Genomic DNA, 115,343 nt, shown 5'->3' with positions numbered 1-115,343 from the left:
ACGCAGGTATTTCCCAGGAAATCGCTGAATGGCGGATCGTTTTCCGTAAAGGCAGTGCCGCCTTTATTCTCACCGTAGTAACCAACACCAGAAGCACTGATCACCTTTTTAACCTTATTGGGGTACTTGCTGAGGGCATCAAATAATAAGCCTGCACTCTGCACGCGGCTGCTGACAATCTCCCTTTTACGGGCAGCAGTCCAGCGTTTGTCTCCAACATTGGCGCCTGCTAGATGGACGATGTAATCTGCCTGCTGTATAGCTGCTTCATCAATTGTCTGACGGGCAACATCCCAGTGGGCATAGCTGACAAGCTCATTATCCGTATAGCCATTGCGCATGTGCCGGCTCAGGATAATGACTTTATAACCAATTTCTGTAAGCAACTTTGTAAGCGCCCGGCCCACGAGACCCGTGCCGCCAGTAATTAACACCGTATCCATAATCGTAAAAATACATAATTCAGCATTAGAAATTACGAATTGAAAGTGATGAATAACAGCAGTACCCCCGTTTCGGGTGAATAACAGGGCCAAATCGGCCCGATAAAGGAAGATAACCGTAATTCGTTCATCATAATTCGTAATTACGTATTTTAGTGTTCGCTGACAGGAGATGCTCCACGTTTTCCTGCCCATGTTTACAATGAATGATGTTGATTTACCGTTAAATCTATAGGCCTAAACTTGCAACCTTTTAAATTATAAGCAATGCGCATTCTATATCTCTATGCTTTACTGGTCTTATGGAGTGGGGCTGTAATGGCTCAAAAGATCTCCTATACAGAACCAGAAAGGGACGATTACAAAAGCACGGAATTTGAAATTATCGGTAGGGTATCAGGAAATATACTGGTATACAAGAGCGATAGAGGTGATTATGTCGTTTCTATCTATGATAACACCATGGGACTGAAAAGCCGCGTAAAGCTGGATTTTCTGCCTAAAAAGCTGATCAGTGTCGATTTTGTGTCCTATGCTGATAAAGTATTCATGTTGTACCAGTTTCAGCGTAAAGATGCTGTTTATAGCTTCTGTGCTACTATGGACGGTAATGCCCGCTTTGCCGATGCACCGATATTGGTGGACTCTACCAGGATAGGATTTTACTCCAAAGAGAATAAAGTGTACTCTGTAGAATATTCGGAGGACAAGAATAAGATCATGGTGTATAAGATCAACCAGGATAAGGAGAACGACAACGTATTCTACACATTCCTGTATGACAGCGCCTTTAAACTGATCAACAACAGCCGGGTATCCTTGCCCATGGAAAGTAAAAAGTCTTTCCTCAGCAACTTTAATCTCACCAACGAGGGCGACCTGCTCTTTAATAAACTGGAGCGCACCAGCAACAGGGATTATATCGTCAGCGGCAGCCTTATCATCAAACGGGCCGTGGTAGACTCCTTTGAGAGTGTACCTATGCAGCTCAAGACCCAGTTGTTGGATGAAGTGAAAATGAAGGTGGACAACAACAATAAAAAAGTGCTGGTCACGGCCTTTTACTATAAGCAGAAGAGAGGTAACGTAGAGGGCCTGTACGTCAGTAAATATGACTATGTACAGAAACAGCCGTTGTATGAGAAAGAAGTGGCGTTCTCTCCGGAGCTGAAAAATAATGCGAAAGGGGAATCTTCCACCAATGCAGCTTTCAACGACTATTTCATCCGTAAGATCATCAATACCAGCAATGGTGGTTTTATCGTTACTGCGGAATCTTACTATACCACTTCCCGTTCACAGCCCTGGAACCGCTGGAACTATATGTACGGCCCTTATGGTATGTATACACCGTATTACTATTCACCGTATTCACCGTTTTACTACAATCCCTGGTACAATAACTACAATTCCCAGGATCGCTATCACTACGACAATGTAGCAGTGCTTTCCATGGATAATGATGGTAATCTGCTCTGGAGCAATTTTGTACACAAGAGCCAGTATGACGATGGCTCCGACCTGTACCTGTCTTACATGATGGTCAACATTGGTAGTGAACTGCGTTTCCTGTACAATGAGCTGGACAGGCGTAGTTATATCCTGACAGACAACAGCGTACAACCTGATGGTCAGGCCAGTCGTAAACCGACCTTACGTAACCTTGACAAAGGTTTCACCTGGATGCCCCGTTACGGTAAGCAGATCAGCGGTCGGTCTGTACTCGTGCCATGCATCTACAGGAATTATATCTGCTTCGCGAAAATTGATTTTTAAGAGGGCGGGGATCACATAATTGACCTGTTGCCTGTATAATAGCATATTCCAGAAAAGAAACCGTCTCATTCCAATGAGGCGGTTTTTTATTGTCCTATTTCCCCAAAATTCTGCAAACTGATTAAAAGAAGTAGTTTTTTAAGAAAAGTGCTGAATTTTTGATGATAGGTTATGATTTCTTTACTTTTTTTTGTTAGTTTATACTATCAACCAAAGTCGGCACGCTTAAAAAGGCTATATTATCAGTAATTTACATACATATGATGACGGGGATCTTATCGCTCTATTGCAAACAGGTGATATGGCTGCCTACGAATGTATTTATAACAAGTACTGGCCCCTTTTATATGCCTATGTCTATAACCGTTTAAAATCGAAAGAAGTGACGGAAGAACTGGTCCAGGAGGTTTTTTTCTCCCTCTGGAACAGACGGGCCGAACTCGAGTTACAGCAAACCCTCTCTGCCTACCTGTACACAGCGGTAAAATACCAGATCTTCAACTATATCAAAGCTGATAAGGTACGGAAAACCTATATCAGTTCTTTTGCCCGTTATAACGAGCCTTCGCAGGATAATTCAAACGAGGAACAACTTGCTTTTGCCGATCTGGCTAATGCCCTTGAAAAAGAAGTATCCCGCCTGCCCGAAAAATGTCAGCAGGTGTTCAGAATGAGCAGGAATGAACACCGTTCTATCCATGATATTGCCAATGCCCTGAATATCTCCCACAAAACCGTGGAAAACCATCTTACCAAAGCACTGAAGCATTTACGCCTGGCTTTCAGGGAATATTTCTGGTTCCTGTAAATTTTTTTTCCCTCCGGATAGGTGTATCCCCTTCTTCAGTTTACATAGTATATAGAAGCGCCGCAGCCATATACTAAAACAAGTTTCAGCTACTGATGGACAATAAGGAATTTAAACATTTACTGGACAGATATACAAAAGGTCTCCTCAATAAACAGGAAATGGAACACCTGGAGAAGTGGCTTGACACGATGGAGGATAAAGCTGCATTTGACAGGCTTTCAACGGAAGAGCTGTCATCTTCAAAGGAAGAGATGTTCAGTAGTCTGCAACAACGCATCAGACGGCAGGCGAAAACAGTCCGGATGTTTCGCCCGGCACAAAAGATAGCGGTGGCTGCAACCATTGCTGTGATCATCGTAACCGGTTATATCTGGCGGAAGAGCGTACTTGACATCGTAGCCCCGCATAGAACCACTTATGCCTACAGCGACAAAGGGCATGTCCATAAACAAATCCTGTCAGACGGTAGCATTGTGTGGCTGAAAGGGAAGAGCAAACTGACTTTCCCTGCCGCGTTCAATGAAAAGGAACGCCCTGTGACACTGGAAGGCGAAGCCCTGTTTGAAGTGGCAAAAGATGCAAAACGTCCTTTCGTTGTATACTGTGGCTCATTGACAACAGGTGTATTGGGCACCAGCTTTAATATCCGTAAAAATGAAAAAGGGGAAGTGGCCATATCTGTATTGACAGGATCTGTTGTAGTAGGATCGAAATCAACAAAAGAACAGGTTGTCAGAACAAATGAAAGCATTGTTTATTCGGAAGTACAGGCATCAGTAGTAAACGTACATCCCTCACGTACAGACATACATGAATTTATCAGGGGGACAGAATATGACATGGCGTTCAATGACGCCCGCATGAACGACGTAATACAGAAAATAGAAAAGAAATTCGAAGTAAAGATCAACCTGGAAGATACCGCCATTCAAAAGCTCGTCATTACAGCGGACATGACAGACCAATCTTTAGAACATACAATGGAGATGATCAGCCAGGCTCTCAACCTGGACATAGCGATCACTGACAAGATGGTATTTATACGACCAAAAAAATAAACTATGAACTGTAATTCAACCAAAATCAGGATGTATCACTATCACATTAAAAAAGTCGCCTATGAGGAAAGTAAACAGTAAAAATAAAAGCAGGAGGTGACAGCCCCCTGCTGAAATTGATTTAGCCCCTGAAATACTGCGTGACAGCGCAGTAAGGGAATTCCTTTGTCTTATTCAACCAGAAACTAACAAAGAAACAGGCCTATGTCCATAAATGTAAAGACAAATGCTTTTATAACCAAATCCGTCATTATCACATCATTAGGTATGATGATGTTATTCTCCGCCAGTCCCGGAGCCCTGTATGCACAGAATATCCTGAACAGAAAGATATCCTTGCAGGCAGATGATATGAGCCTCAAAATGGTGCTCAATCAAATAAAGTCAAAGGCAGACGTAAAATTTGTATATAGTTCCGATCGCATTGCCATGGATAAAAAAGTTACTGCCAGTGCAAATGAAGAGGAACTCGGTAAGGTGCTCGATAAAGTATTGGGGAGACTGGACATTAACTTCGTAGTAAATGATGGTTTCATTATCCTGAAGGAGAAAAGTGAACAACATAATATTCAGCCGCAGCTATCTGCTCCCTCAGCAGATACGGTGATCAAAGGGAAGGTACTCGCAGAAAGCGGTGATCCCTTTCCCGGCGCAACAATCGTAGAAAAGGGCACCAGTAACGGTGTTACTTCAGGAGGTGACGGATCTTTCACACTAAAAGTCAAACAGGGCGCTACACTGGCAATCACCGCTATCGGTTATCATGTAACAGAAGTCGGCGCTGCGCAGGCAGGTACAATTAAATTACAGGCAGCCGTAAAACAACTGCACGATATTGTTGTGACAGCAGCAGGTATCGCACGTCAGAAAAACAGCCTGGGCTATTCCGTTAGCACCGTAGGGTCAGAGAAACTCGCGCAGAAGTCAGAACCCGATCCTGTACGTGCACTGACGGGTAAAGTAGCTGGGGTAAATATACAGTCTGCCGGTGGTGTGGCCGGTGGCGGTACCAATATCACCATTCGTGGTAACTCTTCCCTGAACGGTAATAACCAGCCGCTGTTTGTGGTGGATGGAGTGCCTTTCGACAACTCCAGCTTTGCAAATGTCGGCTCCTCTTCGGTAGGTGGTGTCGGTGTGACCAATCGCGCATTCGACCTTGATCCAAACAACATACAGAGTATGACAGTACTCAAAGGTGCGGCAGCCGCTGCATTGTATGGTTCGAGGGCTGCCAACGGCGCTATTATCATCACCACAAAAGCAGGTAAAAAGAAAAGCCGCAAAGGCACGGAGATCACTTACAATACTTCTTATGCTATTGAAGAAGTGGCCGGACTGCCTGAGTACCAGACTAGCTACGGACAAGGTACCAACAATGACTACAGGCAAGGTGTATACGCCTCCTGGGGCCAACCTTTTCAGGGCGTTTCCAGTATGCTGCCTACCCGCGCTACTATTCCCCATCAGTTAACACGCCAGTTCAGTTCCGCAGTATTTCCTGAATTTTATGAAGCAGATGGTGTGACGCCAATACAGGTTCCCTACAAATCCTATGCAAAAGAGAATGCTAAAAACTTTTTCAGAACAGGGAGTGTATACGAAAATGCGATTACCATTTCTTCAGGCAGTGAGAAAGGGAATTTTAATGCAGGCTTTTCCAATACAGACAATAAAGGTGTCGTGCCTGGCAATGAGATCAAGCGCACCTCTGTGAATATAGGCGGCAATATCCGGCTGGAGAATAAGTTTTATGCCAGCGGCTCTATCAACTACGTGACCACCCGCCAGAAAACACCTCCCGTAGGTGGATTGACCGGCTCAATCATGTCAACGCTGATGTACGTGCCCACCAGCTATGACCTCACGCATTACCCTTTTGAGAATCCGATAGATGGTAGTAACGTATATGACTACACCGGCGTGGACAACCCATATTGGTCAGTAAAACATAGCCCGAATAAAAGTGATGTAGACCGTTACTATGGCAACCTCATTGTAGGTTTTGATCCTTTCTCATGGCTGAATGTTCAAAATACGATTGGTTTTAATGCATATACAGACAGGCGATTGAGTGTAAGAGGGAAAGGATCATCTTCCTACGCAAATGGTAGTATCACAAGCGATAATATCTACCGCCAGGAACTGGACAATACCCTGTTATTAACAGCAACACATGCTGTCACACCAAACATCTCCGTCCGTGCTATTTTGGGTAACAACGTGAACCAGCGGTTTACAGACAGGAAGGCCTTTTACGGAGATAACATCATCGTGGCTGATCTGCATGATATGAACAATACCAGCTCTGTAACCGGCGTACAACTTACCAACAACAGGAACCTGCTGAAACAACGCTACTATGCGTTCTTCACAGATATCACCTTTGACTATAAGAACTTTGCTTCCTTAAACTTCGTAGGACGTAATGACGTATCATCTACCCTGCCTGCCAATAATCGCAGTTATTTCTATGGTGGTGTGAATGGATCACTGGTGTTTACAGAAGCGTTCCATCTGCCCAAAGAAGTGCTGAATTTCGGTAAGGTAAGAGCCGGTTATACAAGAGTAGGTAATGAAGCTTCTCCTTATCAGACAGCTAATTTTTACCAGATCAATGCTATTCTGGGTGGTAATGCAACGCCCTCAAATGTAGGACTGCCCTTTACTCCACAGAATGGAGCGGTGTATAATATCGTTACACAATCCAACCTGTTGACAAATGCCAACCTGAAACCTGAGTTTATTACAGAACTGGAATTAGGAACGGAATTGCAGTTCCTGGATAACCGTATCGGTATAGATCTGACTTACTATAATAAACGTAGTACCTCACAGATCTTCGAAGTAACAGCAGCACCTTCTTCCGGTTATACCACACAGATCCTGAACCTGGGCGAGGCTACGAACAAAGGGATAGAGATAGGCTTTACCGCTGCTCCCATCCGCACAGCCAATGGTTTCAACTGGGATATCAACACCAACTTTACCCGCAACAGGAACATGATCAAAAACCTCGGTGGTTATGAAAGCTTTAGCTATGGTGGTACCAATGGGACCAGCAGTGTGCATATCGTAGGACAACCATACGGATTGATCCAGGGAACAGCTTACGCACGTGATGAGGAAGGTAATATCCTGATAGATCCTGCTTCCGGTAAACCATTGGTATCGGGCTCACTGAAGGCGATCGGTAATCCCAATCCTGATTTTATACTGGGGATCACCAATACTTTCAGGTACAGAAGCGTGACACTGAACGTACTCTTTGACTGGAAACAAGGTGGGCAGATGTACTCCAATACCGTCGGTCAGATGATGTCGCGCGGTGTGACCAGGGATACAGAAAAACGTGAATTCCAGATCGTTTCTCCTGGTGTAATGGGCGATATCAATACGCTGAAAGCGCTGCGGGATGAACGTGGAAATAAGATACCCAACAATGTGGCGATGTCTTATGAAGATCATTTCTTCAATGGTGGCATGGGCCCCGGCGGTGTGAATGAAGGTTCCATCTTTGATGCCACTGTGTTCAGGCTGCGTGAGATCTCCCTGGCATATGACTTTCCAAAGAGCTTACTGGGCAATTCACCGTTTGGCTCCGCTACCATCTCACTGTCTGGAAGAAACCTCTGGTACAATGCGCCTAACTTCCCGAAGTATACCAACTTCGATCCGGAAGTGAGCTCACTGGGTGTGGGAAACTCACAGGGATATGATAACCTGTCAGTGCCTACTACTAAAAGATTTGGCGTCAACTTAAGGTGTTCCTTCTGATATGGGATATTGATCACTCAACCTGTCATGAATTATGAAATTGAAATATAGCAAATACATTCTCCTGGTAACCGGCATGGCTTTCATTGCCAGCGCCTGTAACAAGTTTGTCGATATCAATACCGATCCCAATAATCCGACCACTGCACAGTTGTCGCTATTACTACCTTCCACGGAAGTATCTATGGCAGCCAATATGTATAAACTGAACAGCGGTACCTCCACCTTTATGCAACACATGGTATCGTCTGCAGATCTCAGCAGGTATCAGCAGCAGGGTACCAGTTTTGACGAATCCTGGGATGGGTTTTACAGTCAGACATTGAATGACCTGGAATCTATCATCAGCAGCGGCACCGCACAGGAGGAATGGGGGTATGTAGCCGTTGCGAAAATTGAGAAAGCTTACCTGGTAAGCCTGATGGTAGATATGTGGGGAGATATTCCCTATTCTCAGGCAGAGAAAGGGCAGCAAACGGTTAGTCCTCCGTTGGACAAAGGAGCAGAAATCTATGATAGCGTACTGACGTTGATCGAGGATGCGCTGAAGGACGCAGGAAAAGTGACTGCTTCGGGATTGGTGCCCTCCAGTGCTGATATGATCTACAGTGGTGCAAAGAACTCCTGGATAGCACTGGCCAATTCGCTGAAGTTAAAACTCTATAACCAGATCCGGCTCGTAGATCCTGCCCGGTCCACCACAGCCATACAGGCATTGATCAGTAATCCTGCCACACTCATAGGCGGAACGACCAATACCAATTCAACGGATTATACATTCAGGTTCGGATCTGCGCAGAACCCGAATAACCGTCATCCCTGGCATCGTTCTGAATATCAGTCTGCCAAGAACTTTTACATGTGCCAGTCATTTGTAGATCTGCTGTTCAATAATGATGATCCCCGTTTACGGTATTTTATCTATCGTCAGAATGCGACAGCAGGGCTGAATAATTCTACCAACAGCAATGGTTATTATGGCCGTAATCCTGGTGACGGTACTGCTGCACCGGCTGACCTGAACAGGCGTTCCACCTTTGGCGTGTATCCTGCGGGAGGTTTGTATGATAATGCACCCATCAATAATATTCCTGACACATATAGCTATCTCACGAATGCAGGCGCTACTTCCGGTTTGAAAGTGGTAGCTACTTCTGATGGTACCGGTGCTGGGGTTATCCCTCTGCTGACAAACGCCATGGTAAAGCTGATCCGTGCAGAAGCTGCATTGGCGCTTAACACCGGTGATGATGCCAGACAGAACTTCGCCGATGGCGTTACTGCACATGTGACTAGCGTGAGCACCTATGGGGCTGCAAACGGCGGCGTGGCTTTATCGCCATCCACTATCAATGGTTTTGTAAATAAGCTGTTGACAGCCTATGATGCCGCAGATGCCGTAGGTAAGATGAATATGGTGATGACACAGAAATACATTGCCTGTTATGGTAATGGTATGGAAGCGTACAATGATTACAGGAGAACTGCACTGCCAGTATTACGTACGCCTTTGTCACCATTGAACGCATTTCCTTTAAGGCTTTATTATTCTCAGACAGAACTATCTGCAAATACCAGCCTGGGAGAGAATGCCGGCGCACTGCAGATAGCACAGCAGACCACACCGGTATTCTGGGATAAATAATCATCACACAAAAATTAACGCATGAGATATCTGATAATAGCGATACTGATCATCTACACCGGTTTCCTTTCCTGTAAGAAAGCCGACTATGAATGGGAACAATATGAATACACTGCTGTACCTATTGTAACCGTCGATACAACAAAAACAGCACTGCCTACCAGGCAGGCGGGTAAGGTGGCATTCTTTAATCTGAATGACCCCAACCTGGCTAATCAGGAATTTGCTTTCACCCTCGACTGGGAAGGCTTTGATAAAGTGACCGTAACTTCTATAGAGGTGTATGCGAGCTACAATAAAGCTGAATCGAGTGTGCCGGCCTATCCATTGGTGATCTCTTCTCCGGGAAACCAGTATACGAATATTGCACAGTTCCCGTTGCCCAGTATTATCGGTTCAAAAGATAAATTGTATGAGACGGTGACTACATTTCCAAAAACATATTCGTTCACTGCTACTCAATTAGCTGCCATGAATAATGTATCGCTTGGATCTGTAGCAGTAAATGACTATTTTCTCTTCAAGTTTATATTGAACCTTGGCGATGGCCGCAGAATTGTAACCTTCTTCAATAATATTTGTGATGAGTCACGCGGTGAACCCGGCGATTGCAGAGTAGGCGTGAGATTTAAGAAACAATAGTTACTGTCGTAAACAAGCTATAATGAGCACAATCAGAAACACAACACTATCATTCGCTCTGCTGACTGCGACCCTGGGCCTTCGGGCCCAGGACAGGTCAGCCGGACCTGCAGACAAAAAGTATCAAACGGAGATCAGATCACTTACTGACAAACCTGTTGTTAAAAAAGCTTTCCAGACTATTATAGAATTAGAACCACAAACGCTGAGCGATCATATCCTGCTCACAGAGATCCCTGCACCACCCTATAAGGAAATGGAAAGAGCCCGGAAATATGCGGAAATGTTGAAAGCTGCCGGCGTGGATACCGTGTGGATAGATAACATTGGCAACGTGATATCAAAACGTAAGGGCCGTGGCGGTGGTAAAAAGACAGTAGTGCTGGAAGGGCATATGGATACAGTATTCCCTGAGGGTACTGATGTGAAAGTGGTGCATAAAGGAGATACATTGTATGCACCTGGTATTGCTGATGATACAAGAGCATTATCAGTAGTGCTGACTGTTATAAAGACACTGGAAAAAACAGGTATAGAAACCGATGCAGATGTACTGTTTATTGGTACTGTAGGAGAAGAAGGACAAGGAGATCTGCGTGGTGTAAAGAATCTGTTTACAGAAAAAGGACCGGGAAAAATAGACAGTTATATCGCTATAGATGGCTGGAACCGGGAATCGATCACCCATCGTGCATTAGGTTCACATCGCTATAAGATCACGTTTAAAGGCCCCGGTGGTCATTCCTCCGGCGCTTTCGGACTAGCTAATCCGCACAACGCTTTAGGGCGTGCCATTCATTACTGGTCAGTAGCGGCAGACTCTTTCAGCCGGGCACCCGGTTTACGTGTCACTTATAACGTTGGTGTAATAGGAGGAGGTACCTCTGTGAACTCTATTCCCTTTGAGTCATGGATGGAAGTGGATATGCGTTCTGAGAGCCCTGAAAGGGTGAGCGGTATTGATCAGTTATTGCAACAGGCCGTACAACGTGCGCTGGCAGAGGAGAATAAAATGAAACAACGGGGTGCTGACCTGACAGTAGATGTAAAACTGATTGGCGACCGTCCTTCCGGATCGTTGGATACAACTTTGCCATTGATCCAGCGGGCCATCGCCACGATACAATCCTTCGGATCAACCGCCTCATTGCGTGTTGGTTCCACTAACTCGAATATTCCAATTTCCAAACAGATACCCGCTATTACCATTGGCTCAGGCGGAGAAGGTGGTAATGCGCATGCCCTGCAGGAATGGTGGCTCAACGATAAAGGATACCAGGGCATCCAGAACGCATTACTTATCTTATTGGCGGAAGCCGGCATAGCAAAATAAAACCCTACTTATGGCAGGAAAATTCTACGGTATGCTGTCGTTGCTTTTATGCACAACGATGGCATGGGGACAGACAATCCCCTCTCCAAAAGAACATTTTGGTTTTAATATCGGTGATGATTATCAACTTGCTACCTACACCCAGACGGAAGCCTATTTTAAAAAGCTGGCAACGTCCAATCGTGCAGAGCTGGTAGACATCGGTATGACAGAAGAAGGAAGACATCAGTATATGCTGATCGTGTCTTCTCCGGAAAACCTGAAGGCATTGAGCCGCTATAAAGAAATATCGCAACAGTTAGGGCATGCAACGGGACTGACAGATGAAAGTGCACGTAAACTGGCAGCAGAAGGTAAAGCGGTGGTGTGGATAGACGGAGGACTGCATGCTACTGAAACCGTGGGTGCGCATCAGCTCATAGAAACGATGTATCAGCTGGTAACACGTACAGACGCTGAAACAATGAACATCTTACAGAATGATATCATCCTGCTGGCACATGCAAACCCTGATGGACAGGAGCTGGTATCCGACTGGTATATGCGCATGGCTGATCCAAAGAAACGTGCATTGAATATTCCCCGTTTGTATGAGAAGTATGTGGGGCATGACAATAACAGGGATTTCTACATGATGAACATGAAAGAAAGCCAGAACATCAGTCGTCAGCTGTTTGTAGAATGGATCCCTCAGATCATGTACAATCACCATCAGCGCGGACCTGCCGGATCTGTGCTTGCCGGGCCTCCTTACCGTGATCCCTTCAATCATATTTATGATCCGTTAATCGTGACCAGCATCGATGCCGTGGGCGCCGCTATGAACAACAGGCTGAATGTTGAGAACAAGCCGGGTTATACACAGCGTAACGGTTCTACATTTTCTACCTGGTGGAATGGCGGATTACGTACTACGCCATACTTCCATAATATGGTAGGATTGCTTACAGAGATCATTGGTGGTCCGACACCTGAAACCGTGCCGCTGGTGCCTGACAGATTGGTACCTAATGGCGCAACACCCAATCCGGTAGCACCACAGGAATGGCATTTCCGCCAGTCTATAGATTATTCGGTTTCGCTGAACTATGCAGTATTGGATTATGCTGCCCGTTACAGAAGCGAGTTGCTGTTCAATATTTACAAGATGGGCAGGAATGCAATAGACCGTGGTAACAGCGATCACTGGACATTCTATCCAAGATATGTAGACTCAATTCGTATAGCGTATAAAGTGGAAAGGAAGAGAGACTCTACCACTGAAGGTGAAACAGGTGGCGAGTTTGCTTTTGGCAAAGAAGATACGATTGCATCAAAATATTATGCAAATGTGTTGAAGAATCCTGATTACAGAGATGCGCGTGGTTATATCATTTCTGCAGATCAGCCAGACTTTTCTACAGCGGTAAAATTCATCAATGCATTAAGCCGTTCAGGTGTTACCATTCATAAAGCAACTGCAGCTTTTAGGGTAGAAGGGAAACAATATCCGGCAGGTTCTTATATCGTGAAAACAGCGCAGGCCTTTCGCCCGCATGTAATTGATATGTTTGAACCACAGGATCACCCAAATGATTTTCAATATGCCGGAGGACCTCCTATCCGTCCTTATGACGCGGCAGGATGGACACTCGCTTATCAGATGGGTGTGCAATTTGATCGTATCATGGATGGATTTGACGGGCCTTTTACACAGCTACCCTATGGTCAGATTGAGTCTCCTTTAGCTACTACTTTGCCTGCTGCTAAAAAGGGCTACCTGATTGATGCTGCATCCAACAATGCCTTTATTGCTGCGAATGATCTGTTGAAGACAGGCGTGAAAGTATCCCGTACCGCTAATGGAACATTCTATGTACCTGTGGGAGAAAAAGCACAACGTATACTCGCAAAGGCGACCGTCGAACAGGGTGTTCATGTTACCGCTGCTGATAACACACCTGGACAGCTGAAGGCGATCACGCCATTACGTATCGGCATCTGGAATACATATGGTGGCTCTATTCCTGCCGGGTGGATAAGCTGGCTGATGGAACAATATCATTATGATTATAAGATGCTGTATTCGCAGGAAGTGGATGCAGGCGACCTGCGTAAGAAATATGATATGCTCATCTTTGTGTCAGGTGCTATCCCTGATACCGGCAAGCCTAAAAGAAGTGGTGACAACAGTTACAGCAAACCGCCTAAACCGGAAGAACTGTCCGATGAATTTAAACCCTGGCTGGGACGCATTACCAAAGATACTTCTGTTCCACAGCTGAAGAAGTTCCTGGAAACCGGTGGTAAAATTGTGACTATCGGCACAAGTACTAACCTGGCGTATCACCTGAATTTACCAGTGGAGAACGCCTTAGTAGAGAAGAATGCAAAGGGCGAATGGAAACCAATACCCGGTACAAAGTATTACATCCCCGGTAGTTTGCTGACGGCAGACCTGGATACTACTGCAGCAGAAAACTGGGGAATGCCTGCAAGGAATGATGTATATTTCGATAGAAGCCCGGTATTTAAATTCACAGCTGGTGCTGATGCTGCAGGCCTGAAGAAACTGATCTGGTTCTCTACGGCAAAGCCATTGCATAGCGGCTGGGCCTGGGGACAGCAATACCTGAAAGATGGTGTGGCAGCATTCGTAGCGCCGGTAGGAGCAGGCAGGTTATATGCCTTCGGACCGGAGATCACTTTCCGTGGTCAGTCGCATAGTACATTTAAATTACTATTTAATCAGTTGTACAAATGAGAAGACTAATCATATCAGTCCTTTGTTGCCTGCCGGTATTGGCTGTTGCGCAGAACAAAGATAAGAAGGCAATTACGGCTTACCTGGATCAGCAGGCGCCCACATACGCAGATATTGCAAAGAAGATATGGGGATATGCAGAAGTAGGCTACCAGGAGGAAAAAAGTTCCGCGCTGCTACAGTCTACATTACAGCAGGAAGGTTTTACAGTAAAAGCTGGTATTGCCGGCATTCCAACAGCTTTCGTTGCCAGTTATGGCAGCGGGCAACCCGTTATCGGCATCCTGGCTGAATATGATGCATTGCCAGGATTATCGCAGGTAGCAGAACCGCAGCAGAAGGCAATACAGGATGGGGGCGCTGGTCATGGCTGTGGTCATAATCTGTTTGGTACTGCCTCCATGGCTGCTGCTATAAGTGTGAAGAACTGGTTAAAAGAACATCCCGGCAAAGGTACCATCCGTGTATACGGATGTCCTGCGGAAGAAGGTGGTTCAGGTAAAGTATATATGGTAAGAGAAGGTTTGTTTGATGATGTGAATGCAGTGTTACATTGGCATCCAGGCAATGATAACTCAGCTACGATCTTCCCCTGGTTGTCCAACAAGAATGCGAAATTCCGCTTTTATGGTGTAGCGGCGCATGCCGCCGGCGCACCTGAAAAAGGGCGTTCCGCACTGGATGGAGTGGAAGCTATGGACTATATGGTGAACATGATGCGCGAGCATATTCCCCAGGAAACACGTATTCATTATGTGATCACCAAAGGAGGCGATGCACCCAATGTGGTGCCTGCCTTTGCAGAAGTGTACTATTACGTACGTCATCCGGATATGCAGGTGGTAAAAGATGTATGGGAAAGACTGGTAAAAGCGGCTGAAGGTGCGGCGCTGGGTACAGGTACCAGGATGAATTATGAAGTGATAGGAGGGGTGTACAATATGCTGCCTAATGAGACACTATCAAAGATAATGGATAGTAATCTGCGGCTGGTGGGAGGGTTTACCTATACATCTGCAGAAAGGGAATTTGCAAAAAAGATCCAGTCCACACTGATCGACACATCGAAACTGCTGAACCTCGATACAGCGACTGCCACGATACGCCCTTTCATATCGGATAAACATGATGCCATCGGTTCTTCAGATGTAGCGGATGTGAGCTGGGTAACACCAACTGCTGGTATCTCTACGGCTACCTTTGTACCTGGTTCTTCCGGCCATAGCTGGCAGAATGTAGCTGCTGCAGGTAGCAGCATTGGCGCTAAAGGAATGATGGTCGCAGCAAAGACAATCGCACTCACCGCCTATGACCTGTTCAACGATCCTGCTGCTTTGGAAACCGCAAAAACTGAACTCAAAAAACGTCAGGGACCCTCTTTCAAATACGAGGCCATGCTGGGTAACCGTGCCCCGGCACTGGACTACCGTAAAAAATAAACGCTTATGAAATACTCCTTAAAGGGCTGGCTGCTGATGGCAGGTATTTACTGCACATCACAGCTACAGGCCCAGACTGTGCCATCACCTAAAGAACATTTCGGATTTAATATCGGCGACGATTATAAGCTGGCCACTTATACACAAACTGCCGCCTATTTTGAAAAGCTGGCTACCACATCCAACAGGGTAAAACTGGTGGATATCGGTCTGACAGAAGAAGGTCGCCATCAGTATATGCTGATCGTCTCTTCACCTGCCAACCTTAAACAACTGGAATATTACAAACAGATCTCCCGGCAGCTGGCAAGGGCTGAAGGCATTACGCCGCAGCAGGCGCATGATATGGCCGATAAAGGAAAGGCTGTCGTGTGGATAGATGGTGGATTACATGCAACGGAAGTCGTAGGGGCACACCAGCTGATAGAAACAGCCTGGCAGCTCATCAGCCGCAATGATGCAGAGACCATGCGGATATTGGATAATGTGATCGTACTGATGACACACGCCAATCCCGACGGACAGGAACTCACCAGTAACTGGTATATGCGCAATGCGGACACGTTGAAACGTTCAACAGAACAGTTACCGGTGCTGTACCAGAAATATATAGGACACGACAACAATCGTGACTTCTATATCATGAACATGAAAGAAAGCGTCAATATGGGAAAGCAATTGTTCCTGGAATGGATGCCGCAGATCATGTACAATCATCACCAACGTGGTCCGGAAGGTTCCGTATTGGCAGGACCTCCGTACCGCGATCCTTTCAACTACTTCTTCGATCCGCTGATGATCACCGGTATCGATGCACTGGGAGCAGCTATGTACAACAGGCTGAATGCGGAAGATAAACCCGGTTATACACGCTTGAACGGTTCCAGTTTTTCTACCTGGTATAACGGCGGCCTGCGTACAACAACACAGTATCATAACATGATAGGATTGCTCACCGAGATCATTGGTAATCCTACTCCTGAGAAAATACCCGTGGTGCCCCAACGCCTGATCCCGAACGGCGCCACACCCAATCCTGTGAAACCCACGGGAGACTGGCGCTTCAGAACTTCTATTGATTACTCTGTGTCACTGAACTATGCAGTGCTTGACTATGCAGCCCGTCAGCGGGATGAAGTCCTGTACAACATTTACAAGATGGGTAAAAATGCGATAGATAAAGGTAATACAGACTCCTGGACTTTATCTCCCAAACGGGCAGAAGCAATTACAGCAGCCTATAAGAAAGATAAGAACGATACCACCAAAGATGACGGCAGTGATCCCTACGGATGGATGAAAAGAGGTAGTAACATCTCTATGCAGTATTACGATGCGATATATAAGAACCCTGCAGAAAGGGATCCCCGCGGCTATATCCTGCCGGCAGATCAGCCGGATTTCGCTACAGCGGTGAAATTCATCAATGCACTGATCAAGGCGGGTATTTCCGTACAAAAGGCGACCGCCCCATTTACAGTTGGAGGAAAGCAGTATCCTGCCAACTCTTATATCGTACGTACGAATCAGGCCTTTCGTCCGCATGTGCTGGACATGTTTGAACCACAGGATCATCCTAATGATTTCCAATATCCCGGTGGCCCTCCTGTCCGCCCCTATGATGCGGCAGGATGGACACTGGCTTTCCAGATGGGCGTAAAATTTGACCGGTTGCTGGACGATTTCAGCGGGCCGTTTCAGAAGGTACCTTATGGTGAACTGCAATCGCCGATGGCCGAACCATTTACACCTGCAGCAAGCGGTGGTTACCTGCTGAGCCCTTACGTAAATAATGCGTTCATTGCGGTGAATGATCTGTTGAAAGCAGGCGTAAAGGTATACCGGTTACCGGATGGTCGTGCCGGCGAGGCGCCAGGTACTTTCTTTATACCTGCAGGGGCGCAGGCCAGCAGTATATTAAAGACAGCAGCCACCCAACTGGGTGTGGTAACAAGATCTGTAAGCAAGCGTCCTAAAGGAGCGGTGGAGACCACTCCTTTACGTATAGGCCTCTGGGATACCTATGGTGGCTCCATGCCTTCAGGCTGGATCCGCTGGATGATGGAACAATATCATTTCCCCTTTAAACTGGTGTATCCTAAAGATATTGACGCCGGCGACCTGAAGAAGCAATATGATGTGATCGTATTTGTGACCAGGGCAATCCCTCCTGTTTCAGGAGAGGAAAATAACCGGTATGGCTTCAGGCAGGTGCCGCCTGCCCCGGAAGAGATCCCGGAACAATACCGTCACACATTGGGCAGGATCACAAAAGATACCTCGGTTCCTAAACTGAAGGAATTCCTGGAAGCAGGCGGTACCGTTGTTACCATTGGTACCAGTACCAACCTGGCCTATCACCTGGGGCTTCCTGTACATAATGCCCTGGTGGAAAAGGGAAAAGACGGTAAGGAGCAATCATTACCAGGTACCAGGTACTTCGTACCCGGAAGTATCCTTCAGGTGGCATTTGACAGCACCCGGACGGCTGCATGGGGAATGCCTTCTTTGGGCGACGTTAATTTCGACAACAGCCCTGTCTTTAAGCTGGACAGCGATGCCGAAGCGAAAGGGGTACGTCCTGTAGCCTGGTTTACCTCAGACAAGCCTTTACGCAGCGGCTGGGCATGGGGACAATCCTATCTTAAAGATGGAGTGGCAGCATTTGAGGCCACGGTCGGCAAGGGCAGATTATATGCCTTTGGTCCGGAAATAACCTTCAGAGCTCAGTCCCATGGTACTTTTAAGCTATTGTTCAATGGTTTATACGGAATTAAGTAGCGGATAAATGATACGATGAAGAAAGACCGCCCATGTTATATGCGGCGGTTTTTTTATTTTAGTACCTTAGAAGAATAACCAAAGTTAATATGGAAGAATTTTATGATGCAGCCTCCGAAAAATACAAAAAGTATTTATTGCAGGTAGTTTATAACGAGGAGACTTATTATACCGTTTCAGGCGTCGACATGTCAGATAATGGTAATGACGCTGATAGATTGCTGACAGATAAAGACGGTAAGATCTGTTTATATGCCGACTTACCTTCATTAAGGAAAGGTATTGAAGAAGGCGTTATTACCTTTGATACGCCCAATCTGCAGGCATGGGGAAAGGAAATCAATGAAACAGATACTGCTTATACAGGCTTTGATTTTTCATCCCTGAAAGCAGAATTACTGGAAGCAGATGATGATCCATTACTGTACGAGATCTATGGTGCACTGGGAATAGTGAAAGACTATGCACTGCAGGAAAATGTAGCAGAGCTGTTGTCCCTCCTGAACAGTGACATTGTAGAAGAATACATGGATATCTGTGCGGATCTTTTCCTTTGGTCGTCTGACACAGATTCTTTCAGAGAAGACTTTGATTTTGAAAGTCTTGTGCCTGTGCTGAGTAAGATCTATACATTGCTGGAGCCCCGTTTGAAGATTGTTTAACGGAAGCCGTTATACTAATATTTTGGAGACCACCGCTTATCAGAAATTACCATTCGGTTTTTATAACCGTCCTGACGTTTTAAGCATAGCCCGTGAATTACTGGGGAAGATCATCGTGACAAAGTTCAACGGTGAGCTAACAACTGCGCGCATTGTCGAAACGGAGGCCTATGCCGGCGTTATTGACAAAGCTTCCCATGCTTATGGCGGCAGGCGTACCGCCCGTACGGAGATCATGTATCATGAGGCCGGGGCGGCGTATGTTTACCTGTGTTACGGTATCCATCAGTTATTCAATATTGTGACCAATGAAGTGGATATTCCGCATGCCATCCTTATCAGGGGAGCGGAGCCGTTAACGGGCATACCCATTATGCTGCGACGTACAGGCAAGAAAGTGGCAGATTTTACATTAACCAGGGGACCGGGAAATGTATCAAAAGCACTGGGGATCACTACGGCGCATACAGGCGAATCCCTGTTAGAAGATGAATTTCACCTTGTTTCAGATGGTTTTGTGCCTGCAGCAGAAGATATTCTTGCAACACCCCGTATTGGGGTAGATTATGCAGGCGCAGATGCGTTGTTGCCTTACCGTTTCATTGTTCGCGGTAATAAATATGTAAGCGGGAAACCGTCAGAAAATAACCTTCGTTAAAGTATTCCTAATCCTTTTCCGGTACCAGGCTTCATCAAATAATAAATATTTATCTTTATTACATTTTAAGGGACAATCTCAATACCTATTTATGCGAATACCACTAGCCCTGTTGGTGATTGGTTGTTTTTCTGTATCTGTAGCGCATGCCCAGACAACTGATAAAGAAAAGGCCCTGGCCAAAAAGAATGAAGCCATTGAACTGATGGATGATGGTAAACTGGCTGAGTCCATTACAATACTCGAAGAAGCCCGTAAACTTGATCCGGCCGAACCTGAAATAGTGTATGAAATGGCGTTAGCCAAATATCAGCAACAGCATTATGAAGAGGCAATAAAGCTCCTGAAAGAACTGGTGAAGAAGAAACAGGCTACCGGCAGGGTTTATGCAATGATGGGTAATGCCTTCGATGATATGGGTAAGCCGGAGAAAGCAATTGATACATATGATGAAGGCATTAAGAAATTTCCGGAGGAAGGTAATTTGTATGTGGAACGGGGCGTAATGGAGTTGAAGAAAAATGATCATAATGCTGCTCTCGGATTCTTTGAAAAAGGGATAAAGGCAGCTCCCATGTATCCGTCTAACTACTACCGTGCAGCGAAGATTTTCCTGGACTCAGATCAGGAAGTGTGGGGAATGATCTATGGAGAGATCTTCATGAACATCGAACGTGGTTCTAAACGCACAGAGGAGATCAGCAAACTTTTGTATTATACCTACAAAGGAGAGATTAAATTTGAGTCCGATACCAATATATCTGTCAGTTTCGCAAAACAGAACAATACCATCTATCTGGATGCCAGTCAGAATAAAAAAAAGCAGGCGAGCTCTCTGGCTAGTGCCCTGGCCGAGCAGGTGATGGCATCTATGGGAAATTCTTTTGCAAATGGAGCGTATGAAATGACCTTGGTGAAATCATTAATAGGAGAGAAGATGATCAACCTGGAGTCTTTGAACCGTATAAGAACGAGGTTCCTGGATATCTATACACAGGAGGGGCGTGACACGAGTTATCCGGTGGTGCTCTTCGATTTCCAGCGAAAAGTGAAAGATGCCGGGTATCTGGATGCCTATAACTATTGGATACTGGGCCAGGGAGATGAAAAGGTATTCGGGGAATGGAGGAGCGAACATGCACAGCAATGGAACGGTTTTATGAAATGGTTCAAGGAAAACAGGATAAAGATCACAGAAGAAAATGCCTTCGTACGATCACAGATTATCCTGCAGGATGCGATAAAAAAGGCAACAAAATAGCAGGCCGGCGTTCACAGGGGAGTGTTAGGCTGCAATTGAAGGGACAGGGAAATAATAGTTATATATACCATATCTGATAATGAAAAGAAAACGAAACCTCTTCCTGCTTGGGATTACCATGACCATCAGCGCATGTGGTCTTTTCGGTTTTCACAAAGATCAGGAGACGCCTTCAGCCAGAGCATATTTTAAGGGTACGGTCAGTCCCGAGGTCAGCCAGCAGGTACTGGAAGAAAAGGTGCGTGCGTTCTTTGACTGGTACAGCACCCGGGTAGACTCACTGGTGGATATTCAGCTGGTGGATAACTCCGGGGTGGAAGATACTGGCCGGTACGCCGTCAATTTTGACAGTACGGCCGCCTATCTCCGTATTTTGTCCCATGCAGGTATATTCACAAGGGATTATATAGAAGATAAGAACGCTTATTTCCAGCTTTGTGCCAGCAAGATCAGTCAGGATAGCGTTCGGACGGCTACACCCTATGGATTTGATGCCGATCTTATCCTGTTGAGCCAGGAATATGAGGAGGATATCTCCAATTTCAGCCAGGCTACCTTTGGAAATTATACGGAAACCGAGAATGGGGCGTCTATAGACGTGACGATTGTCTATACCCTGCGGATCGATTTTGTGATCCAGGGGGACCGCCTCCTGATAGATAAGATAGATGTAGTGACGCCGGAAGGGCAGACGGAAGAGGGGACATAAGAACTGGCTTCAGACGGTTCAAGTCCAACTATGCGTCTGGTATACTTCTGGTATACGTCCGGTATGCGTCGGGGATGCGTCGTGTATGCGTCGTGTATAAAGCGTGTTTAACTCCAGGTCGTCATCCGCTGCATTAGACCCCGTTAGGGGTCTCTTTGTTTGTAGCGCGGGGTTTCAACCCCGGGGAAACGGAATGGGTTCGCAACCCCGAAAAAACGAATCGGTTTCACCCCCTGAATTGGACGGTATCATGGGGAAAACACATTAATTATTCATGGTTTTCATAATATTTTGATTTTCTCCCGCTTTAAAATACCTTTGGAACGCTTTCAAAAGTTGAAAAGAGAATTCATATTGTGGTAAAGTTTTTCCGCTCAGGCAACCCGTTAACGGTACTGTTGCTGTTGATATATACACTCCTGGTAAAGTTCTATTACCTGATCCATCCGTCTTCCTTCCTGGTTGACGGCAATGAAGGTTTGTTATACGGCCTGTTTGTGAAATGGATGGAAATGGCGTTTGGAAAGAGTCCTTTCCTGTTCACCTCGCTGGCAGTTCTGCTGTTATTATTGCAGGCCCTGCTGGTAACCAAGATCGTGAATCACCAACGCTTATTCGCCAAGGCTACTTACCTGCCCGCCATGAGCTATATGCTCTTTACCTCCCTGTATGAAGGCTGGAACATATTTTCCCCGGCTTTGTTGGTTAACCTGGTGATGCTTTGGGTATTTTCCAATATTACCCTGCTGTACACCCGTACTTCGGCCAGGGATGTGGTATTTAATATCGGTTTCGCCCTGGGGATATGTGGGTTGTTCTACTTCCCGGCTACTATATTCTGTCTTTTATTATGGTTAAGCCTGCTGATTATGCGTCCGTTCCGCCTGGCGGAATGGATCATCGCCTTGCTGGGCCTGATCTGTCCAATATATCTGCTGGGAACCTATCTTTTCCTGACGGACCAGTGGGCCTTGTTTGCAAAAATCCCCAGAATAGGACTTGAAATACCTTTTATTCAGCACTATAAGGTATGGGGAGCTATGGCGGTGAGCCTGTTCTTCTTCGTACTGGGCTGGTTACTACTGCAGCGTACCCTCAAGAAAATGCTGATCCAGGGCCGTAAGATCTGGAACGTATTGGTGGTGTATGTGTTTGTAGCCATGGTGGTTCCCTTTTTTAACGTACATTTTTCCCCAGCCTACTGGGTACTCGCTATTTTGCCGCTTTCTCTGTTTGTAGCCAATGCCTATTGGTCTATAGTTAACAACACGGTAGCTAATATCATTCACATCCTGACATTGGCTTATGTCATTATAATGCAGTATTTCAGCAAAAACTAGCCAGCTTCACGGGTAATTGTTAAAACCGGACGAACGGCTATGGAAATGTGCGGACGGCGTAGTAATTTTGTGCCTTTTCCGGTAATTTCGATTAATGGTCTATGGCTATTATTCCGCCGGATAAAAGCTTGAATAATATTTTAGACCGTAACATTCAATAAATTAAACATGAAATTTGGCGTTGTCACCTTTCCGGGCTCTAATTGTGATCATGACATGATCGATTCATTACGCAACGATCTTGGACAGGAGGTAATAGAGCTGTGGCATAAAGATTCTGACCTGAGCAAGTTCACTAAAGAAGACTGTATTGTACTGCCAGGCGGCTTTTCCTATGGAGATTACCTGCGTTGCGGCGCTATCGCGCGTTTTAGTCCCATGATGCAGAGTGTGATAGAGTTTGCCAATAAAGGTGGCCGTGTGATAGGAGTATGTAATGGTTTCCAGATCCTGTGTGAAGCAGGTCTGTTACCAGGTGCTTTGCTGCAGAATGGCCATCAGCAGTTTGTATGTAAGAATGTATACCTGAAAAGTGAGAATACATCCGCATCCCTGACCAAAGATGTAACCGGACGTGCCCTGAAGATTCCGGTGGCGCATGGCGAAGGTCGCTATTATGCAGATGATGCTACCCTCGAAGGCCTGTTTGCGAACAACCAGGTACTTTTCCGTTACTGCGATGAATTCGGTAATGTGGTAGATGCTGCTAATCCAAATGGCGCGCTGCGTAACATCGCCGGCATCTGTAACAAAGAGCGCAATGTGTTCGGCATGATGCCTCACCCTGAAAGAGCTACCCGCTCAGTGTTGGGAAATACTGACGGCCAGCTTATTTTCCAGAGCCTGATCAATAACAATTGATGTTGTGGTGGAATAACCACCAATATTTAAAATCAAGCCAACCAACCAGTTAAAAAATCCAGTATGAGAAAATTACTAACAGCAGTTTTTTTATTTGCGTTGCCAATACTGGCAAGTGCGCAGATAGAAAACCCGGTGAAATGGGATTTTACCGCTAAGAAGATTGATGCTACAACCTATGAACTGCACATGACAGCAACCATAGACAGCAAATGGCACCTGTATGCACAGGAAGCAGGGGAAGGTCCGGTACCAACCACCTTCAAACTGACGAAGAATCCGTTGGTGACACCTGTAGGTAAGATCCGTGAAGAGGGCAAACTGCACAAAGCATTCGATAAGAACTTTGATTCCGAGCTGAAATACTACGAAAACCAGGTGAATTTCGTACAGAAAGTAACCGTTAAAGGAAAGGCAGCTACTAAAGTAAAAGGTAGCGTGGAATTTATGGTGTGCGATGATCACCAGTGCCTGCCGCCGAAAGAATTGGAATTCGCGATCAGCGTAGGAGGAAAATAAGTTATTATGACGGATGAGAGATCTTCCGCCAGGTAAACAGAATTTAATAAACGAGTTCCCAGGGGACTCGTTTATTATTTGGAATGGTAATAAGTCTTTAAAGCCTATTATTTATATGAAGCAGTTGCTTACGTTCATTATCCTTATCACCGCTGTATTCGCTGTGAGGGCACAAGGGGATTCTACCCCTGCAGCCGTTGCCAAATGGGAGTACACGGCAGAGAAAAAGGGTGAACATGAATATATATTACATCTGAAAGGTACTGTAGAGAAAGGATGGAAATTGTTTTCCACTACCATGAAAGATGACGATCCTAATACCCGTGTAGTTGTTGACAGCGCAGCTACAATAACAGGTATCACGGAACAGGGAGAACTGAAAAAAGCGCCGGAGCCTTTGTTCGACAATCTTGAGATCAAATACTTCGAAAACCAGGTATCTCTCCTGGTAGCTGTAAAACTGAACGGTCCCCTAACTAAACTGGAAGGTGCTGTTAATTACATGGCGCTGAAAGGAGACGAAGTGGTAGGACCCGAAGAGGTGAAGTTCCGTTTTAATGTAGACGCAAGCGGTAACCTGGTAAATGTAGCTGCCGGCTTACATGAATCAGCTGCCGGCGGACAAACACTGAAACGTGCTACTATCGATAAAGACCATCCGGTGAATAACTGTGGTGGAGAAGAGGGGCCGGCCAAAAAAAGTCTCTGGGGATTGTTTATCCTGGGTATGATTGGTGGTTTTATCGCATTGCTGACACCTTGCGTGTTCCCGATGATACCGCTGACAGTATCTTTCTTCACTAAAAAGTCGCAGGATAAAAAGACAGGAATTCTGAACGCCAGCATTTACGGCTTCTTCATTTTCCTGATCTATGTGTTATTAAGTCTGCCCTTCCATTTCCTGGATTCACTGGATCCTGAGATCCTGAACAATATCTCCACTAACGTATGGTTAAACCTGATCTTCTTTGTGATCTTCATTGTGTTTGCCATTTCGTTCTTTGGTTATTTTGAAATAACCCTGCCGAGTGGTCTTGCCAGCAAAGTAGATGCAAAAACAAGTGTAGGCGGTATCATCGGTATCTTCTTCATGGCATTGACACTGGCACTGGTATCATTCTCCTGTACAGGTCCTATCCTGGGATCTTTGTTGGCAGGTTCCCTGTCGACCGACGGCGGCGCTATGCAGCTGACAGTGGGTATGGCTGGTTTCGGATTTGCACTGGCATTGCCTTTTGCTTTATTTGCCATGTTCCCGAACCTGCTGAAATCATTGCCTAAATCCGGCGGATGGCTCACATCAGTGAAAGTAGTGTTAGGTTTCATTGAAGTGGCGATGGCTATTAAGTTCCTCTCCAATGCCGACCTGGTAACACACTGGGGACTGGTAAAACGTGAGGTATTCTTTGCCGTGTGGATCATCTGTGGTTTCCTCATCGTACTGTACCTGTTGGGTAAGATCCGTTTCCCACACGACTCTCCACTGAAGAAGATCAGCCCTACCCGCTGGGTACTGGCCCTGATATTCCTGGCAATAACTATATATCTGTTGCCGGGTGTAACAAATACCAAATACGCGAATCGTAGACTGATCAGCGGTTTCCCTCCGCCATTAAGCTATAGCCTTTACAAGCAGGCTGCGAAAGGTGTTGAGGCAAATGTGGTAAACGACTACGAAGCAGCGTTGAAACTGGCGAAAGAGCAGCATAAACCGATCCTGATAGACTTCACAGGATGGGCTTGTGTAAACTGTCGTAAGATGGAAGAGAATGTATGGCCTGATAAAGCAGTGAGAACCTTGATAGAAGAAGACTATATCCTGGTATCATTGTATGTGGATGATAGAAAATTATTACCGGAAGATCAGCAGTTCCTCTTTACTACCAATACAGGTCGTAAGAAGGAGATCAAAACGATCGGTGATAAATATGCTACGATGCAGACAGAGAATTTTGTGAACAACTCACAGCCTTATTATGTGCTGATCAGCCCTGATGAGAAGCTGTTGACGAAACCTGTAGGATATACGCCCCGTGCAAGTGAATATGCGAATTGGTTGAAGTGTGGGTTGGAAGCGTTTAAGAAAGGAAAGTAATAAATATATACTACTGCAGGAAAAGGCTGTTCGCGTATCGCGGACAGCCTTTTTTGCATTCGATAGAATTATAGTTGTAGAGCTTTTTTATTATATAGTATTTACATTATTGTGTTAACCGTTTGCTTATCAGTTTGTTGTGGGAAAAATAATTTGGCTGGTTTGTGATGTGTATATAAATTCGTGATTCGTGCTTTTGTCAGAACCATTGTTTTACCCAATCAAAAACCAATGACTTATTGCATCTGTAATTGCAAAGAAGGGCGTAGCGGTGATCGCCGATTCTTTAGCCACATTTAGTAAGAATGTAGTGACCTACGATCAGTTCATGGATTATTTAGAGCGTAAACAGGGGAATGCGAACAGCAATGAGATCAGCATTGACCGGAATGAGGTAATCGGCTTGTTTGAGAAGCGGCCATCTCATACTACAGATTACGCAGAAAAGCTTTTCCAGTTTGATAAGTATACTGCAATAACATTGGCGGGAGCTTCACAGATGGGAGGCAAGACAATTGAACATTTGATACAGGAATTAGTTGCCATTAATGAGGAAGACGAAAATTATTATAGCAAAACGGTTGCAACCAGGGTAGGGGATTTTTGCAGGTTTATGGAAGAAAAGGTGAGGGCATGTATCGCAGCAAGAGGATATATAGGAAGAAGTATATTGCTGTTTACTCACTATGAGCCCATAACTGAAAAGACAATTATATACCGAATAGTTATAGATAAACCGATCACAGAAAACTTTAGGGCCGGTGACTGGAAATATGTAAGTTTTGAAAAAATATCTGATGAGCGATATGTGGTTAGTGAAGGTCAAGATTTTATAAGCAAACGGATTTTAATGGAAAAGAGAAACTTTTTTTCACAAACTATTCCGTATATCGTAGACAGAATAATTAAAGATTTCAATCTATCACCGGAATCTATCCCTGTAGGTTATCCCCAACAATTCCTTGATGAAATATATTTGAAACTGAAAGCAGATGACTGGGTCATAAAAGAACCTTTATCAAATTTAAGTCTGCAGCAAGCAGTCAATATCGCTTATTTGTTCTTAAAAATGGAAATAACTTTTCAAACATATGCAAAGCGAATGCCGGCTGTGGGTGGGGCGATAAAAATAGCAGTGATAGATAAAGATGGATTCAGATATATAATGGGACATAATATTCTACAACCATATTAGTTGACTTCAAAAATTTATGAATTATGATCTTTCTTGAACCAGATGACGTATACGAACAAAATGAGAAATTGATTGAGCAAGACAGGCAGGAATTTATAGCAGAGGGTATGAAAAACTTTTTACAAGCTGCTGAAGATAGAAAAAATGGACTGTATAAGAATTTTGGAGATTTTCTGGAAGATTATTTCTATAGCCAGATGGGAGTGGAAGACCAGTTCTTCTACAATGAAGAGCGAAGAGTTCGGAAATTCCTTGAAAGTATTAAAGAACAAAGGCCCGCTTAATGCGGGCCTTTGCCTGTATGTTCAAATTCCTCAGAAATTATAATTCGCCAAATCCGCCATCTTCACTTTCTCCTGCGTCCCGTTCACCATATTCTTAACACTCACCACCTGTTCCTGCACCTCACTTTCACCCATAATGATCACATAAGGGATGTTCCGTTTATTCGCATATTTCATCTGCTTATCCATTTTGGATGGCTCATGGAATAGTTCAGAAGCAATACCCTTGTTACGCAATTGCATCACCAGTTTGAAGGCTGTTCCTTCCGTCTGCCGGTCGAGGTTAAAGAAGAGCACTTGTGTACCCTGTTGCGCATCGGCAGGGAATAATTGCAATTCTTCAAGTACATCATAGATACGGTCCACACCAAAGGAGATGCCTACACCAGAAATGCCTGGTAGGCCAAACAGGCCGGTCAGATCATCATAACGGCCACCTCCACCTATGCTACCCATTTTAACAGAAGAAGGCGCCTTTACTTCCACGATCATACCTGTATAGTAGTTCAGGCCACGGGCGAGTGTTACATCCAGGATAGGAGTGGTTTTGAAAGCGTCTGGTTGGGTGTGCAGTACATAAGATAATTCTTCTACACCTTTCAGACCAGTAGGGGAATCCTTGAAGAGAGCACTTAACTGTTGCAGTTTTTCCTCATTGTTACCCTCAATGCTCAGGAAGTTTTCGATGATAGCAATTTCGCTTGCAGATAGACCTCGTTCCTGTAACTCTTCTCTAACCCCATCTATACCTACTTTATCCAGCTTATCGATGGAAATGGTAATGTCTGTCAGAAGTTCTGGTTGCCCTACAAGTTCCGCCAATGCGCCAAGGATCTTACGGTTATTGATCCTTACCTCATAGCCTTCCATACCGAGTTTGGTAAAAACAGTATCGTAGATTAAGAGTAATTCTATTTCATTTAATAATGAATTACTTCCCACTACGTCTGCATCACATTGATAGAATTCCCGGTAACGGCCTTTAGCGGGGCGGTCTCCACGCCATACAGGCTGCATCTGATACCGCTTGAAAGGCAGTGCCAGTTCATGCTGGTTCATCACCACATATCTTGCGAATGGAATAGTGAGGTCATAACGCAGGGCTTTTTCACATAATAAAATGCCCAGTTCCCGGCTATCCTTTGCCTGTTGGGCGCGTCCCAGGATATCACCATTGTCCAGGATCTTAAATATCAGCTTATCACCTTCTTCACCATATTTACCAGTAAGGGTGTCCAGATTCTCCATGGTAGGGGTTTCCAGTGGCTGGAACCCAAACAGTTCAAATGTTTCACGGATGGTCTGGAAAATATACTGCCGCTTTCTGAGCACTACCGGCCCGAAATCGCGGGTACCTTTTGGTATACTGGGTTTTATCATTATTATTCAATTATGCTTTACAAAGTAATTTATTTTTTGCCTGCCACGATCTTTTCACAGGCTTCGTAGATCATGTTATACACCGGTTCGAATAACGCGTCATCGTACCACGGATCGGGCACGGGCTGTTGATCATCCAGCAACAGCTGCAATTTAGCCTTATCTGCCTCAGTTCTTGCTTTAAGGAGTATGTCCCTGTAATTGTCCAGGTCCATGGCAAAAATGCGGTCAAACCGGTCAAAATCTGCCGCCTGGAACTGCCTGCCCCGCAGTCCGGAGATGTCTATTCCATGGCGTTGTGCCACCTTCACTGACCGGCGGTCAGGAGGATCGCCTACATGCCAGTTGCCTGTACCAGCAGAATCTATTTCCCAGTCCAGTCCCTGCTGAAGGGCAAGGTGCCTTAATATTCCTTCTGCCAGGGGCGAACGGCAAATATTCCCCAGGCATACCATCAGTATTGTCATAATTTCCGCAAACCTACAAGATTTTAACATTATTTTATGCTCCGGGGTAAAATCCTGAGCTGCTGTATATTAGGCTGTGAGGGCCGTAATGGGGGCAACCACACATTATGGAATTCTAATTTTTCCGCATCTATATGATAAGAATGATTAATACTATTACTTTCTTTTTAATGAGTATGTATATTGATGATTATGTACAACATAGGGACTGAAAGTACCAGTATTTAACATGGTTTTAACAAGTTCTTGTTTAATTAGATGTAGATTGAATATGAAAAAATGTGTGTATGCCGGACGATTATTGAAACCTGCTGTAGTGGCTGGTTTAAGGTAAAGGAGCTAGGGCTGGAACCGCTTTTTTTTAACAATCCTCTAAAAGAACAGGTATTTATTTGGAAATATTTTTTTGTATACTTGTAATTCGCTAACAATGCTAATGCAACAAGAAAGATCTGGAAACACGCGGACTAGGGTAAATTATCGTTCGCTCGGGGAATTAATCAGGGGTATATTTTTTCTGCTCTTGGGCCTATATGCAATCTTTGCGCAGAAATATAACCTGGGCCAGTTTCAGGTGTCACAGACTGTACTGAATATTTTTGGCGTCATACTAATTGCGTACGGTCTTTTCCGTGTATATAGAGGAACGAAGAACCTATTTCATCAAAAGGATTAAATAAGAGACGAACATATGATGACCAGAATAATCAGGCGGGGCCAGATCGTTATTATTTCGTTAGCTGTAGCAGCTTTACTGGCATCCTGCGGACGAGCCAACAAGTCCGGGGAAGCGCAAGATTCGCCAACTGCAGGGACCATCAGGATAAGTGTGGATGAAACTTATCGCCCACTGATGGAAGCCGAAATCAAGGTTTTTGAATCCTTATATAAGAACGCGCATATCATTGCTGAGTATAAGCCCGAAGCGGAATGCTTTAAAGATCTGTTAGCAGACAGTTCAAGGCTGATCTTTGTAACAAGAGATTTCAGCGAACAGGAAAAAGCATATTTCAAGGAGTTAAAGATAGGGCCACAAAGCCTGCTGTTAGCCTGGGACGGCGTAGCGCTGATTACTAACCGTAGTAATCCCGACAGTGTCCTCACAATGGACCAGGTGCGGAAAATTATGGACGGGTCTGATTCCACGCAGAAACACCAGATAGTTTTTGATAATCAGAATTCAAGTACGGTAAGATATGTCCGCGATTCGATCAACAAAGGGAAACCGTTGCCGCCGAACGTAATGGCTGCGAAGACCAATCCCGAAGTGGTTGATTATGTGGCTAAAATGAAGGACGCGATTGGTGTAATAGGAGTGAGCTGGATCTCAGATCCGAACGACTCAACTTCTATAGAATTTACAAATAAAGTGCAAGTGGTCAAGGTGAGGGCAGATTATGGTTCGGATTTTGTAAAACCATATCAGGCATACATCGCTCTTGGTTCCTACCAGCTTAAACGTGGTTTGTTCTATTGCCTGAAGGAACCATATTCAGGATTGGGATCAGGGTTCGCCACTTTCCTGGGGAGTTATGAAGGACAGATGATCATTGCGAAATTCAGACTGTTCCCTGCGAGATTGAATGTAGTATTCAGGGAAGCGAACATTAAGTAAAAAACTAACACAACTAAAATTAAAAACCGGATTGCTCATGAACAGACGGAAAAGTTTAATTGTTGCATTGCTGTGCGTCGCGAACGGCGCGATGGCCCAATCTGTAGAAGATGGATTGAAAGACCTGTATTATGGCAAATATGAAACAGCCAAGCAGAACCTGGAAAAAGTAGTTGCAGCTAAACCAACAGAAGACAAAGCATATTACTACCTGGGTATCGCTCAGCTAGGACTGCATGATGACGCCGGCGCTGCCGCAACCTTCCAGAAAGGACTGCAGGCGGTTCCTACTTCAGCATTGTTACAGACAGGAATGGGACGTCTTGATCTCATGAAAGGAGATGCTGCCGCAGCAAAACAAAAATTTGAAGCAGCCAGCACGGCTACAGAAGGTCGTGATGGTGACGTAGCCCGGGCAATTGCTGATGCAAACACTGAAATAAAAGGTGGTGACCGCGGTTATGCACTTTCAGTAATGGAAAAATTGCTGAACAATGAAGGCCGTAAGAAAAAACAGATCTATAATGCAACCGCAGCAGATTATATTGAATTAGGTGATGCCTATCGCTACCTGGGTGGCGAAAATGGCGGTAAAGCAATCACTTCTTACGATAAAGCGCTGGAACTGGATCAGAACAACGCTGAAGCGGTACTGAAACAAGGTCTGGTAAACTACAACGCTAAACTGTTGCAGGATGCCGTGAACGACTGGACAAAAGCTACCAACATGGATCCTAACTACGCACCCGCTTACTATGAACTGTATCAGTTCTATATCACTCCAACCAAAGCACAGCTGTCACTCGAAAATGCAGCTAAATACCTGGAGAAATATATGGAAGTAGTTGGTCAGGGCGCTGGTAAACTGGAAAACGAATACAACCTGGCAGCTATCGCATTCTACCGTAAAGACTATGATGCTGCGATCAATAAAACCAAAGCAGTATTACCACAGACAACTGAAGGTAATAAAGGTAAATTCGTACGCCTGCTGACAGATGCTTATCTGCAGAAAGGTGATACCACTACCGGTAAACAAGTGATCGAAGAGTACGCTAAATCCGTTGGTGATGCCAAGCTGCAGGCGAACGACTACAAACTGCTGAGCGCTATCTACCAGCAACACGTAACTGACTCTGCACAGGAAGTAGTGAATGACTCCCTGGCAGGTCTGTACCTGGAAAAATATGCACTGGCTGACACTGCTAAAGACGTAGAAAAATACAGGAACGTAGCTGAAACTTTCAAAAACATGAGAGATTTCAAACGTGCCGCTACATGGTATGGCAAGCTGGTAAGCGATTTCACCGATGAACAGAATACCGGTAAAGTACAGGATATGTTCTTCAAAGGTACCTGGGAAATCTATGCAAAAGAATACGATAAAGCTGATTCTACCTGGGGCGCTTTCGCTGCGAAATATCCTACTAACGAAGCTTTAGGTACTTACTGGAGAGGTCGCGCCAACATGGCGAAAGATCCGGAAGCTAAATCAGGCGCCGCAGTACCGTACTTCCAGAAATTCTTCGAGATCAAAGGTGAAGAGAAAGTGAACAAACCAGCTCAGCTGATGTTCCCTTATCAGTATATGATGATCTACTACTATAATAAGGATGATCAGGCAAATATGAAGATCTGGATGGATAAAGTACTGTCTATCGATCCTAACAACGCCACGGTAAAAGCGATCCAGGAAAACCTGGAAAACAAAACCAAAGCAGCAGCTGTTAAACCAGCTCAGGGTAACAAAAAATAAGGAACTAAAAGTTATATGAGAGCCTCCTGTCGCCCGACAGGAGGCTTTTTTATTGCCGGTTGGTGAAAAAAGATAATATTTTAATCCTTCATAAGATTTGATTTTTGCATTAGTTAGCCTATTTTTGCTCATTCGGAGAACGATTTATACAGGGAAGCTTATGTTTACAGACACAGAATTATTGTCAGCGACTACTCCTTTCAGCTATTTTCCCATTGTTTTGCAGCTTATAGCTGCACTGGGCTTTGTTGGAATTACAATGCTCGCCACGCATTTTTTGGGGCCAAAACGTAAAACCAGCGACAAACTTGCTACCTTTGAAAGTGGTATTGAACAAAAAGGTAATGCACGTCAGCCCGTAGCCATTAAGTACTTTCTAACCGCCATACTGTTCGTGCTTTTTGACGTAGAAGTGATCTTCTTTTATCCTTATGCGGTGAATTTCAAAGAACTGGGCTGGGACGGCTTTATGGCCATGTTACTGTTTGTGGCGTTCTTTATGGGCGGCTTCTTCTATATCCTGAAGAAGGGAGCGCTGAAATGGGAAGACTGATACTTATATAGAATATTTAGCAGAAGGGTTGCCGGTGGCTGGCAATCCCGTGTGCGTTTAGGTCAAATCTGATTGTGAAATTTTTAAATCTGACATGGTATGGCACGTCCGGTTCAGTATAATGAAAAAGTGAAGAGTGTAGAAGTACCCGAAGGGTATGCAGGGGAAGGGTTTTTTGCTACAACATTCGACCAGGTAATTGGTCTGGCGCGTAAGAACTCCATCTGGCCGCTGCCTTTTGCAACTTCTTGCTGTGGTATCGAGTTTATGGCAACCATGGCCTCTACCTATGATATGGCCCGTTTCGGTTCTGAAAGAATGGCCTTCACTCCCCGCCAGTGTGACCTGTTAATGGTAATGGGCACAATTTCCAAGAAAATGGGTCCCGTATTACGCCAGGTATACCTGCAAATGGCTGAACCCCGCTGGGTAGTAGCTGTAGGCGCCTGCGCATGCAGCGGCGGTGTATTTGATACTTACTCCGTATTACAGGGTATAGACCAGGTTATTCCGGTGGATGTATATGTTCCCGGTTGCCCTCCGCGCCCTGAAGCAATTATCGACGGTTTTATGCGCGTACAGGACCTGGTAGGACAGGAAAGTCTGCGCCGCCGTAATAGCGATAAATACAAGGAATTATTGAACTCTTACGGTATAGAGTAATCTACCACACGAAAGAAGATCATATCCGAAAAGTCAATCTGAAATAGAAAATTGAAATCGTAATGTCTTTGACAAACGACTATATAAAACAACGGTTAGCAGAAAAGTTTGGCGAATCAATCAGCCAGGTGGAAGAGTCCTTTGGGATGTTATCATTTGCAGCCCCCAAAGACCTGAACCTGAAAGTAATGCAGTTCCTGTACGATGATGAGGAACTGCAATTTCGTTTTTTAACGGACCTCACTGCCGTACATTATCCCAACAGAACAGGGGAGGAGCTTGCAGTAGTATATCACCTGTACAATTTCAGGGAAAAGGTGAGACTGCGTTTCAAAGTATACACCAGCATTGAGGATACCCGTGTATTCACAGCTACCCGGCTCTTTGAATCAGCCAACTGGATGGAAAGGGAAACATACGATTTCTTCGGCGTGAACTTCGTAGGGCACCCGAACCTGAAACGTATCCTGAACGTGGACGAAATGACCTATTTCCCCATGCGTAAGGAATTCCCGCTGGAAGATCAGACCCGTACCGATAAAGATGATGAAATGTTCGGCCGCGGCGGGCATATTGGCATTTAATAAATTATTCGTTTGAACATGTCAGAGCAGCAACATATCACACTGCCGGAAGGCTCCATAGAAAGGCAAACACAAACCCTTAACCTGGGCCCTACCCACCCCGCTACTCACGGGGTATTCCAGAATATCCTGGAAATTGACGGGGAGCGTATCGTGAGTTCAGAATCTACTGTAGGGTATATCCACCGCGCATTCGAGAAGATCGCAGAAAGACGCCCTTACTACCAGATCACTCCTTTAACTGACCGTCTGAACTACTGTTCTTCTCCTATCAATAATATGGGATGGCACATAACCGTAGAGAAACTGCTGGGTATCAAAACCCCCAAGCGTGTTGACTACCTCCGTGTGATCATTATGGAGTTGGCCCGCATCACCGATCACCTGATCTGTAATGGTGTGGTAGGTGTGGACAGCGGCGCCTTCTCCGGCTTCCTCTACCTCATGAAATACCGTGAGCTGGCATACGAAATATATGAGGAGATATGCGGTTCCCGTCTAACAACCAATATAGGCCGTGTGGGTGGTTTTGAAAGAAACTTTACCCCTGCAGCATTTGAAAAAATAGAACGTTTCCTGAAAGAATACCCGGCGGCGCTGAAGGAGTTCGAAACCCTGATGAACCGTAACCGTATCTTCATGGAAAGGACCCAGGGCGTAGGCCCTATCAGCGCGGAAAGAGCCATTAACTACGGCTTTACCGGTCCTAACCTGCGTGCTGCCGGTGTGGACTATGACGTGCGTGTAGCACATCCATATTCCTCTTACGAAGATTTCGACTTTAATATACCAGTAGGCACCACAGGCGACTGTTACGACCGTTTCCTGGTGCGTAATGGCGAAATGTGGGAAAGCCTGAGCATTATCCGTCAGGCGATGGATAAGCTGAAAGACCTGCCTTCAGATGTATACCATGCAGATGTACCTGCTTACTACCTGCCTGAAAAGAGCGCGGTATACACCAAAATGGAAGCGCTGATCTACCACTTCAAGATCATCATGGGTGAATCTGATATCCTGCCGGGCGAATTGTACAATGCTGTAGAAGGCGGTAACGGAGAACTGGGATTCTATCTCATCAGCGACGGTGGCCGTAGTCCTTACAGGCTGCACTTCCGCCGCCCATGTTTTATATATTACCAGGCTTATGCAGAACTGATCAAAGGCGCAATGCTGAGCGATGCCGTTATTTGTATGAGTAGCCTGAATCTGATAGCAGGTGAACTGGATGCTTAATTATTAATTTTTTCTTTCATAGTTATGTTTTCTGAAGAGAAACTGAATAAGGTAAAAGAGATCATCGCACGTTACCCGGCCGGGAAACAGAAGAGTGCCCTGATTCCGGTGCTGCATCTGGCACAGGAAGAGTTTGGCGGATGGCTGAGCGCGGAAACCATGGATTATGTGGCTTCCCTGTTGCAGATCAAACCGATCGAAGTGTACGAGGTGGCTACCTTTTACTCGATGTTTAACCTGAAGCCTGTAGGCAAATACGTATTTGAAGTATGCCAGACAGGCCCCTGCATGCTGCGTGGCTCAGACAACATCATTGACTATATCAAAAAGAAACTGGACATCGGCGTGGGTGAAACCACCAAAGATGGCCTGTTCACCCTCAAGACAGTAGAGTGCCTCGGCGCCTGCGGATACGCTCCGATGATGCAGCTGGGTAAACACTTCCGTGAGCACCTCACCCCTGAAAAGGTAGATGCTATTATTGAGGAATGCAGGGTTAAAGCAAACTAAAACTTTGAATGACCGGAATACGGTCTACAATTATAAAAAGTAAGATGGGACGCAAACTACTTTTTGACAAAGCGCACATAGAAGGCATCCGATACTATGATGTATACCGGGCCAACGGAGGTTATGGATCAGCAGAAAAAGCGCTCAAAAGCATGACACCTGACCAGGTGCTGGATGAAGTAAAGAAGAGCGGTCTGAGAGGTCGTGGTGGTGCCGGTTTCCCTACCGGTATGAAATGGAGCTTCATCGCAAAACCAGAGGGCGTACCCCGCTACCTCGTGTGTAATGCGGATGAATCAGAGCCCGGTACGTTCAAAGACCGTTACCTGATGGAATTTATCCCTCACCTGCTCATAGAAGGTCTGCTCATCTCCAGCTACACCCTGGGTTGTAACAGCTGCTATATCTATATCCGTGGTGAGTACGCCTGGATCCCCGACATCCTGGAACAGGCTATCGCAGAAGCAAAGAAAAATGGCTGGCTGGGTAAGAATATCCAGGGTACCGGCTTCGATCTTGAAATATATGTACAGCGTGGTGCCGGCGCTTATATCTGTGGTGAGGAAACTGCCCTGATAGAATCCCTGGAAGGTAAACGTGGTAACCCACGTATCAAACCGCCATTCCCGGCTGTAAAAGGGCTGTGGGATTGCCCGACAGTGGTGAACAATGTGGAAACACTGGCCGCTGTAGTGCCTATCCTGCGCATCGGTGGTGAAGAATATTCAAAATACGGTATTGGTAAATCTACCGGTACTAAACTGATCTCTGCCTGCGGTAACATCAACAAACCAGGAGTGTATGAGATCGAGATGAATATCTCTGTGGAGGAATTCATCTACTCCGACGAATACTGTGGTGGTATCGCTAACGGCAAACGCCTGAAAGCATGTATCCCCGGTGGTTCTTCCGTACCTATCCTGCCAGCTAACCTGCTGCTGAAAACAGCAAAAGGTGAGCAACGTATGATGACCTACGAAAGCCTCTCAGACGGTGGTTTCGCTACAGGCTCCATGCTGGGTTCCGGTGGTTTCATCGTACTCGACGAAGACCAGTGTGTGGTGAAGAACACCCTGACATTCGCCCGTTTCTATCACCATGAGAGCTGCGGACAGTGCAGCCCATGCCGTGAAGGTACCGGCTGGATGAAGCGTGTACTGCAGAATATCGAGAATGGCAAGGGCAAAATGAGTGATATAGATCTGCTGTGGGATATCCAGCGTAAAATAGAAGGTAACACCATCTGCCCATTGGGCGATGCTGCTGCCTGGCCGGTAGCGGCTGCAATACGCCACTTCCGTGACGAGTTTGAATGGCATGTGCTGCATCCTGAAGAAGCGACCAAACGTAACTACGGACTGGCACACTACGCAGATCCACTGGTAATAGCTGCTCCTGCTGCTGTATAAGAATCAATTTAAGCGATGCAAAATGGCTGAAGAAAAGAAACTCTTTAAAGTTAAGATCGATAATATCTCCGTGGAAGTGGAGCCGGGCACTACCATCCTGAATGCTGCCCGTAGAATTGGTGGAGATATCGTGCCGCCTGCAATGTGTTACTACTCCAAACTGCAGGGTAGCGGTGGTAAATGCCGTACCTGCCTGGTGAAAGTAACCAAAGGATCAGAAGCTGATCCCCGTCCTATGCCTAAACTGGTGGCCAGCTGCCGTACTACCGTAATGGATGGTATGGAAGTGGCTAACATCACCTCTCCTGAAGTGCAGGAAGCACGTAAGGGCGTGGTGGAATTCCTGTTGCTGAACCATCCGCTGGACTGTCCCGTATGCGACCAGGCCGGAGAATGTCACCTGCAGGACCTCAGCTATGAGCACGGTGCAGAAACTACCCGTTACGAATTCAAACGCCGTACGTTCGACAGGATCGACATCGGCGATAAGATACAGTTACACATGACCCGTTGCATCCTCTGCTACCGTTGCGTGTTCACCGCCGATCAGCTGACCGAAAAGCGTGAACATGGTGTACTGGGTCGTGGAGAGGTCGCAGAGATTGGTACGTATATTCATCAGTCCCTGGACAACAACTTTATCGGTAATGTGATAGATGTTTGTCCTGTAGGCGCACTCACAGATAAGACCTTCCGCTTCAAGAACCGTGTATGGTTCCTGAAAGCAGTAGATGCACACCGCCAGTGTGAAGATCCAAAATGCTGCGGTAAGACCGTTCTCTGGATGCGTGGCGACGAGGTGTTCCGCGTAACTGCACGTAAAGATAAATACGGCGAAGTGGAAGACTGGATTTGCGATACCTGTCGTTTCGATAAGAAAGATGTGAAAGATTGGGTAATAGAAGGTCCGCGGAACATAGACCGTCATAGTGTTATTTCTCAGGGGCACTATGTGGGTGTTCACAAACCGAAAGATACATTGGTAGAAGTACTGGATGGCCGTCAGCCAAAATTGCTGCTGGATATTCATACAGTCAGCGAAGTGAACAGACCGGATATCGATCTGTCTCAGATAGACGGACCGGCACATTCAGATGACTTTAACAAGAAGTAATTCACTCTTTATTCGTAATTGATATAATTCGTATTTGATGAACATAGACTGGTTCTTTATCCTCGAAAAGATCGTACTGATATCAGGCGTACTGGTGATATCACTGGTAGTCGCTATGTATTCCACATGGGGTGAAAGAAAAGTAGCAAGTATAATTCAGGACAGGATTGGTCCTAACAGGGCTGGTTTTATGGGATTACTGCAGCCGCTGGCTGATGGTGGTAAACTCTTCTTCAAAGAGGAAATTATCCCCGGCAGTTCCAACCGTTTCTTATTCATTCTCGGTCCTTCCCTCGCAATGATCGTAGCTTGTATGACAAGCGCGGTAATACCCTGGGGAGATACACTGACCATTGCAGGTCATTCCATATCGCTGCAGATCGCAGATATTAACATCGGTATCTTATACATTTTCGGAGTAGTGAGCTTAGGTGTGTATGGTATTATGCTGGGTGGATGGGCTTCCAACAATAAATACTCCCTGCTGGCATCCGTGCGTGCCGCTTCCCAGATCATCTCTTACGAACTGGCTATGGGCTTGTCGCTGATCGCACTGCTCATGATGACCGGTACTTTAAGTATCAAAGAAATTGTAGAACAGCAGCGTCATGGCGGCTGGAACGTATTATATCAGCCATTGGGCTTCGTGATATTCCTGGTATGTTCCTTTGCAGAGTGTAACCGTACACCGTTTGACCTGTCAGAAGCGGAGAGTGAGCTGAATGGTGGATACCACCTGGAGTACTCTTCCATGAAACTGGGCTTCTACCTGTTCGCAGAGTACATCAATATGTTCATTAGCTCTGCGCTGATGTCAAGCCTGTACTTCGGTGGTTATTCCTTCCCATTCATGGACAGCCTTGGACTGGCGCCTAACCTGGTGACCATCCTGGGAACAGCAGCGTTGTTCATCAAGATCATCTGCTTCCTGTTCTTCTTTATGTGGGTACGCTGGACGATCCCGAGGTTCCGCTACGATCAGCTGATGCGTCTTGGCTGGAACTACATGATCCCGCTGGCACTGGCGAATATGTTAGTAACTGGAGCGATCGTACTGTATCGCAGTACACATTAATTAACGACTTATTTTAATAGCATAATATGCAAGCTTTAACAAGTAGGGCAAGACAGGTAGACCGCAAGCCGATGACCTTCATCGAGAAGATCTATCTGTGGAATATTTTAAAGGGAATGGTGATCACCTTCAAGCATATCTGGAAAAGGAAGGAGACAGTGCGTTATCCGGAGCAGAAGCGTCCGTTCAGCCCTGTATTCCGTGGTCTGCATATATTGAACCGTGATGCTGAAGGCCGTGAGAACTGTACTGCCTGTGGTTTATGTGCAGTAGCCTGTCCGGCAGAAGCCATCACAATGGAAGCAGCAGAAAGAAAACCAGGTGAAGAGCACCTGTACCGTGAAGAGAAATATGCTGCCCGTTATGAGATCAATATGCTGCGTTGCATTTTCTGTGGTTTTTGTGAAGAGGCTTGTCCGAAAGATGCTATCTATCTGACAGAAACATTTGCACCTGCTAACTACAATCGCGAAGGTTTCATTTATGGAAAACAGGACCTGCTGATCCCAGCACCTGGAGAAAAGAAAAAAGCATAATAAAAGACAGTCTTAGCTAAAAAACATAATAGTCATTATAGCAATGGGAATGAGTTTACAACAAATCGTTTTCGGGGTACTTTCAATCATCGCAATCATATCCGCTCTTGGCGTGATATTGAGCAAGAACCCCGTTACCAGTGTCCTTTGCCTGATAGTAACCTTTTTCACCATAGCGGGGCACTATATTATGCTCAACGCACAGTTCCTGGCTGTGGTGCATATCATCGTATATGCAGGAGCGATCATGGTATTGTTCCTGTTTGTGATCATGTTAATGAACCTGAATGCAGAGATAGAACCGCAGAAGCGTAACTGGCTGAAATATGCCGGTGCTATCAGCGGTGGCGCCCTGTTGCTGGTATTACTGGGTGCACTCCGTGAAGCCGATGTAACACCTATTCAACCCGGGTCTGCAGATATAGGCCTGATCTCCAACCTTGGTAAAACTTTATTCAATCAATACGTAGTTCCTTTTGAAGTTAGTAGCATCCTGTTCCTGAGTGCAATGGTAGGTGCAGTTATCATCGGGAAAAGGGAATCATAACCACAACGTCTGTAAATCGTCATTGATCAATTTGTAATTCTTTAAAGATGCCTGTTCAATATTACATTTTCTTAAGCATAGCACTCTTTTGTATTGGGGTGACGGGTGTGCTGATGCGCAGAAATGCCATTATTATTTTCATGTGCGTAGAGCTGATGCTGAATGCAGTGAACCTGCTGCTGGTAGCCTTCTCTAAAATGTGGGCAGACGCCGGCCGTGTAGATGCCAGCGGAGCGCAGATCTTTGTATTCTTTATCATGGTGGTAGCTGCTGCGGAAGTTGCTGTAGGACTGGCCATCATCGTGATGGTGTACAGGAATTCACAGTCGGTGGATATTAATATCATGAACAGGCTGAAGAACTAACAGCTTGAATCGTAATTGTAAATCGTAATTAGTATTTGAATAGATGATACATCTAGTTTGGCTGGTACCATTTTTACCATTATTAGGATTCCTGGTGAATGGATTGGGAAGAAGATACCTCTCCAAATCACTGGCGGGTATAGTAGGAAGCGGAGCTGTATTAGCTGCCTTTGTAATTAGCTTGCTGATATTCCTGGAAGTGAAAACCCCCGGGTTTCAGGCACAGGTAGTTTCGTTGTTTGACTTTATTTCTGTAGGTAGCCTGCACATTCCATTCGCATTCCAGGTAGACCAGCTGAGCGCTTTATTTTTGCTGATCATTACCGGTGTTGGTTCACTGATCCATATTTACTCCACTTCTTACATGCATGATGAAACCAGCGAAGGGTTTGCGCGTTATTTCGCTTACCTGAACCTGTTCGTTTTCTCCATGCTGATACTTGTACTGGGCGCCAACTACGTGATGATGTTCATCGGATGGGAAGGCGTAGGGCTCTGCTCTTACCTGCTCATTGGGTTCTGGTTCAAGAATACCGCTTATAACAATGCTGCCAAGAAAGCCTTCATCATGAACCGTATCGGTGACCTCGGCTTCCTGTTGGGCATCTTCGGACTGATCGTGAAATTTGGTAGTGTTACTTTCCCTGAAGTATTTGAAAAAGCAGCAGCAGTTGGCCAGGGTGATAAGATGATCCCTGTTATTGCTATCCTGCTGTTTGTAGGTGCTGCCGGTAAATCTGCGCAGCTGCCTCTATATACCTGGCTGCCCGATGCGATGGCGGGCCCTACGCCGGTATCTGCCCTGATCCACGCTGCTACGATGGTGACGGCAGGTATCTATATGATCGCACGTAGCAACGTGTTATACACCCTGGCGCCATGCATTCAGACCGTTGTGGCCATCATAGGTCTGGCTACAGCAGTGCTGGCAGCTACCATCGCCCTGAAACAGGATGATATCAAGAAAGTACTGGCTTACTCCACAGTGAGCCAGCTGGGATATATGTTCCTCGCACTGGGTGTAGGTGCTTACACTACTGCAGTGTTCCACGTAATGACACACGCATTCTTTAAAGCCCTCCTGTTCCTTGGTTCCGGTTCTGTGATCCACGCAATGGGTGGTGAGCAGAATATCAATAAAATGGGCGGACTGAAAAAATACATGCCGGTTACGCACATTACCTTCCTGATCGGCTGTCTGGCTATCGCCGGTATTCCTGGTCTGTCAGGTTTCTTCTCCAAAGATGAGATCCTCGCTGAAACTTTCGCCTTCAATAAGATCATGTATGCAGTAGCCCTGATCACAGCGCTGATGACTGCCTTCTACATGTTCCGCTTATACTACATCACTTTCTGTGGTAAGTTCCGTGGTACACACGAACAGGAACATCACCTGCACGAAAGCCCGGTTGCTATCACTATTCCGTTGATCTTACTGGCTATTCTTTCTGTAATAGGTGGCTATGTTGGTCTGCCGGAAGTATTTGGCACCCACAGCATCCTGAAAGAATACCTGGCGCCTGTATTTGCAGGCTCTGTACCATTCGTACATGAACATGAGCACCTGGCGCATAATACTGAATGGCTGCTGATGGGATTAAGCTCTGCACTGGTGATTATCACGATCTTCTTCGCACGCAGCTGGTACCGTAATTATGAAGACAATGGAGAACCACGTACCGGTATTGCCAAAGTACTGGAAAACAAATGGTATGTGGATGAGTTATACGATGCTATCATAGTGAAACCCCTGATGATGCTGAGCCGTTTCTTTGAAGAAGCGATCGAAAAATCAGGTATTGACAGATTGGTAAATGGCGTAGGCCGTGGCGTACACTGGAGCAGCCAGCAGTTTAGACTGCTGCAGAACGGACAGGTAGGCTTCTACATCTTTGCCATGGTAATCGGAATGGTAGTATTATTTGTGATAGGCTTTCTGCTGAAATAGGAGAAACCAGCATCATCATTAAAAAGGACAAGTTTAGATAAAATTATGTTGACAGTATTACTCATATTGATTCCTTTAATTGCGGGCCTGATTACGTTTGGTCTGAAGGGGTCTGGACCGAAAGCGCTGGGTTTGATAGCATCCCTGGCTTCGCTGGCAGTAACGCTTGGTGCCTTGTTCCAGTTCCGGACAGCTCCGGCCAGTCTGCAGTTCAATGCAAGCTGGATACCTCAGCTGGGTGCGCAGTTTAGTGTGGGGCTGGATGGCATGGGCCTGATGCTTTGTTTACTGACATCCATCTCTTTCCTGCTGATCTTTATTGTTATTTTCAACAGAGAGTATGAGCGTGCTAACAGCTTCTACGGTCTGATGCTGCTTTCTCAGGCAGGACTGGTAGGTGTTTTCACGGCTTATGATGCTTTGTTGTTCTACGTTTTCTGGGAGCTGGCACTGATTCCGGTGTACTTCCTCTGCTCACTCTGGGGGGGCGAAAAACGTATTCCTGTTACATTCAAATTCTTCGTATACACCTTTGCAGGTTCATTGCTCATGCTGGTAGGCCTGATCTACATCTACCTGCAATCACCCGACCATTCCTTCAGCTACGCCAGCTTTACCAATGGCAGCGTGGCGCCGCAGGACCAGTCATGGTTGTTCTGGCTGTTCTTCGTAGCATTTGCTATCAAGATGCCGATCTTCCCTTTCCATACCTGGCAGCCGGATACCTACGAACAGTCTCCGACCCCTGTTACAATGGTGCTTTCCGGTATCATGGTGAAGATGGGTTTGTTTGGTGTGATCCGCTGGTTACTGCCTGTATTGCCGAAAGGTGCTTATATGTGGTCTGATGTGGCTATCGTACTGTCTATCATCGGTATTATCTATGCATCCTGCATCGCTATCGTACAGTCAGACATCAAACGCCTGATCGCTTACTCTTCCATCGCCCACATCGGCCTGATGAGTGCAGCTATCTTCACCAACAATGAACTGAGCTTACAGGGTATGATGGTGCAGCTGTTCAACCACGGTATCAATATCATCGGCCTCTGGATCATCGTAGAGATTATCCAGCAGCGTCTGAAGATCAGGAACCTGAACGAGATGGGTGGTATCGCACAGTATGCTCCGGGTATCGCTATCTTCCTCGTGACCATCAGCCTGGCTAATATAGGATTACCACTGACCAATGGATTTGTCGGGGAGTTCCTGATGTTCAGCGGTCTGTACCAATATAATGTATGGTTTATGGCAGTTGCCGGACTGGGTATCATCCTGGCAGCAGTTTATACACTGAATATGGTGCAGAAAGTGATCTTCGGTCAGAGCAATGCGCTGACAGAAACCACTACAGACCTGAAGGCAAATGAGCTGTTGGTACTGAGCATTATTGTAGTGATCATTCTGGTACTGGGTGTATATCCAAAGCCTATGCTGGAACTGGTAAGCAGCACTACTGAATTGGTTAACAAGGTTTATTAAAAAGTTGTTCTTTCGTAACACAGGAATATGAATGCATTAATATCTACTGCTTTATCGGGCGTTGTAATGATGTTTGCGGGTTTATTTGTAAGTAATAAGCAGCGCATTAAGTATATAGCCATTGTTGTCGTGCTGGCTTGTCTGGTAGCCAACCTGGCTGAGTTATCTACCATTGAAGCAGGTGACCGTACCCTGTACGGCATGATCACTGTCAGCCGTTTCAGCATTCTGTTCAATGCTATTGCATTGGGCGCTACACTGATTTTCTTCCTGCTGTCGGGCAGTGCATTTGAAAATGTAGGAGAACATGTGGCGGATTATTTCGCACTGGTCTTTTTCATCCTTTCAGGTATCACTTTAGCTTCTACTTTCAGCAGTTTATTAATGCTTTTCCTGGCAATAGAGATCATTTCTATTCCACAGTATATACTGGCAGGCAGCGATAAAAAGACGCCTAAAAGCAGCGAGGCTTCCCTGAAATACTTCCTGATGGGGTCCTTCTCTACCGGCATCCTGCTGATGGGTATCACCCTGATCTATGGTGCTACCGGTACTTTCAATGTGGCTGACCTCGGACTGGGCGCCGGCAAGGTGAATACACTGGCACTGTGCGGTATCATCCTGGTGGCTTTCGCATTATCTTTTAAAGTATCTGCAGCGCCTTTCCACTTCTGGACGCCCGATGTATATGATGGTTCACCTACCGTATTTACTTCTTTCATGGCAACCGTGGTAAAAGCAGGTGGCTTCATCGCTTTCATCAGGATCTTCCATGGCGCCTTTATTGGTGAGCGTATTTCGGCAGACTGGCAATTGCTGCTGGCTATTATCACAGCCGCAACCCTGATCATCGGTAACTTTACAGCCGTATTCCAGCAGAGCGTAAAACGTATGCTTGCTTACTCCAGTATCGCCCAGGCGGGTTTTATGCTGCTGGCAGTGGTATCTGTCAACACATACGCTACACAGGGTATTGTATTGTATGCAGCCGCTTACAGCATCGCTACCATCGGTATCTTCGCTGTAATGATCAAACTGAAGGATTATACTTTCGATGGCTTTAATGGGCTGGCACGTACACAACCTGTACTGGCAGTTACGACCGCGATCTTTGTATGCTCACTGGCAGGTATCCCGCTCACAGCAGGTTTCTTCGCTAAATATTTTGTACTGACAGCTGCTGTAAAGCAGGGCAACCTCTTATGGCTGGTAATTGTAGCCGTGATCTGTGCTGCCATCAGTGCTTACTATTACTTCCGTGTCATCATTGCGATGTACTTCAAACAAGGTGAAGCAGAAACGGCGCCTATCACCGGCGGTTTCAAAGTGATGCTCATTATCACAGCAGCGATCGTGATACTGCTGGGTATCTTCCCCGGACTCTTACTACAGCTTATTTAAGATAAATAGAAATAGAAAAACCGGCCAATCGGCCGGTTTTTTTGTTGGTGCTGCTTTTCAAACGAAGTGGCGTTAGTGTGTCGCCACAGAAGAAAGAGTTTGTTCTTGTTGCGTAATGCTTTCAAGCAGAGTAAGCTGGTTCCTCGTCCGCAACAGGTTATGTTGCTCATATCTTGCGCCGTAATAAATATCATTATTGAAGTAATCCGTCAGAAAGCGGATGGCCTGCATATAGACCATAAACTGTCCCGCATAAACAAGGTGCGCACGCTCTGTAACACTCAGTTCATCTCTCATTTCACTGAGGTAGCCATTCATGATCGCTGTATAGTATTCCCTTCTTACCTGCACCTTGCTGAGATCCGTTTCTTCTTCACTGACAGGAGAAAGATAGGTACGCATCATATCTCCGAAATCACTGATAAAATAACCCGGCATTACAGTATCAAGGTCTATCACGCAGATGCCTTTGTTATCCGCGTCAAACAGCACATTGCTGATCTTCGTATCATGATGCATGACTCTCACTTTAAAGTAAGGGCTATGCCGGATGGCGGCGAACACTTCTGTCAAATGGTTATATCTGCGGATCGTATTGATGTCTTCCTGCGCTTCGGCAATACGTGCAGGATTGCCTTGTTTCACTGCCTGCTCGAATTGTGCATAACGTAAAGTAAGGTTATGAAAATCCGGCAGGGTCACCTTTATCTCATTGGCGTCAATGCCTGACAATAACTTTGTAAAACGCCCGAACTGCCTGGCCGCTTCATATGCCAACTGTTCATTGTTCACCACATCATAACTGTATGAGTTGGCCACAAATGGCTGCAGACGGAAATATTCTCCCTCCGGCGTAATGACCATATCCCGCTTGTCTGTGGTTTGTACCGGCTGCACAAAGAAATAATCAGGATGATATTGATCCAGGTAATGACCTATAGCACTGATGTTCTGTGCAATCAGTTCAGGCTTCTTAAATACCTGGTGATTGATGCGCTGCAGGATATAAGTTTTATCAGCATAGGATACTTTCCACGTAGCATTAATAAGCCCGCTGCCGAAAGGTTGGATGCGACATTCATCCATCACTAATCCATAAGCTGTTAATATTCCTTGCATTGCTGGTTGATAAAATTGCGATGCTTCAAACATAACAATAAGAATTGAGAGAATAGTTGGACAAACGGTTGCGCAAATTTATCTGCCGGGCGCCATCACGAGCCGGGAGTCGATCACAATCTGCTGGTACTGATCCGGCGCCAGTTTACCCGACAGCAATTCCAGCAGGATCTCAGTAGCTCTTTGTCCCTGAAGGTATGGATACTGTTCCACAGAGGCCAGGGGAGGGAAAGCCATATAACTACTCAATGGCAGATTGGCGTAACTAACGAAGGTGATATCCTTATTGATCTCCAGGCCCTGCTCAAGTGCATATTGTACTGCATCCTGGGATACATAGTCGTTGAAGGCCACGATAGCCGTGATCTTTCTTTTATGTGCCAGCAGCTGCTGCATCGCATGGCGGGTGCCTTCTTTGGTGAGATCGGCGTTTACATTGAGACTGGCATCGTATTTTAAGCGTTGTAACTGCATGGCTTTCTGATAGCCAGCGGTACGTTGCTGACTGGCAATCATTTTTTCAGGACCGTTGATCATTCCGATAACACGGTGACCGCGTTGCAGCAGGAGAGAGACAGCCTGTATAGTGCCCGACTCCATATTCGAAGCCACATAATGAATATTGGGCATATTGGGAATACGGTCGAAGAATACAACAGGGATATTGTACTTCCGCAGCATCTCGAAATGTGCGTAATCCACGGTATTCTTGGCGAGGGAAACCAGTAGTCCGTCCACCCGGTGGTTCTTCATTATTTCCACAATCTTTTGCTCCCTGATCGTATCATCGTGAGATTGGCCCAGCAGGACCATATAATTGCTCTTATTAGCCGCGTCTTCTATACCACTGATGGCGGCAGAGAAGAAAGCTTCTGATAATTCGGGCAATACAATACCCAGGGTAAAAGTTTTTTTCTGCTGAAAGAAAATAGCGGTCTGATTGGGCTCATATTGTAATTCCCGGGCCAGCTCCTGTACTTTCATCCTGGTTCTCAATCCGATACGCGGATGATTGTGCAGCGCCCTGGAAACGGTGGAAGCAGCCAGATTCAGCCTTTTGGCAATTTCTTTTATGGTTGGAGGATTCGGCATCAGGCCATTTGTATAATAAAAGTAGCGGAAAAAAACTTTTTATTAACTTTAAATCATGCAGTTCCGTGACACATTTTCCCTCGCCTTTCGCTCTGTTAGCGGCAACCGTTTGCGCGCAGGGCTTACCATAGCCATCATTGGTTTTGGTATTATGGCCCTGGTAGGCATTTTTACCGCCATAGACAGTATGAAGAACAGTATCTATAGCAGCTTTGCCAATATGGGGGCCAACAGCTTCAATATTCAGAGCAGGGAACTGAAGATACGCATTGGTGGCGGAGGTGGAGCAACAAAAGGCGACAAAAAATCCAAAGTAAAAACGTCCAATAGTAATATTCCCATTACTTACAAGGAAGCTATGGACTTTAAGCAAAAGTATACCTTCCCTGCTGTGGTAAGCTTGTCAACCAATGCTACCAGCAATGCCACTGTGTATAAAGACGACAAAAAGACGAATCCCAACGTACGCGTAATAGGAGGGGATGAGAACTATTTGCGTTTGTCCAATTATACACTGCGCGATGGCCGTAACCTGAACCTGCTGGATGTGGAATCAGGCAGGAATGTGGTCTTGCTGGGTATGGATGTGGCAAAGAAGCTGTTCGGGGACAACCTGCGGAATGTGGTCAACAGTAGCATCCGTGTGGGGAATGTACGATATCGTGTAGTAGGTGTATTAGAGCCAAAAGGAAATAGTGGTTTTATGAGCGCCGATAATGTGGTCATTACAACGGTCAACAATACACGCAGGATATTTAATCGTCCGAATGTGACATACAATCTGGGGGTTTCTGTAACAGATATCTCCAGGATGGAAGCGGCTATAGGCGAAGCTACTGGCCTGTTCAGGGTTATCCGCCATCTTACACTCAAAGAAGAAGAGAATTTTTATATCAATAAAAGTGACAGTGTTGCTGAAATGCTGTTTAACCTGTTAGGTGTGGTCGTATTTGCGGCTGTCCTGATCGGTGCGATCACATTGTTTGGTTCTGCCATCGGATTAACGAATATTATGTTGGTATCGGTAGCTGAGCGTACCCGCGAAATTGGTGTTATCAAGGCATTGGGCGCCACCAGGAAGGTAATATGGCAGCAGTTCCTGTATGAAGCTGTTATCATTAGTCTGTTGGGTGGTTTACTGGGTGTGATATTGGGAATGCTGGTAGGTAACATCGTATCATTATTATTGAAAACCGATTTTATCATTCCGTGGCTATGGATAACAACAGGAATAGTGATCTGTGCGGCTGTAGGGCTGGTATCAGGTATTTATCCTGCCATTAAGGCTTCCCGTCTGGATCCGATAGTTGCATTACGTTACGAATAATTAACAGGCTATTGCCAACATTCCACTAATTCATGGCTTTAATAGGTGTAGTATTTGCTTCCATCCTGCTGCTGGTATTACTGGTAGCTTATTTCCGCTTAAATACATTCATTGCATTCCTCATTGTATGCCTCTTTATGGGGCTGGCGCTGAACGTCGTCAGGGAACCTGCGCAGAGAATGTCTATTGCTGATATTACCCAATCCATTCAGACTGGAATTGGCAAGACCCTGGGCTCACTGGTTATCATTATCGTGTTTGGCAGTATGCTGGGTAAACTGGTAGCGGAAAGCGGTGCAGCACAACGGATCGCCAATGGACTGATGCAGGTATTCGGACGTAAATATGTGCAGTGGTCACTGATGCTGACAGGCTTTATTGTTGGTATTCCCTTGTTCTATAATATCGGTTTCGTACTGATGGTGCCACTGATCTTTACGGTGGCCGCCCGTACCAAATTACCCGCGGTGTACCTTGGTATTCCGATGCTGGCCTCCTTATCGGTCACACATGGCTATTTACCGCCGCATCCTTCGCCTACAGCCTTAGTAGGAGCCTTCCATGCCAATATGGGATTAACGCTGATATACGGCCTCCTGGTGGCTATTCCGGCTATTGTGCTGGCAGGCCCTGTCTTCAGCCGTTTCCTCAGGAAATATACACAGGAACCTGCACAGCTGTTCACCACAGCCGCCCTGCCGGATGATCAGTTGCCAGGCCTCGCTACAAGTATACTGGCCGCCTTGCTGCCTGTATTGCTGTTGGCCAGTACCTCTTTGCTGAAACTCAAAGCTGCACCTGACAGTGCGCTCTATAACATCGTCAGCTGGCTGGGAGACCCTGTCATTGTGATGTTATTGGCAGTGCTCAATGGTGCATATGTATTAGGCATCCGCAGGGGATTACCGATCAAAAAGGTAATGGGCATTATGGAAGATGCGATCCGTGATGTATCTGTTATCATCCTCATCATTGGTGGTTCCGGCGCATTGACACAGATGTTGCTGGATAGTAAAGTAAGTGATGTGATAAAAGACGGATTAGGCAGCATGCATATGAACCCGCTGATATTAGCATGGAGCATTGCAGCATTGATCCGTGTAAGCGTAGGTTCTGCTACCGTAGCTGGATTGACCGCAGCGGGGATCGTAGCACCATTGGTAGCCGGTACAACAGTACACCCGAGCCTGATGGTGTTGGCCACCGGAGCCGGCAGTTTGATGTTCTCTCATGTGAATGACGGCGGTTTCTGGATGTTCAAAGAATATTTTAATTTGTCTGTGAAAGATACTTTCAAAACCTGGTCAATCATGGAAACGATCGTTTCTGTTGTAGGACTGATCGGGTGTTTGATCTTAAACATCTTTATTTAACTTATAAGCAAAACAGTGATCTATGACACCAACAGAAAATTTTAAAGCATTAGGATTGTCATTACCTCCAGCACCGGCGCCACTGGGCGTATACAAACCATGCCTCGTAGATGGCAAATACCTGTATCTGTCTGGTCACGGTCCTGTACAGGATGATAAGAGCCTGATCATTGGTCGTATTGGTGTTGACTTCGATAAGGACCAGGGTAAGCTGGCTGCAAGACAGGTGGGCCTCACCATGCTGTCTACCATCGTAGCTAACCTGGGTAGCCTGGATAAGGTGAAACGTGTGATCAAAGTATTGGGTATGGTGAATTGTTCACCTGACTTTGAACGTCATCCTTATGTTATCAATGGTTGCAGCGAACTGTTTGCAAAAGTATGGGGTGAAGAAAATGGCATTGGCGTACGTAGTGCAGTCGGCTTTGGCTCATTACCTGATAACATTCCGGTAGAGATTGAAGCACTGTTTGAATTGCATTAAATCAACCGGCGTGAAGGCCGTTGTTATTTTCAATAGCTGATACTTCATTCCGGGTCTTAATTTACAATCATGCATTGGTACGAATTACACAATATCAATACTGTCGATACTCCTGCGGTACTTGTTTTCCCGGAGCATATGCAGGAGAACATCCTGCTGTTAAAAAAGACAGTAGGAGATGTACAGCGTCTGCGGCCGCATATCAAAACGAGCAAGATGATAGAAGCTGTGCAGCTGCTGATGGAAGAAGGTATCAATAAGTTCAAGTGTGCCACTATTGCGGAAGCAGAGATGCTGGGATTAGCTGGTGCTGCGGATGTGCTGTTAGCTTATCAGCCGGTCGGCCCGAAAATAAGCCGGCTGCTGCAGATAGTGGAACAGTATCCTGATACAAAGTATTCCTGCCTGGTAGATAACCGCACTGCTGCAATGGCTATCGCTGCCTTGTTCCTGGCCGCACAACGCACCATTCCTGTATATCTTGATCTGAATATAGGCATGAACAGAACAGGCATTCCTGCGGGCGATACGGCGCTTGAACTCTACCAGGAGCTGCAGCATATGCCAGGGATCAGACCTGTTGGCTTACACGCATATGATGGTCATCTGCATGACACAGATGTTGTCCTACGCAGGGAAAAATGTGATGCAGGTTTTGCGCCGGTAGCAACGTTAGCAGCCACTATCACTGCTGCAGGGGCGGCGGCTCCGCAGATCATAGCTGGCGGTACACCTACCTATGCATTTCATGCAGCACGCCCCGGTGTAGAATGTAGTCCGGGTACCTTCATCTTCTGGGATTGGGGATACCGGCGGGAACTTCCCGAACAGGACTTTGCATACGCCGCTGTAGTGGCAACCAGGGTGATCTCTGTTATTGATGACAAACATCTGTGTATAGACCTTGGACATAAGGCTATCGCATCTGAAATGCCGCAACCCAGAGTGCTATTCCTGGATGTACCTGGTGCAATACCGAAGGGACATAGTGAAGAACACATGGTTGTGGAGGTACCGGATACTTCCTTATATCCTGTAGGGACGGTTTTCTACGGTATTCCGGTACACATTTGTCCGACAGTAGCTTTGCACGATCGTGTAGGAGTAGTGGAAGACAATAATTGTGTTGCCTATTGGAAAGTAATAGCCCGCGACAGAAAGATCATGATCTAATTTATCAAAAAGAAATACTGACATGTTTATAATAGACGCGCATCTTGATCTGAGCATGAATGCGATGGAATGGAACCGTAACCTGCGATTGCCGGTAGAAGATATCAGGAAGCGCGAGGTGGGAATGACAGATAAACCGGATCGTGCAAAGGGAGTGGTATCATTCCCTGAACTGCGTAAAGGAAATATCGGGTTGGTAGTGGCTACGCAGATAGCGCGATTCGTTGCACCTGATAATCCCTTACCAGGCTGGTTCTCACCTGAACAGGCATGGGCCCAGACACAGGGACAGCTGGCCTGGTACAAAGCGATGGAAGATGCAGGGGAAATGGTGCAGATCAACAGTCTGTCAACCCTCGAGAAACATCTGGCCTTGTGGAATGATGGTACGCCTAATACCAGCAAACCTATTGGTTATATCCTCAGCCTCGAAGGAGCAGATTCAATTGTGGATGTCAGCTACCTGCAGCGTGCTTATGACAATGGTCTTCGAGCTGTTGGTCCTGCGCATTATGGCCCCGGCCGTTATGCACAGGGGACAGATGCCACCGGCTTCATGGGACCGAAAGGGCATGCCCTGCTGAAGGAAATGGAAAGACTGAACATCATCCTGGATGCAACGCATTTGTGTGATGATAGTTTCTGGGAAGCAATGGAACATTTCCATGGACATATATGGGCCAGCCATAATAACGTACGTGCATTGGTCAATCATAACCGGCAATTCTCTGATGAACAGCTCAAGGAACTGATCAGCAGGGGAGCAGTAATAGGTGGTGCAATGGATGCCTGGATGATGGTACCCGGATGGGTGAGAGGCGTGTCTCAGCCTAAGGAAATGGGAGCCTCCCTGGATGTACTGGTGGATCATATGGACCACATCTGCCAGCTGGCAGGCAATGCATTGCATGTGGGAATAGGATCCGACCTGGACGGCGCTTTCGGAAAGGAGCAGAGCCCTTATGACCTGGAAACGATCGCCGACCTGCAGAAGATACCTGCTTTATTTGCAAAGAGGGGATATTCCGCAGCGGATATTGACAACATTATGCACGGCAACTGGTTAAGATTCCTGCGTAAAGCCTGGGTATTGTAGCTAATAAAATAACTGTGACAGGACATTGGTCATGTCATTATTCACTGGTTTCAGCTCCTGGAAACCAGTGAATTGCTCTGGCGTAAGGGTTGCCTTCAGTTTTCTCTGGAAGCCGTTCTGAAAGCTTTTTAGCTTGGTATCGTATGCCTTTTGGTTACTATTAATCATCGGAAGGATAGTAGCCCGCTGTTGCAGAAAATTAGTAATAGCGCTCAATATCTTCGGTTGCTGGGCTTCCGTTAACGTCAATGCCGTTTTCAGTTTATTGGTAATGGACTGGGCATTACCTTCAAGATTGGAAAGGGGCGCCTGTTGTACCTGTGCCTGACTGGCAGAGAAGACAAAAGTCAGGACTGCCAGCAATAACAATGATATCCGTAGCGTGTTTTTCATCTGAGGGGATTTATAAGGAAGTTAATGTATTTGCTGCATCCCTGAAAGGGGTAAATAAAAAAGGAACACCGCATGATGTTCCTTTTTCTTCTGATGAACAGATCCGTTTATTTCATTATCAGTTTAACCGGCTTGGGTACTTCATTCATATCACTGTCAAGTACGACATATTCGGCTTCAATCGTCTTATTATCGAGCCATTTCATTTGTCCCGGACCCCACTTGTCAAACTGTACTTCCCCTTCGTGTATCAGCTTATTATCCCGGTAGGAGAATAGCTGGAAGCCATTGTGATTGAACCCTGCGATCAGGTCAACTGAAGCGCATATCACATATTTATGATCAGGAGAGATGACAGGGACGCCCCATATATGGGTGGTGTCTCCGTTATCGGCGTTGACCAGCACATAGTCACTGGATTCATAGTAACTGCCAAAAATGAGATATTGGTGGATATCGGGCAGGTAGCCAGCATAAAAGTAAATGCAGTACCCGTTGTCGTCTTTGGTATTATTGGCGAGGGTGTGTGTTTCACCACTATTGAGTGTAAACTGCAGGGCATCGCCGACACGCTTTACACGTGCCTTATCTTTATGCAGGAGGCTGGTTTCTACACTGTCGTAATCTGGATCAGGTAGTTTCTCGAAGGAAGAATGTTCCAGCGGGAGGATGGTAAAAGACTTGTTACCGACAGCGAAGTTGTCTGTATTAACGGGTACTTTTCCGGTTGAGGGAGCTTCTTCTATATGTGAAGTATCTGAAGCGCTGTCACTGGTGTCCTGTCCATTGCAGGCTGCCATCATGCCTGCAATAAAAAATAGAGGTAAATACTTTTTCATATGATGGCGCAAAGATAAATAACCACATAAAAAAATCCCGTCTCATTTAGCACGAGACGGGATTTTTTAGAAAGAATATGTAGACTTATTCAGCTACTACTTCAAATTCCAGTTCAGCTTCGTTGCCTTTACCGAAATCCAGTCTTGCTTTGTAAGTACCTAACTCTTTTACGTCATCCAGGATGTGGATGCGGCGACGATCGATTTCGTAACCTTTCTGCTCTTTAATAGCACGTGCGATCTGCACACCAGTTACGCTACCGAAGATCTTACCGGAAGTACCGGTTTTAGCGCCAATTTTAACGGGACCTGCTTTCAGCACTTCCACCACTTTGGCAATTTCAGCCAGCATTTTCTCTTCTTTCACTTTCTGCACTTTCAGGCGCTCCTGGAGTTGCTTCAGGTTGGAAGGGCTAGCTTCTACCGCAAATTTCTGCGGGATCAGAAAATTCCTGGCATAACCGTTTTTAACGGACGCCAGCTCATTTTTCTGGCCCAGGTTATCTACGTCTTGTATTAAGATTACTTGCATTGTTAATTAGTTTTAAGGACCTTTAATTCCCTGGCAGAGGCCAGGAAGCCAGTAGGTTTGTTTACTTTAAAAGGTCAGTAACGTAAGGTAACAAAGCCATTTGACGGGCTTTTTTAATAGCCTGCGCTACTTTACGCTGGAATTTCAGGGAGTTACCAGAGATACGACGAGGTAACATTTTACCCTGATCGTTCAGGAATTTCTTCAGGAACTCAGCGTCTTTGTAATCCACATACCGGATGCCTAACTTCTTGAAACGGCAATATTTCTTAGCGCGTTTCTCCTGTTTTACGGCGGTTAAGTACTTAATTTCTTGTTTTACTGCCATAATTTTAAGCTTCTGCGGTTTTAGAATCAGCGTTCACGCCATGTCTTTTGCGGCCATTGTACTGTACAGCATATTTGTCTAATGCTGTGATCATGTGACGCAGTACATTTTCGTCACGGTTCAGCTGGATTTTCAGCTTCTCATTGAGGTCGGATGGCGCGCTGTACTCCAGTACCAGGTACATGCCCGTGGTCTTTTTCTGGATTGGGTACGCCAGTGATTTTAATCCCCAGGGATTTTCGTGCGTTACATCTCCGCCGTTCTCTTTAATGAGATCAGCGAATTTTTTCTGAGCAGCTTTGTAGTCTTCCTCAGACAGCACAGGGGTAAAAATCACCATCAATTCGTAGTTCATAAATTTCCCTGTTTTAAAATTTGTTAAAAAAAATTAGGAGTGCAAAGATACTGAAATTGCTGACACCAGCAAATAAAAGCCGGGATTGATTTCGGGGGATGGGGCCTACGGCTCGTTCGGGGATTATCACCCGACCCGGGGGGATCGTCCCCAATGGGGTACCATCCCTACCCGGGGTTATCACCCCGGTCTACAAACAATGGGACTCCTACCGGAGTCCTATGATGGTTTGTTTAATGACGTTTGTTCCGTGGTAGAGATTCCGTGGAGGTTCGGTGGAGGCTATATCCTATAGGCTCTCTAGTCCTACATTACAGGCACTATTGTATAGCCGTGGCTATAGGAAGTGCCTGTAATGCTATAGTAATGGGCCTATAGGATATAGCCTCCACTGAATCTCCACCGGATCTCAACCGAATACATCCCCTTAATTGAATGCTTGCAGGTTAATATAACTAGTTGTATTTCAGTTATGTAAAAGCTACTTGTTTGTAGGCCGCGTTGCAAACCCGGGGACAAAAATTAAAAAACCGGCCCGTATTCAATACGGGCCGGCTGAATTAAAGGCTTTTTCAGAAAGATCAGTGGCTAACAAGTATCTTACTAGTCTGGATGCCTTCCTTGCTTTGTACGCGCAGGATATACACCCCATTAGACAAATTGCTGATATCCAATGTCTTGATGTTTCTTCCTTTGTTTACAGTAGTCAGCGTCGTCTGTCTTACATGACCCTGCATGTCAACCAGCTGCAGAATGGCCTGTCCCGGCCTTTCAATATCCAGGTACACCTGTAACTGGTGGCCGAAGATACACCAGAAGAGTTTCTGTATCAGGTCTTTAAGGGTGATAATCACCCTTTCATTGCTGCTATAGCTGACAGTGCCGTCCAGTCCGACTGTTTTCAGTCTGTAATAAGACAGTCCCAGCCATGGGCGGGTATCATACGTTACATAACTATTGGGCAGTGAGGTGGTACCATGAGCTGCTACGGTGTCAATAGATTCGAATTGCTGCTGATTGCGGGAGCGCTGTATCACAAAATAAGCGGTATTCAGCTCATATGGCGTGCTCCAGGTCAGTTTTACATCTCCGGTATCAACAGTGGCAGAGAAGTCCTCCAGCGGCGCCGGATGGGCCAGTACGTGCAGGTTATAGTTGGTCTGCACAGGGTAGTGGTCAGTAGTGGTGCTGCTGTAACTGTTCACCAGTTTTTCCACCTCTTTTCTCACACGGGCAGATCCGGGGAGGTAGCTCAGGGCCATTTCGTCAGAAGCCAGCACGTTGTCAATTACCGTGTTAAAAGATGCGGTAGATTGCTGGCCTTGTAAACTGAGCGGCAGGGTCAGCGGCTTATAGTGTGTGCTGTCATCGATGAAGTCTATATAAGAAGTGGTCGTGTCCGGTGCCAGTTCTGTCGTAATCGTTTTATCAAGCGCGTCATTGAAGTCGCCAAGTATTACCAGGTTGGCGGTCGGATACTGGGCATCCAGGCTGTCTTTCAGTTCCAGGTTGCCGTTTTTACGCCTGTGCCAGGACTCGATCTTATCTGCTGCAGTGCCGGTATTGGCTTTTGCATGCAGCAGTACAAAGCGGATCAGGGCGCTGTCATTATTCAGCTTAGCCCTGGCTTCCAGGAGGAATGGGAACCTGCCGGACGACCAGTTGTAATAGGCATTGCTGCTGCCACCACGACGTAATACACCGTAAGAGCTTAATCCCTTGATAACTGATGTTTTATAGAGGAACGCCAGTTTCTGGGCGGAAGTATAGTCAACATCCTTAATACTATCAGCATAAGAACCGAAATCAGAGATGATATAGCTGTATCCCGGCATCTGGTTGGCCACCGCTCTGAAACGGGCGGTATCTACCACTTCTGCCAATGCAAAGATGTCTGCATCCAGTTTCTTAAGGATGGTGGTCACATTGGCCTGTTGCAGGCTGTCATTGGCCGGATTCTGTACCGGGCTACCGAACCATTCGATATTCCAGTTCACGACTTTCAGCGAGCGCAGAGAGGTGCCGGAAAGCTTAATCGCTGGTACATGGATGCTGTCGCTGTCGAAGGTGATTGTACCGGTATAATTCTGATTAGCCGCAGCGGGCTGGAATTTCACCCATACAGTCTTGGGGCCGTTGAGTGAATCTGGCAGATAGATCAGCGATTGGCTGTATACACCATTGCTGTCTTTCGCTATAGAGAATCCGGAAGATGAAATGAGGCTCAGGCTGTCAATAAAGTCATTGGCCTGGAAGGTAAATGGCAGCGGTGCTGATTGTTGTCCTGCGGCCACGTAATCAAAGTCAATGCTGCTGGTATTCAGGTCCAGGGATGGCTTAGGCGCCTCAGGACTATTGGTGATACGGAAGTTATCCAGGGTCCAGCGGGCCGCGCCAATAGAAGGGGAAGAAGTATATACAAAAGCGATATAGACATTAGGCTGCTTGAATGCCGCCAGGTTGATACTGTCTGAAACAGTCCAGGTATCCGACAACAGGGCAGGGAAACGTCCGTTCACTGGCGTCCAGGTGGCAGTATGCGGGTTGCTGGCGCCGTCATAGTTGGCAGACACCATCAATTGCAGGCCAGGACCGGAGAATGCGGTACGGCTGTCAAAATCCAGCAGCGGATAGTCAAAACCGGAAAGATCAAAGGCTGGAGAGATCAGCCAGTCTTCATTTTCTATTGGACCGCCACTATATCCGTTGATCTGTACACCGTTTCCACTCTGTCCGAAGGTGGTACAATCCCACTTCTGGGCGCCGGTTACACTGTATTGTCTGAAACCACTGGTGATGCTACCGGTAATGCAGGCGTTGAAGTCGAACGACAGCTGCTGGGCGCCGGTGGCGAATGCCCAGGTCGTGTTGTCTGTGATGCCTGCGAATACATTGTCGCTAAGGTCCAGTATGGCGCCATCATCCAGGGTGATATAGTAGCTGTGCTGTGGCTGTAAGGTTACGGCCAGGGTCAGGGTCTTGTTACTGATGATCACTGTCGCGCTATCTACAGGAAATACCTGCTGCGTATTGGCCGTCACGTTGTGTAGTATCAGCTGACCACTACCAGCCTTGATATTTTCGGTAAAGAAGATAGAAGGCTGCGTGGCTGGTGATACGCCAGTGCTGTTATTAGCCGGGAAGAGGCTGTCAATAGCTGGCGGTGTTACATCTGCACCGGAGCTGCCGGCTACAATGTTATCAATAGCAAACGAAGGACGGGAGCCGGCCCCGCTGATCTGACGGTTTACCCAGCGCAGCTGTACCAGTGGCTGGTTATCGCAGGCTGCTGGCAATGTCAGCGATCTGTGGGCGGAATCCAGTGGTGTAGTCACACCCGACCCGGTTTGCTGCGTAGTACCATTCTGGTACTCAATGCCGGTGATATTGGTAAAATTGCCGGTGTTCCCGATACGGTACTGCAGGGTTACTTCGTTGATACGGGTGTTGCTGGTACCATCATAAGGATTACGCAGCGTCATTACGTCGTACTGAAAGGCAATGTTGGTCTGGCCTGTGGTATTCAGTGCGAGCACGAGCGAGTTATCCACACTGCCGCTATTGAGAAAGCCCAGTTTTCCGGAATAGTTATATACGCCGTTGGCAGTGCTGGAAGCGCCGCCTGTTACAAGGGCCTTGTCAGATGCCGGTGGCAGGACATTAAAATTGCCAGAAGGCGATCCGGAGAGTGTCCATCCCTGCCATCCATCCGGATAGGTGGTGGCGGAAGCGGGTAAGGTACTGAATGGCTGCTGATAAGGCAGCGGCTGGGCAGCGGGTTGTGTCTGCGCATGGGCATTGGCAAAACAAACTGCGGCAAAGAAAAGGAGTAAAGGTCTTTTCATGTAAACAGAGGTTTTTATAAAGAGGGTTTGGGTAAAAACTTACATCTCAACAGTCATCGGGGTCAGGATGTTAAAACTACAATATTTGCGTTACATGTTAGGGTGGGTTCATATGATTTATTTGTTAAGCCAGCGAGGAAAAGTGTCATTTCTGCAGATAGCGCCCTTATTCGAAGAAGCGTCGAACAAGCATCGAATAAGCGACGAAGAAGCGACGGACAGGTAACGTCGGGGAAAAGGCTTGTTTTACTGTTCCTGTCGGACAGTTTGTCAGCCTAATGTCTGCTGGCATATCCTTTGTCGGGAAACCTTTTAAAAAATTTGACACCCATGCAGAAAGGAGCAATACGTGTTCAGACAGAGAACATTTTCCCCATTATTAAGAAATTCCTCTATTCAGACCATGAGATCTTCATCCGCGAGCTGGTAAGTAATGCGGTGGACGCTACACAAAAGTTAAAGACCTTAGCTGGTGTCGGAGAGTTTAAAGGTGAGCTGGGCACCCCTGAAATTACAGTGAAGCTGGATAAAGAGAAAAAGACCTTGACCATCTCCGATATGGGAGTGGGTATGACTGCTGAAGAAGTAGATAAATACATCAACCAGGTGGCTTTCTCCGGTGCAGAAGAATTCCTGAAAAAATACAAAGGTCAGACAGATGGGACCAATATCATTGGGCATTTTGGTCTGGGTTTCTACTCTTCCTTCATGGTAAGTAACCAGGTGGAGATCTTCACTAAATCACATAAAGAGGAAGCGCCTGCCGTACGCTGGGAATGTGATGGCAGTCCTGAGTATATGCTGGAAGAAACCACGAAAGAAAACCGTGGTACTGACATTGTGCTGCACATCAATGAAGAAAGTGAAGAATTCCTGGATGAACACCGTATCCAGACCATGCTGGAGAAGTTCTGTAAATTCCTGCCTGTACCTGTAAAATTTGCAGATAAACAGCTGAATAATACTAACCCTGCATGGACTAAGAAACCGGCTGAACTGACAGACGAAGACTATCAGAATTTCTATAAAGAATTATATCCATATGCAGAGGCGCCATTGTTCTGGATCCATCTGAATGTGGATTATCCGTTCAACCTCACAGGTATCCTGTATTTCCCTAAGATCAATAAGAGCTTTGAAGTACAGAAAGATAAGATCAGCCTGTATTCCAACCAGGTATTCGTTACTGATGAAGTGAAGGATATCGTTCCTGAGTTCCTGATGTTGCTGCATGGTGTGATAGACAGTCCGGATATTCCGCTGAACGTAAGCCGCAGTTATCTGCAGGGAGATCCGAATGTGAAAAAGATCAGCACTTATATTACGAAGAAAGTAGCTGATAAACTGGATGAGATCTTCCGCAATGACCGTAAGGGCTTTGAAGAGAAGTGGGAATCCATCGGCCTGTTTGCCAAGTATGGTATGATGACCGATGATAAGTTCCAGGAGAAAGGAAATAAATTCCTGTTGCTGGAAGATATTACTGAGGCTGGCAAGTTCTATACACTGGAAGAATACAAACAGGAAGCAAGCGCTTTGCAAACCAATAAGGATGGAAAACTGGTTGTATTGTATGCCACAAACGCAATACAACAGGACAGCTATATCCAGGCTGCAAAGAATAAAGGATATAAGATCATAAAGCTGGACACTATTATAGATGCTGCGTTCATCAATAATATGGAGCCAAGATGGGATAGCATGCAATTCACCCGTGTAGATGCTGATATAGCAGATAATCTGGTGGATAAAGATGAAAAATCAGAGAGTGTATTAACATCTGATCAGGAAACCAAACTGAAGGAATTGTTTGAGCATATTCCGCAACAGCATGTGAAGGTAGAACTGAAAGGCCTGAGCGCAGAAGCCCAGCCGGTGATCGTAACCCGTCCGGAATTCATGCGTCGTATGAAAGATATGGCGGCAGTAGGCGGAAGTGGTATGAGCTGGTATGCGAGTATGCCAGATGAGATCAATATGACCATCAACGCAAACCATCCGATCTACCTGCAGATCCTTGAAGAAAGTGATAATGATAAACAGCAGAAGCAGGTACGAAATCTGGCAGATCTGGCGTTATTATCACAGAACCTGCTGACGGGTGCTGACCTTACCGCCTTTGTGAACAGAAGTGTAGAATTAATGAGTGCTGAAAAGAAAAATTGATCTGCTATATAGAGATAAACGCCTATTTCCTGCATATATCGGGGGCGTCTGATGGAAATATAGTAGGTTTGTAATAAGAAATAATAACCCAGGTCCCGTCTCATGTCACATGAGACGGGATTTTTCATTTATGCCACACATATGAAAAGAAGAGTATTTAAGAGATTTGTATATGTGCTACTAATTGTATTATTGGGTAATATAGTAGCCTGTTCTAAGAAGAATGATGCCGCAACACCCGGCGGTAATGGAACTGATACCATCCCTGATCCTCCCAAAGAAGATGTATTTGACCCTCAGACCCCGGGAGTCACAGTAAAAACGATGGATTATAAGGGGGGAAACATCGATGACTATCTGCTGTATGTTCCTGACACTTACAATGAGAAAAAGACTTACAAATGGCCTATCGTGATCTTTTTGCACGGAATAGGGGAAATAGGAAACGATATTAATGTGATCAGAAAGGTCGGTTTGCCCAAAGTAGTAACGGGAAAGCAGTTTGTTATGATTGCCCCGCAGTGTACTGCATCCTGGTGGAATACGGATGTTTTACAACAGTTGTATAAAGAAGTGTTGAAGAAATATCATGTGGATAGCTCCCGTGTTTATTTAACAGGATTGAGTATGGGAGGATATGGCACCTGGAACTGGGCACAAACCAGTCCGGAGAAGTTTGCTGCTATTGTACCAATCAGCGGAGCAGGTACACCATCGCAGGCTTGTGTATTGAAGAATATGCCGGTATGGGCTTTTCACAATGCCAATGATCCTACAGTAGCTGTATCCGGCTCACGGGATATGGTAAATGCACTAAAGGCATGCGGAAGTAACCTGGTTAAGTATACGGAAAATCCTACAGGAGGGCATGATGCCTGGACGAAGGCATATGCAGATACTGCATTATATACATGGTTACTGCAACAGAAAAAAGTAAAGTTGTAAGTAATAGTTATGAAAGAAGGGAAGCGGATAAGTAATATTACTTAGTGATGTGCCCTGATATCAATTACTTTAAGTTGTAGATTCATCTTACCATTCCACTCGTTTTCATCGATGGTAAAGGCCATGTCGAAGGGCTGTTTACTGCTTACAATGTGGAATTTTTCGGACATGTAGAATCCTATGCCCGTTAATGCATTGGGAGATTTGCCCTGTTTTACAGAGAACTTAATGTGTTCATCTTTGACGAGCCTTGAATAACCACTGTCTGTTACATTTCTCACAAGGAAAACGGGACGTAGATTCTCCGGTCCCAGTGGTTCGAATTGACGCAGGATATTGAAAAAAGCGGGCGTAATATCTTTCAGCTGTATTTCGGTATCGATGACTATTTCCGGTACCAGCAATTCCGGATCAATAGTAGTGGCTACTACTTCTTCAAATTTCTTTTGGAATGCAGCGACATTTTCCGGTTTTAATGTCATGCCTGCTGCATAGAAGTGACCTCCATAATTTTCCAGGAGTTCTTTGCACTGGTGAATGGCTTCATAGACATTGAAGCCGGTAACTGAACGTGCAGAACCAGCTACTTTATCATTGCTCAGTGTAAGAATAATAGTAGGGCGGTAATAATATTTGTCGATCAGGCGGGATGCAACGATGCCTACTACGCCTTTGTGCCAGTCGGGTTTATAAAGAACAGTAGATTTTTTATCCTGCAGTGTAAGATCGTTCTGTAATAATTCAACAGCTTCTTTGGTGATGTTGCCATCAATTTCTTTCCTGTCAAAATTATCGGCATGCAGCACTTTAGCAATTTCCATTGCTTTGTCCTTATCTGTTTCCACAAACAGGTTCACTGCTTTTCTTGCATCGTCCATTCTGCCAGCAGCGTTAACGCGCGGAGCGATAACAAATACAAGGTTGGAGATGGTCAGCTGTTCTTTTAATCCGCTGAGTTCTATCAATGCCTGTATACCTGGCAACGGAGATGAGTTTACTTTCTTTAATCCATGAAATGCCAGCACACGATTCTCTCCGGTCATTGGTACAATATCAGCAGCAATGCTGGTGGCTACCAGGTCCAGGTACTTATGTACTTTCTCATCGGGCACACCTCTTTTCTGTGCGAAAGCGGAGATCAGTTTATAGCCGATGCCGCAGCCACTCAGTTCTTTATATGGATAAGGACAGTCGTATTGTTTCGGATTCAGGATAGCAACAGCAGGTGGCAATATAGCATCGGGCAGGTGGTGGTCACAGATGACAAAGTCTATACCATTGCCGGCCGCCCAGGTGATCTGGTCGATCGCTTTGATGCCACAGTCCAGCGCGATAACGAGGGTGAATTCATTATCCCTGGCATATTCAATGCCTTGCTGAGAAATGCCGTATCCTTCCTTATACCGGTGAGGAATATAAAATTCGATGTTATTATATAAGGAATGCAGGAAGTCATAAACAGTAGCTACGGCGGTAGTACCATCTACATCGTAGTCTCCGAAAACGAGGATCTTTTCATGTCTGAAAAAAGCCTGTTCAATACGGGAGACTGCTTTATCCATATCTTTCATCAGCCATGGATCGTGCAGATCTGCGAGAGTAGGCCGGAAAAAAAGGCGTGATTCATCGTAGGTATGCAGGCCCCGTTGTACGAGCAATCTGCATAGTAAAGGGTGAATGCGCAAAGACGACTGGAGCAATGCTTCCTGTTTCGGTTGATAAGATCGGACTGTCCAGCGTTTTTGCATTTAGTGCCTGAGTTAGTATCTAAAGTTGTTTGAATAATGTACTGTTCTCGGAAGATAAGTTTTTATTGGTTAAAAAGTACGATCAGTGGTATATCTTACTAATGTTTCCAGGCCGGCGCGGATATTATTTTCCGGAAAGCTATGGAGGATGGCCAATGCATCGTCGCGGTACTCGAACATTTTCTGTTGTGTGTATTCAATGCCGCCGGATTTTTTAACCAGTTCTATGACTTCGGCAACACGGTCTTTATCGGTATTGTGATTTTTGACGATGTTGATAATAAGTCTTCTGGTTTCGGGAGTAGCATGTTCCAGGGTATAAATAAGTGGGAGGGTCATTTTCTTTTCCCGTATATCAATCCCAGTCGGTTTACCTATTTTTTCTGAGCCGTAATCGAAGAGATCATCTTTGATCTGGAAGGCCACACCTACTTTTTCACCGAAAAGGCGCATTTTCTCAGTTGTCTCATCATCGTTGGTTGAGCTCCAGGCGCCGGCTGCGCAGGCAGAGGCGAGGAGAGAGGCTGTTTTCCGGCGGATGATCTCAAAGTATATATCTTCTTTAATATTAAGCTTGCGGGTTTTTTCTATCTGCAGCAGTTCTCCTTCGCTCATTTCTCTTACAGCTTCTGATAGGATCTTTAAAGCTTTGAACTCATTGTTACTTACTGATAGTAGTAATCCTTTGGACAGGAGATAGTCTCCTACCAGTACGGCTATTTTGTTTTTCCACAGTGCATTGATGGAGAAGAAGCCCCTTCTTTCATTGGCGTCGTCTACCACGTCGTCGTGAACGAGTGTTGCTGTATGGAGCAATTCTACAAAGGCAGCGGCATGGTATGTGCTTTCCTGTAGATCTGCTTTAAATAGTTTGGCAGATAAAAGCACAAACATGGGTCTGATCTGCTTGCCTTTACGTTTAACGATGTAATGCATGATCCTGTCCAAAAGGGGGACATGACTTTTTACAGCGTCTGCGAATTTGCCTTCAAAATCCTGTAATTCCTTACTGATCAGGTGTTTAATTTCGTCCATAGGTGCTTTAAAAAGATTGCTAAGCTATGCTTAAAATGTCAAATTTTAACAATTTGGCCCCTAATTTGTATATATGGGTGTAACATAACTTTAACATTACTTTGTTTTAGTTCTAACAAATATGCTTATTCGTTATATACCAAGGCAAATTAAGGTATAACATTTGTTTTGCCTAAGCACTAGTAGTTAACTAGTTATCAATGAAAATAATATTGTAACAAAAATTTGAATATTCATTTGAGAATTTTACCTTTGCTGGGTAAAAAAACGGGTTATTAGTAAATTTTTAACAGTTTTTAAATAGAAAACAATTATGGCAAGCAAAAAGTACTTATTACTGGCAGGCGCTATGAGTCTCCTAGCGGCGTCCTCCAGTTTTGCACAAGTTACCCCTGTTTATGATGCCCTGGATTCAAGTAAGGTACCAGCGTCAAGACAGGCCCAACAGAACAACTTTTCCAACCATCAGTATGATTTCCCTGCGAAACCTCGCGATATGTGGGAATTAGGTTTCCATGGTGGTCTGCACCTGATCAACGGTACTATTCCAGCTAGACCAGGTTTTGGTGGTGGTATCTCCCTGAGAAAATCTCTGGGTCACACTATCTCGATCAGAGCTGAGTATACCGGTTCCTTCGATAAAGGTCTGGATTACAGATTAAGGCCAGCGAACACAAATAACAGCAATGCGTGGGCAGCAACAGCAGCCGCTAACAACGGTCTGATCGTAGCTAACTATAAAACTGCTACTCACCAGCTGTCTTTCGACCTGATGGCTTCTCTGAGCAACATCCTGTTCTATAAGGCGCAGCCTAAAATTAACTGGTATGTATTTGGTGGTTACAGCCTTGGTCTGATCGACGTTGACGTTGATGCGTTGAATGGTAATGCAGCTTATAACTATAGCAGCATTAACTTCTCTGCTCCTCGTAAAGACATCAGAAGTCAGCTGAAAAACCTGTTAGACGGAGATTACGAGCAGAACGCTCCATCTCAGGGTAACAGAGGCAACATCGGTCGTAAGGACAACAACCAAATGTGGCGTCATGGTGCTGATTTCGGTACTGGTATCGCTTACAGAATTTCTAAACGTTTCAACATCGGTATCGAAGAGAAATATACTCTGTACTTTGATGACTATCTGGACGGTTATTCCTCTCCATATACTAGCCACAAAGACGCTTTCAGCTATACCAGCATTCGTCTGAACTTCAACCTGGGTAACTCCGCTAAACGCGTTGAGCCATTATGGTGGGTAAATCCGCTGAACTACGCTTACAACGAACTGAGCGCTCCTCGTCATATGAAGCTGCCTACTCCGGTACTGCCTGATGCTGATGGTGATGGTGTTACTGACCAGTTTGATCGTGAGCCTAACACACCAGCTGGTGCTCCAGTTGATGTTCACGGTGTAGCTAAAGATACTGATGGTGACGGTGTTCCTGACTTCAAGGATAAACAACTGGTTACTCCAACTTACTGCCAGCCAGTTGACGCTGATGGTGTTGGTAAATGCCCAGATCCTGAGTGCTGCAAAGACCGTGTAACTCCTGCAGCTTGTAACTCACTGGTTCTGCCTAGCGTAAGCTTCAAAGGTAGCTCTACCAAAGTTGCAACTGACAACGAAGCTGTACTGGCTTCAGTTGCTAGCACACTGAAATCTAACCCATCTTGTAACATCCTGGTTACTGGCCACGCTGGTGCTAAAGGTAAAAAAGGTGGTGTTGATTTGAGCAGCAGAAGAGTAGATGCAGTTATCGACTACCTGGCTGATAAACAAGGTATCGATCGCGGTCGCTTCATCAAACAAAACACTCCTGGTGAGTCTTCCACTGTAGATTTAGCTCCAGCTAACTAATAGTGTCTCACTAAGAAGATATAAGGCCCCGTCTCGCATAAGCGAGACGGGGTTTTTTTATAAGCGGATTTTTTGATATTTGTACATCTCCGCAATTCCACCTAACTTTGGTGGCTTTTTTATTAAATACATATTTTCGTGAGAAAAGACATTAACAGGGTAAGCCTGGCCGGTTTAGTAGTAGCTTTGGGTATTATCTACGGTGACATTGGAACCTCTCCGTTATACGTTTTCAAGGCAATTGTAGGCAATAACCCTGTAAGCGACCTCCTGGTTATCGGTGCTATATCCTGTATCATCTGGACCCTGACTTTACAAACGACTATTAAATATGTGATCCTGACACTTCGGGCCGATAATAAAGGTGAAGGCGGGATTTTTTCATTATATGCGTTGGTCAGGCGGCATGCCAAATGGGCCGTTATCTTTGGGATGATAGGAGGGGCCGCCCTGCTGGCCGATGGGATCATTACCCCACCTATTACTGTTACATCTGCTATTGAGGGCTTACGGACCCTGGAAGTATTCAAGGACCTTAGCCAGTTCACGATTGTGAAGATCGTGCTGACCATTATCACTTTAATGTTCGTAGTACAGCAATTTGGTACCGTATCCATCGGTAAATTGTTTGGCCCTATTATGGTGATCTGGTTTTCTATGCTGGGAGTACTTGGACTCTCCCACATCGTAGATGATGTAGCTATCTTTAAAGCATTCAGCCCTCATTATGCTATCGAGCTGCTGACTACCTATCCCCGTGGGTTTATGATATTGGGAGCCGTATTCCTGTGTACCACCGGGGCAGAAGCCCTGTATTCCGATCTCGGGCACTGTGGCAAGGGTAATATCCGGGTTTCCTGGATCTTTGTAAAGATCTGCCTGATCCTTAACTATCTCGGACAGGGAGCCTGGTTGCTGACCCAGAAAGGACAGATCATCCCTAAAGACCAGAACCCATTCTTTGCTATTATGCCGGAATGGTTTGTCATCTTCGGAGTACTGATTGCTACCCTGGCGTCCATTATTGCCAGCCAGGCACTGATATCGGGGTCTTTTACCCTCATTTCAGAAGCTATGCGATTGAACCTCTGGCCTAAATTAAAGATCAATTATCCTACCGAGGAACGTGGACAGTTATACATCCCTGGTATCAATACCATGCTGTTTGTAGGCTGTGTGGCTATCGTGCTGATCTTCAAAGAGTCTTCTTCTATGGAGGCGGCCTATGGATTGTCCATCACCATCTGTATGCTGATGACCTCCTGCCTGTTCGCCTTCTATTTATATACCCGGAGGGTCCGGCTCAGCCTGATCCTGATCTACCTTGTCATCTATTTCACTATTGAGTTTTCCTTCCTCTTCGCTAACCTCGTGAAATTTATGCATGGCGGTTATGTGACCGTAATAGTGGCCGGGATACTCTTCCTGATCATGATGGTATGGTTTAAATCCAGGAAGATCAAGAACCGTTACGTGGAGTTTGTAAGGCTGGAAGACCATCTTCCGGTGATCCAGGAACTCAGCAATGACAGCACCATTCCTAAATATGCTACTCACCTGGTGTATATGAGTAGTGCTGACAATCCGAAGGAGATCGAACATAAGATCATTTATTCCATCCTGAATAAGAAGCCTAAAAGGGCAGATATATACTGGTTTGTACACGTAGACGTTGTGGATGAGCCTTACCTGAGTGAATATTCCGTGCAGACGATCATTCCAAATGAAGTGATCAGGGTAGAATTCAGACTGGGCTTTAAAGTGGAGCAGCGCATTAACCTGATGTTCCGTATGGTAGTGGAAGACATGGTACGTAATAAGGAAGTGAACATCACCAGCCGCTACGAATCCCTGAGTAAGAACAATGTAGTAGGGGACTTCCAGTTCATCGTCATGGAGAAATTCCTTTCGCACGATAATGACCTGCCTCTCTATGAGCGGCTGGTCATGCGTATGTACTTCTTCCTCAAGAAGATCAGCTTATCAGAAGAACGTGGTTTCGGACTGGATTCCAGCTACGTAACGATCGAAAAATATCCGCTGGTAGTGTCGCCTGTCACGAACCTGCAATTGCGACGGATTATACATTCTTAATCGAAAAAGGCCAGCATTACGCTGGCCTTTTTTGATTCTTAGTCTATATAGAAACCAAATTTTCCCATCCGTTCATCCCTCATCGCTTCCATGATTTCGGTTTGTGTATTCATTACATAAGGACCATGCCAGGCAACCGGCTCATTTAAAGGTGCTCCGTCACAGTAGAGGATGATTGCATCACTACTGGCTGTGATATTGATGGTGTCACCATCGTTATTAAAGAGCACCAGCGACCTGTCTCCGGCTATTGCACCATTCACCGTTACATTGCCCCGCAATACATAGAATAAGACATTCCTGCCCTCTGCAACACTGATATCTGCCTTGCTATCCGGCTGCATGGTAATCAGGGCCGCATTGATCCCTGTGAGGGAATTAATAGCGCCTTTATGGCCATTCCAGTTGCCCCCCGCGATAGCTACCTGCACCTTGTCATTGTCAGCAGTCACTACCGGAATATCGTTCTTCTGCAGGCCGGTATATTTAGCCGGATTCATCTTCAACTTCGCCGGCAGATTGATCCAGAGCTGTAAGAGTTCCAGGTCTCCGCCTTCTTCCTTAAAAGAGTTCTCCACATATTCGTTATGTATCAATCCTCTTGCCGCCGACATCCACTGTACGCCGCCTGCATCAATCTTGCTATGATAACCGTGAGAGTCTTTATGTACAACGTGTCCGCTGATAATCCAGGTCACTGTTTCAAAGCCTCTGTGCGGGTGGGGGCCAAAGGGCATACCACTGTTAAGCGGTGGTAAGGTCATTGGGCCGTGGTGATGTAATAACAGAAAAGGATCTGTTGCCTTGCCGTCCTGATAAGGCAAAGGACTGTAGAAATAATAATCGCTCAAAGAGCCGTTTATTGGGTGGTTGTTTACAACCTTGTTTACTGTCTTTTGCATAAGCAAATTTACGAAGGAATGGTAGGGTAGGGAATGGATAGATGTGAGGAAGTGGTGGATGATTTTAGGGGGGGATTTGCATGAGTTGATCACCTTCCTGACGTCAGGAAGGTGATCAACTATTTGCTATTTTGGTTTATCTTTTATAGAAAATAATGCTGATGGCTGAAGATCAAAAAAGAGGCAATCCAAGCGACCACCTCGCAAATGAGCGGACATTACTTGCATGGACAAGAACAAGCATAGGGATCATGGCCTTTGGTTTTGTAGTGGTCAAATTCTCGCTGTTTGTGAAGCAGATATCATTGGTATTGGGGAAGGAATATGCGATCCATTCCAGGGGTGTTTCTGCGCTTGTAGGTATATTACTTGTGGCGGTTGGTGCTGTTACTACGGTATTTTCTTATGTTCGATATAAACGTACCGAAAAGCAATTGACAGACGGGACTTATCGTCACTCGTCTTTGCTCATTACGCTGTTAACTGCATTTATATTTTTGGTGAGTGTATTGCTGATTGTTTATTTGATCGAAAGTGCATAACCACAATTAGATCATTTTGCTGATATCGGCAAAATGATCAGAAACCGCGCCCCTGCTAATTTTATTATAAAACACAGTTGCAGCGAAAAAAAAGTCCCCCGGGGAACCGGAGGACTTTTCTTTAACACAACTAAAAAACAATCAAACGTCCGAATAGATCAATCGGGTTTTTTCCCATCTAAAAAGGTATTAATCGTATTAATTTCCGCCTGGTTGTTCTGACCGTCGGAAATAGTATAGTTGGAATAGAAGTTTTCTGCTGATCCCGCGCCGTTATCGAGGTTGATGTTGCGACGGATGTAAGCAGGAACATTTTCCATTTCTGTGTTATTGTCTATGCCTTTCACATTGAAGCTGATGCTGCGCAGTTTTGCCACACGTTCAGCTTGTTTGCGTTTTTGTTCTTCCAATTGTTCTTCGAAAGCCTGCAGCTGGATATCTGAAGGTACTTCCGGTGCCTGATCTTCCTCCCTGAAAACCATCTTCATTTCCGGAACATCCGGAGATGAAGGTGTGTTGCCGCCCGGCTCTATGTAAATGTATGCCGGACCTGCAGGGTAACCACCGGCTGCAGGAGTAGGCTGTATAACATTTACACCTGCTCCGTATCCTGCCATTGTCTGGGGAGCCACAGCAGAAGGTTCAACGTTCAGGGTGAAGTTTAACCTTTCCGGCTGCTGGGGAGCAGGAGGAGTGAAGGTAGTTGCAGGCTGGGTAACCACAGGTTCTACCAGGCGGGGCGCCATCAGGTCCGCTGGTTCAACGAATAATGTCTGTTGCTGATTATTCATTTTCTTTTCATCACCATCTTGGCCCAGCTGCATTACAATTTTAGGCTGTTCCTGGGAAGGATCCTGTGGAGTCGTTTTTACCTGTTGGATCGGTTTCTGTTCGAACCCCGTAGCAATGATGGTTACGCCCAGTTTACGATCCAGGGTAGTGTCATAGCCCACACCGAGGATCACGTCGCAATCCTCGCCTGCCTGGCTTTGTACAAATGCCTGTATGGTATCCATTTCATCCAGGGTGTGTTCGAATTCACCTTCTGAAGAGGAAATGTTGATCAGGATCCATTTAGCACCACGGATATCGTTATCATTCAGCAATGGAGAAGTAAGTGCTTCTTCGATCGCTTTCTGTGCACGGTTTTCGCCTTCTGCGGTAGCAGCACCGAGAATGGCCACGCCACCATTGCGCATTACCGTACAAACGTCCGCAAAATCCACGTTGATCTGACCGGTTGAGTTGATCACATCGGTGATGCATTTTGCTGCGGTAGCAAGTACGTTATCTGCTTTTTCGAAGGCAGCTTTGAATTTCAGATCGCCGTATTTCTGACGAAGCTTGTCATTAGAGATGATGAGCAGTGTATCAACATAATCTTTCAATCTGCTGACACCTTCATCTGCCTGCGCCATCCTTTTTTTCCCTTCATAAGAGAAAGGAGTAGTAACAATCCCCACCGTAAGAATACCCAGCTCCTTACATATACGTGCAATGATAGGGGCGCCACCGGTACCGGTACCACCACCCATGCCTGCAGTAATGAAGGCCATCTTGGTATTCACCTCTAAGATCTTTTTGATTTCTTCAAAGGACTCTTCCGTCGCCTGTTCACCGATACGCGGATTGGCGCCTGCACCCAGTCCCTGTGTTAAATGCGGTCCTAACTGTATTTTGTTAGGCACGGGGCTGTTTGCAATAGCCTGTGCATCGGTATTGCAGATGATAAAATTCACACCCTCAATGCGTTGGTTGAACATGTGGTTCACCGCATTGCTCCCACCACCACCAATGCCTATCACCTTGATGATGGAAGATTTTTCTTTGGGAAGATCAAAATGTATCATGACTCTATCTCTTTTATGGGTTAGTTAGTATAATTAATAATGCCCACAATTCTTACTACGTTATTAATTATCCCTTTATTAATTACTTGATTTTTAAATCGTTTGTGGCTGCAACAATTGCGCCATATACCGACAATACCCTGTTAAAGTTTCGCATCTTCCTCTTCCGTGAACATGTCTATGATCTTTGTCTTCATCCTGTCCAGGAATGTTTTCAGCGAAGCATTCCGTTCTTTAGCTTTTCTTTCCTGTATCTGTTCAACGGTCGGCTCATCATCTTCCCAGGCATCTTCATCCTGCAGCGCCGCTTTTGCCGCCTGCTCTTTTGCGAGGTAGCTGGTATTGATCTTTACATAATTCTCTTCCAGTGCTCTGCGATCATTCTCATAATCATTGTAACCTTTGAGGATGAGACCTACGCAGGTAGCGTACATTGGCTTGGTCAGTTCGTCGATATGACCGCTGGCCAGATGTTCGTTCGGATAACCGATACGTGCGCTTACACCAGTTGTATATTCAGTTAACTGTATGAGATGTTTGAGCTGAGAACCTCCACCGGTAAGGATAATACCGCCATTCAGCATCTTATTGTCCATTCCGATCTGTTTCAGATGATACACCACGAAGTCCATGATCTCACTCATACGTGCCTGTATGATGTGTGCCAGGTTCTTTACAGAGATCTCTTTCGGGCTTTGACCACGCAGGCCAGGGATAGTGATGTAGGCGTTATTCTTAGCTTCATCAGCCAATGCATAACCGAACTGCACTTTCATCTGTTCTGCCTGTGTTTTCAGTACGCCCAGACCATTCTTGATATCGTTGGTGATGTTCTCACCACCGTATGGGATCACAGCTGTGTGTTTCAGAATACCTTCATAGAACACGGCGAGGTCTGTCGTACCACCACCAATATCTACGATAGCCACACCTGCTTCGAAGTCCATATCACACATTACTGCTGCTGCAGACGCCAGTGGCTGCAGTACCAGGTCATGTATTTTCAGGCCGGATTTCTCCACACTACGGTTGATATTACGGATAGCATTCTTATCGCCGGTGATGATGTGGAAGTTAGCACCCACCTTCACACCTGACATACCGATAGGGTAGGTGATGTTCTGGAGGCTATCCACGATATACTGTTGTGGTATCACGTCAATGATCTGATCACTGGCGGGAATCACGGTTTTATATTGGTCATTGATCAGCTGATCGATGTCTTTCTGAGAAATTTCGGCTTCGGTATCGCTACGCACTATATCTCCGCGTGTCTGCAGACTTTTGATATGGTGACCCGCAATACCAACATATACTTCATTGATCTCGAGATTCGGATTAGAAGCGTAGCAGTTTTCCAGGGCCTGGCGAATAGCCTTGATGGTCTGATCGATATTCAGCACCATTCCGTGCTGAACACCGAAAGACGGGGCTTTACCAAATCCCAGGATTTCCAGTTTCCCGTATTCATTCTTTCTTCCTGCGATGGCAGCAATCTTTGTAGTTCCAATATCGAGACCTACAATGATGGGAGCTTCCTGATTCATGGCGTTCTATTATTTTTTGTTGTGTTGACAGATTTTTTAACCGGCTTATACACTGCTTTCGGAGCCTTTTTATCGGACGCCGCAACCTTTTGTACCTTCGGTTTTGAAGCTGCTGGTTTGGTTGTCGCCGCCTTGGCCTTTGTAGACTTTGGTGTCGTCACTTTTACCTGCTTCTTCATCATCGATGTTGTTTCTGCTTGCGTTACTTCATCGTGGTGTATGAGGAACTTTGCAGAAGAATCATACCCGGCAGTACGTGCACTATCTGCAGACGCCAGTTTCCTGGATAATTCCTCTCCGTTCCTTCTTGTACATACAACCTCATTTTCATAAGCAACATTAATCCTCGCGTAATTATTCCAACCCACTTTATTCAATCCCTCTTTATAAAACGCCAGCAGTTTGCTGAACTTTTTCTCTACATCTGTTCCTTCTCCGAAAGCAATCACATGATCGCCTAGTTTCGGGATGATCTCAAATTCATGTGCTGGTGTGATCACTACCTGTTCTACCTGTGCAGACCAGAAGGTATCTTCCATGATATACGTACCCAGTGCCATAATTCCTGCCGTCAGTGAGCTGTCTGCTGCTTTAGGCTTTACAGCTTCTGCCGGGTAGTTTGTGAACACCGGTACGCGGGCGGTGTAACGGGCGGACACTGGTATCCGGTCTCCTTCCGTATCAAAGTAAAAGCTGTTGCCGGCGGCAGTGAATATGCGCGCTACTGGCTCACGCTGTGTTACTTTTATGTTCAGCTTGCGCTGGTTGTCAATGAATATTTCTGCATTCTTTACCCAGGGATCACGTGATACGATCTTCTCCAGGTTTGCTGTATTAATATCCTTGATCCGCTTGCCGACAGGATTGATGTCCTTGTCTTGTGCTACCAGTGCTTTGACATCTCTTTCCTCAATAAAGAAGTTGGCCTCATCTCCCTCAAGTTTCACAACGATCCCTGTGCATTTACCATCATTCTTGTCATTAACTGCAGCTACCAGGATGACAACAAAGCCCGCCAGCACACCGACCCACATCAGGGCAGTGCCGATTCGTTTTAATACTGTGCGGGTTTTGGTTTGCATTGGGTGTTATACTTTTTTTTATTCGTCTTTCTTTACTTCTTCATTGTCTATGATACCCTTTCCATTCAGTATTTCCTGTGCGGGCTCCCGGAACTGGTCAATGTCTCCTGCTCCTGCCGTAATAAATAGTGGAGCACTGTTCGCTTTTATCCAGGGTAACACTTCCTCTTTCTGTATCACTTGAACCGGCTTACTGATCATCTTCGCTATCATTTCGCTGTGTACACCTTCGATCGGTAACTCTCTGGCCGGATAGATGGGCAGTAATAATACTTCATCTGCCAGCGAGAGGCTTTCTGCAAAACCGTCTGCAAAGTCGCGCGTACGAGTGTACAGATGCGGCTGAAACAGTACGATGCATTTCCTGTCGGGGAATAATGCACGGGCGCTGGTGATCAGTGCACGCAATTCTTCCGGATGGTGTGCATAGTCGTCGATATACACCTGATAATCGTTCTTCACCAGGTATTCAAACCTGCGTTTGATACCTTTAAATTCAGCAATCGCCGTTTTGATCTTATCATCTTCAATACCCAGCAGGTGTGCCACTGCAATGGCTGCTACGGTGTTCTCAATGTTGTGGGTCCCACCGACAGGAAGATAGATGTTCTTCAACTTCCAGTCTTTCTGTATCACATCGAACATGTAACCACCTTCTGTTGGTTGTATGTTGGTCGCATATATATCCGCTTTGCTATCATTCAGGTGATACCATACATGGTTGTCGCCTTTCAGTTCATCAGCGCGGTGTAAACCCAGCTTAGCCACCAATGTGCCTTTTGCTTTGATGTTGCGGGTGTATTGAATAAATGCTTCCTGTACTTCTTCTTCTGTGCCGTAAATATCCAGGTGGTCTGCATCGATAGCAGTTAATACGGCTACATCGGGATGCAGTTTCAGGAAAGAACGGTCATATTCATCGGCTTCTATTACAGCTACCTGTTTGTTGCTGCTCCAGAAGTTACGGTCATAGTTGGCGCTGATACCTCCGAGGAAAGCGTTACAGCCATAACCGGTATGTCTGAGTATGTGTGCGATCAGGGTGGAGGTAGTGGTCTTACCATGTGTACCTCCTACGGTGATGGCATACAGATTTCTGGTGATTTCCTGTAATACATCACTGCGTTTCACCACTTCATATCCCTGCTCACGGAACCAGATCAGTTCTGAGTGAGAGCCAGGAATAGCGGGTGTGTACACCACCAGTTCTGCTTGTTTGTCTAACAATGCCACGTCGTCAGTATAATGGATCTGCATGCCTTCTTCAGCCAACTGGCGGGTAAGCACCGTCTCGGTACGGTCATAACCGCTCACATGCACACCCTTCTCATTGAAGAAGCGTGCAATGGCGCTCATGCCAATGCCTCCGATGCCGATGAAGTATACACGTTTTATGTTGTTCAGATCCATTTTTTCAATTACGTATTACTGATTACCCTATTAATCCCATTACTTCTTTTGCGATGACCGTATCTGCGTTGGTATTACCAAGTTTTCCTATATTTTCTGCCAGTTGTTCCAGCAGTGCTTTGTTCTGTACCAGGCTGAATAATGTTGTTCCCAGCTGTGCGGCGGCATCATCATTTTTGATCATGAGGGCCGCTTTTTTATTCACCAGGCTTTGTGCGTTGAAGGTCTGATGATCTTCTGCTGCAAAGGGGTATGGTACGAATATGACTGGCTTCTTCACTACACACAATTCGGCAATGGCCAAGGCACCCGCGCGTGATATCACTACATCTGCTGCTTTATAGGCGAAGTCCATCAGGTTAATGAACTCAAACACTTTTACATGAGATGCGTATGCTGCGGCTGCACTCTTTGCTGTTTCAAAGTATGGCTTACCTGTTTGCCAGATCAGCTGAATATCTTTCTCTACAAAGCTGGACAGCAGCGGATGCAATGCTTCGTTGATGGCTTTAGCTCCAAGGCTGCCGCCTACTGCGAATACAGTTGTTTTACCGCTCTTCAGCCCGAAGTGTTGTAGGGCATCTTCTTTTATTACGGACGACTGCGTGATATTGTTTCTCACAGGATTGCCTGTGAAGATGATCTTATCAGCAGGGAAGAACTTTTCCATGTTTTCGTAACCCGTACAGATCTTCTTTGCTTTCCTGCCCAATACCATATTGGCTTTACCAGCGAAGGAGTTCTGTTCCTGTATCAGTGTCGGAATGCCTTTGCTCTGTGCTTTACGCAGGATAGGGAAACTGGCATAACCGCCAACGCCCACCACTGCCTGTGGCTGGAAACGTTCAATAATGCGGCGTGCCTGTCCCAGGCTTTTGATCACTTTAAAAGGCAGCAACAGGTTTTTAAACATGTTACTACGGTTTAACCCGGCTATTTCGAGCCCTTCGATTTTGTAACCTGCCTGTGGCACTTTCTCCATCTCCATCTTTCCTTTGGCGCCTACAAAAAGGATCTCTGTTTCAGGGTCTATCTTCTTCAACGCATTGGCAATAGCAATAGCCGGGAAGATATGTCCTCCTGTTCCGCCACCTGCTATGATTATTCTGCGTTGCATATGTATCGTTTTTACTTTGGTTGTTTTTAAGCTGCCGGTTGAATACCGTTTTCTTCCATCACTTTGGCGATCCGCTCCTGTTCAATTCTCTTGCCTTCCAGTTCTTCCACATTGCGGGATACGCTGAGTATAATTCCTATGGCCAGGCTGGTAAAGATCACGGAAGAACCTCCCATACTTACCAGTGGTAGTGTAACCCCTGTTACAGGGAACAGTCCCACATTCACCGCCATGTTCGTAAGTGCCTGTATAACAAGCGTGACACTGAGTCCTACTGCGAGAAATGCGCCAAATGCATAAGGGCAGTTTCTGTAGATGCGAATGCTGCGTAACAGTAGCAACATATAGGCCATCAATATCAAAAAGGCGCCAAAGATACCATACTCCTCGATAATTGTTGCATATATATAGTCACTATATGCGTGAGGAAGAAAATTTCTTTGTGTGCTGTTGCCAGGACCCTTACCCAGTATGCCTCCGCCGGCAATCGCAATATTTGCCTGTTGCACCTGGTAAGGCAGATCTGAGCTATCATCTCCGGAGAAATGTTCCAGCCTGTTGATCCAGGTTTGTGTACGCATTTCATATCCTGTCAGCTTCGCGATGGCAAACATCAGTAACACTAAGACCACTACAGCTAAGACCATGGAAGCCAGGAACCTGACAGGTACCCGGCCTATAAAGCACAGTATCATGCAGCTGGCGCCCAGCAGCAGGGCTGTAGACATGTTTGCCGGCATGATCAGCACACAGATGATACTTACCGGTATAATGATGGGCAAGAAGCCCTTCCTGAAATCAGTGATCACGTGCTGCCGTTTGGACAGCTGTCTGCTCACATACATGAATATGGCCAGTTTGGCTACATCCGATGTCTGGAATGTCAGGTTGATAACTGGCAGTCTTATCCAACGGCTGGCGTCGTTGATGTTGTGTCCGAATGCCAGTGTGTAGATGAGTAATGGTATAGAGATAAGAAACCCTATCTGCGCAACACGCGAGTAAATAGTATAATTCACCTGGTGTGCGAAGTAGATGATCAGCAGCCCCATTCCCAGTACGCTCAGTTGTTTGAATAGATAGTACTCCGTGTGACCTCCCTGTTCCCGATACGCCAGCGATCCCGTGGCGCTGTAAACAGCGAGCAGGCTTACCAGCGACAGGAAGATAACGATCGTCCATATCACTCTGTCTCCTTTGGTCCTATGAAGTACGTCCATTTCACTCTTTTGGCGCCGGTTGTCTGAGTGTATTACTTTCAGACAACAAGCCGGTTACAGTTCTTTGACTGCCTCTTTGAACTGCTTGCCTCTGTCTTCGTAATTCTTGAAGAGGTCGAAGCTCGCACAGGCAGGGGAGAGTAATACTACATCTCCTTTTGTTGCGTGCTGGAATGCTGCCTGAACAGCATCCTTCATATTGCTTGTATCTACCATCACCGGTGTGTCGTTGGATAATGCTTCCTGGATAGGGGCATTGTCAACACCGAGACAGATGATAGCTTTTACTTTTTCCTTTACCAGGTCACGGATCGCGCTGTAGTCATTCCCTTTGTCCACACCACCCATGATCAGTACTACAGGATGTTCCATGCTTTCCAATGCAAACCACAGAGAGTTTACGTTGGTTGCTTTACTATCATTTATGAAATCCACTCCGCGCACAGTAGCTACATACTCCATGCGGTGCTCCAGGCTCTTGAAAGAGGTAAGACTCTCGCGGATCTTCTCTTTCCTGATGTCCATGGTGCGTCCTGCAATACCCGCTGCCATTGAATTATACAAGTTATGTTTGCCTTTCAGCGCAAGATCATACATTGATACGATCATTGGCTCATCATTCACCTGGATGTTCACCTGTTCGTTTGCCATAAATCCTCCTTGCTTTAATGGTTCCATGATAGTAAAGGGTATTGTTGTTGAATAAATAGTTTGCTTCCTTAAATAATCGCTGATCTCGGGATCATCCATGCAATAGACAAAGTAGTCTTCCGGGCCCTGGTTCATTGCTATGCGGAATTTTGATGCCACATAGTTCTCCATTTTGTATTCATAACGATCCAGGTGATCTGGTGTTATGTTCAGCAGAATGGCTACGTTGGGCTTGAATTCCTTAATATCATCCAGCTGGAAACTGCTGACCTCTACGATGTAGTAATCCGCCGGTGCAGTGGCTACCTGCCTTGCATAGCTAAGGCCGATATTTCCCACCATGGCTGCTTTCAGTCCTGCTCTTTCGAAGATGTCGAACGTCAGTGCAGTGGTAGTGCTTTTGCCGTTGCTACCGGTGATAGCAATGACCTTGCTGTCTTTGCTGAACCGGTAAGCGAATTCTATTTCGGAGATCACTGGTACCTGTTTTTCCCGCACTTTTTTCATCAACTCGCTCTTCTCAGGTATGCCAGGACTTTTGATGATCTCATCAGCATGCAGGATCACATCCCAGGAGTGCTGCCCTTCTTCAAACGGAATATGGTTGACTGCCAGTTCCTGTTTGTAGATATCCTTTATAGCTCCGCCATCAGACACAAATACATCATACCCCTGCTGCTTGCCTAGCAGGGCAGCGCCGATACCACTTTCGCCGGCTCCAAGTATGATGAGTTTCTTTTGCATGTTTATCTCATTTTCAACGTTGCTATAGACACTGCTGCACAGATAATGGTCACGATCCAGAACCTTGTTGCAATTTTACTTTCGTGATATCCCAGCTTCTGATAGTGGTGGTGGAGAGGAGACATCCTGAAGATGCGCCTTCCTTCGCCATATTTCTTTTTAGTGTATTTGAAGTAGGACACCTGCAGCACTACACTGAGATTCTCTACCAGGAACACACCACAGAAGATAGGTATCAATAATTCCTTTCTTACAATGATCGCGATGGAAGCAATGATGCCTCCCAATGCAAGGCTACCGGTATCACCCATGAATACCTGCGCCGGATAAGCATTGTACCAGAGGAAGCCCACACATGCACCCACAAAGGCAGCAATGAAGATGGACAATTCACCCAGGTTAGGGATGTACATGATGTTCAGATACTCCGCAAACTGAATGTTACCCGATACGTAGGCAAAGATGCCGAGACACACACCGATCACTGCCGAAACACCCGTGGCCAGCCCATCGAGGCCGTCTGTGAGGTTGGCGCCGTTTGAAACGGCTGTGATGATCACTATTACGATCAGGATATACAGGATGAATGTATATTTCTCCGCACCTTCTCCCATCCAGGAGATCAGTTTGGCATAGTTGAACTCATGATTTTTTACGAAAGGAATGGTGGTGATCGGCGTCTTTACATCTGCGAACCGGTGTCCATCCTTTGTAACCCTTTCTTTGTGGTGCACATCTTTTTCGTAGGAAGCGAGTTTGTTACCGCTGATGATCTCACGCGAGATCACTACGTTGTCATTGAAATACAGTGTGCTGCCTATGATGATACCCAGACCGATCTGTCCGAGTACTTTAAACTTGCCAGCCAGTCCTTCTTTATTTTTCTTGAATACCTTGATGTAGTCATCCAGGAATCCGATCAGTCCCAGCCATACGGTACATAAGAGCATCAGCCATACATACACAGTTTTGATCTGAGCGAAAAGGAGGGTAGGAATAAGAATGGAAGACAGTATGATGAGACCACCCATGGTAGGGGTACCTTTCTTTGCGTTCTCTCCGGCAAGGCCCAGGTCGCGGATGGTTTCCCCGATCTGTTTGCGTTGCAGGTAACGGACAATACGCTTACCTAGTAACAAAGAAATCGCTAACGACAGCAGCAATGCCATTGTAACACGGAAGGTGATGAATTGAAACATCCCGCTACCGCTGAAGTTTAATGATTTGAGATAGTTAAATAAGTAATATAGCATATAGTTAGTTAGTCTCTGTCAGTCGCCCGTAGTCGTTACTTACAGGTTTAGTTTTGTTAGTTGTCTCAGCATTGTTGTTATTTCCCCATGAGCTCCAGCATTTCACGTAACACCTGTTTGTCGTCGAAAGGGTGTTTCACTCCTTGGATGTCCTGGTATTTTTCGTGGCCTTTGCCGGCTACCAGGATAATATCTTCCGGGTTGGCCAGGCTTACAGCCGTTTTAATGGCTTCTTTTCTGTCAGTGATCGACAGTGATTTTTTCCTCTGGTGCACAGGTATACCTGCTTCCATCTGGTGAATGATGGCTACCGGATCTTCTGAGCGTGGATTGTCAGAAGTCAGGATCACCTTATCACTGTGTTCAGTTGCTACTGCTGCCATAACGGGGCGTTTAGCGGTATCGCGGTCGCCGCCGCAGCCTACTACGGTAATCACCTGTTCGTTGCCTTTGCGCAGGTTCTTGATAGTGGCCAGTACGTTCAGCAGTGCATCTGGTGTATGTGCATAATCGACGATACCAATGATCCTGTCATTGACAGACATGATATAATCGAATCTGCCTTCAGCACCAGAGAGGTCGCTGAGTGCCTGCAGTACTTCGTCTTTATCCTGTCCCAATAAAATGGCGGCGCCATATACTGCCAGTAGGTTGTATGCATTGAATTCACCTATCAGGCGGAAATGCACCTCTTTTTCATTCACGGTCATGATCAGCCCTGTCAGGTTGTTTTCAAGGATCTTACCCTTGAAATCAGCCACTGTACGCAGGCTGTATGATTGTTTCTTTGCCCGGGTATTCTGCAGCATTACGTTGCCCCGCTTGTCATCCAGGTTGGTGAGTGCAAAGGCAGTAGGCGGCAGTCCGTCAAAGAAGGCTTTTTTCACCCTGATATATTCGTCGAAGGTCTTGTGGTAATCCAGGTGATCGTGTGTGATGTTGCTGAATATTCCACCGGCGAACTTCAATCCCGCAATACGTTGCTGATGCACTGCGTGGGAGCTGACTTCCATGAACACATATTCGCAGCCTTCGTCCACCATCTCTGCCAGCAGGGCATTCAGGTGAATAGCGTCGGGCGTGGTATGTGTAGCCGGAACGATCTTGTCGCCGATCTGGTTCTGAACAGTAGATAGCAGTCCGCAATGGAAGCGCAGTTTACTGAACAGGCGGAAGAGGAGGGTAGCGATGGTGGTTTTACCATTGGTACCTGTCACACCCACCAGTTTCAGCTTATGTGACGGATTATCGTAAAAGTTACCTGCGATAACACCAGCTGCGGTAGCGCTGCTGTTTACAAGTACATAGGTAATCCCTTCTGCCAGGCTTTGTGGCAGTTCTTCACAGATGATAGCTGCGGCGCCCTGTGCGAGGGCTTTATCTATAAACAGATGACCATCTGCATGTACGCCTTTTATTGCAATAAAGGCATCTCCCTGACCGATGGCCCGGGAGTCAATGCTCAATGAGTTAACTGCAGTATCAGTACTGCCGTGTACCTCACGGATGCTCACATTGTATAGTATGTCACGCAACGTCTTCATTCTCTTAACTCAGTTCTATTACGATTGTCTGATTTTTTTCTAACAGGGAGCCGCCGGGTATTGACTGACTGGTCACCTTTCCAGCTCCTTTGATGATCACACGCAACCCTGCATTCTCTAACAGGTACAGGGCATCTTTTAAGCCCATCCCCGTTACATTGGGCACTCCACCTTTCACTTGCTGTACCTGCGCAAAAGCGATCTTTTTATCATCCACTTTCGGGCTTACCCAGCTGCTGTTATTCACATTGCCTGCCATTGGCAGGTTCAGTTTGTTCAGTATTGTTTTCCATTCGCGTCCCTGTCCGTTTTTAAACGCCAGCAATGTATCTACTGCCAGGGTAGCGCGCATGGGCTTTTGTTTCTCAACAGCGATCGCGTACAGTTTATCTGCCACTTCGCGGAACACTGGTCCTGCTACCGCGCCTCCGTAGAACTTCGCCGCGTCGGCTTTGTTCTTGATCACCACTACACAGGTGAACTGCGGATCGTTGGCCGGGAAGTACCCTGCAAATGAAGACTGGTAGATCTTATCTACGTACCCCCGATTACCATTGGCTACCAGGGCGGTACCGGTCTTACCGGCAAATTTGTAATACGGCGACCATAAAGCTTTAGCCGTACCATTGGTCACCACACCTTCCAGCATCTGTCTTACCTGCCTGAGCGTGTTCTGCGAGCAGATACTGTCCATCACTACTTCCGGATCGAAGTATTCCACCGGCTGACCATATTCCATGATAGCGTTTACCAGGTAAGGCTTCATCATGGTACCGTTATTAGCGACTGCGTTGTATAACATGCAGGTCTGTAACGGACTTATTAACACTTCGTATCCAAAGGCCATCCATGGCAGGGTGGTGGAACTCCATGTTCTTGACTTCGTATTCTTGATCACCGGTTTACCTTCCCCTACGAGGTCGATACCGGTGGGTTTGTCCAGCTTCAGTTTCCGCAGGTGCGCTACGAAGTCGTTGGGCCTTTTCGCGTAACACTGCATGGCCAGTTTTGCCATTCCCACGTTGGAGCTCAGTTCGAAAGCATGTTTGATGCTGACGTTTGTTTGTCCCGGGTGCGGTTCGGAATCAAACACTGTTCTCTTTCCAATCTGCCAGCGGCCTTCGTTCAGGTTTACCTGGTTGTTCATGGTGACGTACTGGTCATCCAGTGCGGCGATCACGGTAGCCAGTTTGAAGGTGGACCCTGGTTCGCCAACCTGTAAGGCATAGTTCATGTCTTCCCAGTAGCTGCCATCGGGTTGCTTGCCCAGGTTGGCAATGGCTTTTATCTTACCGGTTTTCACTTCCATCAGGATGCAGGTGCCGTGTTCAGCTTCATTGCTCACCATCATATTCATGAGCGCTGTTTCTACGATGTCCTGCATATTGACGTCGATGGTGGTGATGATATCTCGTCCATTTTCAGGTTCGATATCGTATCCTTCCACGGGAACGAATGTTCCACCGGCGATACGGCGCATCAGTCTTTTACCTGTAACGCCTTTTAAATATTTATCGTAGGTCCTTTCGAGGCCTACGTTCTGTGCATTTTCCCTTGCCAGTCCTATTGTACGGTTAGCCAATAGTTTGAAGGGGTTGATGCGTTTATTTTTCGTTTCTGCGATCAGGCCGCCTTTATTCTTTCCCAGTTTGAACATCGGGAAGTCGCGGACTGCCTGGTATTGGGTAAAAGTCACGTCTCTTTTAAGGAGATAGTACCTGTCTTTGTTTTTATACGCGTCCCGCAGGATATGTTTGTATTCAGCGGGTGTATGATCACCGAACAGGCCGGAAAGGCGAATGGACAATGAGTCTACATTGTCTGTGAAGATCTTTCCTTTATTTTCCCGCAAGCCATCAGCAGCAAAATCCACCCTCAGGTTAAAGTAAGGGATGGAAGTGGAAAGCATTCTGCCTTCTTCTGAGTAAATGGTACCGCGGTCAGCATCGAGAGAAACGTAGCGGGTATGGAGGCTGTCTGCCATACTGCGCCAGTAGTTGCCCTGTACATTCTGAACGACGAACACTTTTACGAGGATTGCCACACCAAACAGTCCCATGCCAATAAAGCATAGATACACACGCCACAATATGTCTTTCTTTACTTCCACTGTTTGTTATGTATAAAGGTTATTCCTTTTTCTCCAGTTCAATTTTCTGCGGCGGAGAGTTAAGCGGTTTTAGTCCGAGGGGCTCAACTGCTTTACCTACTTCGCTCATTTTACTGCGGAACATCAGTTCACTTTTGACGTTGAGGTACTCCCATTTGAGTTCCTTTATTTCTTTGCCAAGTTTATTGATGCGCCGGATCTTTTTTTCTGCCAGGTGACTGTTAGCGATATATATCAGTGCGAGCAGGGACAGGAACCCGATGAACGGCATGTTTCGTGTAATGGCCCTGTAGTTGATACGAAGGCGCCATTCCTTCTTATGTTCATGCTGTTCCGGCTGTTCTTCCGGGGTCTCGTCGACGTCTGATATGTATGCTTCTTCGTCCTGCAACACTTTATTATTATTTATGCTACTAAGCCAATGTAACCTGTTATTACGCAGGTACATTGGCATAGCGATTTCATAATCAGTCTTATAATTTTTCGGCTACCCGGAGTTTTGCACTTCGGGACCTCGTATTGCGCTTCAGCTCTTCGGGGCTGGCAGTTACTGGCTTTTTAGTCACTAATCTGAAGAGTTTAGGAGGTGTCTCAAAGGAGAACGTGTCATCCTGCACTTCAAATTGTCCCATTTTCATAAAGTTTTTCACCAGTCTGTCTTCCAGTGAGTGGAAAGTGATAATGGCGAGTTTGCCGCCTGGTTTTAGCACTTCCGCTGACTGGGTCAAGATATCTTTCAGGGCACCAAGTTCATCGTTGACTGCAATTCGCAGGGCCTGGAATACTTGAGCCAGGTATTTCTGCGGATTGCCTTTTACTATCGGCTGAATTACAGATTTGAATTCACTGATGGTACGCATAGGTCTTGCCTTGCGTTCCTGTACAATGATCTTTGCGAGGGTACGGGCGTTTGTTACTTCGCCATATTCCTGAAAGATCAGGTGTAGTTCTTTTTCGGTAGATGATTGCAGGAGGGCAGCGGCGGTTTGCGTAGCGCGCTTATCCATCCGCATGTCCAGGTCGCCGTCGAAGCGGGTACTGAAACCTCTTTCTGCTGTATCGAACTGCCAGGAAGAAACTCCCAGGTCAGCCAGAATGCCATCTACCGGGACTGACTTGTATAATTTCAGGAAGCGTTGCATATGCCGGAAGTTCTGTTGAACAAAGGTGACCCTGGGATCATCTATCCTGTTGGCGTATGCGTCTTCGTCCTGGTCAAACACAACCAATCTGCCGTTTTCATTTAGTTGTTCCAGGATTGCCCTGGAATGGCCTCCTCCACCAAAAGTGGCATCTACATATACACCGTCGGGGCGTATCTGCAGGTTTGTGATCACTTCCTGCAATAACACGGGCAGATGATATGCTGAACCTTCTTCCATACTCGGTTAAATCGAAATATTATTATCTCCGCCTCCCATCACTTGTTGGGCCAGGTCACTAAATGATCCTGGTGAGAAATTTTCAAAGAACTCCTGGTATTTACCTTTATCCCAGATCTCTATCTTGTTGGTTGCCGCCGCCAGTACAATGTCTTTTTCAAGAGAGGCGTACGACATCAGGTTTTTTGGTACTAATAATCTCCCTGCACTGTCCAGTTCACATATTGTAGCTCCATTCAGAAAATAGCGCCGGAATTCCCTAACTTTCGGATCGAAGTCGTTCAGTTTACTGATACGCTCGAAAATTGGCTGCCATTCATTCATGGGATACAAAGACAAACATTTTTCAAACCCTCGGTTCAGTACAAACTGCTCCCCTGCGCTTTCTGCCAGCTGCTTTTTAAAGCCAGCGGGTAGAAGAAAGCGCCCTTTTGCATCCAGCGTAGCCTCATATTCACCGAGAAAGCCTGTCATACTTGGGGGCGAAAGTCCTTGAAAAACACTTTTCTAACACAAAATAACACTTTTTCCCACTCTCTAACGAAAAAATGAATTATAAATTTTTTCCACAGTAGTTTTTTCCCTATAATATTGAATTGTGTGAGTTTTATTGTGTAATGAATGTGAATTCATGTGAATAGTATGTTAATAACATGTTTATAAGTGTGTATTTCTTGTTTATAACCGGGTTGGTTTACTTCTCTTAATAGTGGAAGTAATACGCTAAGTAGCTCAGTTTCAGTATGGGATGGCGGTCGGCGCCTCTCTGGAGGGCTATTTAGCATTGTCAAGCGAATAGGGCTTGGGGATATATTAAGCAGCATCTGTCGTATCACCCGAGAGCCGAAGGCCCGCCATTCCCATCTGAAACTGTTGCTACTTAAGCGTTCCTGCTAAATATCAAGTGTCTGATTATTAATGATTTTCTGTTTCAAGTCCAATCATGCGTCTGGTATGCGTCTGGTATGAAGCGTGTATAAAGCGTGTATAAAGCGTGTATGGAACATATTAAGTCAATGGCAAAGGCATAGTGAAGGCAGGACAACGCCATGGTTAAAGCGTAGTAAGTAGTAGTAGGTGAAGCACACAAACAAAACGCCTTTGATAATTGGGACATGGGATATTCCAGGAGGGAACGCTTAAGTAGCAACGGTTTCAGATGGGAATGGCGGGCCTTCGGCTCTCGGGTGACACGACTGATGCTGCCCAATAGATATCCCAAGCCCCATTCGCTTGACAATGCTAAATAGTCTTCCAGAGAGGCGCCGACCGCCATCCCATACTGAAACCGGGCTACTTAGCGGGAATTGAAAGTGGAACGGATGCCTTCGTATAGCTTGTTTTTGGTTTTCTGTGGTAAAAAGTGGAAAAAAGAGATTTTCGTGGTAAAAAGTGGGGGAATAGGATCCAGGTGGTAAAAAGTGGAGGACTTTTTAAGGGTATTCTTATTCATCCGCAGATAAGAGAAGGCAAGTCGTCCTGCCGGGGCCGGCTTTTGCAAAATTTTAACAGCTTCGATACCCGGCCTATCTTACATTTACATTTAATTCTTAACTTTGCCCTCTTTATGCGGAAAATAGTTATATACATCAGTCTTTTTGTAGCAGTAACCGCTTCAGTATCATGTAATACGGAACTGCGCAGAATTGAAAAAAGCAAGGACTACGAAGCCAAGCTGGCATACGCTGACAAGTTGTATGCTAAAAAGAAATATACCGCAGCCCAGGGGTTGTACGAATCTTTGTTCCAGGTATATAAAGGAACTGATAAGTACGAACCTATCTATTATAACTACTGCTATTGTTCTTATAAGATGAAGGATTATGTACAGGCCGGGTTCTATTTCAAGAACTATCTTGACAACTTCCCGAACAGTCCCAGAGCGACCGAGATGGACTATATGCAGGCTTACTGCTATTATAAGCAGTCCCCGAAGGTACAGCTGGACCAGACCAATACCCAGAAGGCTATTGCCGCCATGCAGACCTACATCAACAATTATCCTACTTCCGATAAAGTACCTGAGGCCAACCTCGTGATCGAACTGAGTCGCAGGAAGCTGGAAAAGAAAGAATATAATAACTCAGAGTTATACTATAACTTAGGATATTACAAGGCTGCGGCCATCTCTTTTAAGAGCCTGATGCGTAATTATCCGGATTCTGACAAGAGTGATGAATATAAGTATATGGCTATCAAGGCTTATTATCAATATGCCAAAAATAGCATCTGGGAAAAGCAGAAGGAACGTTACGACGAAGTGCTCTCTGAGTACCTGGATTTTGCCGATCACTATCCGAAGAGCAAATTGAAGGGAGATGCCGAGAAATATTATACCTTAGCACAAGGTAACATCAAAACGCTCGAAAGTTATACCACCACAAATGCAAAACCCGAGCGTCTGAAGAAAGAGGCAAAGAAAGCTGAAAAAGCAGCTAACAAAGCTGGAAAGGCTGACAAAACAGATAAACCTGAGCAATCAAAGAAGTCTGAGAAAGCCGATACTGAAACTAAAAACAATTAATAAACACAATAATTCCCTGGAGAATGAGCAAAATAAAAAGAGGTCTCACCAGTAGCATCAATCCGATGGTAGAAACTAAAAGTACTACCGAGATTAAGAGCAAAACTGGTAACCTGTATGAATCTATTGCAGTGATCGCGAAACGCGCCAACCAGATCAATATATCTGTGAAGGAAGAACTGCACTCCAAGCTGGAAGAATTTGCCAGCCACACAGACAACCTGGAGGAAGTGCATGAGAACAAAGAGCAGATTGAGATCTCCCGTTTCTATGAGAGAATGGCGAATCCGGCTATCCAGGCTACACAGGAATTCCTGGAAGATAAGATCTACTTCCGCAGGAACGACGACGACTTGTATAGTTAAGTAGTTTGACTGAAAAATATCTAACTTCATGGCGGCAGAAATATATTTCTGCCGCCTTTTTGTTTAATAGCCAATCCGTCATGCTTCAAGGAAAGAAAATATTACTGGGTGTATCCGGCAGCATCGCTGCCTACAAAGCTGCTACGCTTGTCAGGTTGCTGGTAAAAGAAGGTGCAGACGTGAAAGTGGTCATGACCCCGTCTGCCTGCGATTTTATTACGCCGCTGACCCTGGCTACCTTGTCTAAGCACGAAGTGCCGGTGACCATCAGCGATAACCAGAGCTGGAACAACCATGTGATGCTAGGCCGCTGGGCGGACGTCATGCTGGTAGCGCCGGCGTCTGCCAATACCCTGTCCAAAATGGCCAATGGCGCCTGCGATAACCTGCTGATGGCAACCTATCTGTCAGCTACCTGCCCCGTGCTTTTTGCGCCTGCGATGGACGAAGATATGTGGCACCACCCTGCTACAAAGAACAATATCAGTAAGTTGCTTTCCTACGGGCATCAGCAGATACCGGTAGAAAAAGGAGAACTGGCCAGTGGCCTGTTCGGGGAAGGCCGTATGGCAGAGCCGGAGAATATTGTAAAATACCTGGAAGCACATTTCAGCGACAGACAATCCCAGCATACATCAGCAGCAACGCCTGGTGGTGTTAGTCCGATAGGGCAGTCGGCTGTGGGTCCATCAGCACAGTATGTTGATCAACAACAGTTTGCCTCTGCCGGCCTGCCGCTGAAAGGAAAAAAAGCCCTGGTAACTGCTGGTCCTACGCAAGAACCGTTGGATCCTGTACGTTATATCAGTAACCATTCCAGCGGAAAGATGGGAATTGCCATTGCAGATGCGTTGGCAGCTGCCGGAGCAGAGGTGACCCTGGTACTGGGACCTACAGGTCTGTCGGCGGGCAATCCTGCCATCAATACCATCCGGGTAGTGACTGCCGAAGACATGTTTAACAGCAGTGCCGCTCATTTTACCCAGGCAGATGTTATTGTGATGGCAGCAGCAGTAGCGGATTATCGTCCAAAACATGTGGCAGATATCAAGATGAAGAAAGGAGAGGGAGATGCCCTGACGCTGGAACTGGAAAAAACGAAAGATATCCTGCGTACGCTGGGCGCAACCCGTACCGACAAACAGGTATTGGTGGGATTTTCACTGGAGACGAACAACGAAAAGGAATATGCCTTGAAGAAACTCCGTGAAAAACACCTGGACCTTGTTGTAATGAATTCCCTGAATGATAAAGGCGCCGGCTTTAATCATGATACCAATAAAGTAACTTTATTCGATAAGAAGGGCGATGCAAGAGACCTGCCACTGAAGTCGAAACTGGCCGTGGCGCAGGATATAGTGGCTGCTATTGTGGATATCGTTCACCTTAACAGCGCTCCCCTGGTAGTCTAAACACACGCTCTATAACAGAATGATCACAATGGCAAATAACGCTCACTTATGGTATGCCAAACACAGGTCCTGGTGTTTTGCACTCATTATGTCAATAGCAGGAACATTGCTGGCCCTGTTACCCGCACAGGCACAGGAGCTCCGCGCAAATGTTACGGTTACTACCGGCAGGCTGGTAAATAATAACACCAGCCGGAAGGTGTTTACCACCCTCCAGAATTCCATCAGGGAGTTCCTGAATGGCCGCAGATGGACTGACGAAGCGTATACGCCTGCAGAACGTATAGAATGTAATTTCCTGGTCAATATCACTGAAGACCTGGGCAATAATACCTTTAAGGCCACCCTCACCGTACAGGCTACCCGGCCGGTATACAATGCAGGCTATCTGACCAGCCTCCTGAATACACAGGACCAGAATGTGGTGTTCCGTTATGTGGAGTTTCAGCCGCTGGAATTCAGTGATAACCGTGTAGTGGGAAATGACCCGCTGGCGTCCAACCTGACAGCGATCCTGGCTTATTATACTTATATTATCCTCGGACTGGACGCCGATTCTTTTGCTGCCAGAGGAGGAGACGATTTCTATAAGAAGGCGTTGAACATAGTGACCAATGCGCCTGACGGAAAAGACATTGCCGGATGGAAGCCTTTCGAAGGCAACCGTAACCGCTACTGGCTGCAGGACAATCTGCTGAATGTGAAATTCGCCCGCTTTCATGATGTGATGTATCAGTATCACCGGCAGGGGCTGGATATGATGTATGAGGATATGACGAAGGGGCGTAATGCAGTGATGAACTGTCTGAATATGATGTATGCCATCTACCAGGATATACCCAATTCTATGCTGATGGCGACGTTCTTTACCGCCAAAGCGGAGGAACTGCAGAAGATCTTTGCCAAATCACCTCCGCAGGAAAAATCACGCGCGGCACAATTACTTGCCATTATGGACGTCACCAATGCTGCGAAATATCAGCAGATGAAATAGTTTTGCATTCTGAAGAAGGAAATCATTTATGTATAGAATTATAGCAGTTTGCCTGGTGCTGTTGATAACGGCGTGCGGAGAGGCAGATAAAGTACCGAAAGATGTTCTGTCAAGAGAAAAGATGCGCGATGTGTTACTGGACATGAATATGGCAGATGCATACAGTAGCATTACAGATGAAGACCAGGCCAACCTGATCGTCCATGACTCTGTGCGCAAGCAACGGGCAAAGGTGTATCTCCGCCAGATCCTGGACATGCATAAACTGACCCCCAAAGAGTTTAACCGCAGTTATGCCTATTATGAGTCACACCCCAACAAGTTCAAGGAGGTGTATGATATGATGTTCACCGCTATTTCCAATGATAAGAACATGCTGGACCTGAACGTGAAGCGGCAGGAATATCTGAAAAACCCCCGTTCTCTTTTGCCGGTTAATAATAATAGCCTAAATTCAGGCGACCAGGATACATTAATTCCATTTGTTAAGAAAAATAAGAGAGGCATCATCGACCAGCTGCCATCCAGGCATGCCCCCATGCCTAAACTGGCCAAACCAAGGAGCTGAAGCCATCCTCTTTAAAAACATCACCAAAACATGAACAAAGTTGTAGCGAATGCTGATGAAGCATTGCATGACATCCGTGACGGCGCTACCTTAATGCTGGGCGGGTTTGGTTTGTGCGGCATCCCCGAAAACAGTATTGCCGCCTTAGTACGTAAAGGTATCAAACAGTTAACCTGTATTTCCAACAATGCCGGTGTGGACGATTTTGGCCTCGGATTGCTGCTGAAAACCCGGCAGATCAAAAAGATGCTTTCGTCTTATGTGGGAGAGAACGCTGAATTTGAACGTCAGCTGTTGTCGGGAGAACTGGAGGTAGAACTGATTCCCCAGGGTACCCTGGCTACCCGTATCCAGATGGCCGGTATGGGTATTCCCGCATTCTTCACACCTGCCGGTTACGGCACCGAGATCGCTGCCGGAAAAGAATCGCGTGAATTCAATGGCAAGCAATATCTGATGGAGATGGCCCTGCATGCTGATTTTTCTATCGTGAAAGCCTGGAAAGGGGATACAATGGGCAACCTGGTATTCCGGAAAACCACCCGCAATTTCAGTACACCCATGGCCAAAGCTGGCAATATCACCATTGCCGAAGTAGAGCACCTGGTGCAACCGGGAGAACTGGACCCGGATCAGATCCACGTGTCCGGGATCTATGTACACCGCATCTTCCAGGGAAGTAATTATGAAAAACGTATTGAGCGGAGAACCGTAAAAATGGGTTAACCCTCAAGCTTACTGCAACCTCAAATCTGAAAATTCTTATGTCTTTAGATAAATATGGCATTGCCAAAAGAATAGCACAGGAACTGCGTGATGGTATGTATGTAAACCTGGGCATTGGTATCCCGACCCTGGTGGCCAACTTCATACCGTCAGGCATTTCTATCATGTTACAGTCTGAAAATGGATTGCTGGGTATGGGGCCTTATCCCGAAGAAGAGGAGATTGATGCAGACCTGATCAATGCCGGTAAGGAAACCGTCACAGTGCTGCCGGGAGGCGCCTTTTTTGACTCCGCAGAGAGCTTTGGTATGATCAGGGCAGGAAAGGTCGATCTTACCGTATTAGGCGCAATGGAAGTGTCAGATACCGGCGATATTGCCAACTGGAAAATACCTGGTAAAATGGTAAAAGGGATGGGAGGGGCAATGGACCTGGTAGCATCTGCGAAAAATATTATCGTGGCAATGATGCATACAAATCCAAAAGGGGAGAGCAAATTGCTACCAACGTGTACGTTACCGCTGACAGGTGTATCCTGTGTAAAGAAAGTGGTCACTGAACTGGCGGTAATGGACATCACTCCGGAGGGTTTTCATTTACTGGAAAGGGCCCCAGGTGTGAGCGTGGAGGAAATCATTGCCAAAACTGCAGGACGACTGATAGTCAATGGGGATATACCGGAAATGAAGCTGAATTAAGCACTGGACCAGGAATTGGGATACCGTGCGATCATCCTTAGTGTGAAATTCTCAATTCCTAGTTTTTTATTTTTTCATAAGTATTATCCCTCATATTTGCAATACCCTTAACTTGCTATTGTATAATAAAACAAATTCAGCATCTTTGCTGTGTCAACTACTGTTAGTAGGAAGTAAGTAAACAGCATTCGAAAACAGATCCGATATCAGAAGCTAATATATCCCCGTGCAGGGAGAAACCAAAACTTAAGTCGTACAATGTGAAAAGCATTGTGAAAATTGTCGTGAAACGTTCAGAGAATCAAGCAACACTATGAAAGTAAGACCACGTATGTATCTATCCTGAATGGAGAAGAATATTGAATGATTACAGGTACCGAATGGTATATGTTGGAATTTGATTCCTGTCATGTGATTGTTCGAAGTGTCCTATTTATCTTATACTTTTTTTGAACTATGAAAGAATACTGTGTCACACTTAACGAAGTGCAAGCCAGTACAGGGTTTGTGCGTAGTATTGCCTGATGGCTTCCGTATGATCAGCAGTTTCCTTTATTGGGTTGTCAGTTATTACAGGCGTTCATCCCTGATTACGGGAAGAACCCCTGTCCTATGTGAAAAAAGTCGGTTATCCGGCATCAGGCCGGGTAACCGCTACCCATTTTTACCCCATTAATTTTCCGTAACTTAACAGTCCATTAAATGCTAAAGTGTTCGAAGTGCAATCGGGGTCTCTATGTTATAATGGTAAGTTTATTGCGGCGTCCGAGCCTATATTAACGGCCGATAACCGTTCCTTCCGTTATGGAGATGGTTGTTTTGAAACCATGCGGGTATATCAGGGAAAGATCTTACTGGCCGACCTGCACTTTGAACGGCTGATGTCCAGCATGAACCTCCTTCATTTTGATGTTCCCCAGCATTTTACCAAAACCTATTTTACCAGGCTTGTAACAGAGCTTTGCAGCCGGAATGGTCATGATCGGCTGGCAAGGGTAAGGCTGACTGTTTTCAGGTCAGACGGAGGCTTGTATGACCCCATAAATAACATCCCGAATTTTATCATCCAGAGCTGGGAACTGAACCGGCAGGTGCTTGAATTGAACGAGAGCGGATTAAGGCTGGATATTTTCCCTGATGTGAGAAAGGCGAGCGATAAATACTCATATATAAAGTCGAATAATTGCCTGCCATATGTGATGGCCGCCATGTATGCCAAGCAGCACCGCATTAATGAAGCAGTATTGCTGAACCCGTGTGGCAGGGTGGCGGATACTACTATTGCAAATCTTTTTATAGTGCATGGACGTGAAATTATTACACCTCCCTTATCAGAAGGAGGCGTGTGCGGTGTGATGCGTAAGAATCTTTTACGCATGGAACTGCCTTTCACCGTTACAGAAAAACCCATAACAGTAGCCGATCTTGAGATGGCAGATGAAATCTTTCTGACCAATGCCGTAACCGGCATCCGATGGGTGGGTGCATTCCGCGACAGCAGCTATGGAAATGCAACTGCGGTCATACTACATGAGCTCATCCACGAAGGATTATAGATAAAAATATACGACTACCTATTTATAACACTATGTACTGAAACCGAACGGCAGTGGCATATTTTTAGTGGAACTTTCTTTGTTTTATCCGATTTATCTTGTACCTGAGATTGTTTATTTGAGAATGCAAAACTAACCACTCTTATGCCTCCAACAATTAATTTATGCTGGTTACGACGTGACTTACGTTTACTGGACCAGGCAGCTTTATACCACGCATTAAAGTCGTCAAACCCTGTTGTCCCTGTCTTTGTGTTTGACACAAACATTCTGGATGATCTTGAAGATAAGCATGACAGACGTGTCACTTTTATTCATGATACATTGAATGATCTGCAGGTGAAGCTCAGTAAACTGGGCAGCACGCTGGATGTTTATTACGGGACTCCACAGGAAGCATTTGAACACTGGACTACACACTACAATGTGCGGGAAGTGTTCACCAATATTGACTATGAGCCGTATGCCATAAAGCGGGATGCGGATATTGCAAAACGGCTGAAGGAAAAGGGAATTGGCTTTCATCAGTACAAAGACCAGGTGATCTTTGACAGGAATGAAATAGTGAAAGATAACGGAGAACCATATACGGTATTTACACCTTATAGTAAAAAATGGAAAACATTACTGAATGATTATTATTTACAAGCATATCCTACAGAGAACTATTTCAGGAATTTCTTTAAACAGAAAACCAAAAAGGTACCAAGCCTGCGTGCTATCGGATTCCTTGCAGGAGACAGGGGATTCCCCTCTGTAAGAGTAAAGGACAGCGTGATAAAGAACTATGATAAAACACGGGACCTGCCGGGCATTGAAGGTACTACACATATCGGATTGCATCTGCGTTTTGGCACCATGAGCATACGTGAAATTGCAGACCGTGCGAAGCAGTTGAACGAGACATTTCTTGATGAACTGATATGGCGTGATTTCTTTCAGATGATACTATGGTATTTCCCACATGTGGTAGAATATTCTTTCCGTCGTGAATATGATAACATACGATGGCGGAATAATGAAAAGGAGTTTCAGCAATGGTGCGACGGACAAACAGGTTATCCGCTTGTAGATGCAGGCATGCGTGAATTAAATACGACAGGTTTTATGCACAACCGTGTGCGTATGGTCGTGGCAAGTTTTCTTACGAAACATCTGTTGATAGACTGGCGTTGGGGAGAAGCTTATTTCGCTAAGAAATTACTCGATTATGATCTGGCCGCAAACAATGGTAACTGGCAATGGGCGGCAGGTTGTGGTTGTGATGCAGCGCCTTATTTCAGGGTGTTCAATCCAACATTGCAGCAGGAACGTTTTGACCCTTCTTTTGAATACATCAGAAAATGGGTGCCTGAATTTGAAGAGCTGACTTATGTGAAACCAATGGTGGCGCATGAGCAGGCACGCAAAAGAGTACTTGAAGTGTATAAGGCCGCATTGGCTTCTTAGGTCATCGTAATAAAGGAAGCGCGGTAGTAATACGACCATTAAGACATAAATAGCCCACAGACAATGCAAGTCATCTGTGGGCTGTTTTTTTATTTATACACTAACATTTATGCGTATACGGACATCAGTCTGTCCACTGCTGCTTTACCTGCTTCGCCAAGTCCAAGACTGAAATCATTTACATACAGATCAATATGCTGACGCATCACTGATTCATCCATTTCCTGTGCATGAGCAGTTACATAGGATGATAATGCAGGATAATGTTTGTAGGAATATTGCAGGCTGTCATGTATCAGCTGATCTACCTGTTGTTTGATATGATCAGGAACATCTTTGCGAATGAAGATGCCACCTAACGGAATAGGGCTGCCGGTGGTACTTTCCCAGTATTCACCGAGATCTATAATCTTTACAAGACCTTTCTGCTGATAGGTGAACCTGTTCTCATGAATGATCACACCTGCATCTACTCTACCGTCCAGCACTGCATTCTCTATATCAGAGAATATCAGCACTTCTTTTTGTTTGGCTTCGGGAAAGGCAATAGAGAAGAGTAAGTTAGCGGTGGTATTTTCTCCCGGGATAGCGATCTTACAATCTTTGATCTTTTCCTGCGGGATATCTTTTTTAGCGATAAGCAGTGGTCCGCAACCTCTGCCTAAAGCGCTGCCACTGTTGAGCAGTTCGTACTGGTCTTTCACTTTCTGGTATACGCCGAAACTCAGTTTGGTAATAGCCAGTTTGCCCTGCATCGCCCACTTGTTCAGTGTTTCAACATCTTCAAGTTGTGTGCTGAAGCTAAGGCCTTTGGTATCGATCTTGTTATTCACCATTGCGTCAAAAATGAATGTATCATTCGGGCATGGTGAGAATCCTAATGTTAGTTCCATCGTTCAAAATATTTAATCAATGTATCATTCAGTTCTTTAATAGCCAATTGGATCTTCCATTTGCTTTTATCTCTTACTTCCACATAGTTGGAGATACTCCGCAATTGCATAAAGGGAATTTTTTCCAGCAGGCAGGCATAATGAAAAGCGGCGCCCTCCATACTTTCGACTTCTGGCTTATACTTGTCAAGCAGCAGTTGACGGGTGCGCTCGCTACCGCTGACGGTATTGATGGTAACACCGGAAGCGGTGGGCAATTCTGGTAGGTGAGGGACGTTCTGTAGCGGATTAATCAGCTGCCTGTTAGTGAACGGCGCCTGATCTGGTTGCCATAATTGTATGTCAAACAGGTCTTTATAAGCCTGGTCATCCTCAACGCCCAGGTCGCCTAGCTGTTCTTTATCGATGATCACTACTTTTCCCATATCCCAGGAATGATCAAAACAGCCGGCAATACCGGCCTGAATGGCAAAATCAGGACGGGATGAGGCGAACTGTCTGCCAAGCTGGTAGGCGGTGTGCATCATGCCGATACCGCCGATCAGGGTGGTTACCTGGCAATTCCGGTAATTCTTTCCGGCCAGATGGTCCATAAAGGGTTGGATTTCAAAGGTAGTAGCTGCGGTAACCAGTATTTTCATGGTGCAAAGGTAGCTGCTTTTGCTATTGTGTAACGATCGATTCTAATCGAATTATTGTATTTTTGCGGAAAATATAGAGTTAATAATGATCTATTTAACGCGTGTGGAGAACTTCAATGCGGCGCATAAGTTGTCCAATCCCGCTTGGAGTAAGGAAAAGAATGAGGAAGTGTTTGGTAAATGTGCTAATGAAAACTGGCACGGTCATAACTATGAATTACACGTCACTGTGAAGGGAACGCCGGATCCGGAAACCGGATTTGTATTTAATGCCAAAACACTCGGTGTACTTATCAAGGATTATATCGTGGAGAAGGTCGACCACAGGAATCTGAATATTGATGTTGATTTCATGGCTGGTATATTTACTTCCGCTGAGAATCTCGCTATCGGCATCTGGGACCAGCTTACACCTCACCTGCCCGCTGGAGTTGAGTTACATTGTATCAAGCTGTATGAGACGCCACGTATCTATGTGGAATACTTTGGTGGTAAATAAGCGATGAGAAATCCCCGTACCGTGGGTATTCAGGAATTGCCGATTATTAGACTAAGTTAATTATAGTAATGGCTTACAATAAGATAGAAACGTATGATGAAAAGATAACGAATGACCTTATTCATCATTACAAGAGCAGCATAGAGTTATTAGGAGAAGATGTATCGAGAGAGGGGCTATTGAAGACACCGGAGCGTGTAGCGAAGGCAATGCAATTCCTTACTGAAGGTTACCAGATGGATGCGAAAGCAATCCTGGAAGGGGCCCGGTTTACAGAAGCGTATAGTGAAATGGTGATCGTAAAGGATATTGAGTTGTATTCCCTGTGCGAACACCATATGTTACCTTTCTTCGGAAAGGCGCATATTGCCTATATTCCTAATGGGTACATTACCGGTCTGAGCAAACTGGCCCGTGTGGTAGATGTGTTTGCACGCAGGCTACAGGTACAGGAGCGTATGACACATCAGATACTGGATGCTATCCAGGAAACGCTGCAGCCGTTGGGAGTAGGGGTAGTGATAGAGGCGCAGCATCTTTGTATGATGATGCGTGGTGTGCAGAAGCAGAACTCTGTGACGACGACATCTGCGTTTTCAGGGCAGTTTGAAGATGGGAGGACGAGGAATGAGTTTATGCGTTTGATTACGAAATAAACGTTCAATAAAAAGATTGTGAACCGTCTGCATTCAGGCGGTTTTTTTTATTGAAGTATAGCGACATAGCTTGTTACTGATTGATCAATATCAGGAAAGAACTCATCAATTGTTGCGTAAAAAGCACTTACATAATAATCCTTCAGGGGACTATCGGAGCGTACCAGAATTGATGTATAAAATCCCTCTTTGTTATAAGTCTCATGGCAATCGAATTTTTCGATCGGTGCGTTGGCCTCTTTATGCCATTTATTAAATGTAATCTTCCTATGACGGCCATATCCATCACAAGTATCACAGAAGAATAAAAGGCCGATTTCTGGATTTCTCTGAAAGAATTCCAGAATCGCGTGCAGGATAGTATTTTTGATTTTACCATCATATTTCCTGTTGCTGATTTTATGAGGCTCATGATAAAACCCGAATGACATTACCTTAATATCATCACCGTTACTATCTTTTAGATAATAACTTGTAAAGTATAAGCAGTATGTTAATCCGGAATCTGTCGTGAAATTGTAGCCTTCTTTTGTAGGTATAAGACTATATCGGCTTGACAAAGTTAATGTCTTTAAGTGTAGACAGTGATTCTCCCTTAATAATAGCATTCCGTATCCGTTGCTTATCTGCCAGGATTTTGGCAAATAGATTAGTAGCTTTCTGAGGCTTGGATATGTTATGTATTTTCTTGTTTTTCATCGTAAACGAAACTAAAAAAACTCTTTGAGAAATAATCACCTCTAAAATGTTACCCCTTATAATATTTATTTTGTTTTCCTTGTAAATTAGTGATATTTAAATAGTTATAGTGGTATTATTGACGATGTTCATTTTATTCATTTCACCTCAACACACTCACCGCTATATCATAAACACGCTGACAATAATCACTATCCTCGATAACAGCTGGCAATACCAGTGTATAACTCCAGGTATCCCTTAATATCAGCACTGAAGAATAAGGATCAATCGCCTCTTCCACGTCATCTTCTATCTTTGTCGTGATCTCGACATTATATTCCAGCCGGTGTACTCTTCTGGCGAGTATTACAAAGCATCCTTCTCCCCGTTCATTCACCGCATAGCCGTTTTCACAGTATTCCTGGAAAGCCTTTTTGTCTTTCGCCAGAACATACTCATATACCTCATCTTCCACAACTTCCACCTCCTCTACAATGAGGTGTGCATCGCGCTTTTTCAGATCATCAATAAAAACCGGGAAGAATTCATTGAATTCTTTATTTGAAATAATGGTGTAATCATTTCCTGTTATCATTACAGTAAGTATTTTAATCCCTGTTAAAGAATTACATGTGTTCTACTGAACGGATCGAAATGCTACATGGAGATAAGGTCAATGCAATTTAAACAACCAAAGCAATAATACCGTCTTTTTTAGACGGGATTTTGATATATCACAAAGAGTATGAATATTTGCAATCCAGTTACCAAGATATATGTAGAAATATTAATGCATGTGTCAGGTACGTAAACCAAATCAGATGAAACACGCTTACGTTTTTCCAGGACAGGGTTCTCAGTTCCCGGGTATGGGCAAGAATCTGTATGAGAGCAATCCTAAAGCAAAAGAGCTTTTCGAGAAAGCCAACGAAATTTTGGGCTTCCGTATATCAGATATTATGTTTTCCGGTACCGAGGAAGACCTGAAACAGACTAAAGTGACGCAGCCGGCAGTGTTCCTGCATAGCGTAATCGCTTTCCTGTGTGCAGAACCGGTAGCAAAACCAGACATGGTAGCAGGACATTCCCTGGGTGAGTTTTCGGCGCTGGTGGCCAATGGTACACTGACATTTGAAGACGCATTACGCCTGGTATTCATACGTGCTACTGCTATGCAGAAGGCTTGTGAGCTGCAGCCATCTACTATGGCGGCTGTATTGGCGCTGGATGACGCAAAAGTAGAGGAGATCTGTGCTGCTGTAAGCGCGGAGACAGGAGAAGTAGTCGTACCTGCCAACTTCAACTGCCCCGGCCAGCTGGTGATTTCCGGCTCCATTAAAGGTATTGACGTAGCCTGTGAAAGAATGAAAGCGGCTGGTGCTAAGAGAGCCCTGGTACTGCCTGTAGGTGGTGCATTCCACTCTCCATTGATGGCACCTGCCAAAGAGGAACTGAAAGCGGCTATTGAGAAAACAACTTTCAGCACGCCGTCCTGCCCGGTATATCAGAACGTGGTAGCTAAAGCTATCAGTAGTCCGGCTGAGATCAAGCAAAACCTGATCGATCAGCTGACAGGCGCGGTACGCTGGACACAGTCCGTACAGGCGATGGTAGCTGATGGTGCAACTACATTTACAGAAGTAGGCCCTGGTAAAGTACTGCAGGGACTGATCGTGAAGATACAGAAGGATGCCGTGGTGAACGGGATCAGCTAATTTGAAAAAGGGATCAGGGTATAATTCCTGATCCCTTTCTCTTTTTAAAAGTTTTAAAAGTCGATGCTGGCATTCCACCACTCAGGGTCGAAATTGGCATTTAGTTTCTTATAGAAGTTGATAGCAGGTTCATTCCATTCCAGTACCTGCCAGTTCATGCCTTTCAGCTTCTTTTCCCTTACTTCCTCAAACAATTTTTCAAATAACATATTGCCTATACGTCTGCCTCTGAAGCTCTCTGTCACGATGAGATCTTCCAGGTATAATCTGCATCCTTTCCAGGTAGAATAACGGATATAATAAAGGGCAAAACCGACAATCGTTTCTTTTCCATCTGCTGTATGGACAGCTGCAAACGCTTTCCATACAGGGTTTTGGCCGAATCCTGCCTCCTCAAACTCCTCGAGTGTTACAGTGACTGCTTCCGGTGCTTTTTCATATACTGCCAGCTCCCGTATGAGCTCCATGATTCTCGGACAATCCTCTTTTCGTACGTCCCTAATAGTAATTTTTTCCATGTTCCTTCAGGATTATTTACCTGCACATGCTGGCAGGTGCGATATTTTTTGGTATTTTGGTGAAGATAGTAACTAAAATTATATCCATGAAGGATATCCTGCTCAGCTATGCAGCTTATAACCTTTGGGCTAACAATAGGATAGCGGATGTATTGAAAAAGTTGCCGGATACACAGCTGGACCAGGAAACAGGCAGCAGCTTCGGAAGTTTACGTAAAACGGCATACCATATGTGGGATGTGGAAAGCCTGTGGTACCAGCGTTTACACCTGGTCGAACAGGCGGTCAAGCCCTCTGTTGGTTTTGAAGGCACGTTTTCAGAAGCGTGTGCCCGTTGGCAGCAACAGTCTCAGTTGCTGGCAGATTGGGTGAAACAGGTGCAGCCTGTCAGATTAGCGCATGTGGTGGCATATTACGATACCCGGAAACAATATTGTAAATCAACCGTTATAGAAATACTGATGCAGGTATTTAATCATGCCACGTATCATCGCGGTCAGCTGGTAACTATGTTGCGGCAGGCCGGTATTACTAAAATTCCCGTTACTGATTACAGCGAGTTCGCAAGAAGCAGAAAATAGCAGCATCTTTGCAGCTGATCAGCACAAGACAGACAATCAATTATTTCAATGAATGCACAATCATTTTATGCTAATGTACCGCAACACCTGGTAGCAGTAGATTGTATTATTTTTGGGTTCGAAAACAGTAAACTGAAGTTGCTCATCATGCAACGTAAAGTAGATCCCATGCAGGGCGAATGGTCTTTAATGGGTGGTTTTCTCCAGAAAGATGAGAGTGTGGACGAAGCGGCTGCGCGGGTATTAAAGCTAACTACGGGACTGGAAAACATTTACATGGATCAACTGGCCTGTTACGGCGATGTAGGCCGTGACTCGGGCGCCCGGGTAATATCTATGGCGTATTTTGCCCTGATCCGCATCCGGGAACATGAACATAATCCCACCCAGCAATACAGCGCACACTGGCTGGAATTGCATCAGATCCCTAACCTCATCTTCGACCATCGTCAGATGATCGCTGACGCGCTGAAGAAATTGAGAGATAATGCTCATTTTCATCCTATCGGCTTTGAACTGCTGCCCGAAAAATTCACCCTTTCCCAGCTACGCAGCCTGTATGAGGAAATCTTCCAGCACGAGCTGGATAAACGTAATTTCCGTAAGAAGATCCTGTCTATGAACATATTAGAGAAACTCGAAGAAAAGGATAAAACGACCTCAAAGAAAGGAGCGCACCTGTACCGGTTCGATAAACAGAAATATGAAGATTTAAAAAGGAGAGGACTGGTGTTCGAAATATAGCAGTATCTTGTAGCGGAAAGCAGGCGAAATCATTATAATACATCTGTTTATTATTGTACATCTTCCGTAATAAGAACGTACTCATCTACCTCATGATAGTCATTTCCGGGTGTCTTGTCCGGCAGGGAACACTATATGCTCAGAAAAGCGTTATTTCCCGCCTGGAGGTCACCGCGGCAGTGACTACAGACAGCATCCGGTATGTTGATCTCATGAATCAGCTGGCAGGCCAGTACCAGCACCTCCAGCTGGATACCTGTTTCCTTTATCTCAGTAAAGCCCGGGATGTGGCGCAAAGGCAGCAATATATAAGAGGAGAGGCCGCTGCCTACCGTGGCCTGGGAGGCTACTATGCCTACCGGGACAACAGCTACCTTTCTTTCCGCTTTTACATTGATGCGCTCAACCTATACCGGGAGCTGGGAGATAGTGCCGGCATCTGCCAGACCTGTATGCATCTGGGAGTGTATTATCAGTTTGAGAAACAGTTCGAGGAGGCCGGCAGGTACATGAAACGGGCCCTGGATATCAGCAAACACCTTAAAAACGATAGCATCCTTATGGCCCTGCGGGCCAATTATTACTTTATTTATATCAGTAACTTCCGCGCTGGAAGAAGTAGTGACATTGTTGACAGGAAAAGTGCCACCAGGTCGTTGGCTATAGCACGTCAGATGGCCGCCCGGGCGGGTGATGAACGGCTGCTACTCTATACCGGTATGCTGCAGGCGCAGGAACTGATATATAGCAAGACGGCCGAGGCGGAGGGCGTGGCTAAATTGATGGCACTGGTCGCGGAAGCTGAGCGGAAGGGGTACGTGTATCATGCCATGTATGGCTCGTCTCACCTGGCTTCTTACAAGGCCCGTAGTCACCAGGCAGATTCGCTGATCTTTCAGCGACATATGGTGCGGCTGGCATTGGAAGGAGGGTACCGGGAACTGGCGCTGCCGGTGGTGGCAAAACTATTTGCCTGGTACGATAATCATAACAAGAGTGATTCCGCCCGGTTCTATGCCAACGCCATGCTGGATATAATGGAAAAGGAGGAACAAGGCAAAACGCAGGGAGAGCTGGATTATATAGACTATTACATGCAGGAGAAAAAATTGCGTGCCTTACAGCTGCAGCATGATTATCAGCAGCAGCTGCTGGATAGGAAGGGCATGGAAAGTCGTGGCAGGTATGCGGTTATCATTTTTCTGACCATACTGCTGATATTGACGGTATTGTTACTGGTGGATGTAAACCGTTCCCACCGGCGCTCCCGCCGGAATGCCGTCCAGCTGGGAGAAAAGAACCGTGAGATCAGCGAGAAGAACGCATTGTTACGTACCAATGATGATTTTAAGAATAAACTGATCTCCCTCATTGCACATGACTTCCGCGTACCGCTGAATCATATCATAGACATTACCGATCTGCTGAAAGACCAGTCCCTGGCTTATGATGACGCAACGGGTCTGTTCCGGAAACTGGAGACCAAGTCGCAGCAAACCCTGCATATTTTTGACAACATCCTGCGCTGGATCAGGTCGCAGCTGAGCGGTTTCGTATATGCCCCGGCGGTTTGCAAACCCGCAGCGATGTTCCGGGAAGCATTAGAGGTATTGAAAGATGATTACATAGAGAAAGTGTTAACCATACAGTTTGACATTCCGGAGGACCTGCAACTGCTGGCCGACCGGGAAATGCTGCAGTTTGTACACCGGAACCTGTTACACAACGCGGTGAAATTCAGCCCGGTGCAGGGTACGGTGCATGTAAGGGCTGCTGTGGATGGAGATAAGGTCACTATTTCAGTCAGTGATGAGGGAAAAGGAGTGGATCCCGGCGTGTTACATCACCTGTTCGAATACCGCAACAGGGAAAAAGACCGGGGCAGAACAACTGGTGGCGCCGGACTGGCACTCATCATCTGCAAGGATTTTATGGATAAAATGGGAGGCACTATTCATGTAAGCAATAACCCGGAGAGCGGTAGTACCTTCTCCTACACTTTGCCATTTGCAAAGGAGAGCATAACGAGAGAGCAGTGAAAAGAACATGGATACATATCATACCCCTGCTGATTGCCTGCCTGATGGCGGGAAGGCCATCGTTTGCCCAGGATAACGTGATCCGTCAGTTACGGGCCGACCTGTTACGGCAGCCGGATAGTACCCTCTATACGGATGTATTGAACCAGCTGGGCATGCAATATCATCTGAGTAATACTGATAGCTGCTTCTGGTATGCCGTAAAAGCCCGCGACATCGCTTCCAGGCGTAGGGACAATAGAGGGCTGGCCGGCGCCCTGAATAACCTGAGCATTTTTTATGCACTGAAAGCCAATACCAAACAGGCTATCGAATACGGCTTCAAAGCGCTGCTGCTGTATCGCGAGCTGGAAGATCAGCCGAACATCTGCCAGGTATTGATGAATCTCAGTGTGTTTCACGACTTCAGTGGCATGAAACAGGAATCCAATCAATACCTCTACCAGGCCATGGAGCTGGGAAAGACACTGGCACAGGATTCTATTTACAGCTTGGTGCTGATCAATTATGCCCTCCGTTTTGAACCGGACAGCACCCGCCGGGACTCTGTGAAATGGGCATTGGAAAGATCGAAGGAGATTATCCGCAAGTATCCCGGCAGCCGGGAAATCTACTATATACAGGCATTGGAGGCTGATGGATGGATGAAGGAAGGAGAAGGGGCAAAGGCCGTGCAAAGGATCAATGAGCTGGCGGACAAGGCGATGAAGGAAGGTCTGGTGGTAGTGGCTATTGACATGCTGGATCATATTGACACATATAGGCAGAACGGCTATCCGGCCGATGCCATACCGGCTAAGGAAAAGGCATTTGCCATAGGTAGCCGGGCGGGGTATCTGAATATGATGCTGCCGACTATTGCGAGCCTGTACCGCTATTATGCTAACAGCAACAACGAAGCGAAAAAGGCTTACTATGGCCGGGCGCTGTGGGAACTGGTGAGAAAGCGGCTGGAACTGAAATCCAGCAATTATATGAACTACCTGGATTATTTCCTGAAGGAACAGGAGCTGAATGAATGGCAACTGAGCAACCGGGTACAGGAGCAAAAGATCAACAAGGCCAATATGAAGCGGAAGAGCCGTCAGCAGCTGATCGGGTTTATGGTGGGCGTGTTGCTGCTGATGGGAGGTTTTACCTATGCCCGCTACCGGTCTTATAAGGAACTACGCCGGCAGGAGCGTTTACTGCGGGAAATGAACGACGCCATTTCTGAAAAGAACCAGCAGCTGAGTATCCATGACGACTTCAAAAATAAGCTGATCGCTATTCTGGCGCGGGATTTCCGGGAGCCATTGAATAATATTATCCGGGTATCGGCCATGTTCAGAAATAAGGATATGGACCAGGCCTCCCTGCAACTGATCATTGATGAAGCCGTTGTCTCTTCCCGCAAAACACTCGTTATTTTCGATAATATCCTGCGCTGGATAAAATCCCAGCTCTCAGGTTTTGTCTACAATCCCGCTCCCTGTGATCTTTTACTGCTTTTTGAACAGGCTACGCATTATGTTGATCAGCGGCGGATAAAGCTGGATATCCCTTCCGGATTATACCTGGCGGGCGATCAGGAGATGTTGCTGTTCATTAACCGCAGCCTGTTACATTGCGCAACAAAGCTGTCACCAGGAGAGAAGCCAATCGTAGTGCGTGCTGTACAGGAGGAACTGGTAAGGGTGGAGGTGATATGTACCGTAAGCGTTTTTACTCCGCAGATGGCGGCTCACTTGTTTGAATACAGAAGAGGGGATGATATGTCGGTAACGTTGGTGATCTGTAAGGACTTCATGGACAAAATGGGAGGACATATCAGTGCAGATGTACAGGGAGTGCAACTGAGGCTGGGGTATAGTCTGCCTTCATTCAATTAGGTCAGGAATTAAGAATGCTCAGTTCCTAATTCCTGACCGTTTAATTATTTCGGATCGTAGGCCCACTTCAGATAGCTGGCGCCCCAGGTAAATCCACCGCCAAAGGCAGCCAGTACCAGGTTGTCACCTTTCTTCAGTTGACTTTCGTAATCCCAGAGGCAAAGTGGCAAAGTACCTGCGGTAGTATTACCATATCGCTGAATGTTCATCATGATCTTCTCTTCCGGCAGACCCATACGGGCAGCGGTAGCGTCGATGATACGCTTGTTGGCCTGGTGAGGTACCAGCCATGCTATGTCATCGGATGTCAGGTTGTTACGCTTCATGACGTCGTGTGCTGCCTCTGCCATGTTAGCTACAGCATATTTGAACACCATTTTACCTTCCTGGTATACGTAGTGCTCCCTGTTGGTCACACTCTCGATACTGGCAGGCTGTGCAGAGCCACCGGCTTTCATGTGCAGGTATTCACGGCCATGACCATCGCTTTTCAGGATGCTGTCAATCACGCCCAGGCCTTCGGTATTAGGTTCCAGTAACACACCTGCGCCGCCGTCGCCGAAGATGATACAGGTAGTACGGTCAGTATAGTCAATGATAGAGCTCATTTTGTCAGCTCCGATCACCATTACTTTCTTATAGCGTCCGCTTTCAATGAAACGGGCACCTGTATCGAGTGCATACAGGAAACCGGAACAAGCGGCACCAATATCAAAGCCAAAGGCATTTTTAGCTCCTATTTTATCAGTTACGATGTTGGCGGTAGCCGGAAACACCATGTCTGGTGTAACAGTGGCTACAATCAGCAGGTCGATCTCTTCCGGGCTGATCCCTCTTTTACGGCATATTTCCTGTGCCACGGGTACACATAACTCAGAGGTTCCCTTACGCTCTCCCTTCAGGATTCTTCTTTCCTTAATCCCGGTGCGGGTGATGATCCATTCGTCTGTTGTATCTACCAGTGTTTCCAGTTCTTTATTAGTGAGCACGTAGTCAGGTACATAACCACCTACCGCTGTAATAGCGGCCGTTATTTTGTTCATATTAATAAAATAGATGTTTTAAACGAGGCGTAAAAATACATAAGAATTTGTAAATGTAAGTATAAGGTTACTTACTGCCCTGTTCTTGCTAAATTTTTACTAGGTTTGCCGAACATTAGAAACATTTTATCTTCCTGTATGATTGCTTACCTCAACGGAAAACTGTCCTATAAATCCCCTGCGTTAGTATATATTGATGTTCAAGGGGTTGGGTACGAAGTGCAGATCAGTCTGAATACCTATTCCCGCATACAGGGACTGGAAAATTGCAAATTGCTGACGTATCTGCATATCAAGGAGGATGCCCATACACTGTATGGTTTTTTTGACGAAGCGGAACGTCATATGTTCCTCCTGCTGATCGGTGTCTCCGGAATAGGCGCCAATACCGCCCGGATGATGCTATCTTCCCTGCAACCTGAAGATATTCAACGGGCTATCGCCATGGAGAACGAAAAAATGCTTGAAAGTATAAAAGGGATCGGTGCTAAGACGGCAAAACGGGTCATTCTGGAATTAAAGGATAAAATCAGTAAGACGAAAGATACCGGTCACCAAATATCTGTAACACCAAACAATACAATTCAGGAAGACGCGTTAAATGCATTAGTCACTTTAGGAATTGCCAGAAATGTGGCCGAACAAGCGATCAATAAAGTACTAAAAGCTGAACCACTATTGCAAGACCTCGAAGCGCTTATTAAAAAGTCGCTGAAAGGTCTATAATTTATTTATTACCCTGACCTCTATAAAAACCTATTTCTCTTGTCAAGAAAGACATATTATGGTGCTATTGCAGTAATAGGAGTTGTTTCTTTATTTATTTTTGATACTGCGGCAAGGAATCGTTCGGGTTATACTAACAACTATACTAAGACATACTGGCCACCAGACTTCGTCACACCAGCAGCGGCAGATACCGTTAAAAAGGACACGCTGAAGTTTCCGATAAAAGACCGTTATGGTACCAGTATTACAGATCCTGTCAAGAATCAGATAGATTTAAAAGATCCTGCAGGTTTATCCCGTACTGTTGATTATGATCCCGTAACCAGGCAATATACAGTAACAGAAAAGATTGGCGACCACTACTACCGCAATCCAACCTATCTCAGCTTCGACGAATTTTATAAACTCCAGTCTGCTAAAAGTGAGGAGGACTACTGGAAAAAAAGAGCCAGTACCCTCGGATCTCTAAACCAGAAAGGAGACGGACCCGAATTGTACAAAGGCAGCAAACTGTTTGACAGGATATTCGGTGGTAACAAAGTGGATATCAAACCTCAGGGTAGCCTCGAACTGACCTTCGGTTATGAAGGCCAGAACATTAAAAATCCCGTACTCACAGAACAGGCCCGTAAAACGGGAGGTTTCGCATTTGATATGAATATCAATATGAACCTGACCGGTAAGATAGGGGACAAGCTGAAACTGATCACCAATTTCAATACACAGTCTACTTTCGACTTCGAAAACCAGATCAAACTGGAATATACCGGCTACGACGATGAGATCATTAAAAAGATCGAGGCTGGTAACGTGAGTTTCCCCCTGCGTAGCTCGCTGATATCGGGGGTACAGTCCCTCTTTGGTATCAAAACCCAGCTGCAGTTTGGCCGTCTAACGGTAACCTCTGTACTGTCTAACCAGAAATCACAGAAACAAAACCTGTTGATCAAAGGCGGAACCCAGGTACAGGACTTCACCCTGAAAGCGGACGAATACGAAGACAACCGCCACTTCCTGCTCGGTCAGTTCTTCCGCGATACGTTCAATAATGCGGTCGCTAACCTGCCGATCATCCAGTCGCTGGCATACGTGAACAGGATCGAAGTATGGGTAACGAATAAAACCGGCGCTACTACCAATGCAAGAGATATCGTCGGTCTGATGGACCTTGGTGAGTACGATCCTTATAACCAGGCTTATAAAGTACAAAATAGTTCCAGGCTCACTGATAACAGGGCCAATACGCTCTACTCCACGGTTATTTCTGACCCCGCGAGCCGTTACACGGGAACGGTCGTCAGCCGGTTACGAAGTCTGAATATTGAACCCGTCCAGCAATACGAAAAGACTTTCGCCCGAAAACTGGACTCAACAGAATATACCCTCAACAGACAGTTAGGCTTCATCTCGCTCAATCAACAATTGCAGGCGGATGAAGTTTTGGCCGTTGCATACCAATATACTTATAACGGCCGTGTGTACACAGTGGGTGAATTCTCACAGGATATTCCGCCAGATCAGAATAACAGCGCCAACCAGCGTATCCTGTTCCTGAAATTGCTGAAAGCGACTTCCGCACGTCCGAACCTGCCTGTCTGGGACCTGATGATGAAGAACATCTATTCCACAGGTGCTTACCAGATCAATAGGGCTGACTTCAAACTGGATGTTTATTATAAAGATCCCGGTACAGAAACCCGTGCACCGAGCGATAAACGTTATCTGCCGGATGCCCAGGGTATATGGGAGGGCGCTCCGCTCATTACCATCCTGAACCTGGACAGGCTGAACAACCAGAATGACCCGCAGCCGGATGGTATGTTTGACTATGTGGAAGGGTATACTATCAATTCCCAGACCGGACGTATCATGTTCCCGCAACTGGAACCATTTGCCCAGGGTATCAAAAAAGCTTTCGGCGGAAATGCTGCCCTGGAACGGCAGTATCTGTACAAGGTGCTGTATGACTCCATTAAGGTGGTGGCGCAGCAGTTCCCGCAACTGAACCGCTATGTCCTGAAAGGTTCCTATAAGTCTGCTAACTCATCTGAAATACAGCTGGGTGGCTATAATATCCCACCGGGTTCTGTAACGGTAACGGCCGGCGGACAGCAACTGCGTGAGAATGTGGACTTTATCATCGACTATAACCTGGGTCGTATCAAGATCATCAACGCAGGTATCATGAATTCCGGCGTGGCTATCAACGTGCAGTTTGAGAACAATGCGGCCTTTGGCACCCAGGTGAGGAACTACTTTGGTACCCGCTTTGATTATGCGGTGAACGATAACCTGACCCTGGGATCTACCATCGCCAGGATGAGTGAACGTCCTTATTACCAGAAAGTGAACTACGGTGAAGACCCTATCAAGAACACCGTGGTAGGCTTCGATGTAAACTATAACTCCCAGTGGAAAGGATTGACCCGTTTCCTGAACAAACTGCCTAATTACCAGAGCAATACGCCTTCCAATATCATGTTCACCGGTGAGGTGGCCAAGTTATTCCCCGGCCACAGCAAACTGGTAAACGCCGCAGGTACCGGTCAGGGACAGGTCTTTATTGACGATTTCGAAGGTTCCCAGAGTGGTTATGACCTGAAGTTCCCGGCTACTGCCTGGGCACTGGCATCTACACCAAAAGATGCAGTTGACAGCGCCAACCACCTGTTGTTCCCGAATGCAGACAAATCCAATGATCTGGCATATGGCCATGACAGGGCAAGACTGGCATGGTATATCATCGAACCTACGCTGCAGATCCCTAAATCTCCGTCATTACCGGATGGTATCAGCACTGATGACCAATCAGATCCGCGTGTGCGCCTGGTATATCAGAAAGAAGTATTTGCCAACCGTTCTACCGATTTCGGTCAAAGCCAGTTAAGCACACTTGACCTGGCCTATTATCCGAAGGAAAGAGGTCCGTATAACTTTATTACCGCCAGGGATAGTGTAGATGCTAATGGTCACCTGACCCATCCTGAAAAGGCATGGGGTGGTATCATGCGCGCTATCGACAACAGTGACTTTCAGACACAGAATGTTGAGTTTATCGAATTCTGGATCCAGGATCCTTTTATTAAAGAGCCGAACAGCACCGGTGGTCAATTGTATTTTAACCTCGGTAACGTGTCAGAGGATATCCTGAAAGATTCCCGCAAGTTCTTTGAGAACGGGTTACCTAATCCGAATACAGACCAGAATAAAACAGATTCTACCATCTGGGGCCGTATTCCGAAATTCCAGCAGCAGATCACCCAGGCATTTGATAATGACCCGGCGATCCGCCGTTACCAGGATGTAGGTTATGATGGATTACAGAGCGCCGATGAAAAGACCTTCCGTAAATCATATCTTGATGAGCTGGCGAGGAACTTCGGACCAACTTCCGCCATTTACCAGCAGGCAGAGGCAGACCCATCCAACGATGATTACGTACACTACAGAAGTGCGAAGGGAGGGATACTGGAACGATACAAACTGTACAGCAATCCGGAGGGTAACTCACCAGTTTCACAGAATACTACTTACTCCACTGCAGCTACCAATATTCCTGAATCGGAAGACCTGAACAGGGATAATACGCTGAATGAAACAGAGGAATATTTCCAGTACCGTGTGAACCTGCGTCCAAACATGGCGGTAGGTACCAACTTCATTGTGGACAAGATACCTGCGGAAGTAACATTGGCAAATGGTAATAAGACAATTGAAAACTGGTACCAGTTCAAGGTGCCGATCAGCAGTTTTAATGCGAAAATCGGTAGCATCCCAGACTTCAAGTCCATCCGTTTCATGCGTATGTTCCTGACAGGATTCAAGGATACGGTAGTAGTACGTTTCGCCAAACTGCAGCTGGTACGTAACCAATGGCGTCAATATGACTACAAACTGCAACCGGGTGATCCTGTTCCAAACGATGGAGAAACTACTTTCAATACTTCTGCTGTAAATATCGAAGAAAACTCCTCCCGTAAGCCGATCCCTTATACGCTGCCTCCGGGAGTGGTGCGTCAGAATACCGTGAGTACCAACAGCACCGTGCTGCAGTTGAACGAACAGGCGATGTCTCTGCAGGTGTGCAAACTGGCTGATGGAGATACCCGCGGCGTGTCAAAGAACCTGAACATGGACCTGCGTCAATACAAACATATCCAGATGTACCTGCACGCAGAAGCATCCGACGATCCTAACGGACTGAAAGATGGCGACCTGCGCGCTATCATCCGTATGGGTAGTGACTTTGTGGAAAACTACTACGAATATCAGATACCACTGAAGGTGACCAGCTGGGGCGGCTCTCATACCGCTTATGACATCTGGCCGGAAGTGAACGATATGGACCTGTTGATGAGCAAACTGACCCAGTTGAAACAGCAGCGTAACCAGTGTGATACCTGCTCTCCTTTAAGACCATATACCCAGAAGGATGAAAAAGGCAACTATTTGAGCGTAATTGGTAATCCGAACCTGGGGGATGTAAGAACGATCATGCTGGGTGTAACCAACCCTAAAAATGATGGTCTGCCAAAATGTGGTGAGGTATGGTTTAATGAATTACGCCTCTCCGGTCTCGATGAAAAAGGCGGTTATGCCGGTATGGGCCGTG

At 45.9% G+C, this 115,343-nt stretch carries 97 protein-coding genes (2 of these 97 running past the window's edge); 64 read left to right on the top strand and 33 right to left on the bottom strand.

Annotation, left to right across the window (positions count from 1 at the left end; genetic code table 11):
* Positions 1-443, bottom strand: the 5' end (the start) of a protein-coding gene (locus CLV42_RS08795; protein WP_106601536.1) for a TIGR01777 family oxidoreductase. The gene continues 490 nt to the left of window position 1, outside the view; the window shows 443 of its 933 coding nt (coding positions 1-443); it begins with the start codon at positions 441-443; its stop codon lies beyond the left edge, outside the window.
* 267 nt (positions 444-710) lie between these two features.
* Between CLV42_RS08795 and CLV42_RS08790 the strand changes: the two genes are divergently transcribed.
* The 20 genes from CLV42_RS08790 to CLV42_RS08695 all read left to right on the top strand — a co-directional run bounded on the left by CLV42_RS08790 (position 711) and on the right by CLV42_RS08695 (position 28,032).
* A complete protein-coding gene (locus CLV42_RS08790) occupies positions 711-2,219 on the top strand; it encodes a hypothetical protein (protein WP_106601535.1) in 1,509 nt (502 codons plus the stop codon).
* A 238-nt stretch (positions 2,220-2,457) separates the two neighbouring features.
* Complete coding sequence (locus CLV42_RS08785; RefSeq protein ID WP_317047990.1) at positions 2,458-3,027, top strand: RNA polymerase sigma-70 factor; 570 nt, start codon at positions 2,458-2,460, stop codon at positions 3,025-3,027.
* A gap of 95 nt (positions 3,028-3,122) precedes the next feature.
* Positions 3,123-4,088, top strand: coding sequence for a FecR family protein (locus CLV42_RS08780; protein WP_106601533.1), 966 nt, complete (start codon positions 3,123-3,125; stop codon positions 4,086-4,088).
* Positions 4,089-4,292: 204 nt separating this feature from the next.
* Positions 4,293-7,865, top strand: a complete 3,573-nt coding sequence (locus CLV42_RS08775; RefSeq protein ID WP_106601532.1) for a SusC/RagA family TonB-linked outer membrane protein — start codon at positions 4,293-4,295, stop codon at positions 7,863-7,865.
* Between the two features lie 34 nt (positions 7,866-7,899).
* Entirely contained in the window at positions 7,900-9,510 is a 1,611-nt protein-coding gene (locus CLV42_RS08770) for a SusD/RagB family nutrient-binding outer membrane lipoprotein (protein ID WP_106601531.1), read from the top strand.
* Between the two features lie 21 nt (positions 9,511-9,531).
* On the top strand, positions 9,532-10,152 hold the full coding sequence (locus tag CLV42_RS08765) for a hypothetical protein (RefSeq protein WP_106601530.1): 621 nt from the start codon (positions 9,532-9,534) through the stop codon (positions 10,150-10,152).
* A gap of 22 nt (positions 10,153-10,174) precedes the next feature.
* Positions 10,175-11,485, top strand: a complete 1,311-nt coding sequence (locus CLV42_RS08760) for a M20/M25/M40 family metallo-hydrolase (RefSeq protein WP_106601529.1) — start codon at positions 10,175-10,177, stop codon at positions 11,483-11,485.
* Positions 11,486-11,495: 10 nt separating this feature from the next.
* Complete coding sequence (locus tag CLV42_RS08755) at positions 11,496-14,228, top strand: M14 family metallopeptidase (protein ID WP_106601528.1); 2,733 nt, start codon at positions 11,496-11,498, stop codon at positions 14,226-14,228.
* On the top strand, positions 14,225-15,667 hold the full coding sequence (locus CLV42_RS08750; RefSeq protein ID WP_106601527.1) for an amidohydrolase: 1,443 nt from the start codon (positions 14,225-14,227) through the stop codon (positions 15,665-15,667). The genes CLV42_RS08755 and CLV42_RS08750 overlap by 4 nt, the downstream gene beginning before the upstream one ends.
* A 6-nt stretch (positions 15,668-15,673) precedes the next feature.
* Positions 15,674-18,448, top strand: a complete 2,775-nt coding sequence (locus CLV42_RS08745; protein WP_106601526.1) for a M14 family metallopeptidase — start codon at positions 15,674-15,676, stop codon at positions 18,446-18,448.
* A gap of 89 nt (positions 18,449-18,537) precedes the next feature.
* Entirely contained in the window at positions 18,538-19,110 is a 573-nt protein-coding gene (locus CLV42_RS08740; protein ID WP_106601525.1) for a hypothetical protein, read from the top strand.
* Positions 19,111-19,132: 22 nt separating this feature from the next.
* On the top strand, positions 19,133-19,768 hold the full coding sequence (locus CLV42_RS08735) for a DNA-3-methyladenine glycosylase (RefSeq protein WP_106601930.1): 636 nt from the start codon (positions 19,133-19,135) through the stop codon (positions 19,766-19,768).
* A 91-nt stretch (positions 19,769-19,859) separates the two neighbouring features.
* Positions 19,860-21,029, top strand: coding sequence for a tetratricopeptide repeat protein (locus CLV42_RS08730; protein WP_106601524.1), 1,170 nt, complete (start codon positions 19,860-19,862; stop codon positions 21,027-21,029).
* Between the two features lie 79 nt (positions 21,030-21,108).
* The gene (locus tag CLV42_RS08725; protein ID WP_146154346.1) at positions 21,109-21,738 is read left to right on the top strand and encodes a hypothetical protein; all 630 of its coding nucleotides are present in this window, start codon (positions 21,109-21,111) and stop codon (positions 21,736-21,738) included.
* 356 nt (positions 21,739-22,094) lie between these two features.
* On the top strand, positions 22,095-23,078 hold the full coding sequence (locus tag CLV42_RS08720) for a hypothetical protein (protein ID WP_106601522.1): 984 nt from the start codon (positions 22,095-22,097) through the stop codon (positions 23,076-23,078).
* 168 nt (positions 23,079-23,246) lie between these two features.
* The gene (purQ, locus tag CLV42_RS08715) at positions 23,247-23,939 is read left to right on the top strand and encodes a phosphoribosylformylglycinamidine synthase subunit PurQ (RefSeq protein WP_106601521.1); all 693 of its coding nucleotides are present in this window, start codon (positions 23,247-23,249) and stop codon (positions 23,937-23,939) included.
* 63 nt (positions 23,940-24,002) lie between these two features.
* On the top strand, positions 24,003-24,458 hold the full coding sequence (locus tag CLV42_RS08710) for a protein-disulfide reductase DsbD domain-containing protein (protein ID WP_106601520.1): 456 nt from the start codon (positions 24,003-24,005) through the stop codon (positions 24,456-24,458).
* A gap of 115 nt (positions 24,459-24,573) precedes the next feature.
* Positions 24,574-26,553, top strand: coding sequence for a protein-disulfide reductase DsbD family protein (locus tag CLV42_RS08705; protein ID WP_106601929.1), 1,980 nt, complete (start codon positions 24,574-24,576; stop codon positions 26,551-26,553).
* A 328-nt stretch (positions 26,554-26,881) separates the two neighbouring features.
* Complete coding sequence (locus tag CLV42_RS08700) at positions 26,882-27,748, top strand: hypothetical protein (RefSeq protein ID WP_146154345.1); 867 nt, start codon at positions 26,882-26,884, stop codon at positions 27,746-27,748.
* Between the two features lie 23 nt (positions 27,749-27,771).
* Positions 27,772-28,032, top strand: a complete 261-nt coding sequence (locus CLV42_RS08695; RefSeq protein WP_106601518.1) for a hypothetical protein — start codon at positions 27,772-27,774, stop codon at positions 28,030-28,032.
* Positions 28,033-28,062: 30 nt separating this feature from the next.
* Here the strand turns inward: CLV42_RS08695 and hisS are convergent, their stop codons facing one another.
* Entirely contained in the window at positions 28,063-29,412 is a 1,350-nt protein-coding gene (gene hisS / locus CLV42_RS08690; protein WP_211303416.1) for a histidine--tRNA ligase, read from the bottom strand.
* A 29-nt stretch (positions 29,413-29,441) separates the two neighbouring features.
* Complete coding sequence (locus CLV42_RS08685) at positions 29,442-29,879, bottom strand: low molecular weight protein-tyrosine-phosphatase (protein ID WP_170117440.1); 438 nt, start codon at positions 29,877-29,879, stop codon at positions 29,442-29,444.
* Positions 29,880-30,570: 691 nt separating this feature from the next.
* Between CLV42_RS08685 and CLV42_RS08675 the strand changes: the two genes are divergently transcribed.
* From CLV42_RS08675 to CLV42_RS08600, 16 genes are all read left to right on the top strand, one after another.
* Positions 30,571-31,494: a substrate-binding domain-containing protein gene (locus CLV42_RS08675; protein WP_106601515.1), complete on the top strand. Its 924-nt coding sequence runs from the start codon at positions 30,571-30,573 to the stop codon at positions 31,492-31,494.
* Positions 31,495-31,531: 37 nt separating this feature from the next.
* Positions 31,532-33,250 carry a tetratricopeptide repeat protein gene (locus tag CLV42_RS08670; protein ID WP_106601514.1) on the top strand — a complete coding sequence of 573 codons (1,719 nt, stop codon included), beginning with the start codon at positions 31,532-31,534 and terminating at the stop codon, positions 33,248-33,250.
* A 160-nt stretch (positions 33,251-33,410) separates the two neighbouring features.
* On the top strand, positions 33,411-33,803 hold the full coding sequence (locus tag CLV42_RS08665; protein ID WP_106601513.1) for an NADH-quinone oxidoreductase subunit A: 393 nt from the start codon (positions 33,411-33,413) through the stop codon (positions 33,801-33,803).
* A gap of 99 nt (positions 33,804-33,902) precedes the next feature.
* Positions 33,903-34,466, top strand: coding sequence for an NADH-quinone oxidoreductase subunit B (locus CLV42_RS08660; RefSeq protein ID WP_106601512.1), 564 nt, complete (start codon positions 33,903-33,905; stop codon positions 34,464-34,466).
* Positions 34,467-34,528: 62 nt separating this feature from the next.
* On the top strand, positions 34,529-35,050 hold the full coding sequence (locus CLV42_RS08655) for an NADH-quinone oxidoreductase subunit C (RefSeq protein ID WP_106601511.1): 522 nt from the start codon (positions 34,529-34,531) through the stop codon (positions 35,048-35,050).
* Between the two features lie 18 nt (positions 35,051-35,068).
* Positions 35,069-36,286, top strand: a complete 1,218-nt coding sequence (locus CLV42_RS08650; protein ID WP_106601510.1) for an NADH-quinone oxidoreductase subunit D — start codon at positions 35,069-35,071, stop codon at positions 36,284-36,286.
* Between the two features lie 24 nt (positions 36,287-36,310).
* On the top strand, positions 36,311-36,796 hold the full coding sequence (gene nuoE / locus CLV42_RS08645; RefSeq protein ID WP_089828315.1) for an NADH-quinone oxidoreductase subunit NuoE: 486 nt from the start codon (positions 36,311-36,313) through the stop codon (positions 36,794-36,796).
* 44 nt (positions 36,797-36,840) lie between these two features.
* The gene (gene nuoF, locus CLV42_RS08640; protein WP_106601509.1) at positions 36,841-38,205 is read left to right on the top strand and encodes an NADH-quinone oxidoreductase subunit NuoF; all 1,365 of its coding nucleotides are present in this window, start codon (positions 36,841-36,843) and stop codon (positions 38,203-38,205) included.
* A 22-nt stretch (positions 38,206-38,227) separates the two neighbouring features.
* Positions 38,228-39,319, top strand: coding sequence for a 2Fe-2S iron-sulfur cluster-binding protein (locus CLV42_RS08635; protein ID WP_106601508.1), 1,092 nt, complete (start codon positions 38,228-38,230; stop codon positions 39,317-39,319).
* 37 nt (positions 39,320-39,356) lie between these two features.
* Positions 39,357-40,394 (top strand): NADH-quinone oxidoreductase subunit NuoH, encoded by a 1,038-nt coding sequence (gene nuoH, locus CLV42_RS08630; RefSeq protein WP_211303415.1) that lies wholly within the window; start codon positions 39,357-39,359, stop codon positions 40,392-40,394.
* A 26-nt stretch (positions 40,395-40,420) separates the two neighbouring features.
* Positions 40,421-40,930, top strand: a complete 510-nt coding sequence (gene nuoI, locus CLV42_RS08625; RefSeq protein WP_106601507.1) for an NADH-quinone oxidoreductase subunit NuoI — start codon at positions 40,421-40,423, stop codon at positions 40,928-40,930.
* 49 nt (positions 40,931-40,979) lie between these two features.
* On the top strand, positions 40,980-41,477 hold the full coding sequence (locus tag CLV42_RS08620) for an NADH-quinone oxidoreductase subunit J family protein (protein WP_106601506.1): 498 nt from the start codon (positions 40,980-40,982) through the stop codon (positions 41,475-41,477).
* A gap of 47 nt (positions 41,478-41,524) precedes the next feature.
* Positions 41,525-41,842, top strand: coding sequence for an NADH-quinone oxidoreductase subunit NuoK (gene nuoK / locus CLV42_RS08615; RefSeq protein WP_089828312.1), 318 nt, complete (start codon positions 41,525-41,527; stop codon positions 41,840-41,842).
* Positions 41,843-41,885: 43 nt separating this feature from the next.
* Positions 41,886-43,790, top strand: a complete 1,905-nt coding sequence (gene nuoL, locus CLV42_RS08610) for an NADH-quinone oxidoreductase subunit L (protein ID WP_106601505.1) — start codon at positions 41,886-41,888, stop codon at positions 43,788-43,790.
* 45 nt (positions 43,791-43,835) lie between these two features.
* Entirely contained in the window at positions 43,836-45,272 is a 1,437-nt protein-coding gene (locus CLV42_RS08605) for a complex I subunit 4 family protein (RefSeq protein ID WP_106601504.1), read from the top strand.
* Between the two features lie 27 nt (positions 45,273-45,299).
* Positions 45,300-46,673 carry an NADH-quinone oxidoreductase subunit N gene (locus CLV42_RS08600; RefSeq protein WP_106601503.1) on the top strand — a complete coding sequence of 458 codons (1,374 nt, stop codon included), beginning with the start codon at positions 45,300-45,302 and terminating at the stop codon, positions 46,671-46,673.
* A 72-nt stretch (positions 46,674-46,745) separates the two neighbouring features.
* On the opposite strand, the gene CLV42_RS08595 is transcribed toward CLV42_RS08600, so the two are convergent.
* Both CLV42_RS08595 and CLV42_RS08590 read right to left on the bottom strand, forming a co-directional pair.
* Positions 46,746-47,792: a phosphotransferase enzyme family protein gene (locus CLV42_RS08595; RefSeq protein ID WP_106601926.1), complete on the bottom strand. Its 1,047-nt coding sequence runs from the start codon at positions 47,790-47,792 to the stop codon at positions 46,746-46,748.
* Between the two features lie 78 nt (positions 47,793-47,870).
* A complete protein-coding gene (locus CLV42_RS08590) occupies positions 47,871-48,884 on the bottom strand; it encodes a LacI family DNA-binding transcriptional regulator (protein ID WP_106601502.1) in 1,014 nt (337 codons plus the stop codon).
* Between the two features lie 55 nt (positions 48,885-48,939).
* Between CLV42_RS08590 and CLV42_RS08585 the strand changes: the two genes are divergently transcribed.
* The 5 genes from CLV42_RS08585 to CLV42_RS08565 all read left to right on the top strand — a co-directional run bounded on the left by CLV42_RS08585 (position 48,940) and on the right by CLV42_RS08565 (position 54,337).
* Complete coding sequence (locus CLV42_RS08585; RefSeq protein ID WP_106601501.1) at positions 48,940-50,211, top strand: ABC transporter permease; 1,272 nt, start codon at positions 48,940-48,942, stop codon at positions 50,209-50,211.
* 32 nt (positions 50,212-50,243) lie between these two features.
* The gene (locus tag CLV42_RS08580; protein ID WP_106601500.1) at positions 50,244-51,584 is read left to right on the top strand and encodes a gluconate:H+ symporter; all 1,341 of its coding nucleotides are present in this window, start codon (positions 50,244-50,246) and stop codon (positions 51,582-51,584) included.
* A 22-nt stretch (positions 51,585-51,606) separates the two neighbouring features.
* A complete protein-coding gene (locus CLV42_RS08575; protein WP_106601499.1) occupies positions 51,607-52,068 on the top strand; it encodes a RidA family protein in 462 nt (153 codons plus the stop codon).
* 69 nt (positions 52,069-52,137) lie between these two features.
* Positions 52,138-53,241 carry a D-TA family PLP-dependent enzyme gene (locus CLV42_RS08570; protein WP_106601498.1) on the top strand — a complete coding sequence of 368 codons (1,104 nt, stop codon included), beginning with the start codon at positions 52,138-52,140 and terminating at the stop codon, positions 53,239-53,241.
* Between the two features lie 22 nt (positions 53,242-53,263).
* Positions 53,264-54,337, top strand: coding sequence for a dipeptidase (locus CLV42_RS08565; protein ID WP_106601497.1), 1,074 nt, complete (start codon positions 53,264-53,266; stop codon positions 54,335-54,337).
* On the opposite strand, the gene CLV42_RS08560 is transcribed toward CLV42_RS08565, so the two are convergent.
* From CLV42_RS08560 to CLV42_RS08535, 6 genes are all read right to left on the bottom strand, one after another.
* The gene (locus tag CLV42_RS08560) at positions 54,338-54,730 is read right to left on the bottom strand and encodes a hypothetical protein (protein ID WP_106601496.1); all 393 of its coding nucleotides are present in this window, start codon (positions 54,728-54,730) and stop codon (positions 54,338-54,340) included. It lies immediately after the preceding gene.
* Positions 54,731-54,837: 107 nt separating this feature from the next.
* On the bottom strand, positions 54,838-55,569 hold the full coding sequence (locus tag CLV42_RS08555; RefSeq protein ID WP_146154344.1) for a hypothetical protein: 732 nt from the start codon (positions 55,567-55,569) through the stop codon (positions 54,838-54,840).
* An 85-nt stretch (positions 55,570-55,654) separates the two neighbouring features.
* Entirely contained in the window at positions 55,655-56,101 is a 447-nt protein-coding gene (rplI, locus tag CLV42_RS08550; protein WP_106601494.1) for a 50S ribosomal protein L9, read from the bottom strand.
* A 61-nt stretch (positions 56,102-56,162) separates the two neighbouring features.
* Positions 56,163-56,429 carry a 30S ribosomal protein S18 gene (rpsR, locus tag CLV42_RS08545; RefSeq protein WP_106601493.1) on the bottom strand — a complete coding sequence of 89 codons (267 nt, stop codon included), beginning with the start codon at positions 56,427-56,429 and terminating at the stop codon, positions 56,163-56,165.
* A gap of 4 nt (positions 56,430-56,433) precedes the next feature.
* Positions 56,434-56,784: a 30S ribosomal protein S6 gene (rpsF, locus tag CLV42_RS08540; RefSeq protein ID WP_106601492.1), complete on the bottom strand. Its 351-nt coding sequence runs from the start codon at positions 56,782-56,784 to the stop codon at positions 56,434-56,436.
* A 581-nt stretch (positions 56,785-57,365) separates the two neighbouring features.
* Entirely contained in the window at positions 57,366-60,629 is a 3,264-nt protein-coding gene (locus CLV42_RS08535) for an Ig-like domain-containing protein (RefSeq protein ID WP_106601491.1), read from the bottom strand.
* Between the two features lie 330 nt (positions 60,630-60,959).
* On the opposite strand from CLV42_RS08535, the gene htpG reads away from it, so the two are divergent.
* Positions 60,960-62,795 (top strand): molecular chaperone HtpG, encoded by a 1,836-nt coding sequence (gene htpG / locus CLV42_RS08530; RefSeq protein ID WP_106601490.1) that lies wholly within the window; start codon positions 60,960-60,962, stop codon positions 62,793-62,795.
* Between the two features lie 141 nt (positions 62,796-62,936).
* Positions 62,937-63,740 carry a carboxylesterase family protein gene (locus CLV42_RS08525; protein ID WP_170117439.1) on the top strand — a complete coding sequence of 268 codons (804 nt, stop codon included), beginning with the start codon at positions 62,937-62,939 and terminating at the stop codon, positions 63,738-63,740.
* A gap of 41 nt (positions 63,741-63,781) precedes the next feature.
* Here the strand turns inward: CLV42_RS08525 and recJ are convergent, their stop codons facing one another.
* Both recJ and CLV42_RS08515 read right to left on the bottom strand, forming a co-directional pair.
* A complete protein-coding gene (gene recJ, locus CLV42_RS08520) occupies positions 63,782-65,488 on the bottom strand; it encodes a single-stranded-DNA-specific exonuclease RecJ (protein ID WP_106601488.1) in 1,707 nt (568 codons plus the stop codon).
* A 69-nt stretch (positions 65,489-65,557) separates the two neighbouring features.
* Positions 65,558-66,523, bottom strand: coding sequence for a polyprenyl synthetase family protein (locus CLV42_RS08515; RefSeq protein WP_106601487.1), 966 nt, complete (start codon positions 66,521-66,523; stop codon positions 65,558-65,560).
* A 313-nt stretch (positions 66,524-66,836) separates the two neighbouring features.
* On the opposite strand from CLV42_RS08515, the gene CLV42_RS08510 reads away from it, so the two are divergent.
* Together CLV42_RS08510 and CLV42_RS08505 are read left to right on the top strand one after the other, a co-directional pair.
* The gene (locus CLV42_RS08510) at positions 66,837-68,381 is read left to right on the top strand and encodes an OmpA family protein (protein ID WP_106601486.1); all 1,545 of its coding nucleotides are present in this window, start codon (positions 66,837-66,839) and stop codon (positions 68,379-68,381) included.
* Positions 68,382-68,519: 138 nt separating this feature from the next.
* Positions 68,520-70,475: a KUP/HAK/KT family potassium transporter gene (locus CLV42_RS08505; RefSeq protein ID WP_211303414.1), complete on the top strand. Its 1,956-nt coding sequence runs from the start codon at positions 68,520-68,522 to the stop codon at positions 70,473-70,475.
* Positions 70,476-70,513: 38 nt separating this feature from the next.
* Here the strand turns inward: CLV42_RS08505 and CLV42_RS08500 are convergent, their stop codons facing one another.
* On the bottom strand, positions 70,514-71,377 hold the full coding sequence (locus CLV42_RS08500; protein ID WP_106601484.1) for a pirin family protein: 864 nt from the start codon (positions 71,375-71,377) through the stop codon (positions 70,514-70,516).
* 161 nt (positions 71,378-71,538) lie between these two features.
* Between CLV42_RS08500 and CLV42_RS08495 the strand changes: the two genes are divergently transcribed.
* Positions 71,539-71,919 carry a YidH family protein gene (locus CLV42_RS08495; protein ID WP_106601925.1) on the top strand — a complete coding sequence of 127 codons (381 nt, stop codon included), beginning with the start codon at positions 71,539-71,541 and terminating at the stop codon, positions 71,917-71,919.
* Positions 71,920-72,077: 158 nt separating this feature from the next.
* On the opposite strand, the gene ftsZ is transcribed toward CLV42_RS08495, so the two are convergent.
* The 13 genes from ftsZ to mraZ all read right to left on the bottom strand — a co-directional run bounded on the left by ftsZ (position 72,078) and on the right by mraZ (position 88,303).
* Positions 72,078-73,769, bottom strand: a complete 1,692-nt coding sequence (ftsZ, locus tag CLV42_RS08490) for a cell division protein FtsZ (protein WP_106601483.1) — start codon at positions 73,767-73,769, stop codon at positions 72,078-72,080.
* Between the two features lie 143 nt (positions 73,770-73,912).
* The gene (gene ftsA / locus CLV42_RS08485; protein WP_106601482.1) at positions 73,913-75,316 is read right to left on the bottom strand and encodes a cell division protein FtsA; all 1,404 of its coding nucleotides are present in this window, start codon (positions 75,314-75,316) and stop codon (positions 73,913-73,915) included.
* On the bottom strand, positions 75,313-76,398 hold the full coding sequence (locus CLV42_RS08480) for a hypothetical protein (protein ID WP_106601481.1): 1,086 nt from the start codon (positions 76,396-76,398) through the stop codon (positions 75,313-75,315). Before CLV42_RS08480 ends, ftsA begins: the two co-directional genes overlap by 4 nt.
* A gap of 18 nt (positions 76,399-76,416) precedes the next feature.
* Positions 76,417-77,808: a UDP-N-acetylmuramate--L-alanine ligase gene (gene murC, locus CLV42_RS08475; protein WP_106601480.1), complete on the bottom strand. Its 1,392-nt coding sequence runs from the start codon at positions 77,806-77,808 to the stop codon at positions 76,417-76,419.
* A gap of 22 nt (positions 77,809-77,830) precedes the next feature.
* Positions 77,831-78,925, bottom strand: coding sequence for an undecaprenyldiphospho-muramoylpentapeptide beta-N-acetylglucosaminyltransferase (gene murG, locus CLV42_RS08470; RefSeq protein ID WP_106601479.1), 1,095 nt, complete (start codon positions 78,923-78,925; stop codon positions 77,831-77,833).
* A 26-nt stretch (positions 78,926-78,951) separates the two neighbouring features.
* Positions 78,952-80,145, bottom strand: coding sequence for an FtsW/RodA/SpoVE family cell cycle protein (locus CLV42_RS08465; protein ID WP_106601478.1), 1,194 nt, complete (start codon positions 80,143-80,145; stop codon positions 78,952-78,954).
* A 54-nt stretch (positions 80,146-80,199) separates the two neighbouring features.
* Positions 80,200-81,540: a UDP-N-acetylmuramoyl-L-alanine--D-glutamate ligase gene (gene murD / locus CLV42_RS08460; RefSeq protein ID WP_106601477.1), complete on the bottom strand. Its 1,341-nt coding sequence runs from the start codon at positions 81,538-81,540 to the stop codon at positions 80,200-80,202.
* Positions 81,541-81,542: 2 nt separating this feature from the next.
* Positions 81,543-82,793 carry a phospho-N-acetylmuramoyl-pentapeptide-transferase gene (gene mraY / locus CLV42_RS08455; protein ID WP_106601476.1) on the bottom strand — a complete coding sequence of 417 codons (1,251 nt, stop codon included), beginning with the start codon at positions 82,791-82,793 and terminating at the stop codon, positions 81,543-81,545.
* A gap of 77 nt (positions 82,794-82,870) precedes the next feature.
* Positions 82,871-84,337, bottom strand: a complete 1,467-nt coding sequence (locus CLV42_RS08450) for a UDP-N-acetylmuramoyl-L-alanyl-D-glutamate--2,6-diaminopimelate ligase (protein WP_106601475.1) — start codon at positions 84,335-84,337, stop codon at positions 82,871-82,873.
* A 4-nt stretch (positions 84,338-84,341) separates the two neighbouring features.
* Entirely contained in the window at positions 84,342-86,447 is a 2,106-nt protein-coding gene (locus tag CLV42_RS08445; protein WP_106601474.1) for a penicillin-binding protein, read from the bottom strand.
* 19 nt (positions 86,448-86,466) lie between these two features.
* Positions 86,467-86,895: an FtsL-like putative cell division protein gene (locus tag CLV42_RS08440; protein ID WP_245901565.1), complete on the bottom strand. Its 429-nt coding sequence runs from the start codon at positions 86,893-86,895 to the stop codon at positions 86,467-86,469.
* A gap of 25 nt (positions 86,896-86,920) precedes the next feature.
* Complete coding sequence (rsmH, locus tag CLV42_RS08435) at positions 86,921-87,829, bottom strand: 16S rRNA (cytosine(1402)-N(4))-methyltransferase RsmH (RefSeq protein ID WP_106601473.1); 909 nt, start codon at positions 87,827-87,829, stop codon at positions 86,921-86,923.
* A gap of 6 nt (positions 87,830-87,835) precedes the next feature.
* Complete coding sequence (mraZ, locus tag CLV42_RS08430; RefSeq protein WP_089828277.1) at positions 87,836-88,303, bottom strand: division/cell wall cluster transcriptional repressor MraZ; 468 nt, start codon at positions 88,301-88,303, stop codon at positions 87,836-87,838.
* 1,093 nt (positions 88,304-89,396) lie between these two features.
* Here mraZ and CLV42_RS08420 point away from each other — a divergent pair.
* The 9 genes from CLV42_RS08420 (at position 89,397) to CLV42_RS08380 (ending at position 98,121) form a co-directional block, all read left to right on the top strand.
* On the top strand, positions 89,397-90,353 hold the full coding sequence (locus CLV42_RS08420) for an outer membrane protein assembly factor BamD (protein ID WP_106601471.1): 957 nt from the start codon (positions 89,397-89,399) through the stop codon (positions 90,351-90,353).
* 23 nt (positions 90,354-90,376) lie between these two features.
* A complete protein-coding gene (locus CLV42_RS08415; RefSeq protein ID WP_089779550.1) occupies positions 90,377-90,718 on the top strand; it encodes a DNA-directed RNA polymerase subunit omega in 342 nt (113 codons plus the stop codon).
* Between the two features lie 80 nt (positions 90,719-90,798).
* Positions 90,799-92,130, top strand: a complete 1,332-nt coding sequence (locus CLV42_RS08410; RefSeq protein ID WP_106601470.1) for a bifunctional phosphopantothenoylcysteine decarboxylase/phosphopantothenate synthase — start codon at positions 90,799-90,801, stop codon at positions 92,128-92,130.
* Between the two features lie 28 nt (positions 92,131-92,158).
* Complete coding sequence (porD, locus tag CLV42_RS08405; protein WP_245901563.1) at positions 92,159-93,124, top strand: type IX secretion system protein PorD; 966 nt, start codon at positions 92,159-92,161, stop codon at positions 93,122-93,124.
* Positions 93,125-93,152: 28 nt separating this feature from the next.
* Entirely contained in the window at positions 93,153-93,692 is a 540-nt protein-coding gene (locus tag CLV42_RS08400; protein ID WP_106601468.1) for a DUF4296 domain-containing protein, read from the top strand.
* A gap of 30 nt (positions 93,693-93,722) precedes the next feature.
* Entirely contained in the window at positions 93,723-94,418 is a 696-nt protein-coding gene (locus CLV42_RS08395) for a CoA transferase subunit A (RefSeq protein WP_106601467.1), read from the top strand.
* Between the two features lie 38 nt (positions 94,419-94,456).
* Positions 94,457-95,116 (top strand): 3-oxoacid CoA-transferase subunit B, encoded by a 660-nt coding sequence (locus CLV42_RS08390; protein ID WP_106601466.1) that lies wholly within the window; start codon positions 94,457-94,459, stop codon positions 95,114-95,116.
* 710 nt (positions 95,117-95,826) lie between these two features.
* The gene (locus tag CLV42_RS08385) at positions 95,827-96,672 is read left to right on the top strand and encodes an aminotransferase class IV (protein WP_146154343.1); all 846 of its coding nucleotides are present in this window, start codon (positions 95,827-95,829) and stop codon (positions 96,670-96,672) included.
* Positions 96,673-96,816: 144 nt separating this feature from the next.
* Positions 96,817-98,121 carry a cryptochrome/photolyase family protein gene (locus tag CLV42_RS08380; protein WP_106601464.1) on the top strand — a complete coding sequence of 435 codons (1,305 nt, stop codon included), beginning with the start codon at positions 96,817-96,819 and terminating at the stop codon, positions 98,119-98,121.
* Positions 98,122-98,228: 107 nt separating this feature from the next.
* Here CLV42_RS08380 and CLV42_RS08375 read toward each other — a convergent pair whose 3' ends face one another.
* Both CLV42_RS08375 and mqnB read right to left on the bottom strand, forming a co-directional pair.
* On the bottom strand, positions 98,229-99,014 hold the full coding sequence (locus CLV42_RS08375; RefSeq protein WP_106601463.1) for a 1,4-dihydroxy-6-naphthoate synthase: 786 nt from the start codon (positions 99,012-99,014) through the stop codon (positions 98,229-98,231).
* Entirely contained in the window at positions 99,005-99,655 is a 651-nt protein-coding gene (gene mqnB / locus CLV42_RS08370) for a futalosine hydrolase (RefSeq protein ID WP_106601462.1), read from the bottom strand. The genes CLV42_RS08375 and mqnB overlap by 10 nt, the downstream gene beginning before the upstream one ends.
* Positions 99,656-99,740: 85 nt before the next feature.
* Here mqnB and CLV42_RS08365 point away from each other — a divergent pair, with 85 nt between their 5' ends.
* Both CLV42_RS08365 and folE read left to right on the top strand, forming a co-directional pair.
* Positions 99,741-100,154, top strand: a complete 414-nt coding sequence (locus CLV42_RS08365; protein WP_106601461.1) for a 6-pyruvoyl trahydropterin synthase family protein — start codon at positions 99,741-99,743, stop codon at positions 100,152-100,154.
* A 68-nt stretch (positions 100,155-100,222) separates the two neighbouring features.
* Entirely contained in the window at positions 100,223-100,810 is a 588-nt protein-coding gene (gene folE, locus CLV42_RS08360; RefSeq protein WP_106601460.1) for a GTP cyclohydrolase I FolE, read from the top strand.
* A 47-nt stretch (positions 100,811-100,857) separates the two neighbouring features.
* On the opposite strand, the gene CLV42_RS08355 is transcribed toward folE, so the two are convergent.
* Together CLV42_RS08355 and CLV42_RS08350 are read right to left on the bottom strand one after the other, a co-directional pair.
* Entirely contained in the window at positions 100,858-101,370 is a 513-nt protein-coding gene (locus CLV42_RS08355) for a DUF6169 family protein (RefSeq protein ID WP_146154342.1), read from the bottom strand.
* 281 nt (positions 101,371-101,651) lie between these two features.
* On the bottom strand, positions 101,652-102,086 hold the full coding sequence (locus CLV42_RS08350) for a hypothetical protein (protein ID WP_106601458.1): 435 nt from the start codon (positions 102,084-102,086) through the stop codon (positions 101,652-101,654).
* Positions 102,087-102,312: 226 nt separating this feature from the next.
* Here CLV42_RS08350 and fabD point away from each other — a divergent pair, with 226 nt between their 5' ends.
* Positions 102,313-103,206 carry an ACP S-malonyltransferase gene (fabD, locus tag CLV42_RS08345; RefSeq protein ID WP_106601457.1) on the top strand — a complete coding sequence of 298 codons (894 nt, stop codon included), beginning with the start codon at positions 102,313-102,315 and terminating at the stop codon, positions 103,204-103,206.
* 53 nt (positions 103,207-103,259) lie between these two features.
* Here fabD and CLV42_RS08340 read toward each other — a convergent pair whose 3' ends face one another.
* Positions 103,260-103,724 (bottom strand): GNAT family N-acetyltransferase, encoded by a 465-nt coding sequence (locus CLV42_RS08340; RefSeq protein ID WP_106601456.1) that lies wholly within the window; start codon positions 103,722-103,724, stop codon positions 103,260-103,262.
* Positions 103,725-103,810: 86 nt separating this feature from the next.
* Here CLV42_RS08340 and CLV42_RS08335 point away from each other — a divergent pair, with 86 nt between their 5' ends.
* The 4 genes from CLV42_RS08335 (at position 103,811) to CLV42_RS08320 (ending at position 108,959) form a co-directional block, all read left to right on the top strand.
* The gene (locus CLV42_RS08335) at positions 103,811-104,305 is read left to right on the top strand and encodes a DinB family protein (protein ID WP_170117438.1); all 495 of its coding nucleotides are present in this window, start codon (positions 103,811-103,813) and stop codon (positions 104,303-104,305) included.
* Between the two features lie 48 nt (positions 104,306-104,353).
* Positions 104,354-105,049: an NUDIX hydrolase gene (locus tag CLV42_RS08330; protein ID WP_106601454.1), complete on the top strand. Its 696-nt coding sequence runs from the start codon at positions 104,354-104,356 to the stop codon at positions 105,047-105,049.
* A 92-nt stretch (positions 105,050-105,141) separates the two neighbouring features.
* On the top strand, positions 105,142-107,088 hold the full coding sequence (locus CLV42_RS08325) for an ATP-binding protein (protein ID WP_146154341.1): 1,947 nt from the start codon (positions 105,142-105,144) through the stop codon (positions 107,086-107,088).
* Complete coding sequence (locus CLV42_RS08320; protein WP_106601452.1) at positions 107,085-108,959, top strand: sensor histidine kinase; 1,875 nt, start codon at positions 107,085-107,087, stop codon at positions 108,957-108,959. The genes CLV42_RS08325 and CLV42_RS08320 overlap by 4 nt, the downstream gene beginning before the upstream one ends.
* Before the next feature lie 44 nt (positions 108,960-109,003).
* Here CLV42_RS08320 and CLV42_RS08315 read toward each other — a convergent pair whose 3' ends face one another.
* Positions 109,004-110,002: a beta-ketoacyl-ACP synthase III gene (locus tag CLV42_RS08315; protein WP_106601451.1), complete on the bottom strand. Its 999-nt coding sequence runs from the start codon at positions 110,000-110,002 to the stop codon at positions 109,004-109,006.
* Between the two features lie 138 nt (positions 110,003-110,140).
* On the opposite strand from CLV42_RS08315, the gene ruvA reads away from it, so the two are divergent.
* Together ruvA and sov are read left to right on the top strand one after the other, a co-directional pair.
* Positions 110,141-110,728, top strand: coding sequence for a Holliday junction branch migration protein RuvA (ruvA, locus tag CLV42_RS08310; RefSeq protein ID WP_106601450.1), 588 nt, complete (start codon positions 110,141-110,143; stop codon positions 110,726-110,728).
* Positions 110,729-110,767: 39 nt separating this feature from the next.
* A protein-coding gene (gene sov, locus CLV42_RS08305) for a T9SS outer membrane translocon Sov/SprA (protein WP_106601449.1) crosses the window boundary here: on the top strand, positions 110,768-115,343 show its 5' portion. 2,666 nt of this gene lie beyond the right edge of the window; only the first 4,576 of its 7,242 coding nucleotides appear in the window; the start codon lies at positions 110,768-110,770; its stop codon lies beyond the right edge, outside the window.

It is taken from the genome of Chitinophaga ginsengisoli (genome assembly GCF_003014595.1).
In the GTDB taxonomy this organism is placed as follows: domain Bacteria; phylum Bacteroidota; class Bacteroidia; order Chitinophagales; family Chitinophagaceae; genus Chitinophaga; species Chitinophaga ginsengisoli.
The sequence above is the reverse complement of the archived record's forward strand: the minus strand, read 5'-3'. Positions and strand labels throughout refer to the sequence as shown.

Coding starts and splice junctions, on each gene's coding strand:
- ftsZ (WP_106601483.1), bottom strand. CDS start 73,769: ATGATACATTTTGATCTTCCCAAAGAAAAATCTTCCATCATCAAGGTG.
- nuoH (WP_211303415.1), top strand. CDS start 39,357: ATGAACATAGACTGGTTCTTTATCCTCGAAAAGATCGTACTGATATCA.
- nuoE (WP_089828315.1), top strand. CDS start 36,311: ATGTTTTCTGAAGAGAAACTGAATAAGGTAAAAGAGATCATCGCACGT.
- CLV42_RS08670 (WP_106601514.1), top strand. CDS start 31,532: ATGAACAGACGGAAAAGTTTAATTGTTGCATTGCTGTGCGTCGCGAAC.
- CLV42_RS08330 (WP_106601454.1), top strand. CDS start 104,354: ATGAATGCACAATCATTTTATGCTAATGTACCGCAACACCTGGTAGCA.
- CLV42_RS08515 (WP_106601487.1), bottom strand. CDS start 66,523: ATGGACGAAATTAAACACCTGATCAGTAAGGAATTACAGGATTTTGAA.
- CLV42_RS08775 (WP_106601532.1), top strand. CDS start 4,293: ATGTCCATAAATGTAAAGACAAATGCTTTTATAACCAAATCCGTCATT.
- murD (WP_106601477.1), bottom strand. CDS start 81,540: ATGCAAAAGAAACTCATCATACTTGGAGCCGGCGAAAGTGGTATCGGC.
- rpsF (WP_106601492.1), bottom strand. CDS start 56,784: ATGAACTACGAATTGATGGTGATTTTTACCCCTGTGCTGTCTGAGGAA.
- CLV42_RS08605 (WP_106601504.1), top strand. CDS start 43,836: ATGTTGACAGTATTACTCATATTGATTCCTTTAATTGCGGGCCTGATT.
- CLV42_RS08730 (WP_106601524.1), top strand. CDS start 19,860: ATGCGAATACCACTAGCCCTGTTGGTGATTGGTTGTTTTTCTGTATCT.
- CLV42_RS08350 (WP_106601458.1), bottom strand. CDS start 102,086: ATGATAACAGGAAATGATTACACCATTATTTCAAATAAAGAATTCAAT.
- recJ (WP_106601488.1), bottom strand. CDS start 65,488: ATGCAAAAACGCTGGACAGTCCGATCTTATCAACCGAAACAGGAAGCA.
- ruvA (WP_106601450.1), top strand. CDS start 110,141: ATGATTGCTTACCTCAACGGAAAACTGTCCTATAAATCCCCTGCGTTA.
- CLV42_RS08650 (WP_106601510.1), top strand. CDS start 35,069: ATGTCAGAGCAGCAACATATCACACTGCCGGAAGGCTCCATAGAAAGG.
- nuoL (WP_106601505.1), top strand. CDS start 41,886: ATGATACATCTAGTTTGGCTGGTACCATTTTTACCATTATTAGGATTC.
- CLV42_RS08375 (WP_106601463.1), bottom strand. CDS start 99,014: ATGGAACTAACATTAGGATTCTCACCATGCCCGAATGATACATTCATT.
- CLV42_RS08410 (WP_106601470.1), top strand. CDS start 90,799: ATGCTTCAAGGAAAGAAAATATTACTGGGTGTATCCGGCAGCATCGCT.
- CLV42_RS08390 (WP_106601466.1), top strand. CDS start 94,457: ATGTCTTTAGATAAATATGGCATTGCCAAAAGAATAGCACAGGAACTG.
- CLV42_RS08760 (WP_106601529.1), top strand. CDS start 10,175: ATGAGCACAATCAGAAACACAACACTATCATTCGCTCTGCTGACTGCG.
- CLV42_RS08675 (WP_106601515.1), top strand. CDS start 30,571: ATGATGACCAGAATAATCAGGCGGGGCCAGATCGTTATTATTTCGTTA.
- CLV42_RS08770 (WP_106601531.1), top strand. CDS start 7,900: ATGAAATTGAAATATAGCAAATACATTCTCCTGGTAACCGGCATGGCT.
- CLV42_RS08420 (WP_106601471.1), top strand. CDS start 89,397: ATGCGGAAAATAGTTATATACATCAGTCTTTTTGTAGCAGTAACCGCT.
- CLV42_RS08465 (WP_106601478.1), bottom strand. CDS start 80,145: ATGGACGTACTTCATAGGACCAAAGGAGACAGAGTGATATGGACGATC.
- CLV42_RS08400 (WP_106601468.1), top strand. CDS start 93,153: ATGTATAGAATTATAGCAGTTTGCCTGGTGCTGTTGATAACGGCGTGC.
- CLV42_RS08740 (WP_106601525.1), top strand. CDS start 18,538: ATGGAAGAATTTTATGATGCAGCCTCCGAAAAATACAAAAAGTATTTA.
- nuoI (WP_106601507.1), top strand. CDS start 40,421: ATGCAAGCTTTAACAAGTAGGGCAAGACAGGTAGACCGCAAGCCGATG.
- rplI (WP_106601494.1), bottom strand. CDS start 56,101: ATGCAAGTAATCTTAATACAAGACGTAGATAACCTGGGCCAGAAAAAT.
- CLV42_RS08585 (WP_106601501.1), top strand. CDS start 48,940: ATGCAGTTCCGTGACACATTTTCCCTCGCCTTTCGCTCTGTTAGCGGC.
- CLV42_RS08480 (WP_106601481.1), bottom strand. CDS start 76,398: ATGCAAACCAAAACCCGCACAGTATTAAAACGAATCGGCACTGCCCTG.
- nuoF (WP_106601509.1), top strand. CDS start 36,841: ATGGGACGCAAACTACTTTTTGACAAAGCGCACATAGAAGGCATCCGA.
- murG (WP_106601479.1), bottom strand. CDS start 78,925: ATGCAACGCAGAATAATCATAGCAGGTGGCGGAACAGGAGGACATATC.
- CLV42_RS08440 (WP_245901565.1), bottom strand. CDS start 86,895: ATGTACCTGCGTAATAACAGGTTACATTGGCTTAGTAGCATAAATAAT.
- CLV42_RS08560 (WP_106601496.1), bottom strand. CDS start 54,730: ATGAAAAACACGCTACGGATATCATTGTTATTGCTGGCAGTCCTGACT.
- CLV42_RS08780 (WP_106601533.1), top strand. CDS start 3,123: ATGGACAATAAGGAATTTAAACATTTACTGGACAGATATACAAAAGGT.
- CLV42_RS08700 (WP_146154345.1), top strand. CDS start 26,882: ATGGATTATTTAGAGCGTAAACAGGGGAATGCGAACAGCAATGAGATC.
- CLV42_RS08365 (WP_106601461.1), top strand. CDS start 99,741: ATGATCTATTTAACGCGTGTGGAGAACTTCAATGCGGCGCATAAGTTG.
- porD (WP_245901563.1), top strand. CDS start 92,159: ATGGCAAATAACGCTCACTTATGGTATGCCAAACACAGGTCCTGGTGT.
- mraZ (WP_089828277.1), bottom strand. CDS start 88,303: ATGACAGGCTTTCTCGGTGAATATGAGGCTACGCTGGATGCAAAAGGG.
- CLV42_RS08755 (WP_106601528.1), top strand. CDS start 11,496: ATGGCAGGAAAATTCTACGGTATGCTGTCGTTGCTTTTATGCACAACG.
- CLV42_RS08335 (WP_170117438.1), top strand. CDS start 103,811: ATGAAGGATATCCTGCTCAGCTATGCAGCTTATAACCTTTGGGCTAAC.
- CLV42_RS08695 (WP_106601518.1), top strand. CDS start 27,772: ATGATCTTTCTTGAACCAGATGACGTATACGAACAAAATGAGAAATTG.
- nuoK (WP_089828312.1), top strand. CDS start 41,525: ATGCCTGTTCAATATTACATTTTCTTAAGCATAGCACTCTTTTGTATT.
- mraY (WP_106601476.1), bottom strand. CDS start 82,793: ATGCTATATTACTTATTTAACTATCTCAAATCATTAAACTTCAGCGGT.
- CLV42_RS08750 (WP_106601527.1), top strand. CDS start 14,225: ATGAGAAGACTAATCATATCAGTCCTTTGTTGCCTGCCGGTATTGGCT.
- mqnB (WP_106601462.1), bottom strand. CDS start 99,655: ATGAAAATACTGGTTACCGCAGCTACTACCTTTGAAATCCAACCCTTT.
- CLV42_RS08315 (WP_106601451.1), bottom strand. CDS start 110,002: ATGAACAAAATAACGGCCGCTATTACAGCGGTAGGTGGTTATGTACCT.
- CLV42_RS08595 (WP_106601926.1), bottom strand. CDS start 47,792: ATGCAAGGAATATTAACAGCTTATGGATTAGTGATGGATGAATGTCGC.
- murC (WP_106601480.1), bottom strand. CDS start 77,808: ATGGATCTGAACAACATAAAACGTGTATACTTCATCGGCATCGGAGGC.
- purQ (WP_106601521.1), top strand. CDS start 23,247: ATGAAATTTGGCGTTGTCACCTTTCCGGGCTCTAATTGTGATCATGAC.
- CLV42_RS08635 (WP_106601508.1), top strand. CDS start 38,228: ATGGCTGAAGAAAAGAAACTCTTTAAAGTTAAGATCGATAATATCTCC.
- CLV42_RS08340 (WP_106601456.1), bottom strand. CDS start 103,724: ATGGAAAAAATTACTATTAGGGACGTACGAAAAGAGGATTGTCCGAGA.
- CLV42_RS08710 (WP_106601520.1), top strand. CDS start 24,003: ATGAGAAAATTACTAACAGCAGTTTTTTTATTTGCGTTGCCAATACTG.
- CLV42_RS08415 (WP_089779550.1), top strand. CDS start 90,377: ATGAGCAAAATAAAAAGAGGTCTCACCAGTAGCATCAATCCGATGGTA.
- ftsA (WP_106601482.1), bottom strand. CDS start 75,316: ATGAATCAGGAAGCTCCCATCATTGTAGGTCTCGATATTGGAACTACA.
- rpsR (WP_106601493.1), bottom strand. CDS start 56,429: ATGGCAGTAAAACAAGAAATTAAGTACTTAACCGCCGTAAAACAGGAG.
- CLV42_RS08570 (WP_106601498.1), top strand. CDS start 52,138: ATGCATTGGTACGAATTACACAATATCAATACTGTCGATACTCCTGCG.
- CLV42_RS08580 (WP_106601500.1), top strand. CDS start 50,244: ATGGCTTTAATAGGTGTAGTATTTGCTTCCATCCTGCTGCTGGTATTA.
- CLV42_RS08705 (WP_106601929.1), top strand. CDS start 24,574: ATGAAGCAGTTGCTTACGTTCATTATCCTTATCACCGCTGTATTCGCT.
- CLV42_RS08450 (WP_106601475.1), bottom strand. CDS start 84,337: ATGAAGACGTTGCGTGACATACTATACAATGTGAGCATCCGTGAGGTA.
- CLV42_RS08790 (WP_106601535.1), top strand. CDS start 711: ATGCGCATTCTATATCTCTATGCTTTACTGGTCTTATGGAGTGGGGCT.
- CLV42_RS08600 (WP_106601503.1), top strand. CDS start 45,300: ATGAATGCATTAATATCTACTGCTTTATCGGGCGTTGTAATGATGTTT.
- CLV42_RS08395 (WP_106601467.1), top strand. CDS start 93,723: ATGAACAAAGTTGTAGCGAATGCTGATGAAGCATTGCATGACATCCGT.
- CLV42_RS08495 (WP_106601925.1), top strand. CDS start 71,539: ATGGCTGAAGATCAAAAAAGAGGCAATCCAAGCGACCACCTCGCAAAT.
- CLV42_RS08565 (WP_106601497.1), top strand. CDS start 53,264: ATGTTTATAATAGACGCGCATCTTGATCTGAGCATGAATGCGATGGAA.
- CLV42_RS08660 (WP_106601512.1), top strand. CDS start 33,903: ATGGCACGTCCGGTTCAGTATAATGAAAAAGTGAAGAGTGTAGAAGTA.
- CLV42_RS08575 (WP_106601499.1), top strand. CDS start 51,607: ATGACACCAACAGAAAATTTTAAAGCATTAGGATTGTCATTACCTCCA.
- CLV42_RS08525 (WP_170117439.1), top strand. CDS start 62,937: ATGAAAAGAAGAGTATTTAAGAGATTTGTATATGTGCTACTAATTGTA.
- CLV42_RS08620 (WP_106601506.1), top strand. CDS start 40,980: ATGAGTTTACAACAAATCGTTTTCGGGGTACTTTCAATCATCGCAATC.
- CLV42_RS08665 (WP_106601513.1), top strand. CDS start 33,411: ATGTTTACAGACACAGAATTATTGTCAGCGACTACTCCTTTCAGCTAT.
- CLV42_RS08380 (WP_106601464.1), top strand. CDS start 96,817: ATGCCTCCAACAATTAATTTATGCTGGTTACGACGTGACTTACGTTTA.
- CLV42_RS08655 (WP_106601511.1), top strand. CDS start 34,529: ATGTCTTTGACAAACGACTATATAAAACAACGGTTAGCAGAAAAGTTT.
- htpG (WP_106601490.1), top strand. CDS start 60,960: ATGCAGAAAGGAGCAATACGTGTTCAGACAGAGAACATTTTCCCCATT.
- CLV42_RS08510 (WP_106601486.1), top strand. CDS start 66,837: ATGGCAAGCAAAAAGTACTTATTACTGGCAGGCGCTATGAGTCTCCTA.
- CLV42_RS08590 (WP_106601502.1), bottom strand. CDS start 48,884: ATGCCGAATCCTCCAACCATAAAAGAAATTGCCAAAAGGCTGAATCTG.
- fabD (WP_106601457.1), top strand. CDS start 102,313: ATGAAACACGCTTACGTTTTTCCAGGACAGGGTTCTCAGTTCCCGGGT.
- CLV42_RS08685 (WP_170117440.1), bottom strand. CDS start 29,879: ATGACAATACTGATGGTATGCCTGGGGAATATTTGCCGTTCGCCCCTG.
- CLV42_RS08725 (WP_146154346.1), top strand. CDS start 21,109: ATGAAAAGAAAACGAAACCTCTTCCTGCTTGGGATTACCATGACCATC.
- rsmH (WP_106601473.1), bottom strand. CDS start 87,829: ATGGAAGAAGGTTCAGCATATCATCTGCCCGTGTTATTGCAGGAAGTG.
- CLV42_RS08535 (WP_106601491.1), bottom strand. CDS start 60,629: ATGAAAAGACCTTTACTCCTTTTCTTTGCCGCAGTTTGTTTTGCCAAT.
- CLV42_RS08555 (WP_146154344.1), bottom strand. CDS start 55,569: ATGAAAAAGTATTTACCTCTATTTTTTATTGCAGGCATGATGGCAGCC.
- CLV42_RS08745 (WP_106601526.1), top strand. CDS start 15,674: ATGAAATACTCCTTAAAGGGCTGGCTGCTGATGGCAGGTATTTACTGC.
- CLV42_RS08765 (WP_106601530.1), top strand. CDS start 9,532: ATGAGATATCTGATAATAGCGATACTGATCATCTACACCGGTTTCCTT.
- folE (WP_106601460.1), top strand. CDS start 100,223: ATGGCTTACAATAAGATAGAAACGTATGATGAAAAGATAACGAATGAC.
- CLV42_RS08325 (WP_146154341.1), top strand. CDS start 105,142: ATGATAGTCATTTCCGGGTGTCTTGTCCGGCAGGGAACACTATATGCT.
- hisS (WP_211303416.1), bottom strand. CDS start 29,412: ATGATAAAACCCAGTATACCAAAAGGTACCCGCGATTTCGGGCCGGTA.
- CLV42_RS08500 (WP_106601484.1), bottom strand. CDS start 71,377: ATGCAAAAGACAGTAAACAAGGTTGTAAACAACCACCCAATAAACGGC.